Annotated in this window: 105 protein-coding genes and 1 tRNA gene; 44 read left to right on the forward strand and 62 right to left on the reverse strand. The window is 68.4% G+C overall.

All coding sequences use genetic code 11. From position 1 onward, the window contains the following. Window positions 1–113: 113 nt before the first annotated feature. Window positions 114–1058, reverse strand: a complete 945-nt coding sequence (xerD, locus tag AC3A57_RS18030) for a site-specific tyrosine recombinase XerD (RefSeq protein ID WP_487580180.1) — start codon at window positions 1056–1058, stop codon at window positions 114–116. Window positions 1059–1207: 149 nt separating this feature from the next. Here xerD and AC3A57_RS18035 point away from each other — a divergent pair, with 149 nt between their 5' ends. After that, the gene (locus AC3A57_RS18035; protein WP_487580181.1) at window positions 1208–1681 is read left to right on the forward strand and encodes an RDD family protein; all 474 of its coding nucleotides are present in this window, start codon (window positions 1208–1210) and stop codon (window positions 1679–1681) included. A gap of 581 nt (window positions 1682–2262) precedes the next feature. Here the strand turns inward: AC3A57_RS18035 and lptG are convergent. Both lptG and lptF read right to left on the reverse strand, forming a co-directional pair. Then, window positions 2263–3363 carry an LPS export ABC transporter permease LptG gene (lptG, locus tag AC3A57_RS18040; protein WP_487580182.1) on the reverse strand — a complete coding sequence of 367 codons (1101 nt, stop codon included), beginning with the start codon at window positions 3361–3363 and terminating at the stop codon, window positions 2263–2265. Further along, complete coding sequence (lptF, locus tag AC3A57_RS18045) at window positions 3360–4442, reverse strand: LPS export ABC transporter permease LptF (protein ID WP_487580183.1); 1083 nt, start codon at window positions 4440–4442, stop codon at window positions 3360–3362. The genes lptG and lptF overlap by 4 nt, the downstream gene beginning before the upstream one ends. Window positions 4443–4664: 222 nt before the next feature. Here lptF and AC3A57_RS18050 point away from each other — a divergent pair, with 222 nt between their 5' ends. From AC3A57_RS18050 to AC3A57_RS18060, 3 genes are all read left to right on the forward strand, one after another. Further along, window positions 4665–6134, forward strand: coding sequence for a leucyl aminopeptidase (locus tag AC3A57_RS18050; RefSeq protein WP_487580184.1), 1470 nt, complete (start codon window positions 4665–4667; stop codon window positions 6132–6134). A 265-nt stretch (window positions 6135–6399) separates the two neighbouring features. Further along, window positions 6400–6825, forward strand: coding sequence for a DNA polymerase III subunit chi (locus AC3A57_RS18055; protein ID WP_487580185.1), 426 nt, complete (start codon window positions 6400–6402; stop codon window positions 6823–6825). Between the two features lie 123 nt (window positions 6826–6948). Continuing rightward, window positions 6949–9714, forward strand: a complete 2766-nt coding sequence (locus AC3A57_RS18060) for a valine--tRNA ligase (protein WP_487580186.1) — start codon at window positions 6949–6951, stop codon at window positions 9712–9714. Between the two features lie 262 nt (window positions 9715–9976). On the opposite strand, the gene rimI is transcribed toward AC3A57_RS18060, so the two are convergent. The 3 genes from rimI to pssA are packed head-to-tail and all read right to left on the reverse strand — an operon-like array spanning window position 9977 to window position 11606. Beyond that, the gene (rimI, locus tag AC3A57_RS18065) at window positions 9977–10474 is read right to left on the reverse strand and encodes a ribosomal protein S18-alanine N-acetyltransferase (RefSeq protein ID WP_221669830.1); all 498 of its coding nucleotides are present in this window, start codon (window positions 10472–10474) and stop codon (window positions 9977–9979) included. Then, on the reverse strand, window positions 10471–10821 hold the full coding sequence (locus tag AC3A57_RS18070) for an alanine acetyltransferase (protein ID WP_487580187.1): 351 nt from the start codon (window positions 10819–10821) through the stop codon (window positions 10471–10473). Before AC3A57_RS18070 ends, rimI begins: the two co-directional genes overlap by 4 nt. Beyond that, window positions 10818–11606 carry a CDP-diacylglycerol--serine O-phosphatidyltransferase gene (pssA, locus tag AC3A57_RS18075; RefSeq protein WP_487580188.1) on the reverse strand — a complete coding sequence of 263 codons (789 nt, stop codon included), beginning with the start codon at window positions 11604–11606 and terminating at the stop codon, window positions 10818–10820. Before pssA ends, AC3A57_RS18070 begins: the two co-directional genes overlap by 4 nt. A gap of 111 nt (window positions 11607–11717) precedes the next feature. On the opposite strand from pssA, the gene AC3A57_RS18080 reads away from it, so the two are divergent. Further along, on the forward strand, window positions 11718–12203 hold the full coding sequence (locus AC3A57_RS18080; RefSeq protein WP_487580189.1) for a DUF4124 domain-containing protein: 486 nt from the start codon (window positions 11718–11720) through the stop codon (window positions 12201–12203). Window positions 12204–12354: 151 nt separating this feature from the next. Beyond that, entirely contained in the window at window positions 12355–14070 is a 1716-nt protein-coding gene (locus AC3A57_RS18085) for a proline--tRNA ligase (protein ID WP_487580190.1), read from the forward strand. A 15-nt stretch (window positions 14071–14085) separates the two neighbouring features. On the opposite strand, the gene AC3A57_RS18090 is transcribed toward AC3A57_RS18085, so the two are convergent. Beyond that, window positions 14086–14322, reverse strand: a complete 237-nt coding sequence (locus AC3A57_RS18090; protein WP_487580191.1) for a hypothetical protein — start codon at window positions 14320–14322, stop codon at window positions 14086–14088. A gap of 135 nt (window positions 14323–14457) precedes the next feature. Here AC3A57_RS18090 and AC3A57_RS18095 point away from each other — a divergent pair, with 135 nt between their 5' ends. Beyond that, entirely contained in the window at window positions 14458–14844 is a 387-nt protein-coding gene (locus tag AC3A57_RS18095; RefSeq protein WP_487580192.1) for an H-NS histone family protein, read from the forward strand. A gap of 175 nt (window positions 14845–15019) precedes the next feature. On the opposite strand, the gene AC3A57_RS18100 is transcribed toward AC3A57_RS18095, so the two are convergent. Continuing rightward, complete coding sequence (locus AC3A57_RS18100) at window positions 15020–16288, reverse strand: threonine/serine exporter family protein (RefSeq protein WP_487580193.1); 1269 nt, start codon at window positions 16286–16288, stop codon at window positions 15020–15022. 184 nt (window positions 16289–16472) lie between these two features. Between AC3A57_RS18100 and AC3A57_RS18105 the strand changes: the two genes are divergently transcribed. The 5 genes from AC3A57_RS18105 to AC3A57_RS18125 all read left to right on the forward strand — a co-directional run bounded on the left by AC3A57_RS18105 (window position 16473) and on the right by AC3A57_RS18125 (window position 21110). Then, on the forward strand, window positions 16473–17594 hold the full coding sequence (locus AC3A57_RS18105) for an ABC transporter permease (RefSeq protein WP_221669838.1): 1122 nt from the start codon (window positions 16473–16475) through the stop codon (window positions 17592–17594). A gap of 79 nt (window positions 17595–17673) precedes the next feature. Continuing rightward, a complete protein-coding gene (locus AC3A57_RS18110; RefSeq protein WP_487580194.1) occupies window positions 17674–18525 on the forward strand; it encodes an ABC transporter ATP-binding protein in 852 nt (283 codons plus the stop codon). After that, window positions 18522–19445: a CPBP family intramembrane glutamic endopeptidase gene (locus AC3A57_RS18115; protein WP_487580195.1), complete on the forward strand. Its 924-nt coding sequence runs from the start codon at window positions 18522–18524 to the stop codon at window positions 19443–19445. The genes AC3A57_RS18110 and AC3A57_RS18115 overlap by 4 nt, the downstream gene beginning before the upstream one ends. A gap of 46 nt (window positions 19446–19491) precedes the next feature. Next, window positions 19492–20433: an MlaD family protein gene (locus tag AC3A57_RS18120; RefSeq protein ID WP_487580196.1), complete on the forward strand. Its 942-nt coding sequence runs from the start codon at window positions 19492–19494 to the stop codon at window positions 20431–20433. After that, window positions 20430–21110: an ABC-type transport auxiliary lipoprotein family protein gene (locus AC3A57_RS18125; protein ID WP_487580197.1), complete on the forward strand. Its 681-nt coding sequence runs from the start codon at window positions 20430–20432 to the stop codon at window positions 21108–21110. Before AC3A57_RS18120 ends, AC3A57_RS18125 begins: the two co-directional genes overlap by 4 nt. Before the next feature lie 57 nt (window positions 21111–21167). Here AC3A57_RS18125 and AC3A57_RS18130 read toward each other — a convergent pair whose 3' ends face one another. Next, a complete protein-coding gene (locus AC3A57_RS18130; RefSeq protein ID WP_487580198.1) occupies window positions 21168–21791 on the reverse strand; it encodes an alpha-ketoglutarate-dependent dioxygenase AlkB family protein in 624 nt (207 codons plus the stop codon). Window positions 21792–22032: 241 nt separating this feature from the next. Between AC3A57_RS18130 and AC3A57_RS18135 the strand changes: the two genes are divergently transcribed. Continuing rightward, window positions 22033–23685, forward strand: coding sequence for an electron transfer flavoprotein-ubiquinone oxidoreductase (locus AC3A57_RS18135; RefSeq protein ID WP_487580199.1), 1653 nt, complete (start codon window positions 22033–22035; stop codon window positions 23683–23685). A gap of 116 nt (window positions 23686–23801) precedes the next feature. Here the strand turns inward: AC3A57_RS18135 and AC3A57_RS18140 are convergent, their stop codons facing one another. Both AC3A57_RS18140 and AC3A57_RS18145 read right to left on the reverse strand, forming a co-directional pair. Next, on the reverse strand, window positions 23802–24434 hold the full coding sequence (locus AC3A57_RS18140; protein ID WP_221669846.1) for a CoA transferase subunit B: 633 nt from the start codon (window positions 24432–24434) through the stop codon (window positions 23802–23804). A gap of 161 nt (window positions 24435–24595) precedes the next feature. After that, the gene (locus AC3A57_RS18145; RefSeq protein WP_221669847.1) at window positions 24596–25333 is read right to left on the reverse strand and encodes a CoA transferase subunit A; all 738 of its coding nucleotides are present in this window, start codon (window positions 25331–25333) and stop codon (window positions 24596–24598) included. A gap of 130 nt (window positions 25334–25463) precedes the next feature. Here AC3A57_RS18145 and AC3A57_RS18150 point away from each other — a divergent pair, with 130 nt between their 5' ends. Continuing rightward, window positions 25464–26375: an ATP-grasp domain-containing protein gene (locus AC3A57_RS18150; RefSeq protein ID WP_487580200.1), complete on the forward strand. Its 912-nt coding sequence runs from the start codon at window positions 25464–25466 to the stop codon at window positions 26373–26375. 88 nt (window positions 26376–26463) lie between these two features. Here AC3A57_RS18150 and AC3A57_RS18155 read toward each other — a convergent pair whose 3' ends face one another. After that, window positions 26464–27876: a mannose-1-phosphate guanylyltransferase/mannose-6-phosphate isomerase gene (locus AC3A57_RS18155; protein WP_487580201.1), complete on the reverse strand. Its 1413-nt coding sequence runs from the start codon at window positions 27874–27876 to the stop codon at window positions 26464–26466. Window positions 27877–28009: 133 nt separating this feature from the next. Here AC3A57_RS18155 and AC3A57_RS18160 point away from each other — a divergent pair, with 133 nt between their 5' ends. The 9 genes from AC3A57_RS18160 to AC3A57_RS18200 all read left to right on the forward strand — a co-directional run bounded on the left by AC3A57_RS18160 (window position 28010) and on the right by AC3A57_RS18200 (window position 37344). Continuing rightward, window positions 28010–28825 carry a D-hexose-6-phosphate mutarotase gene (locus AC3A57_RS18160; RefSeq protein WP_487580202.1) on the forward strand — a complete coding sequence of 272 codons (816 nt, stop codon included), beginning with the start codon at window positions 28010–28012 and terminating at the stop codon, window positions 28823–28825. Window positions 28826–29113: 288 nt separating this feature from the next. Further along, a complete protein-coding gene (locus tag AC3A57_RS18165) occupies window positions 29114–29860 on the forward strand; it encodes an electron transfer flavoprotein subunit beta/FixA family protein (protein ID WP_221669851.1) in 747 nt (248 codons plus the stop codon). Next, complete coding sequence (locus AC3A57_RS18170) at window positions 29860–30801, forward strand: electron transfer flavoprotein subunit alpha/FixB family protein (RefSeq protein ID WP_487580203.1); 942 nt, start codon at window positions 29860–29862, stop codon at window positions 30799–30801. The genes AC3A57_RS18165 and AC3A57_RS18170 overlap by 1 nt, the downstream gene beginning before the upstream one ends. 168 nt (window positions 30802–30969) lie before the next feature. Then, complete coding sequence (locus tag AC3A57_RS18175) at window positions 30970–31662, forward strand: NAD-dependent epimerase/dehydratase family protein (RefSeq protein WP_487580204.1); 693 nt, start codon at window positions 30970–30972, stop codon at window positions 31660–31662. Further along, window positions 31659–32618, forward strand: a complete 960-nt coding sequence (locus AC3A57_RS18180; RefSeq protein WP_487580205.1) for a glycosyltransferase family 2 protein — start codon at window positions 31659–31661, stop codon at window positions 32616–32618. The genes AC3A57_RS18175 and AC3A57_RS18180 overlap by 4 nt, the downstream gene beginning before the upstream one ends. After that, window positions 32611–33018 carry a GtrA family protein gene (locus AC3A57_RS18185; protein ID WP_487580206.1) on the forward strand — a complete coding sequence of 136 codons (408 nt, stop codon included), beginning with the start codon at window positions 32611–32613 and terminating at the stop codon, window positions 33016–33018. Before AC3A57_RS18180 ends, AC3A57_RS18185 begins: the two co-directional genes overlap by 8 nt. A gap of 3 nt (window positions 33019–33021) precedes the next feature. Further along, the gene (locus tag AC3A57_RS18190) at window positions 33022–34371 is read left to right on the forward strand and encodes an NAD(P)/FAD-dependent oxidoreductase (protein WP_487580207.1); all 1350 of its coding nucleotides are present in this window, start codon (window positions 33022–33024) and stop codon (window positions 34369–34371) included. Then, the gene (locus AC3A57_RS18195; RefSeq protein WP_487580208.1) at window positions 34368–36407 is read left to right on the forward strand and encodes a DUF7024 domain-containing protein; all 2040 of its coding nucleotides are present in this window, start codon (window positions 34368–34370) and stop codon (window positions 36405–36407) included. Before AC3A57_RS18190 ends, AC3A57_RS18195 begins: the two co-directional genes overlap by 4 nt. A 103-nt stretch (window positions 36408–36510) precedes the next feature. Continuing rightward, on the forward strand, window positions 36511–37344 hold the full coding sequence (locus AC3A57_RS18200; RefSeq protein WP_487580209.1) for a DUF4214 domain-containing protein: 834 nt from the start codon (window positions 36511–36513) through the stop codon (window positions 37342–37344). 79 nt (window positions 37345–37423) lie between these two features. On the opposite strand, the gene AC3A57_RS18205 is transcribed toward AC3A57_RS18200, so the two are convergent. The 14 genes from AC3A57_RS18205 to AC3A57_RS18270 form a co-directional block, all read right to left on the reverse strand. Further along, complete coding sequence (locus AC3A57_RS18205; protein ID WP_487580210.1) at window positions 37424–38122, reverse strand: FkbM family methyltransferase; 699 nt, start codon at window positions 38120–38122, stop codon at window positions 37424–37426. Window positions 38123–38177: 55 nt separating this feature from the next. Further along, complete coding sequence (locus AC3A57_RS18210; RefSeq protein WP_487580211.1) at window positions 38178–40556, reverse strand: glycosyltransferase family 4 protein; 2379 nt, start codon at window positions 40554–40556, stop codon at window positions 38178–38180. 62 nt (window positions 40557–40618) lie between these two features. Then, entirely contained in the window at window positions 40619–41647 is a 1029-nt protein-coding gene (locus AC3A57_RS18215) for a glycosyltransferase family 4 protein (RefSeq protein ID WP_487580212.1), read from the reverse strand. Window position 41648: 1 nt separating this feature from the next. Then, on the reverse strand, window positions 41649–42623 hold the full coding sequence (gene gmd / locus AC3A57_RS18220) for a GDP-mannose 4,6-dehydratase (protein ID WP_487580213.1): 975 nt from the start codon (window positions 42621–42623) through the stop codon (window positions 41649–41651). Then, window positions 42620–43555, reverse strand: a complete 936-nt coding sequence (locus AC3A57_RS18225) for a GDP-mannose 4,6-dehydratase (RefSeq protein ID WP_487580214.1) — start codon at window positions 43553–43555, stop codon at window positions 42620–42622. Before AC3A57_RS18225 ends, gmd begins: the two co-directional genes overlap by 4 nt. Continuing rightward, on the reverse strand, window positions 43552–45027 hold the full coding sequence (locus AC3A57_RS18230) for a methyltransferase domain-containing protein (protein ID WP_487580215.1): 1476 nt from the start codon (window positions 45025–45027) through the stop codon (window positions 43552–43554). Before AC3A57_RS18230 ends, AC3A57_RS18225 begins: the two co-directional genes overlap by 4 nt. Before the next feature lie 67 nt (window positions 45028–45094). After that, complete coding sequence (locus tag AC3A57_RS18235) at window positions 45095–46318, reverse strand: ABC transporter ATP-binding protein (RefSeq protein WP_487580216.1); 1224 nt, start codon at window positions 46316–46318, stop codon at window positions 45095–45097. Then, a complete protein-coding gene (locus AC3A57_RS18240) occupies window positions 46315–47109 on the reverse strand; it encodes an ABC transporter permease (protein WP_487580217.1) in 795 nt (264 codons plus the stop codon). The genes AC3A57_RS18235 and AC3A57_RS18240 overlap by 4 nt, the downstream gene beginning before the upstream one ends. A gap of 6 nt (window positions 47110–47115) precedes the next feature. Then, on the reverse strand, window positions 47116–48555 hold the full coding sequence (locus tag AC3A57_RS18245) for a glycosyltransferase family 4 protein (protein ID WP_487580218.1): 1440 nt from the start codon (window positions 48553–48555) through the stop codon (window positions 47116–47118). 45 nt (window positions 48556–48600) lie between these two features. Next, window positions 48601–49782: a cystathionine gamma-synthase gene (locus AC3A57_RS18250; RefSeq protein ID WP_487580219.1), complete on the reverse strand. Its 1182-nt coding sequence runs from the start codon at window positions 49780–49782 to the stop codon at window positions 48601–48603. Window positions 49783–50004: 222 nt separating this feature from the next. Further along, entirely contained in the window at window positions 50005–51375 is a 1371-nt protein-coding gene (locus tag AC3A57_RS18255; RefSeq protein WP_221669867.1) for a pyridoxal-phosphate dependent enzyme, read from the reverse strand. Window positions 51376–51779: 404 nt separating this feature from the next. Then, a complete protein-coding gene (locus AC3A57_RS18260) occupies window positions 51780–51995 on the reverse strand; it encodes an HP1242/YdcH family protein (RefSeq protein WP_221669868.1) in 216 nt (71 codons plus the stop codon). Window positions 51996–52428: 433 nt separating this feature from the next. Next, a complete protein-coding gene (locus AC3A57_RS18265) occupies window positions 52429–53052 on the reverse strand; it encodes a hypothetical protein (RefSeq protein ID WP_487580220.1) in 624 nt (207 codons plus the stop codon). Then, window positions 53049–53426: a DUF4398 domain-containing protein gene (locus AC3A57_RS18270; RefSeq protein WP_487580221.1), complete on the reverse strand. Its 378-nt coding sequence runs from the start codon at window positions 53424–53426 to the stop codon at window positions 53049–53051. Before AC3A57_RS18270 ends, AC3A57_RS18265 begins: the two co-directional genes overlap by 4 nt. Before the next feature lie 96 nt (window positions 53427–53522). On the opposite strand from AC3A57_RS18270, the gene AC3A57_RS18275 reads away from it, so the two are divergent. Then, window positions 53523–54638 carry a PilT/PilU family type 4a pilus ATPase gene (locus tag AC3A57_RS18275; RefSeq protein WP_221669871.1) on the forward strand — a complete coding sequence of 372 codons (1116 nt, stop codon included), beginning with the start codon at window positions 53523–53525 and terminating at the stop codon, window positions 54636–54638. 82 nt (window positions 54639–54720) lie between these two features. On the opposite strand, the gene maiA is transcribed toward AC3A57_RS18275, so the two are convergent. Further along, window positions 54721–55380 carry a maleylacetoacetate isomerase gene (gene maiA / locus AC3A57_RS18280; protein WP_487580222.1) on the reverse strand — a complete coding sequence of 220 codons (660 nt, stop codon included), beginning with the start codon at window positions 55378–55380 and terminating at the stop codon, window positions 54721–54723. 217 nt (window positions 55381–55597) lie between these two features. Next, window positions 55598–56578 (reverse strand): fumarylacetoacetate hydrolase family protein, encoded by a 981-nt coding sequence (locus AC3A57_RS18285; RefSeq protein ID WP_487580223.1) that lies wholly within the window; start codon window positions 56576–56578, stop codon window positions 55598–55600. Window positions 56579–56798: 220 nt separating this feature from the next. Here AC3A57_RS18285 and AC3A57_RS18290 point away from each other — a divergent pair, with 220 nt between their 5' ends. Further along, the gene (locus tag AC3A57_RS18290) at window positions 56799–57278 is read left to right on the forward strand and encodes a GNAT family N-acetyltransferase (RefSeq protein ID WP_487580224.1); all 480 of its coding nucleotides are present in this window, start codon (window positions 56799–56801) and stop codon (window positions 57276–57278) included. A 166-nt stretch (window positions 57279–57444) separates the two neighbouring features. Here AC3A57_RS18290 and AC3A57_RS18295 read toward each other — a convergent pair. The 3 genes from AC3A57_RS18295 to rplM all read right to left on the reverse strand — a co-directional run bounded on the left by AC3A57_RS18295 (window position 57445) and on the right by rplM (window position 58428). Further along, window positions 57445–57519: transfer RNA gene (locus AC3A57_RS18295), tRNA-Gln, on the reverse strand. Between the two features lie 72 nt (window positions 57520–57591). Further along, complete coding sequence (gene rpsI / locus AC3A57_RS18300; protein ID WP_221669878.1) at window positions 57592–57984, reverse strand: 30S ribosomal protein S9; 393 nt, start codon at window positions 57982–57984, stop codon at window positions 57592–57594. 15 nt (window positions 57985–57999) lie between these two features. Then, window positions 58000–58428: a 50S ribosomal protein L13 gene (rplM, locus tag AC3A57_RS18305; RefSeq protein WP_064749136.1), complete on the reverse strand. Its 429-nt coding sequence runs from the start codon at window positions 58426–58428 to the stop codon at window positions 58000–58002. Window positions 58429–58596: 168 nt separating this feature from the next. Between rplM and AC3A57_RS18310 the strand changes: the two genes are divergently transcribed. Both AC3A57_RS18310 and coq7 read left to right on the forward strand, forming a co-directional pair. Continuing rightward, the gene (locus tag AC3A57_RS18310; RefSeq protein ID WP_487580225.1) at window positions 58597–59751 is read left to right on the forward strand and encodes a (Fe-S)-binding protein; all 1155 of its coding nucleotides are present in this window, start codon (window positions 58597–58599) and stop codon (window positions 59749–59751) included. Between the two features lie 278 nt (window positions 59752–60029). Beyond that, window positions 60030–60671 carry a 2-polyprenyl-3-methyl-6-methoxy-1,4-benzoquinone monooxygenase gene (gene coq7, locus AC3A57_RS18315; RefSeq protein ID WP_487580226.1) on the forward strand — a complete coding sequence of 214 codons (642 nt, stop codon included), beginning with the start codon at window positions 60030–60032 and terminating at the stop codon, window positions 60669–60671. A gap of 317 nt (window positions 60672–60988) precedes the next feature. Here coq7 and speD read toward each other — a convergent pair whose 3' ends face one another. Next, entirely contained in the window at window positions 60989–61783 is a 795-nt protein-coding gene (speD, locus tag AC3A57_RS18320) for an adenosylmethionine decarboxylase (protein ID WP_064747203.1), read from the reverse strand. Window positions 61784–62022: 239 nt separating this feature from the next. Here speD and crp point away from each other — a divergent pair, with 239 nt between their 5' ends. Together crp and AC3A57_RS18330 are read left to right on the forward strand one after the other, a co-directional pair. Continuing rightward, on the forward strand, window positions 62023–62688 hold the full coding sequence (gene crp / locus AC3A57_RS18325) for a cAMP-activated global transcriptional regulator CRP (protein WP_064747204.1): 666 nt from the start codon (window positions 62023–62025) through the stop codon (window positions 62686–62688). Between the two features lie 6 nt (window positions 62689–62694). Continuing rightward, window positions 62695–63156 carry a global regulator CLP-associated N-acetyltransferase gene (locus tag AC3A57_RS18330; protein ID WP_487580227.1) on the forward strand — a complete coding sequence of 154 codons (462 nt, stop codon included), beginning with the start codon at window positions 62695–62697 and terminating at the stop codon, window positions 63154–63156. 159 nt (window positions 63157–63315) lie between these two features. Here the strand turns inward: AC3A57_RS18330 and AC3A57_RS18335 are convergent, their stop codons facing one another. The 13 genes from AC3A57_RS18335 to AC3A57_RS18395 form a co-directional block, all read right to left on the reverse strand. Continuing rightward, a complete protein-coding gene (locus AC3A57_RS18335) occupies window positions 63316–64062 on the reverse strand; it encodes a haloacid dehalogenase-like hydrolase (protein WP_487580228.1) in 747 nt (248 codons plus the stop codon). After that, complete coding sequence (gene trpC / locus AC3A57_RS18340) at window positions 64059–64853, reverse strand: indole-3-glycerol phosphate synthase TrpC (protein WP_487580229.1); 795 nt, start codon at window positions 64851–64853, stop codon at window positions 64059–64061. Before trpC ends, AC3A57_RS18335 begins: the two co-directional genes overlap by 4 nt. After that, entirely contained in the window at window positions 64850–65191 is a 342-nt protein-coding gene (locus tag AC3A57_RS18345; RefSeq protein ID WP_487580230.1) for an antibiotic biosynthesis monooxygenase family protein, read from the reverse strand. Before AC3A57_RS18345 ends, trpC begins: the two co-directional genes overlap by 4 nt. 210 nt (window positions 65192–65401) lie before the next feature. Next, a complete protein-coding gene (gene trpD, locus AC3A57_RS18350) occupies window positions 65402–66436 on the reverse strand; it encodes an anthranilate phosphoribosyltransferase (protein ID WP_487580231.1) in 1035 nt (344 codons plus the stop codon). A gap of 120 nt (window positions 66437–66556) precedes the next feature. Further along, window positions 66557–67138, reverse strand: coding sequence for an anthranilate synthase component II (locus tag AC3A57_RS18355; protein WP_487580232.1), 582 nt, complete (start codon window positions 67136–67138; stop codon window positions 66557–66559). A gap of 462 nt (window positions 67139–67600) precedes the next feature. Beyond that, window positions 67601–68959, reverse strand: coding sequence for a sensor histidine kinase (locus AC3A57_RS18360; RefSeq protein ID WP_487580233.1), 1359 nt, complete (start codon window positions 68957–68959; stop codon window positions 67601–67603). Further along, window positions 68956–69630 carry a winged helix-turn-helix domain-containing protein gene (locus AC3A57_RS18365; protein ID WP_487580234.1) on the reverse strand — a complete coding sequence of 225 codons (675 nt, stop codon included), beginning with the start codon at window positions 69628–69630 and terminating at the stop codon, window positions 68956–68958. Before AC3A57_RS18365 ends, AC3A57_RS18360 begins: the two co-directional genes overlap by 4 nt. A 250-nt stretch (window positions 69631–69880) precedes the next feature. Continuing rightward, a complete protein-coding gene (locus AC3A57_RS18370) occupies window positions 69881–70060 on the reverse strand; it encodes a hypothetical protein (RefSeq protein ID WP_487580235.1) in 180 nt (59 codons plus the stop codon). Window positions 70061–70388: 328 nt separating this feature from the next. After that, window positions 70389–71894 (reverse strand): anthranilate synthase component I, encoded by a 1506-nt coding sequence (trpE, locus tag AC3A57_RS18375; protein ID WP_487580236.1) that lies wholly within the window; start codon window positions 71892–71894, stop codon window positions 70389–70391. Window positions 71895–72039: 145 nt separating this feature from the next. After that, window positions 72040–73005 carry a lipid kinase YegS gene (yegS, locus tag AC3A57_RS18380; RefSeq protein ID WP_487580237.1) on the reverse strand — a complete coding sequence of 322 codons (966 nt, stop codon included), beginning with the start codon at window positions 73003–73005 and terminating at the stop codon, window positions 72040–72042. 277 nt (window positions 73006–73282) lie between these two features. Beyond that, window positions 73283–73756 (reverse strand): ribonuclease E activity regulator RraA, encoded by a 474-nt coding sequence (rraA, locus tag AC3A57_RS18385; protein WP_487580238.1) that lies wholly within the window; start codon window positions 73754–73756, stop codon window positions 73283–73285. Between the two features lie 247 nt (window positions 73757–74003). Further along, a complete protein-coding gene (rpe, locus tag AC3A57_RS18390) occupies window positions 74004–74678 on the reverse strand; it encodes a ribulose-phosphate 3-epimerase (RefSeq protein WP_487580239.1) in 675 nt (224 codons plus the stop codon). A 118-nt stretch (window positions 74679–74796) separates the two neighbouring features. After that, window positions 74797–75135 carry a J domain-containing protein gene (locus AC3A57_RS18395; RefSeq protein WP_487580240.1) on the reverse strand — a complete coding sequence of 113 codons (339 nt, stop codon included), beginning with the start codon at window positions 75133–75135 and terminating at the stop codon, window positions 74797–74799. A 188-nt stretch (window positions 75136–75323) separates the two neighbouring features. Here AC3A57_RS18395 and AC3A57_RS18400 point away from each other — a divergent pair, with 188 nt between their 5' ends. The 3 genes from AC3A57_RS18400 to AC3A57_RS18410 all read left to right on the forward strand — a co-directional run bounded on the left by AC3A57_RS18400 (window position 75324) and on the right by AC3A57_RS18410 (window position 77403). Continuing rightward, a complete protein-coding gene (locus AC3A57_RS18400) occupies window positions 75324–76253 on the forward strand; it encodes a phosphoribosylaminoimidazolesuccinocarboxamide synthase (protein ID WP_487580241.1) in 930 nt (309 codons plus the stop codon). A 255-nt stretch (window positions 76254–76508) separates the two neighbouring features. Next, entirely contained in the window at window positions 76509–76844 is a 336-nt protein-coding gene (locus AC3A57_RS18405) for a DMT family transporter (protein ID WP_487580242.1), read from the forward strand. A gap of 73 nt (window positions 76845–76917) precedes the next feature. Further along, complete coding sequence (locus AC3A57_RS18410; protein WP_487580243.1) at window positions 76918–77403, forward strand: Mpo1 family 2-hydroxy fatty acid dioxygenase; 486 nt, start codon at window positions 76918–76920, stop codon at window positions 77401–77403. A 7-nt stretch (window positions 77404–77410) separates the two neighbouring features. Here AC3A57_RS18410 and AC3A57_RS18415 read toward each other — a convergent pair whose 3' ends face one another. Further along, the gene (locus AC3A57_RS18415) at window positions 77411–77824 is read right to left on the reverse strand and encodes a hypothetical protein (RefSeq protein WP_487580244.1); all 414 of its coding nucleotides are present in this window, start codon (window positions 77822–77824) and stop codon (window positions 77411–77413) included. Window positions 77825–77893: 69 nt separating this feature from the next. Between AC3A57_RS18415 and AC3A57_RS18420 the strand changes: the two genes are divergently transcribed. Next, complete coding sequence (locus tag AC3A57_RS18420) at window positions 77894–78775, forward strand: DMT family transporter (RefSeq protein WP_487580245.1); 882 nt, start codon at window positions 77894–77896, stop codon at window positions 78773–78775. A 222-nt stretch (window positions 78776–78997) separates the two neighbouring features. Here the strand turns inward: AC3A57_RS18420 and AC3A57_RS18425 are convergent, their stop codons facing one another. The 6 genes from AC3A57_RS18425 to hppD all read right to left on the reverse strand — a co-directional run bounded on the left by AC3A57_RS18425 (window position 78998) and on the right by hppD (window position 85677). Then, on the reverse strand, window positions 78998–79867 hold the full coding sequence (locus tag AC3A57_RS18425; RefSeq protein WP_487580246.1) for an NAD-dependent epimerase/dehydratase family protein: 870 nt from the start codon (window positions 79865–79867) through the stop codon (window positions 78998–79000). Further along, a complete protein-coding gene (nhaA, locus tag AC3A57_RS18430) occupies window positions 79864–81099 on the reverse strand; it encodes a Na+/H+ antiporter NhaA (RefSeq protein WP_487580247.1) in 1236 nt (411 codons plus the stop codon). Before nhaA ends, AC3A57_RS18425 begins: the two co-directional genes overlap by 4 nt. A 61-nt stretch (window positions 81100–81160) precedes the next feature. After that, window positions 81161–82174 (reverse strand): sodium:calcium antiporter, encoded by a 1014-nt coding sequence (locus tag AC3A57_RS18435; RefSeq protein ID WP_487580248.1) that lies wholly within the window; start codon window positions 82172–82174, stop codon window positions 81161–81163. Window positions 82175–82296: 122 nt separating this feature from the next. Further along, window positions 82297–82923: a lectin gene (locus tag AC3A57_RS18440; protein WP_487580249.1), complete on the reverse strand. Its 627-nt coding sequence runs from the start codon at window positions 82921–82923 to the stop codon at window positions 82297–82299. 193 nt (window positions 82924–83116) lie between these two features. Beyond that, window positions 83117–84415, reverse strand: a complete 1299-nt coding sequence (gene hmgA / locus AC3A57_RS18445; protein WP_487580250.1) for a homogentisate 1,2-dioxygenase — start codon at window positions 84413–84415, stop codon at window positions 83117–83119. A 170-nt stretch (window positions 84416–84585) separates the two neighbouring features. Further along, complete coding sequence (gene hppD, locus AC3A57_RS18450) at window positions 84586–85677, reverse strand: 4-hydroxyphenylpyruvate dioxygenase (RefSeq protein ID WP_487580251.1); 1092 nt, start codon at window positions 85675–85677, stop codon at window positions 84586–84588. 98 nt (window positions 85678–85775) lie between these two features. Here hppD and AC3A57_RS18455 point away from each other — a divergent pair, with 98 nt between their 5' ends. Further along, window positions 85776–86324: a MarR family winged helix-turn-helix transcriptional regulator gene (locus AC3A57_RS18455; protein ID WP_487580252.1), complete on the forward strand. Its 549-nt coding sequence runs from the start codon at window positions 85776–85778 to the stop codon at window positions 86322–86324. 330 nt (window positions 86325–86654) lie between these two features. On the opposite strand, the gene AC3A57_RS18460 is transcribed toward AC3A57_RS18455, so the two are convergent. Both AC3A57_RS18460 and AC3A57_RS18465 read right to left on the reverse strand, forming a co-directional pair. Then, on the reverse strand, window positions 86655–88193 hold the full coding sequence (locus AC3A57_RS18460) for a peptide MFS transporter (protein WP_487580253.1): 1539 nt from the start codon (window positions 88191–88193) through the stop codon (window positions 86655–86657). Window positions 88194–88571: 378 nt separating this feature from the next. Then, window positions 88572–89450, reverse strand: a complete 879-nt coding sequence (locus AC3A57_RS18465) for a tryptophan 2,3-dioxygenase (protein WP_221669908.1) — start codon at window positions 89448–89450, stop codon at window positions 88572–88574. A 176-nt stretch (window positions 89451–89626) separates the two neighbouring features. On the opposite strand from AC3A57_RS18465, the gene AC3A57_RS18470 reads away from it, so the two are divergent. The 9 genes from AC3A57_RS18470 to AC3A57_RS18510 all read left to right on the forward strand — a co-directional run bounded on the left by AC3A57_RS18470 (window position 89627) and on the right by AC3A57_RS18510 (window position 103904). Continuing rightward, a complete protein-coding gene (locus AC3A57_RS18470) occupies window positions 89627–93196 on the forward strand; it encodes a lamin tail domain-containing protein (RefSeq protein WP_487580254.1) in 3570 nt (1189 codons plus the stop codon). Window positions 93197–93450: 254 nt separating this feature from the next. Next, window positions 93451–97011, forward strand: a complete 3561-nt coding sequence (locus tag AC3A57_RS18475) for a lamin tail domain-containing protein (protein WP_487580255.1) — start codon at window positions 93451–93453, stop codon at window positions 97009–97011. Between the two features lie 464 nt (window positions 97012–97475). Further along, a complete protein-coding gene (gene pdhA, locus AC3A57_RS18480; protein ID WP_487580256.1) occupies window positions 97476–98549 on the forward strand; it encodes a pyruvate dehydrogenase (acetyl-transferring) E1 component subunit alpha in 1074 nt (357 codons plus the stop codon). After that, window positions 98546–99577 carry an alpha-ketoacid dehydrogenase subunit beta gene (locus AC3A57_RS18485; protein WP_487580257.1) on the forward strand — a complete coding sequence of 344 codons (1032 nt, stop codon included), beginning with the start codon at window positions 98546–98548 and terminating at the stop codon, window positions 99575–99577. The genes pdhA and AC3A57_RS18485 overlap by 4 nt, the downstream gene beginning before the upstream one ends. Before the next feature lies 1 nt (window position 99578). Next, window positions 99579–99944 (forward strand): SH3 domain-containing protein, encoded by a 366-nt coding sequence (locus tag AC3A57_RS18490; protein WP_487580258.1) that lies wholly within the window; start codon window positions 99579–99581, stop codon window positions 99942–99944. Window positions 99945–100011: 67 nt separating this feature from the next. Beyond that, window positions 100012–101376, forward strand: a complete 1365-nt coding sequence (locus AC3A57_RS18495; protein ID WP_487580259.1) for a dihydrolipoamide acetyltransferase family protein — start codon at window positions 100012–100014, stop codon at window positions 101374–101376. 294 nt (window positions 101377–101670) lie between these two features. Next, a complete protein-coding gene (locus AC3A57_RS18500) occupies window positions 101671–102480 on the forward strand; it encodes a peptidoglycan DD-metalloendopeptidase family protein (protein ID WP_487580260.1) in 810 nt (269 codons plus the stop codon). A gap of 34 nt (window positions 102481–102514) precedes the next feature. Beyond that, the gene (locus AC3A57_RS18505) at window positions 102515–103438 is read left to right on the forward strand and encodes a HEAT repeat domain-containing protein (RefSeq protein ID WP_487580261.1); all 924 of its coding nucleotides are present in this window, start codon (window positions 102515–102517) and stop codon (window positions 103436–103438) included. Between the two features lie 79 nt (window positions 103439–103517). Continuing rightward, complete coding sequence (locus AC3A57_RS18510; RefSeq protein WP_221669917.1) at window positions 103518–103904, forward strand: VOC family protein; 387 nt, start codon at window positions 103518–103520, stop codon at window positions 103902–103904. A 31-nt stretch (window positions 103905–103935) separates the two neighbouring features. Here the strand turns inward: AC3A57_RS18510 and AC3A57_RS18515 are convergent, their stop codons facing one another. The 4 genes from AC3A57_RS18515 to AC3A57_RS18530 form a co-directional block, all read right to left on the reverse strand. Next, window positions 103936–105048 carry a GGDEF domain-containing protein gene (locus AC3A57_RS18515; RefSeq protein ID WP_487580262.1) on the reverse strand — a complete coding sequence of 371 codons (1113 nt, stop codon included), beginning with the start codon at window positions 105046–105048 and terminating at the stop codon, window positions 103936–103938. Between the two features lie 151 nt (window positions 105049–105199). After that, the gene (locus tag AC3A57_RS18520; protein ID WP_487580263.1) at window positions 105200–106138 is read right to left on the reverse strand and encodes an MBL fold metallo-hydrolase; all 939 of its coding nucleotides are present in this window, start codon (window positions 106136–106138) and stop codon (window positions 105200–105202) included. A 97-nt stretch (window positions 106139–106235) separates the two neighbouring features. Further along, window positions 106236–106559, reverse strand: a complete 324-nt coding sequence (locus AC3A57_RS18525) for a hypothetical protein (RefSeq protein WP_487580264.1) — start codon at window positions 106557–106559, stop codon at window positions 106236–106238. Continuing rightward, window positions 106556–107893 (reverse strand): tryptophan--tRNA ligase, encoded by a 1338-nt coding sequence (locus tag AC3A57_RS18530; protein ID WP_487580265.1) that lies wholly within the window; start codon window positions 107891–107893, stop codon window positions 106556–106558. The genes AC3A57_RS18525 and AC3A57_RS18530 overlap by 4 nt, the downstream gene beginning before the upstream one ends. A 184-nt stretch (window positions 107894–108077) precedes the next feature. Here AC3A57_RS18530 and AC3A57_RS18535 point away from each other — a divergent pair, with 184 nt between their 5' ends. Next, entirely contained in the window at window positions 108078–108899 is an 822-nt protein-coding gene (locus AC3A57_RS18535) for a hypothetical protein (RefSeq protein ID WP_487580266.1), read from the forward strand. Between the two features lie 115 nt (window positions 108900–109014). On the opposite strand, the gene AC3A57_RS18540 is transcribed toward AC3A57_RS18535, so the two are convergent. The 4 genes from AC3A57_RS18540 to rocF all read right to left on the reverse strand — a co-directional run bounded on the left by AC3A57_RS18540 (window position 109015) and on the right by rocF (window position 110897). Beyond that, window positions 109015–109215: a CsbD family protein gene (locus tag AC3A57_RS18540; RefSeq protein ID WP_064747247.1), complete on the reverse strand. Its 201-nt coding sequence runs from the start codon at window positions 109213–109215 to the stop codon at window positions 109015–109017. Window positions 109216–109347: 132 nt separating this feature from the next. Continuing rightward, the gene (locus tag AC3A57_RS18545; protein WP_487580267.1) at window positions 109348–109494 is read right to left on the reverse strand and encodes a hypothetical protein; all 147 of its coding nucleotides are present in this window, start codon (window positions 109492–109494) and stop codon (window positions 109348–109350) included. A 93-nt stretch (window positions 109495–109587) separates the two neighbouring features. Beyond that, window positions 109588–109737 carry an entericidin A/B family lipoprotein gene (locus tag AC3A57_RS18550; protein ID WP_221669923.1) on the reverse strand — a complete coding sequence of 50 codons (150 nt, stop codon included), beginning with the start codon at window positions 109735–109737 and terminating at the stop codon, window positions 109588–109590. 236 nt (window positions 109738–109973) lie between these two features. Further along, window positions 109974–110897 carry an arginase gene (gene rocF, locus AC3A57_RS18555; protein ID WP_487580268.1) on the reverse strand — a complete coding sequence of 308 codons (924 nt, stop codon included), beginning with the start codon at window positions 110895–110897 and terminating at the stop codon, window positions 109974–109976. Window positions 110898–111149: the final 252 nt, after the last annotated feature.

The raw sequence follows: 111149 nt of genomic DNA on the forward strand, positions 1-111149 counted from the left end.
CCGCATGCGGCTTTGGAGAGCTGCGCTCTGGCTGAGAGTTGCGACCCCGGCCCGGCGCAGCGCGCCGGGCGTTCGCCGAAAGCGCGAGCCGGTGGCTCGCAAGCGCTTTCGGCTCACCCCCTAGGATGATGCTTGGCGTGCAGGCGCTTGAGCTGTTCGCGCGCCACCAGGGTGTAGATCTGGGTGGTCGACAGCGAGCTGTGGCCGAGCAGCATCTGCAGCGCGCGCAGGTCGGCGCCGCGGTTGAGCAAGTGAGTGGCGAAGCTGTGGCGCAGGGCGTGCGGGCTGATCCGCATCGGGTCGATGCCGGCGACGGCGGCGTAGCGCTTCACCAGGTGCCAGAACTCCTGCCGGCTCGGCGCTTCGCCGGAGGGGCCGATGAACAACGGCGCCAGGGCGCGCTTGCCGGCCAGTTGCGGGCGGGCCTGGCCGAGGTAGCGCTCCAGCCAGTGCTGGGCTTCCTCGCCCAGCGGCACCAGGCGCTCCTTGCTGCCCTTGCCGGTGACCCGCAACACGCCTTGGCGCAGGTTGACCGCGGTCGCCGGCAGATTCACCAACTCGCTGACGCGCAGCCCGGCGGCGTACATCAGCTCGAGCATGGCGCGGTCGCGCAGGCCCAGCGGCGCGTCCGTGTCGGGCGCCGCCAGCAGGGCGTCGATCTGGCTTTCCGCCAGCGCCTTGGGCAGCGAGCGCGGCAGCTTCGGCGGCTCCAGCAAAGCGGTCGGGTCGTCGCTGCGCAGTCCGCGGCGCAGGCGCCAGGCGTAGAACGCGCGCAGGGCCGACAGCAGGCGCGCGTTGCTGCGCGGCGAATAGCCCTCGCGGGTGCGCCAGGCCAGATACTCGAACAGGGCGGCGCGATCGGCGCCGGCCAGGCCGCGTCCGTCGCGCCAGCGCGCCAGGCCTTCCAGGTCGCGGCGATAGCTGTGCAAGGTCTGCTGCGCCAGGCCGTTCTCGGCCCAGATCGCATCCAGGAACCCGGCGATGTCGGCGGCGTCGGGCTCGTCCAGCGGGGGCAAGGCCATGGCCAGGCTGCGGCGATCGGCGGGAGTGGCGGGCATGGGGGAAGCTTAAGGCGGGGAACGGCTGCAGAGGAACGAGTGGAGAGGAGTGAGGAGTGAGTAAAGGCGGAGCGCGATAGCGGCCCCGCTCACTCCTCACTCCTCTCCACTCGTTCCTCTCCACTCGCTCCTGCCCGTATCCTGCCGGGATGAGCGCAACCGACTCCGCCGCCGCCCCGCCCCGCCCCGCCGCCCTGTTGCATTGGCGGCTGTTCTCGCTGTTCTACGACTTCTGGCCGGTGCTGGCGCTGTGGATGCTGATCGGCCTGGCGGTGGTGCTGGCCTACACCCTGGCCGGCCACAACACCCACGAGAACATCCGGCCGCTGACCGGCTGGTGGTGGCTGGAATGGAGCCTGTGCTGGCTGGCGGCCGGCGGCTACGCGACGCTGAGCTGGCGACGCGGCGGCCAGACCCTGGGCATGCGGCCCTGGCGGTTGCGGGTGATCGGCGCCGACGGCGCGATCCCGGGCTGGAAGGCGCTGTGGATCCGCTATGCGGTCGGCACGCTCTCGCTGCTGGCCGGCGGGCTCGGCTTCTGGTGGGCGCTGTTCGACCGCGAACGCCTGACCTGGCACGACCGCGCGAGCGGGACGCGGGTGCTGCGGATGCCGAAGCGGTAGGTCCACGCGCGCGGCCGCTGCGGCGCAGCGAGTTCGAGCGATGCGAGGGGTTTGAGCGCGATTAACCCCCTCCGTCCCTTGTTCGGGCGGCAGTGCCGCAGGCGGCTTCGGGCGGCCATGCATGGGCTGGAGGTTGCGGCCCCGGCCCGGCCAGACGGCTTCGGGCGGCCATGCGTGGGCTGGAGGTTGCGGCCCCGGCCCGGCCAGACGGCTTCGGGCGGCCATGCGTGGGCTGGAGGTTGCGGCCCCGGCCCGGCCAGACGGCTTCGGGCGGCCATGCGTGGGCTGGAGGTTGCGGCACCGGCCCGGCCAGACGGCTTCGGGCGGCTATGCGTGGGCCGGAGGTTGCGGCACCGGCCCGGCCAGACGTCTTCGGGCGGCTATGCGTGGACTGGAGGTTGCGGCACCGGCCCGGCCAGACGGCTTCGGGCGGCTATGCGTGGGCTGGAGGTTGCGGCACCGGCCCGGCCAGACGGCTTCGGGCGGCTATGCGTGGGCTGGAGGTTGCGGCACCGGCCCGGCGCAGCGCGCCGGGCGTTCGCCGAAAGCGCGAGCCAGTGGCTCGCAAGCGTGCTTTCGGCTCACCCCGACCGACGTTTGAACAGGTAGGCGGAGACCGCCAGCATCACCACCGTCGGCATGGCGTAGGCCAGGCGGAAGTCGAAGTGGAACACCTTGGCCAGCTCGACGAACTGGGTCTGCAACTGCCAGAACACCAGGGCGAACACGATGCCGATGAACAAGCGCTTGCCCAGGCCGCCGCTGCGCAGGCTGCCGAACGCAAACGGCACCGCCGCCAGGCACAGGGTCAGCACGTTGAGCGGGTAGAACCAGCGACCCCAGTAATGGGCCTCGAACTCGGCCGCATCCAGGTCGTTGCGTTCGCGGTCTTCGATCGCCTTGTGCAGGGCCTTGGCGCTGAGGTAGCGCGGGCGGTTGGTGCCGCTCATCAGCGCCGAGCTGTCGAGCTTGGACTCCCAGCGCTCCTGCGCGACCTGAGTCTGCTCGGCCGACTTGGCATGGAAGGTGGTGCGGGTGACGTCGCGCAGCAGCCAGCCGCCGGGACGGTGCTCGGCGATCTTGGCGATCGCGTACGAGGCCAGGCGGCCGTCGGCGCCGAACTGGTACAGGTTGACGTTGCGCAGCTCCAGCCAGCGGTCCTGGCCATTGCTGCGTTCCTGGCCCTGGCTGGCGCTGAGGATCACGTCGCCCTCGCGCGCCCACAGGCCGGAGTACTCGGCCACGACCTGATTGTTCGACTTGGCCGCCGACTTCAGCGCGTCGGCGCGGCGCTGGCCTTCCGGCGCCAGGGTCTCGCCGTTGACCACCATGACCAGGGTCAGCGCCGCCAGCGCGCCGGCCACCGCCAGGCTGAGCCGGCGCCGCGACAGGCCGACCGCGCGCAGCACGGTCAGCTCGGAGGTCGAGGCCAACTGGCCCAGGGCCATCAGCGCGCCGATCACCGCGGCATAGGGGAACAGGCCGTAGGCGCGGCGCGGCACCGTCATCAGCATGTAGGCCAGGGCCTGCATCAGGCCGTAGCGGCCCTTGCCGATGTCGCCGAATTCGCCGACCAGGCTGAGCATGAAGTCCAGACCCAGCAGCACCGCCCAGGTCAGCAGCACGGTGCCGAGCACGGCCCGGCCGACGTAGACGTCGTGGATCTTGGGGAAGGGCCTCATCGCGCCTTGCTCCGCCGCGCGACGCGGCCGTCGCGCAGGTACAACCAGGCCGACACCGCCAGCAAAGGCACGGTCAGCCACCACAGGCCGAGGGCGGCGGGGATCTTGCCGTCTTCGATCCAGCCGGTGCCCATCATCATGAAGTTGTTGCCGATCAGATAGGCCAGAAAACCCATCAGCACGCTGCCGTAGCGGGCCTGGCGCGGGGTGGTGCGGGCCAGCGGCACCGCCAGCAGGGCGAAGGCCAGGGCCAGCAGCGGCGGCGCGATGCGATAGTGCAGCTGCGCCGCGGCCTCGCGCCGCGGATCGGTCAGCAACTGCGGGGTCGACATCATTTCCGGCAGCGAGGGGTCGTAGCGGTCCTCGCTGGCCGGCATCAGCACGTCGTTGCTGGCGTAGCGCATCAGCCGGTAGTCCAGGCCGCCGTCCTTCGGCCCCTCGACCTCGAAGCCGTCGTCCAGGGTCAGGTAGCGGTCGCCGTTGGCGCGCACGGTCAGGTGGCCGCTCTTGGCGGTGGTCACGGTCTGCCGCTCGGGCTTGTTGCGGTAGATGAAGATGCGCTCGAAACGGCTGCCGTCGCCGGACATGGCGCCGACGTAGATCACCCCGTTGTCGTTGGGCAGGCCGGTGAAGGCGCCCGGCTCCAGGCCGGCCACGACCAGGCTGCGGCTGGCCTCGTTGATCATTTCGCGCGACACCCGGTCGGCCCAGGGGCCCAGCCACAGCGAGCAGGCGCCGACCACGGCCACGATCGGGCCGACCACGTACAGCAGCGGGCGCAGCAGGCGCTTGGGGCCGACACCGATCGAGGCGATCACCGGCATTTCCGAGTCCCGATACAGCCGGCCGATGCCCAGCATCAGGCCCAGCATCAGCGCCAGCGGCAGGATCAGCGGCAGCCACTTGATCAGCACCAGGCCCAGCTGCATCAGCATCAGGCCGGCCGGGACCTTGCCCTTGGCGATGTCCTCGAGCACGTCGGTGAAGGCGCCGCCGACGCTCACGATCAGCAGCACCACCAGGGTCGCGAAGACGGCCTGGGCGAATTCGCCGGTCAGGTAACGGTCAAGCTTCTGCATGAGGCGTGGGGGCGCGCTTCGGGTTGGGCTTCGGCATTCGGGCGGGCTTGCTTTAAACTCGGGGGTTCGTTCGACGGCCGGCCGGCCCGATCGCGCCTCGAACCCGGGGCTGCCGATCGACTCTGCGCCAGACGGCGCCGGCTTCGGTCCTGGCCTCAGGCCCTTAGGCAAAGCCGGCCGATTGTACGAGACAACTCCTCTTTTCTGCTGGGAATCTGTTGGATGGCCCTCGAATTCGACCTGAACCGCGACACGCCCGCGGCCGCTCAAACCGATTGCGTCGTGGTAGGCGCCTTCGCCGACAAGACCCTGACCGCAGCGGCGCGAACGCTGGATGAAGTCAGCGGCGGACGCCTGACCGTGCTGCTGGAACGCGGCGACATCAGCGGCAAGACCGGCAAGACCGCCCTGCTCCACGACGTCCCCGGCATGGCCGCGCCGCGCGTGCTGGTGGTCGGCCTCGGCGAGCCGGGCAAGTTCGGCGTCGCCCAGTACCTCAAGGCGGTCGGCGATGCCGCCCGCGCGCTCAAGACCGGCCCGGTCCAGCACGCCCTGCTGACCCTGACCGAAGAGCCGGTGCAGGGCCGCGACGCCGCCTGGGCGATCCGCCAGGCCGCGATCGCCGCCGACCACGCCTGCTACCGCTACACCGCCACCCTGGGCAAGAAGAAAGACGAGCCCGGCCTGCGCCGGCTCTCGCTCAGCGGCACCGACGCCGTCGCGCTGGCGCGCGGCCAGGCCATCGCCGCCGGCGTCGCCTTCGCCCGCGAGCTCGGCAACCTGCCGCCGAACATCTGCAACCCGGCCTACCTGGCGCAGCAGGCGCAGGAATTCGCCGACCGCTTCGACAACGCCTCCTGCGAGGTGCTCGACCGCGAACAGATGCAGGCGCTGGGCATGGGCTCGCTGCTCGCGGTCGCGCGCGGCTCGGCCAACCCGCCCAAGCTGATCGTGCTCAAGTACGACAACGGCGGCGACGCCAAGCCCTACGTGCTGGTCGGCAAGGGCATCACCTTCGACACCGGCGGCATCAACCTCAAGGTCCAGGGCGGCATCGAGGAGATGAAGTTCGACATGTGCGGCGCCGCTTCGGTGCTGGGCACGTTCGTGTCGGCGGTCGGCATGCAATTGCCGATCAACCTGGTGGTGGTGGTGCCGGCGGTGGAGAACATGCCCGACGCCGACGCCTACCGTCCCTCCGACGTGCTCACCAGCATGTCCGGCAAGACCATCGAAGTCGGCAACACCGACGCCGAAGGCCGCCTGATCCTGTGCGACGCGCTGACCTATGCCCAGCGCTTCGAACCCAAGGCCCTGCTCGACGTGGCGACCCTGACCGGCGCCTGCGTGGTGGCGCTGGGCAAGTTCGCCAGCGGCCTGATGAGCAAGGACGACGACCTCGCCGGCGAACTGCTGCAGGCCGGCGAACAAGTGTTCGACCGCGCCTGGCGCCTGCCGCTGTGGGACGAGTACCAGACCCAGCTCGAGTCCAGCTTCGCCGACGTCTACAACATCGGCGGCCGCTGGGCCGGCGCGATCACCGCCGGCTGCTTCCTGGCCCGCTTCACCGAAGGCCAGCGCTGGGCCCACCTGGACATCGCCGGCGTCTCCAACGAAGAAGGCAAGCGCGGCCTGGCCACCGGCCGCCCGGTGGGTCTGCTGTCGCAGTGGTTGTTGGATCAGGCGGGCTGACGCTGTGCGGGACTCGGGGCCCTCGGGGTTCCGGGACTGCGGGACTGCGGGACTCGGGACTCGGGACTCGGGACTCGAAAGGCTAGGCGGCGCGCCGCCAAGCTCAAGGACCACGTGTTCCCCGACCCCGACTGACTGAAAGCAAAAGCCCACTTTACCGAGTCCCGCTTTAATCCGAGTCCCGAGTCCCGAGTCCCGAGTCCCGAGTCCCGAGTCCCGAGTCCCGCAGTCCCGAATTCCGAATCCTGAGCCCCGAGCCCCGAACATGCCCCGCGCCGACTTCTACCTGATCCAATCGCCGCGCTTCCGCGAGGAGCCGATGCGCTTGGTCTGCGAACTGGCGCGCAAGGCCCACGACGCCGGGCTGCCGACCCTGATCCTGGCGCGCAGCGCCGAGCAGGCCGAGCAACTCGACGACATGCTCTGGGACATGGGCGAGGACGCCTATATCCCGCACCAGATCGCCGGGCTGGACGAGGACGAGGAGGAAGCCGACGTGCTGATCGCCGCGCCCGAATCCGACCCGGCCCTGCGCCCGCTGGTGATCAACCTGCGCGACGCCCCGGTCGGCGAAGGCTTCGACCGGGTACTGGAAGTCGTCCCCGCCGACGACTCCGCGCGCGGCCCGCTGCGCGAACGCTGGAAGCAGTACCAGGCGCGCGGCCTGGCTTTGAATAAGCACGATATGTAAGAAGCCGGAATGGAGAATCGGGGATAGGGAATCGTTAAAGCCCTTCGCCACCTCCTCCTGCGCTGTTGCAGTAGCCCTACCGATTCCCGATTCCCCTTTCCCCTTTCCCCATTCCCCGCCCCTATGTCCCTCGCCCCCAGCTACGACCCCAAACAGTTCGAAGCCCGCCTCTACGAACAGTGGGAAAGCAGCGGCGTATTCCAGCCGCGCGGCGAAGGTCCGGCGTATTCGATCCTGCTGCCGCCGCCGAACGTCACCGGCACCTTGCACATGGGCCACGCGTTCCAGCACACCCTGCAGGACGCGCTGATCCGCTACTACCGCATGCGCGGCTACGACACGCTGTGGCAGATGGGCACCGACCACGCCGGCATCGCCACCGAAATGGTGGTGGCGCGCAATCTCAGCCAGGAAGGCCTGACCCGCGACGGCCTGGGCCGCGACGGCTTCATCGAGAAGGTGTGGGAGTGGAAGGCCCACTCGGGCGGCACCATCGAACGGCAGATGCGCCGCCTCGGCGCCTCCGGCGATTGGACCCGATCGGCCTTCACCATGGACCCGATGGCCTCGCAGGCGGTGATCGAGGCCTTCGTGCGCATGCACGAGCAAGGCCTGATCTACCGCGGCCAGCGCCTGGTCAACTGGGACCCTGTGCTGAAGACCGCGATCTCCGACCTGGAAGTGGTCAACGAAGAAGAAGACGGCTTCCTGTGGTCGATCAGCTATCCGCTGAGCGACGGCAGCGCCACGCTGACGGTCGCGACCACGCGCCCGGAAACCATGCTCGGCGACACCGCGGTCATGGTCCATCCGGACGATGAGCGCTATCAGCACCTGATCGGCAAGAGCGTCACCCTGCCGCTGACCGGGCGCGAGATCCCGGTCATCGCCGACGCCTACGTCGACCGCGAATTCGGCACCGGCGTGGTCAAGGTCACCCCGGCCCACGATTTCAACGACTACGCGGTCGGCCAGCGCCACAGCCTGCCGCTGATCAACATCTTCACCCTCGACGCGACCGTCAACGCCAACGCGCCGGAACGCTTCGTCGGCCTGGACCGCTACGAAGCGCGCAAGGTCGTGCTGGCCGAACTGGAAGCGCAGGGCCTGTTGGTGGAAACCAAGCCGCACAAGCTGCAGGTGCCGCGCGGCGACCGCACCGGCCAGGTGATCGAGCCCTATCTGACCGACCAGTGGTTCGTGCAGATGGACGGCCTGGCCAAGCGCGGCCTGGAGCTGGTCGAACAGGGCCAGGTGCGCTTCGTTCCGGGCAACTGGATCAATACCTACCGCCACTGGATGGAGAACATCCAGGACTGGTGCATCAGCCGCCAGCTGTGGTGGGGCCACCGCATCCCGGCCTGGTACGACGAGCAAGGCAATATCTACGTCGGCCGCGACGAAGCCGATGCGCGCGCCCGCGCCGGCCTCGGCGCCGACGTCGTCCTGAGCCAAGACAGCGACGTGCTGGAAACCTGGTTCTCCTCCGGCCTGTGGCCGTTCAGCACCATGGGCTGGCCGGACCAGGCGACGATGGAAGCGCGCGGCTTCGAGCGCTACCTGCCGACCTCGGTGCTGGTCACCGGCTTCGACATCATCTTCTTCTGGGTCGCGCGCATGATCATGCTGACCGACCACTTCACCGGCCAGGTCCCGTTCCGCGACGTGTACATCCACGGCCTGGTGCGCGACAAAGACGGGCAGAAGATGTCCAAGTCCAAGGGCAACGTGCTCGACCCGATCGACCTGATCGACGGCATCAGCCTGGACGAGCTGGTCGCCAAGCGCACCACCGGCCTGATGCAGCCGAAGATGGCCGAGAAGATCGAGAAGAACACGCGCAAGGAGTTCCCCGAAGGCATCCCGGCCTTCGGCGCCGACGCGCTGCGCTTCACCATCGCCGCGCTCGCCACCCACGGCCGCGACATCAAGTTCGACCTCGGCCGCGCCGAGGGCTACAAGAACTTCTGCAACAAGCTGTGGAACGCGACCCGGTTCGTGCTGATGAACACCGACGGCGCCGGCTTCGCCGGCGCGCCGCAGCCGAAGACCGACGCCGAACGCTGGATCCTGGCCCAATTGGCCAAGGCCGCGGCCGAGGCCGAGACGCACCTGGCCGGCTACCGCTTCGACCTGCTGGCGCAGAGCCTGTACGAGTTCGCCTGGAACGCGTTCTGCGACTGGTTCGTCGAGCTGGCCAAGCCGGCGCTGCAGGGCGAGGACCGCGCCGCCGCCGACAGCACCCGCCACACCCTGCTGTACGTGCTCGAGCGCCTGCTCTGCCTGCTGCACCCGCTGATTCCGTTCGTGACCGAGGAACTGTGGCAGCAGGTCGCGCCCAAGCTCGGCGTGGCCGAATCCAGCATCATGCTGCGCGCCTATCCGCAGGCCGGCGAAGTCGGCGGCGACTACGCCGGCGCCGAGGCCGACGTGGAATGGCTCAAGGCGATGGTCTCGGCGCTGCGCAAGGTGCGCAGCGAGCTCAACGTCAAGCCGTCCGACCTGGTGCCGCTGCTGCTGGCCAAGGGCGACGCCAGCGACCGCGAGCGCAGCGCGCGCTTCGCCACTCAGCTCAAGTTCCTCAACAAGCTCGAGCGCATCGACTACATCGACGACGTGGCTGCGGCGCCGCCGGCCGCGCCGGCGGTGGTCGGCGAACTGACCCTGCTGGTGCCGCTGCCGGCGGAAAAGCTCGACGCCGAACGGGTGCGCCTGGACAAGGAACGCAAGCGGGTCGAGGGCGAGATCGGCAAGTGCCAGGCCAAGCTGGCCAGCGACACCTTCGTCCAGAACGCGCCGCCGGCGGTGGTCGAGCAGGAGCGCAAGCGCTTGGTCGACTGGACCACGATGCTGGAAGAGCTGGTCGCGCAGCGGGCCAAGCTGGACTGAACGACACAGCCTCTCGCAAAAAAGCCGCGGCAGGACCGCGGCTTTTTTGTGCGCGCATCAACCCCTGTAGGAGCGGCGTGAGCCGCGACCACCGCAGCGACGGACGCAAGCGTGGCAGCCGGAGCGCGGATAGCCGCGATTTGGGCAGGCAGAGCGGGAAGGGTCGGGACTTCGGAAGGAGGCGTGGTATTTCGTCGCTTCGGTTGTCGCGGCTTACGCCGCTCCTACAGGGGCAACGTCGCGCTTTGCCAATCCCGAATCCCTAATCCCGCCCCTCGGGCAACAACTCGATCGCCATCACCAGTGCATCCTCGCGGCCGCCGCGGGCCGGGTAGTAGCGCGGGCGGCGGCCGATCTCGTTGAAGCCTTCGCTGTGGTACAGGGCGATCGCGCCGGCGTTGGACGGGCGCACTTCCAGGAACACCCGCTCGGCGCCGCGGCCGCGGGCGATCGTGACCAGGGCGCGCAGCAGCTTGCGGCCGAAGCCCAGCCCATGCGCTTCCGGGGCGACGCAGACGTTGAGCACGTGCGCCTCGCCGGCGGCCACGCTCATCAGGAAGTAGCCGACGATGCGCTCGTCCTCGACCAGCACCCAGGCCGGGTAATCGGCGCGCAGGCAGTCGCGGAAGATGCCCGGGGTCCACGGGAATTCGTAGGCGCGGATCTCGATCGCATGGACCGCGTCGAGATCGTCTTCGCGCATCGGCCGCAGCGCGGCCGGGGCCGTGGGACGTTCCAGGTCCGAGGCCAGCGCGATCATCGCGGCGCGTTCCCGCGGCGCAGGGCGCGCAGGCGCGGCCACAGCGCGCGCTTGGCGGCCGGGTCGCCGCGCAGTGCGGCGACGTCGAACAGGGCCAGCACCGCCGCGTCGCCGGGCGCGCGGCGCGCGGCGCGCAGCAGGTTGCGCAGCAAGGGGCTGTCGGCGGTCGGCCGGGCCGGGTTGGCCGCAGCGGCGACCGGGGCAAGCTCCGGCCTGGGCGCGGAAGCGCGCCCGGCGGTCGGCGCGACGGCCGGCGCCGGCTCGGCCTCGTCGCCGGCCAGGCTCAGCACGCTGTGGCCCATCGCCTGCAACCACTCGCGCTGCTGCGCGCTCCACAGCCCGCTCATGGCGTACCGCCCTCGGCCGGCGGGGGCGGCGGCGGAATTCTGCGCACCCGGCGGTAGATCGCCTGCACCGGGCCGGACAGCGCATACGGGGCGAAGATCGCCAGCAGCACCCGCGGCGGGTCGATCGCGATCGCCACCACCACCGCCACCACCACCAGGATCGCCAGGAACGGCACCCGGTCGTTGCGCGGGCCGCTGCCCTTGAAGCTGACGTAGCGCATCCGGCTGACCATCAGCAGGCCGGCCAGCACGGTCACCGCCAGCGCGGCGTAGCGCAACTGCTCGCCGACCAGGCCGAAGCTGTGGCAGGTCCAGACGAAGCTGGCGACCAGTCCGGCCGCGGCCGGGCTGGCCAGGCCGATGAACCAGCGCTTGTCGACCTGGCCGACCTGGGAATTGAACCGGGCCAGGCGCAGCGCGGCGCAGGCGGCGTAGAGGAAGGCGCCGACCCAGCCGATCTTGCCGGGGATGACGCCGTCGAGCTTGGTCGACTCCAGCGCCCAGTGGTACATCACCAGCGCCGGCGCCAGGCCGAAGCTGATCAGGTCGGCCAGCGAGTCGTACTGCACGCCGAACTCGCTCTGGGTGTTGGTCAGGCGCGCAACGCGGCCGTCGACGCCGTCGAGGATCGCGGCGATGAAGATCGCCACGCAAGCGTCGTCGAAACGGCCCTGGGTGGCGGCGATGATCGCGTAGAAGCCGGCGAACATGCCGCCGGTGGTGAACAGGTTGGGCAGCAGGTAAATGCCGCGTCCGCGGGGGCGGGGCGTGTGATGGGGTTCCATACTGCGAAGTGTAGCGCTTGCCTGCATCCGGACAGGATGCTGCAATCGTAGCTTCCCCCCGCCCCATCGGCGTCTGCCGCCCCGTTCCGCCCGCTGCCCCGGAGCTCCGCCATGTCCCGCCCGACCCGTCCTTCCGCCCGCCGCGCCCTGCCGGCGCTGGGCTTCAGCGCCGCCCTGCTCGTCCTGTTGGCCGCCCCGGTCGCCGCCACCGAGCTGTACCAGTGGAAGGACGCCAAGGGCGTCACCCATTACTCCGATTCGCCGCCGCCGAACCAGGCCGGGGTCAAGAACCGGGTGATCAAGAACCGCTCCGGCACCGCCGCCCAGACCGCCAGCGCGGCCGACGCGCCGGCGGCCGAGAACCCGCAGTGCGTGACCGCGCGCGGCAACCTCAAGCAGCTGCAGAGCTCGCGCACGGTCGGGGTCGACGCCAACAAGGACGGCAAGCCGGACAACGTGCTCGACGCCCAGCAGCGCGCCGCCCAGGTCCAGTTGGCCGAGGCCGCGGTGCGCGCCTACTGCACCCAGCCGGCCGCGGCGCCGACCAGCGTCGCCCCGGCTTCGTCGCAGCCGACCACCAAGCAAGGCGACGCCTGAGTCAGCCCCACCGGGCGCCGCGGCCCGTCCCGCGACGGCTTCGGCGCCCGCCCCAGGGCGCCGCGCGGCGCCCCGCCGGCCCGGTTCGCGAACGAGCCCGGCGCGCCGGCATGGCAAACTGTTCGCTTTCCCCATCCGCGAACCCCTGCCGATGCGCCTGTCGCAGTTCCATCTCCATACCAGCAAGGAAACCCCCGCCGAGGCCGAGATCGTCAGCCACAAGCTGATGCTCAAGGCCGGCATGATCCGCAAGCTCGCCGCCGGCCTGTACACCTGGTCGCCGCTGGGCCTGCGCGTGCTGCGCAAGGTCGAGCGCGCGGTGCGCGAGGAGATGAACGCCGCGGGCGCGATCGAAGTGCTGATGCCGGCGGTGCAGCCCAAGGAGCTGTGGGAAGAAACCGGGCGCTGGGAGAAGTTCGGCGGCCAGCTGCTGAAGATGCAGGACCGCAAGGAGGCCTGGTACTGCTACGGGCCGACCCATGAAGAGGTCGTCACCGACTTCGCCCGCAACGAGCTGGCCAGCTACAAGCAGCTGCCGGTCAACTTCTACCAGATCCAGACCAAGTTCCGCGACGAGATCCGGCCGCGCTTCGGGGTGATGCGCGCGCGCGAGTTCCTGATGAAGGACGCCTACTCCTTCCACGTCAGCGACGAGGACCTCGGCCGCGAATACCGCAACATGTACGACACCTACGGCCGCATCTTCACCCGCCTGGGGCTGAAGTACCGCGCCGTGTTCGCCGACACCGGCGCGATCGGCGGCAGCGCCTCGCACGAGTTCCATGTCCTGGCCGACTCCGGCGAGGACGCGATCGCCTTCTCCGACGGTTCCGACTACGCCGCCAACGTCGAACTGGCCGAAGCGGTGGCGCCGGGCCCGCGCCCGGCCGCGGCCGAGGCGATGCGCAAGGTCGACACGCCGACCCAGAAAACCTGCGAGGACGTCGCCGCCCTGCTCGGCATCGAGCTGGCGCGCACGGTCAAGTCGGTCGCGATCGTCGGCGCCGACGCCGACGGCCAGCCGCAGTTCGCCCTGGCGCTGGTGCGCGGCGACCACGTGGTCAACGAGATCAAACTGTCCAAGCTGGCCGGCCTGGCCGAGTACCGCCTGGCCAGCGAGGCCGAGATTCTCGAACACCTCGGCGCCCAGCCCGGCTTCCTCGGCCCGGTCGCGCCGGCCAAGCCGGTGCGGGTGATCGCCGACCGCAGCGTCGCCGCGCTGGCCGATTTCGTGGTCGGTGCCAACGACAACGGCTACCACCTGGCCGGGGTCAACTGGGGCCGCGACTTGGCCGAGCCGGCCGAGGTCGCCGACATCCGCAACGCGGTCGCCGGCGATCCTTCGCCCGACGGCCGGGGCACCCTCGGCATCGCCCGCGGCATCGAGGTCGGGCACGTGTTCCAGCTCGGCCGCAAGTACGCCGAAGCGATGAAGCTCAGCGTGCTCGACGAGACCGGCAAGGCCGCGACCCCGGCGATGGGCTGCTACGGCATCGGCGTGTCGCGGATCGTGGCGGCGGCGATCGAGCAGAACTTCGACGACGCCGGCATCGCCTGGCCGGAAGCGATGGCGCCGTGGCAGGCGGTGGTGTGCGTGATCAATCCCAAGAACGACGCCGCCGTCGCCGAAGCCGCGCAGGCGCTGTACCGCGACCTGCTCGCGGCCGGCGTCGACGCCGCGCTCGACGACCGCGGCCTGCGCCCGGGAGCGATGTTCGCCGACATGGAACTGATCGGCGTGCCGCACCGGGTGGTGGTGTCCGAGCGCGGCCTGGCCGCGGGCAGTTTCGAATACCGCCACCGCCGCGCCGCCGAGGCGGAGAATCTCGACCGCGCCGCGGTCCTGGCCCGGATCGCCGGCGCCTGAGGCGACGGTTGCCGATTACCCGCGCCGCAGCGCGAGTAATCTCCGGCGCCGCCGCAGATAGCGTGCCGCGGCGCACCGGTAATGATGTTCGAAAATATGACGGCAGGCACGCTTTATCGTCCGTCCCGCCGCGCCGATTTTCGTCGCGGCGATGCCGCCGGCCTCGCCATGCGGCCGCCGCGAAAGCGCCGCGCCCGCGAAAAAACCGATGATTCCGAACGCCGCTGGATTAACCGCCGCCGTCTGCACCAATCGTGCCAACCGACTGCGAATCCGCGAGCGAATATATCGCGACCATCGGCACATTTACGCCCGGGGTATGTCCCTCTATTATGCAGGCCGCGCGCCAGGGACTGGCCGTATTCCGTCCATACTCCCGGAGGCTTCATGACGATCGATATTTCCTCGTTGTCCGCCAAAGAACTCGAATCCCTGATCAGCCAGGCCAAGAAGCGCAAGACCACGCTCAACAAGCGCAAGCCGCTTGCTGCGGTGCGCAAGAAAATCGCCCAGCTGATCAAGGCCGAGGGCTACACCGCCGAAGAGCTGTTCGGCACCGCGGCCGCGCCGCGCGCCGCCAAGGCCGGCGCCAAGGCCGCCAAGCCGGCCGCCGCCGGCGCGCGCAAGGCGCGCAAGCCGCTCGGCAAGGTCGCGCCGAAGTACCGCAACCCGGCCAATACCGGCGAAACCTGGACCGGCCGCGGCAAGCAGCCGCGCTGGCTGGCCGCCTATACCGCCGCGGGCCGCAAGCTCGACGATTTCCTGATCAAGTAACCGGCCTCGGCCACAGGCGCCGGCAGCAGCCGGCGTTTTCTATTGCGCCGGCGAAAATCGGCCGCGCCGCTGCCCGGGGGAGCGGCGCGGCGGATTCGGCCCGCCAGGGAATCGGAACCGGCCGGATTCGGCCGGGGACGGAAGGCGGTCGGATCGGAACCCGGTTGGAGCCGGATCAGAGGTTGCGCCGCGCCGGCAGCAGCAGGTTGCCGAATATCAGCCCGGCGATCAGCGCCAACAGGATATTGACCACCGCCAGTATCGCGTCCTGGCCGACGTGGACGTCCTGCTGCTGCAGCATGGTCAGCAGCCCGCGCAGGCTCACGCTGCCGGGCACCAGCAGGATGATTCCGGGCACCCGGATGATCGCGCCGGGCCGATTGCCCCAGCGCGCATAGGCGTTGCCCAGCGCGGTCATGACCAGCGCGGCGAGGAAAATCCCGGCCGGATTGCCCCAGGCCAGGCCGCCGAAACGGGAGATCAGATAACCGCCCGCGGCCGCCGCCATCACCTTGGGATAATCGCGGCGATCGGCGCGGAACAATACCGCGAAGGCATAGGCCGATACCGCCAGGCCGCACCACTCCACCCAGGAATCCTGCGGACGCCAGGCCCGCACCACCGGCTCCAGGCCGATCAGGTCGGCCAGGTACAGGCCGATCACCGTGCCCACCGCGAGTTTGACCACGGTGGTGACCGCGCCGGCGAAACGCGCCGTGCCCGACACCAGGTGCTGGCTGGTCAGCTCGTTGACCGCATTGGTCAGCGCCATACCGGGCAGCAGCACGATCAGCGAGGCGATGATCACCGTGTTCTGGTTCAACGGGGCGACGAAGTTGGCCGCCAGCACGGTCGCCGCAGCGGCGAACACGCCGGCGATCGCCTCCAGCGCCTCGCGCAGGCGCGGACGCTGGCCGGAGAAGTCGACCAGCAGGCCGATCATCAGGCCGTTGACGGCGGCCACGCCGATGTCCAGCCACGGCAGCCGCAGCAGGCTGGCCACCGCGCCGGCGGCCAGGCCGTAGGCGATCACCTGCATCGCCCGCCAGCGTCGGGTGCGCGGCCGGTCCAGCGCCTCCAGGGCGGCATGGCCGGCGGCCAGGTCCAGCCGCCCGGCCATGACCTCTTCGGCGATGCGGTCGGTTTCGCTGAGCCGGTACAGATCGTTCTCGCCCGGCGGCAGGCGGATGACCCGGGTGGTGTCGCTGTCGCCCAAGGGCCTTTGCGGGTCGCTGAAGGTCAGGATCAGCCCGGTCGGGTTGGACCAGGGTTCGCATTCCAGGCGCAGCTTCTGCGCCACCGCGGTCACCGCCGCCTCCAGGCGCTGGGCGGTGGTGCCGTAGCTGTGCAGGCGCTCGGCCAGCTCGACCACGAAGGCGATGCGGGCCGCGTAGCTGGTGGCGCTGAGCGGATGCGGGACGGACATAGCCGCGAAGCATCGCATGCGCACGCGCCGCTGGGCAGACGCCGCGCCGGATCGGTGCATGCGGCAGTCAGGCGGACCCGGCCGGTCGCGGCGCAGCGCATCCGGCAGGCCGCGCCGCACATTGCTCCGCACGGCCCCGCTCGGCCGCACACCCGACACTCACCTGTCCGCTTCTAGCCTGTATTCTCCCGCCCGAGAGCCTATGACCGCACCGACCTCGCACGCGCCGGAAATCGCCGCCGACGGCCAAGCGCCTTCGCGCCTGCGCCTGTCCGGCTGCTGGACGCTGGAGCATGCCCTGCGCATCGGCGAGGCGCTCAAGCACGCGCCGGAAGGCGCGACCGAGATCGACGCGCGCGGGGTCGAGCGCCTGGACTCGGTCGGCGTGCTGCAGCTGATGCGCTACGCGCGCCGCCACGAACTCGATTTCGACGCCGCGTTCTCCTTCCACGACAGCCACCGCGCCCTGGTCAGCGCGATCGAGGACGTCGCCGACGAGCGGCCGAAGAAGAAGCGCGAATACGGCTTCCAGGCCGCGCTGGCGCGGCTCGGCTTCGCGGTCACCGACAACTGGAAGGAAGTGCTGGCCCTGGTCGCCTTCTTCGGCGAAACCCTGGTCAAGATGCTGCGGCTGTTCAAGAGCCCGGGGCGCTTCCGGCCGACCGCGACCGTCCACCACATGGAGCAGGTCGGCCTCGACGCGGTGCCGCTGATCGCCCTGCTGTGCTACCTGGTCGGCGCGGTGGTGGCCTTCCTCGGCTCGACCATCCTCAAGGACTTCGGCGCGACCATCTTCGTGGTCGAACTGGTCAGCATCGCCTTCCTGCGCGAGTTCGGCGTGCTGCTGACCGCGATCGTGCTGGCCGGCCGCACCGCCAGCGCCTTCACCGCGCAGATCGGCGCGATGGTCAGCCGCGAGGAGGTCGACGCGATCCGCACCCTGGGCATGGACCCGATCGACCTGCTGGTGATCCCGCGCGTGCTGGCGCTGCTGGTGATGCTGCCCCTGCTGACCTTCATCGCCATGGTCGCCGGCCTGCTCGGCGGCCTCACCGTCGGCGCCTACGGCCTGGACATCCCGCCGCAGCAATACCTGGCGCGGATGCACGACACCATGCAGCTGCGCCACTTCCTGGTCGGCATGAGCAAGGCCCCGGTGTTCGCCCTGCTGATCAGCCTGATCGGCTGCCTGGAAGGCCTGCAGGTCAAGGGCACCGCGCAATCGGTCGGCGAACGCACCACCTCCAGCGTGGTCCAGGCGATCTCGCTGGTGATCGTGCTCGACGCGTTCTTCGCGATCTGGTTCATGGAGATGGGCTGGTGAGGCGGGGACTCGGGACTCGGGGCTCGGGACTCGCAAAGCGGCTTGCGAGCGCATTGGCCCCTGTCGGCGAGACCATGCTGTGACGAGTCCCGAATCCCGAGTCCCGAGCCCCGACGTCGGCGCCGAAGGCGACGAGGTGATCATCCGCATCCGCGGCCTGGTCAACCAGTTCGGCGAACAGCGCGTGCACGACGGGCTGGACCTGGACGTGCGCCGCGGCGAGATCATCGGCGTGGTCGGCGGCTCGGGCACCGGCAAGTCGGTGATGATGCGCTCCATCCTCGGCCTGCGCCGGCCCGACGCCGGCGAGATCGAGGTGCTCGGCATCGACGCGCGCACCCCCGACCCGCGCCTGCGCCGCGAGATCGAACGCAATACCGGGGTGCTGTTCCAGGACGGCGCGCTGTTCTCCTCGCTGACCGTCGGCGAGAACGTGCAGGTGCCGCTCAAGGAGTACCACGGCGAACTGCCCGACTCGCTGCGCTACGAACTGGCCCTGCTCAAGGTCAAGCTGTCGGGGTTGCCGGCCGATGCGATCGACAAGCTGCCCTCGCAATTGTCCGGCGGCATGCGCAAGCGCGCCGGCCTGGCGCGGGCGCTGGCGCTGGACCCGCCGCTGCTGTTCCTCGACGAGCCCACCGCCGGCCTGGACCCGATCGGCGCAGCCGCCTTCGACCGCCTGATCCGCACCCTGCAGCAGGCGCTGGGCCTGACCGTGTTCCTGATCACCCACGACCTCGACACCCTGTACGCGATCTGCGACCGGATCGCAGTGCTCGCCGACAAGAAAGTGGTCGCCTGCGCGCCGATCGAGGAAGTCGAGCGGCTCGACCATCCCTGGGTGCAGGAGTACTTCCACGGCCCGCGCGCGCGCGCCGCCCAGGTCGCGCGCGAGCGCAACCTCCGCGACGCCGACGCGGCCGGCGCATGAGCGGCTGGCCCCTCGACCCGGCGCAACTGCCGAGCCTGGCCGCCTGGGGCGTGCTGTGCCTGGCCGCGGCCCTGTTGTGGTGGCCGCGCGCGCATACGCTCGGCGCGGCCCTGCTCGCCGCGGCGGTCGGCGCCGGCTTCGCCCTGGGCCTGCTCGCGCCGCCGGCGCTGGCCGCCTTCGCCCTGCTCGGCCTGGCCGCCTGGCTGGTGCGGCCGGCGCGGGCCCGGCCGGCGCGAATCGCCGGCCACGCGCTGTTCGTCGTGGTCGCCTTCGCGCTCGGCCTGCACCTGATGCCGGGCTTCCACAACCCGCAACTGACCGACGGCCTGCAGCTCAGCGCCGGCGCCGCGCCGATGTCGCTGTACCTCAACTTCGACAAGCCGCTGGCCGGGTTCTGGCTGCTGCTGTGCTGGATCGGCGCCAGCGCCCGCCACAAAGGCCGCGGCGATGTCGCTGCGCCGGCGCATTCGCCGCTGTTCGGCGCCGGTGCGGGTGCGGCCCTGGGCGCCGGCGCGATCGGCGCGGGCGCCGCCGCCCTCGCCTGCCTGGGCCTGGCCCTGCTGCTGGGGGTGGTGGACTGGGCGCCGAAGTGGCCGGCTTTCGCCCCGCTGTGGGCGGCCAACAACCTGCTGCTGGTGGCGCTGACCGAAGAGGCGATGTTCCGCGGCTACCTGCAACAGGCGCTGCAGCAACGCTGGCGCGCGCTGCGCCACGGCGACGCCCTGGCGATCGCGGCGTCGGCGCTGGCCTTCGGCCTGGTCCATGCCGGCGGCGGCGCGCGCTGGGTGCTGCTGGCGACCCTGGCCGGACTGGCCTATGGCTGGGCCTACCGCCGCGGCGGCCTGTTGGGCGCGGTGTTGGCCCACTTCGGGCTGAACTTCATCCATTTCACCGCGTTTACCTATCCCATGCTGGCATGATGCCGGCCAAAGCGGCGGCGACGCCCAGTCGCACTGAAGGTGCCTGATGGAAACCAAGGCCAATTACGTCCTGATCGGCGCGTTCACGATCCTCGTGACGCTGTTCCTGCTGCTGTTCGCGTTGTGGGCGGCGAAGTACTCCTCCGAACGCAGCTGGCGCGAGTACGCGGTGATCTTCAACGAGCCGGTGACCGGCCTGTCGGAAGGCAGCACCGTGCAGTACAACGGCATCTCGGTCGGCACCGTGCAGCAGCTGAGCCTGGCCCCGGACGACCCGCGCCGGGTCATCGCCAAGCTGCGCGTGCAGGCCGACGCGCCGATCAAGACCGACACCCGCGCCAAGCTGTCGATGACCGGCATCACCGGCAGCCCGATCATCCAGCTTACCGGCGGCAGCCCGAACAGCCCGGCCCTGGCCGACGCCGAGCGCGGCAGCGAGATCCCGATCATCCAGACCGAAGCCTCGGCGCTGCAGAACATCGCCGACACCGCCAACCGTTTGGTCGCGCGCCTGGACCAGGTGCTCAGCGACGAGAACGTCCAGCACGTGTCCAAGACCCTGGCCAACATCGAATCGCTGACCGGCTCGATCGCCGACCAGCGCGACGACCTGCGCGCGCTGATCGCCAATGCGCGCAAGTCCAGCGAGCAGCTCAGCGCGACCTTGGACACCACCCAGCACGCGGTCCAGACCGTCGACCGCGAGATCGCCGGCAAGCTGCCGGGCATCGTCTCCAAGCTCGACAGCACCCTGACCAAGCTCGATTCGGCCGCCACCGGCGCCAACGGCATCCTCAACGACAACCGCGCCGCGATCAGCAGCTTCGCCAACGACGGCCTGGCCCAGCTCGGCCCGACCCTGGCCGAGTTGCGCGTGCTGGTGCGCGACCTGCGCCGGATCAGCGATCGTCTCGACGGCAACCCGACCCGCTATCTGCTCGGTCGCGACGCCACCAAGGAATTCGAACCGGAGCCGGCCGCCCGATGATCCGCATCCAGACCCTGACCCCGTCCGCCGCGCGCCGCCCGGCGCCGTTGCGCGCGCTCGCCGCCGCGCTGTTCGCCGTCGCCCTGCTCGGCGGCTGCTCGATCCTCGACGAGAAGCCGAAGAACCCGACCACCCAGTACGCGCCGGATCCGCGCGTGCCAGGCGATCCGGCCTGGCCGCAAGCCGACTGGCAACTGTCGCTGACCGCGCCGACCGCCGCGCGCATGATCGACAGCCTGCGCATCGCGGTGCGCCCCAACGGCGACGAGTTCCAGGTCTACAAGGGCGCGGCCTGGGCCAAGCTGCCCAGCGCGATGATCGAGGACGCCTTGCTGCGCACCCTGGAAGATTCCGGCAAGATCGCCGCGGTCGCGCGCCAGGGCAGCGGCATCGGCGCCGATTACAAACTGGTGCTGGATTTGCGCCGGTTCGAGTCCGACTACGCCGGCCAGGCGCTGCCGTCGGCGGTGATCGAGCTCAACGCCAAGCTGCTGCACAACGCCGACCAGAAAGTGGTCGCGCAGCGCACTTTCCTGCAATCGACCCCGGCCGCGAGCCCCCAGGTCGGCGACGTGGTCGCCGCGTTCGAGCGCTCGCTGACCGCGACCACCGGCGAGCTGGCCGGCTGGACCCTGAGCTCGGGCGAGGCGCACGAGAAGGCCGCGCACAAGCGCTGAAGCCAGTGCGAGCGCGAGTGCCCAGGAAACAGCAACGAGTAATCGCCGCGGATCTACTCAAGCACTGGTTCCTATCCACTCGCTCCTGCCTGTCGCCGGCCGAATCCAGCGGAACGTCAGATTGATCCGTTCGCCCACCGGCCGCGCCGTACGCGGCAAGGCATGGCGGTAATTGGCCTGGGTCGCTCCGGCCATCACCAGCAGGCTGCCGTGGCCGAGCTCGAGCGCGCCCTTGAGGCCGTCGCGGCGGCGGTGCTTGAGCGCGAACCGGCGCGTCGCGCCCAGGCTCAGCGAGGCGATGACCGGCGCCGGCCCGAGTTCGGGTTCGTCGTCGCTGTGCCAACCCATCGCATCGCGACCGTCGCGGTAGCGATTGGCCAGCACGCTGTTGAAGGCCGCGCCGAGTTCCTCGCTCAATCGCGACCGCAGCGACGCCAGGGCCGGCGGCCAAGGCCGCGGCTCGAACAGCGCGCCGGAATAGCGATAGCGCGCCTCGGCGTCGCCGATCCAACTGCTCAGCCGCGGCGAATCGTGCTCGCGCCCGAACAAGCGGATCCGATGCACTTCCCAATCGATCTCCTCGCGCAACGCCGCGAACAGCGCGTCGGCCGGCTCGCGCGCCAACCAGTGCGGATCGAAGCTCAGTTCGGCGTCTTCCAGCGGCAGTCGTCGCAAAGCCATGAGCCACGCTAGCACGCGGCCGGCGCGCCGCGCTCCGGATCCCGCGCCGCCGCGGGCGGGCGCCTTGCACACGCCGTCCGCCGCCCGGGCCGCGGACGCCCGCACGCTCGCGCCTGAAACCGCATTCAAGCCGTTTTAAACGCGACGCCGGCCGCGGGCCGCGGGATCCGCGCCGTCCCGGCTTGGCGCTGCCGGCGCAAACCCGCGACAATGGCGTATTGCACGCCAGAGTCCCGCCAGCATGAGCGAACAGCCGATCGACACGGTCCAGCCGTCCGACACGCCAGCCATCGAAATCGAACGCGACGTCATGGAGTACGACGTCGTCACCGTCGGCGCCGGCCCCGCCGGCCTGTCCTTCGCCATCCGGCTCAAGCAGCTCAATCCGGAGATCTCGGTCTGCGTGATCGAGAAGTCGAGCACCATCGGCGCGCACATCCTGTCCGGCGCGGTCATCGAGACCGGCCCGCTGGACGCGCTGCTGCCCAACTGGCGCGACAATCCGCCGCCGATCTGCGTGCCCGCGACCGAGGACGAGTTCTGGCTGCTGAGCAAGACCGGCGGGCGCAAGCTGCCGGTGCCGCCGGGCATGAACAACCACGGCAACGTGATCGTCAGCCTCGGCGCGATGTGCGCCTGGCTGGCGCCGCAGGCCGAGGCGCTGGGGGTCGAGATCTACCCCGGCTTCGCCGCCGCCGAAACCCTGCACGACGCCGACGGCCGCGTCGCCGGCGTGCGCATCGGCGACATGGGCATCGCCAAGGACGGCAGCCACAAGCCCGGCTTCACCGCCGGCATCGACATCCGCGCCAAGGTCACCGTGTTCGCCGAAGGCGCGCGCGGCCATCTGACCAAGCGCCTGATCAAGCGCTTCAAGCTCGACGCCGACAGCGACCCGCAGGGCTATTCGATCGGCATCAAGGAACTGTGGCAGGTGCCCGAAGACCGGGTCACCCCAGGCAAGATCGTGCACAGCTTCGGCTGGCCGGCCGACAGCCGTACCTACGGCGGCAGCTTCCTGTACCACCTGGACAAGGGCCGGATCGCGCTGGGCTACGTCAGCGGCCTGGATTACCGCGACCCGGACTACAAGCCCTGGGAAGCGTTCCAGCAATGGAAGAACCACCCGATGGTCAAGCCGCTGCTGGACGGCGGCAATCTGGTCTCGGCCGGCGCGCGCGCGATCGTCACCGGCGGCTTCCAGTCGTTGCCGAAGCTGGAAATGCCCGGCGCGCTGCTGATCGGCGACACCGCCGGCCTGCTCAACGTGCCCAAGATCAAGGGCACCCACCAGGCGATCCGCAGCGGCATGCTCGCCGCCGAGCACCTGGCCGGCGCGGAACTGTCGCCGCAGGGCTTCGACGCCAAGCTGCGCGGCTCCGAGGTGATGAGCGAGCTGAAGAAAGTCCGCAACATCAAGCCGGGCTTCAAGCGCGGACTGTGGTTCGGCATGCTCAACGCGGCCTGGGAAACCCTGACCGGCGGCGCTTCGCCGTGGACGCTGAAGAACAAGCCCGACTGGTCCTCGCTGCAGAAGCTCGGCGAGGCCGAACAGCCCAAGCGCGATTACCTGGAGCGCAGCCTGGCCCCGCGCGACCGCCTGGCCGCGGTGTACTTCGCCGCGACCGAGCACGACGAAGACCAGCCGGTGCACCTCAAGGTCGCCGACACCAACGTCTGCGTGACCCGCTGCGCCGAGGAGTACGGCAACCCCTGCACCCGCTTCTGCCCGGCCGGCGTGTACGAAATCGTCGAAGACGCCGGCGCCAAGCGCCTGCAGATCAACGCCGCCAACTGCGTGCACTGCAAGACCTGCGACATCAAGGACCCGTACGAGATCATCAACTGGGTCACCCCGGAAGGCGGCTCGGGGCCGAATTACCAGAACCTTTGAGATAACGGCGGCGGTGGCGCGCATCTGCGTCGGCCGCCGGTCCGGAGATACGCAAACGGCGTGATCGGATCGATCGCGCCGTTTGCGTTTTCCTAGGCGGCGCAGACCAGGGCCGTTCAGGCGGCCAGCAGGGGCACGCCGGTCTTGGTCCGCAGTTCGTCTTCGTTCACCCCCGGCGCGGCCTCGACCAGGACCAGGCCGCGCTCGGTCACATCCATGACCGCCAGCTCGGTGATGATCCGGTTGACCACGCCCAGGCCGGTCAGCGGCAGGGTGCACTCGGGCAGGATCTTGTGTTCGCCGTTCTTGGCGGTGTGCTCCATCAGCACCACCACCCGCTTGACCCCGGCGACCAGGTCCATCGCCCCGCCCATGCCCTTGACCATCTTGCCGGGCACCATCCAGTTGGCCAGGTCGCCCTTGCCGGTGACCTGCATCGCGCCGAGGATCGCCAGGTCGATATGGCCGCCGCGGATCATCGCGAAGCTGTCGTGGCTGCCGAAATAGCTGGCGCCGGGGCGCGCGGTGACGGTCTGCTTGCCGGCGTTGATGAGGTCGGCGTCGACTTCGTCCTCGCTCGGGAACGGGCCGATGCCGAGCAGGCCGTTCTCGGACTGCAGCCACACGTCCATGCCCTCGGGAATGAAGTTGGCCACCAGGGTCGGCAGACCGATGCCGAGATTGACGTAAGCGCCGTCGGTGAGTTCCTGCGCGGCGCGCTGCGCCATTTGATCGCGGGTCCAGGGCATGGGGATTCGTCTCTGTTTTGATGTCGAGCCTGCGGCGGTGGCGGCGAGGCGTTCGACGGGATTCTAGGAACGGGCGAAGAGGAAGAGGAGCGAGTGGCCGGCTAAGGTCCGACTCGTTTCTCGTTGCCGTCTAGTGGTTTCTCGCATCGACGGCCGCTCGCTCAGCCGGCCCGCACCGTGCGTTGCTCGATGCGCTTCTCGGGCGTGGCATTGACCACGATGCGGTCGACGTAGATGCCCGGCAGATGCACCTGGTCGGGGTCGAGCTGGCCGATCTCGACCAGTTCCTCGACCTCGGCGATGCATACCTTGCCGGCCATCGCGCAGGCCGGGTTGAAATTGCGCGCGGTCTTTCGGAACACCAGGTTGCCGGCCTTGTCGGCCTTCCACGCCTTGACCAGCGAGACGTCGGCCTTGAGCGCGGTTTCCATCACGTAATGGTGGCCGTCGAACTCGCGGGTTTCCTTGCCTTCGGCCACCACCGTGCCGTAGCCGGTGCGGGTGAAGAAGGCCGGAATGCCGGCGCCGCCGGCGCGCAGGCGCTCGGCCAGGGTGCCCTGCGGATTGAACTCGAGCTCGAGTTCGCCGGACAGGAACTGGCGCTCGAACTCCTTGTTCTCGCCGACGTAGGACGAAATCATCTTCTTGATCTGGCGCGTTTCCAGCAGCAGGCCGAGGCCGAAACCGTCGACGCCGGCGTTGTTGGAGATCGCGGTCAGGCCCTTGGCGCCGCTGTCGCGCAAAGCGCCGATCAGGGCCTCGGGAATGCCGCACAGGCCGAAGCCGCCGACGGCCAGGGTCTGCCCGTCGGCGACCACGCCCTGCAGGGCGGTCTGCGCGTCGGGGTACAGCTTGCTGTTCGCGCCGCGGGCGGGCGACGCGGGGGTGGCCTGGGCCATGGGACGACTCCTTTGCGGGATAGGCGAAGTTTAGCCTGCCGCCAGCAACCGACGTAGCGGACTTTCGGGCAATACCGCGACAATGCCGCGCCGCCCCGCCCTTTCGCCGCGCCGACGCTAGACTTGCGCCATGAGCCGAATCGCCCTGGTCACCGCCATCGCCGCCCTCGGACAGGACCACGACCTGCTGCCGTTGCAGCGGGCCTGCGCCGACCTGGGCCTGAGCGCCGAGATCCGCGCCTGGGACGACCCGAGCGTGGCCTGGAGCCGATACGACGCCGTATTGCTGCGTTCGCCCTGGGACTACACCGAGCGCCTGGACGAGTTCCTCGACTGGTGCGCCCGCGCCGACGCCGCCGCGCGCCTGTTGAACCCTTGGCCGGTGGTGCGCTGGAACAGCGACAAGCATTACCTGGCCGACTTGGCCGCGCGAGGCGTCCCGGTGGTGCCCAGCGTCTTCGTCGAGCCCGACGCGGATCCCTTGCCGGCGTTGCAGGAGTTCCTCGCCGCGCACCACGAGTTCGAGGAGTTCGTGGTCAAGCCCGCGGTCAGCGCCGGCTCGCGCGACACCCAGCGCTATGCGCGCGCGCAGGAGTTCGCCGCCGCCAACCACGTCGCGCGCCTGCTCGACGACGGCCGCAGCGTGCTGCTGCAGCCGTACCTGGCCTCGGTCGACCGCGACGGCGAAACCGCGCTGATCCACGTCAACGGCGTCTTCAGCCATGCGATCCGCAAGGGCGCGATGCTGCACCGCGACGACGCCCTGAACCTGCGCGCCAGCGAACGCATCGTCGCGCGCGAAGCCGGCGAGGACGAGCGCACCGTGGCCCTGCACGCGCTGAGCGCCGCCGGCGCCCGGCTCGACCTGGAGGAGCCGCTGCTGTACGCCCGGGTCGACCTGATCCGCGACGGCGACGGCCGCCCGCAGCTGCTGGAACTGGAGCTGTGCGAACCCTCGCTGTTCTTCGTCCACGCCCCGGGCAGCGCGGCGCGGTTCGCCGAGGCGCTGGCGGAGTTGCTGCAGACCAGCGCTGCATCCTGAGCCGCGGGCGCGTATCGCCCGGCCGTCCTGGCCCCGCAAACGAGAAGACCGGCCGAAGCCGGTCTTCCGTCGAAACTCGCCGCGCCGGTCAGGAACGGCCGTAGACGTCTTCCAGACGCACGATATCGTCCTCGCCCAGATAGCTGCCCGACTGCACCTCGATCAGCTCGACCGGTTCGGTGCCGCGGTTGCGCAGGCGATGCACGCTGCCCAGTGGAATGTAGGTGCTCTGGTTCTCGCGCAGCTCGAACACCTTGTCGTCGCAGGTCACTTCGGCCACGCCCGACACCACGATCCAGTGCTCGGCGCGCTTGTGGTGCTTCTGCAGGCTCAAGGCCGCGCCCGGCTTGACCACGATGCGCTTGACCTGGAAGCGCTCGCCCATGTCGATCGAGTCGTAGTTGCCCCAGGGGCGGTACACCTTGCGGTGGAACAGATGCTCCTGGCGCCCGGCCTGCTTGAGCTTGTCGACGATGGTCTTGACGTCCTGGACCCGATCCTTGCGCGCCACCAGGGTGGCGTCCGGCGTATCGACGATCACCAGATCCTCGACGCCGATGGTCGCGATCATGCGCCGGTCCGAAGCGCGCACCAGGCTGTCGCGGGTGTCCACCGAAATCACGTCGCCCTCGTAGCGGTTGCCGTCGTCGTCGCGCTGCGCGACCGACCACAGCGACGACCACGAACCGATGTCGCTCCAACCGCAGCTGACCGGCACCACCGCGGCGTGCCCGGTCTTCTCCATCAATGCGTAGTCGATCGAATCGTTGGGGCTGGCGGCGAACGCGTCCTTGCCGAGGCGGATGAAATCCAGGTCGGTCTGCGCTTGCGCATAGGCCGCGCGCGCGGCGTCGACGATAGCCGGAGCCAGGCGCGTCAGTTCGTCCAGATAGCGCTGCGCCTTGAACAGGAACATGCCCGAGTTCCAGGCGTAGGTGCCTTCGGCGAGGTAGCGCTCGGCGGTCACCAGGTCGGGCTTCTCGACGAAGCGCGCCACCCGGTAGCCCGCGCCGTCGAGGGCGTCGCCGCGGGCGATGTAGCCGTAGCCGGTTTCCGGATAGTCCGGCTCGATGCCGAAGGTCACCAGCCAGTCCTGCGCGGCCAGGGTCGAGGCGCGGGCGACCGCTTCGCGGAACGCCTGCACGTCTTCGATCAGGTGATCGGCCGGCAGCACCAGCATGGTCGCCTCGGGCTCCTGCGCGACCAGGTGCAGGGCCGCCAGGGCGATCGCCGGCGCGGTGTTGCGCGCGATCGGTTCGAGGATGATCGCGCCGTTGGCGACGCCGATTTCCTGCAACTGCTCGCCGACCATGAAGCGATGGTCTTCGGCGCAGACCGTCACCGGGGCGCCGGCATCCGGCAGGGCGCTCGCGCGCAGCATGGTTTCCTGGAACAGCGAGTGGTCGCCGATCAACGTCAGAAACTGCTTGGGTTGGTTCTGGCGCGAAAGCGGCCAAAGCCGCGAACCGCTGCCACCGCTGAGAACGACGGGATGAAGCATCCTGGCTCCAGAATTCGGAACGGAAAGGGCCGCCAAGGATAGCCGAACCGCGTCACGGCCGGCTTCACGGCGCCTGACCGGCCGTAGGCCGAGGCTAAGATGGCGCCTGACTGGGGCGCCCACGCAAGCGGACATGCACGACCATCACAACCATTCATTAACGCAAGGCCCGGGCGACAGCCGGGTCGAAGCCACGGCGTTCGGCGCCCAGGCGCTGTCCTGGCATTGCCGCGGACGCGAGCGTCTGTACCTGAGCCCGCTGGCGGATTTTTCCGGCGCGGCGATCCGCGGCGGCGTGCCGGTGATCTTCCCGCAGTTCGCCGCGCGCGGCCCAGGGCCGCGCCACGGCTTCGCGCGCACCCGGGCCTGGACGCCGCGGGCCCCCGACCCGCGCTCGCCGCGATTGAGCTTCGTCCTGGAGGACGATGCGGCCACCCTGGCGCTGTGGCCGCACCGTTTCCAGGCCGTGCTGGAGATCGAGCCGGACCAGGACCGATTGCGGATCGGGCTGGAGGTGCGCAACCGCGGCGAGTCCGCCTTCGAGTTCAGCGCTGCGCTGCATACCTATCTGCGCGTCGACGAGCTCGCCGGCGTTCGCCTGGAAGGCCTGGAAGACCGCGCTTACCTGGACTCGGCCGCCGGCGGCCGCGAATGTCCCGCCGCCGGCGCCCCGGTGCGCTTCGACGGCGAACTCGACCGCATCTACCCCGACGCGCGCGCGCCGCTGCGGTTGTGCGACGGCACCCGGGCGCTGCGGGTGGAAATGCAGGGCTTCGCCGACGTGGTGGCCTGGAATCCCGGCGCCGCGCTGGCGGCCGGCATGAGCGACCTCGGCGCCGACGAGCATCGTCGCTTCGTCTGCGTCGAAGCCGCCCGCATCCTCGAGCCGGTGCGCCTGGCGCCCGGCGCGACCTGGCAAGGCAGCCAGACCCTGATCGTCGAAAGCTAGCGGCCGACAACCAACCGCCGCCGGTCCGCGGATCGGCGCGGATCGGCGCGCATCCCGCCGCTTCCGGTCCGGCAGCGCGACGGCGTTCGCCGCAGGTCATGGGCAGGCCGCAGCACCGGTCGTCGCGCCCGCACCGTGCGCTCCGTCGCCATCCGGAATGGAACCGTCCCGCGACCGCCCATCCGGCCGCCGCAGGCCCCTCGGCGACTGCGGCCGACTCCCGTCTCCGCTAGAATTGGGGATTCTCGGCCGCCCGCGGCCAGCACCCCCACAAGGAACCCCCGCACGATGAAGATCCTCGTCGGTTACAAGCGCGTGGTGGACTACAACGTCCGCATTCAGGTCAAGCCGGATGGCTCCGGCGTGGTCACCGACGGCGTCAAGCTGTCGGCCAATCCGTTCGACGAAATCGCCCTGGAAGAAGCCCTGCGCCTGCGCGACAAGGGCATCGCCACCGAGGTCGTGGTGGCGACGATCGCCCCCGCCGACGCCCAGGCCCACCTGCGCAACGGCCTGGCCATGGGCGCCAACCGCGCCGTGCACGTGGTCAGCGACCAGCCGATCCAGCCGCTGACCGCCGCGCGCGCCCTGCTCAAGCTGATCGAGAAGGAACAGCCGGACCTGGTCATCCTCGGCAAGCAGGCCATCGACGACGACGCCAACCAGACCGGCCAGATGCTCGCCACCCTGTGGGGCCGCCCGCAGGCGACCTTCGCCTCCAAGCTCGACGTCGAAGCCGGCAAGGCCACGGTCGTGCGCGAAGTCGACGCCGGCCTGGAAACCCTGGAAGTCGACCTGCCGGCGGTGGTCACCACCGACCTGCGCCTGAACGAGCCGCGCTTCATCAAGCTGCCGGACATCATGAAGGCCAAGAGCAAGCCGCTGGAGACGATCCAGTTCGGCGAGCTCGGCGTCGATACCGGCGACACGCTCAAGACCACCCATTACGCCGCGCCGGCCAAGCGCAGCAAGGGCGTGATGGTCAAGGACGCGGCCGAACTGGTCGCCGCACTCAAGGCTAAGGGGCTGCTGTAATGAGCAAGGTACTCATCGTCGCCGAACACCTGCAGGGCAAGCTCAACGCCTCGACCGCCAAGTGCGTGTCGGCCGCGCAGGCGCTCAAGCCCGAATCCATCGACATCGTGGTGCTCGCCGCCGATCCGGCCGGCGTCGCCGCCGAAGCCGCGCAGATCGCCGGCGTCGCCCGCGTGCTGACCGTGGCCAACCCGGCCAACGCCGATGCCGTCGCCCAGGTCCAGGCGCCGCAGATCGCCGCGCTGGGCAAGGGCTACAGCCACGTGTTCGGTCCCTCGACCACCTTCGGCAAGGACCTGATGCCCTGCGTCGCCGCCCTGCTCGGCGTGTCGCAGGTCTCCGACGTGATGGCGGTCGAAGGCAGCCACACCTTCAAGCGCCCGATCTACGCCGGCAACGCCATCGTCACCGTCGAAGCTCCGGCCGATCATGTCGTGGTCGCCACCGTGCGCACCGCGTCGTGGCCGGAAGCGGCCAAGGGCGGCGGCGCCGCGGTCGAAGCCGCGACGGTCGACGCCGCGCTTCCGACCCACACCCGCTACCAGGGCCTGGCCGCCGGCAAGTCCGACCGCCCCGACCTGCAGAGCGCCAAGCGCGTGGTGTCCGGCGGCCGCGGCGTCGGCTCGGCGGACAACTTCAAGATCATCTACGACTTCGCCGACAAGCTCGGCGCGGCGGTCGGCGCCTCGCGCGCCGCGGTCGACGCCGGCTATGTGCCGAACGAGCTGCAGGTCGGCCAGACCGGCAAGATCATCGCTCCGGAGCTGTACGTCGCGGTCGGCATCAGCGGCGCGATCCAGCATCTGACCGGCATCAAGGACGCCGGCACCATCGTCGCGATCAACAAGGACGGCGATGCGCCGATCTTCGAGATCGCCGACATCGGCCTGGTCGGCGACCTGTTCAAGCTCCTGCCGGAACTAGAAGCGGCGCTGGCCTGAATAACCCCCGCCGGGGCCGCGGTGCACTGATGTGCGGCGCGCCCCTGGCGGGCGCTGCTCCCTTGCTCGGTAGCAGATTAAGGCTCATGCGACAAATAAGAAACGCGCCACCGGGTTGAAGGTCCGGCGAATCGAAAGGCCAGCGAACTCGCCGGCGATGGATCTAGAATGATAATCGGCAATGGTTTAATCGCTAAGGCATTCAAGGCCCGCCCCAAAATCGGCCGGCCGACGGTAATTTTCGCCTCGGGCGTCTCTAACTCCTCGGAAACCGCAGAGCAGCCGTTTCTTCGAGAGCGCCAGCTACTGATCGAAACATTATGTAGAGCGCAGGGAAAATTCGTCTATTTCAGCACTTGTAGCCTGACCGACGCAGACCGTAAGGCCACACCATATGTCGCGCACAAAATCGAAATGGAAGCCTTAGTGCTAGCCCATTACGACGCGCTCGTGATCCGCCTTCCCCAAGTCGTAGGCCGCACGCCCAACCCGTACACGCTGACGAATTTTCTCGCCGCTCGCATCGCGAATGGAGAACGATTCACACTGTGGACCAGGGCTATCCGATCGCTGATTGACGTTGATGACATCGCCAGCATCGCCGCTGCGATGATCGACAGTGACCTGAAAGGCTGCGCCGTCGACCTGGCGGCGCCGGACGCCCTCACGATGATCGAGCTAGTAAAGATCATGGAACAACTGCTCGGCAAGAAGGGACACTATGATCTTGTGGAACGCGGCGGCGGAAGCGCTCCGGACGCGACCCTATCTCTGCGGTTTGCACTGGAGCTCGGCATAGACCTGCGCAACGATTACGCAGAAAGAGTGCTAAGAAAATACTACGGGGGCTGGCAACAATGATAGAAACGAGCGTAGTCATTCCAGCCTACCGCAGCGCCAAGATCCTCCCGCAACTGGTGCAGCGACTACACGAAACACTGGAAAACATGCATCCCAGCGCCGTCGGCGAACGACGCTACCAGGTGATACTGGTCAACGATTGCAGTCCAGACGATACTTGGACGCGTCTTGAAGAGCTGTGCCGCGACAGGCCCTGGCTGCAGGGCGTCAATCTGCGCAAAAACGCCGGTCAACACAATGCACTGCTGACCGGCTTGCGCTACGCCCGCGGCCATCACATCGTAATGATGGACGACGACCTCCAGCACGACCCAGCCGACATCCCTAAGATCATCGCATCGCTCAAGGCTGGCAACGACGTCTGCTACGCCAAGTTCAAGTCCAAGCGACATGCACTATGGAAGCGCCTTGGGAGTAGCTTCAACAGCATGATTGCCGATCGCCTGCTGCGCAAGCCCAAGGAACTCTATCTTTCTCCTTTCAAGGGCGTCGTCCGCGGAGTCCGTGACCAGATGATCCGCTTCGTCGGCCCGCACGTGTATCTGGATGGCCTGATCCTTGCCAGCACCAGTAAGGTAGCGATGATAGAGCTCGACCACCATGAGCGGCTCGACGGACAATCGGGCTATAGCCTGGCCAAGTCGATCTCTCTGTGGCTGAAAATGGCTACGAGCTTCTCCATCGAGCCACTACGTATTGCCTCGCTGCTCGGCCTGTTCTTCTCAGGTTTCGGCTTCCTCTCTGCCGTCGCCTTGATCGTGCAGCGCTTTACCTTGAACGCGATGCCCGTCGGCTGGTCTTCATTGATCGTAGCCGTATTGATCCTGGGCGGCATCCAGCTATTGGCGCTGGGCATCATCGGCGAGTATGTCGGCCGCGTCCTGCTCCATGTGAATGGCACACCTCAAGCAGTGGTAGGCTCGACGGTAAACGTGGAGTCTAGCGATCATGAGTGACCGAATCGGCAAACTACTGGCTCACGATGGCATGCGCAAATTGATTATATACGCGCTTTGTGGCGGCTCCGGCGTTGCACTGGATTTCACGCTTTACACCACGTTACTGAGCTTCAACACCAACTATCAAGCAGCTAACGCCTGCGGCTATGTGGCCGGTACGTTGCTGAGTTTCGCGCTGAACCGTCACTTCACTTTTCAGACTTACGACAACACACTACGGCGCTTAGCCATGTTTTTTGCCGCCGCGGGAGCAGGCTACATTATCTCGATTATCGTCCTGTGGCTGCTGGTCGACCGCATCGGGTTGAATCCCCTGCCGGCCAAGATCGCCAGCTTGGGCATAGTCCTGATCGTCCAGTTCTCGCTGAACAAAGCGATCACCTTCCGCCAGCGATGAGCCATGACTACTTCGGGTACCAATATGCAGTTTGATACAGCTATCGTTGGCGGCGGATTCGCCGGACTTGCCGCAGCATACGAATTGGCACGTAACGGCAAGCGCGTGGTGGTGCTGGAGCGCGATGAAGCCGTGGGCGGCCTCGCCGGCGGCTTCGACATCGGCGGCCATGTGCTGGAGAAGTTCTACCATCACTGGTTTAACAACGATCGCCACATCTTGGAATTGATCGAAGAGCTTGGCGAGAATGGCAACGTTCTATTGCGCCCGACCCGTACCGGCATGTATTACGCCGACCAGTTCTTTCGCCTGAGCACGCCGCTCGATCTGCTGCGCTTCAAGGCACTGCCTTTCCTTGACCGCATCCGCCTCGGCGTGGCGGTGCTACGCGCGCGATCTGTCAAAGACTGGTCCAAGCTTGAGCATCTCAGCGCAAAGGAATGGCTGATTCACCTGTGCGGCAAGCGCGCATACGACGTGGTATGGGATCCGCTGCTGACCGGTAAATTTGGCTCGGTTGCCGACGACGTATCGGCGGTATGGTTCTGGAAGAAATTGGTCCTTCGTGGCGGCAGCCGAAGCAGCTCGGGCGACGAAGTGCTTGCATATTACCGCGGCGGGTTCGCTGCACTGGCCGAGCGTCTCGAGCATGAAATCAAGAAGCTGGGCGGCGATGTACGAGTGAACACACTGGTGACAGGCATCGTCGCCGGCACCGACGGCCGTGCCGCAGGCGTGAAGACCCCTACGGACACCATCCTGGCCGATAGCATCGTGGTCACGACTCCGCTACCGATCACAGCAGACCTGCTTGAGCCGTTGGCGCCCGCCGCCTACATTCAGTCGTTACGCCGAGTTCGCTATCTTTCCAACGTCTGCTTGGTACTCGCCCTCAACCGTAGCCTGTCGGAAACCTATTGGCTGAATGTAAACGACCCCGGATTCCCATTCGTAGGCGTCATTGAGCACACCAACTTTGAGCCTCCCTCATCCTATGGCGGACATCACATCGTCTATCTATCGAAGTACCTCCCCCCATCCGACGCAATGTATTCGATGGGTGCCGATGAGCTGCTGGATTTCTCTATTCCGCATATTCAACGCATGTTCCCGGACTTCAAGCGTGAGTGGATCGATTACCACTACGTCTGGCGAGCCGACTACGCTCAGCCGATCGCCGAGAAACACTACTCCAAGTTCGTGCCCAGAAACGAAACCCCACTGAGTAACGTTTTCATCACCACCATGGCTCAGGTTTACCCTGAAGATCGAGGCACTAATTATGCAGTCCGCGAGGGTCGCCAGCTCGCACGCAAGCTCATGAGCCATCGGGCGGAGACTAGCCAAGAATGAGCTCTGCCCAACTCCGGGATGGTTCAAAAACCGATCTTCGGTGGCGTAATGCAGCGTGGGTGTTGGCCGGCGCCGCCGCCGCCGCCATTGCGCTGGCCGCACTAATGAAGCTGCCGCCATCCAGATTCGGCGACGGCAGCGAGTACTACGCGCTTTACCTTGCGATAGTGAATCATGCGCGTCCTTTCATGACAGAAGGCGGGTGGAGCGACTATACGGCGCTATTCGATAGCGGCACTATCGCCTTTCTGATTGACCCAACCACTCTGCGAGAGTCATTCCCAACGCTTGCTGATGCATATGCTGCCGACTTCAATCACTTCTGGCTCTATCCTGCACTCGCCGCTAGCGTAGCTGCACCACTGAAGCTCGCCGGCATCACCTTGCATCCGAACACGGCGTTCTTGGCTCTACATGCCATTCTGTTCGGAGGCACACTGTCGCTGGCTGGCCGATTGCTGGGCGCACGCGGCGCGATCGCAGCCATGCTGTTGTTCATTGCATCCCCTGCACTCTGGTTCTCGGCGAAGGTCCACACCGAGTTTTTTACGGTGGCGCTGGTACTTCAATCATTCATCCTCATCTACCGCGGCAAGCTCCTGTATGCGGCACTGCCTGTAGCCCTAGCGTCCACTCAGAACATCAGCATCGCCGCCACGGCATGGGCTCTGATCGCTCTTGGAGTACTGACAAACAAAGCGCACGCGCGCTCCACAACCAAACGAGAAATGGCTGCAGCCGCCTTCGCCCTGGCAGCAACAGCCCTGCACCCGCTCTACTATCTTTATCGCCATGGCGTCATTACTCCGCAATTGAAGGCCGGCGGCGCTGCGGTTGGAGGAAATATAGCCCAGTGGAAAGCAGTGCTGATCGACCCGGACATTGGACTGCTTCCGAACTGGTGGTTCGGGACATTCATCCTAATTTCGGCTTTGGTGCTCGCTGCGCGCAACAAACCGAAACTCAATCTCGGCTACATTTCTATCTCTGCGGTATATCTGGCCACCAACCTCTTCGCTCAAGCGTCTACGATCAACCTCAATTCAGGCTCGATCGATCTTTCACGCTATGCGCTGTGGTACGTGCCGGCCTTCTTCGGGCCGCTGGCTTGGCTCATTGGTGAGGCAGCCCGCAAGCCGCCCCGCTGGTTTGCCGTGCTTTTACTGACTGGAATTGCCACGCCGCTGATCGCGTGGAATGTGAAGTGGTACTGGCCGACTCAGTACGAGCGATATCTGGAACCGACTTTCGCTTCTCGCGTCGTGCAGTCTCGACTTCCGGGCATGTACGACCCGCCGCCTGAGATCTTTATTGAACGCAACTCCGGCTATGGTGAAACAAGTCCTCCCCCGCTGGCAGTCATCGCCGGCCCGGGGTGTCGCAAGTTGTACGCCCCTATCGCCCTGGCCGGTGCGAAGCAGATCAGTGTGATAACCCAGCACCATTGCGTTTTCGATGAGAACAAAATGGCGACGCTGGTCGCCGAGCGCCTAGCTGAACACCAGCAAATGGGTGGAGGCAACAGCATGTATATTTCGCTCAGCCACAGCGACCTGCGGCGACTTCGCCCTCAGTTTCAGTTCGAAGAGGGACGAATCAGCTTCGTCGCCGGGACCAAGGCCGTTGCCGCGCTTGTCGATGGATGGAGCTCTTCGGAATCTTGGGGGACTTGGTCGAACGCAACGCACCCACGAGTCGAAATCAATCTTGCAGACTGCAGCACGGACTTCTTGCACCTAACAATCAGCGCCCAAGCCTTCGTTATCCCACAGAACCCCCGTGTCGTAGCGGCGGTTGAAGTCGGCGGGCGCCAGGTCGGAATACTGGATTTCACGGCAACCAAAGGCACTTCCACACAACTGGAATTCGACTATGCTTGCGCCGATGTTCGCAAGTCTGACAATAAGCTTGCCCTCGACTTCACAATTGAAGGCGCTGCATCGCCCTCGTCACTGGGGATAAGCCCCGATAGTCGCCTACTCGGGATCGGCCTGCAATGGATCGAAATCAAACATCGGTCATACACAAAACATTGACTCGATCAAAGCCGGAGAAGTGTACACAATCGCACACCCCCTAATGGCTGCAATTCCCTAGCGATTACGCCAGACTCTGCTCACTCAGCAGGAGGATCGGCTAATGGGCACCGCCAATCGTTTGCAGCAGATTCTCTCGCCGGCTCAAGTCAAAGAGCCGCCTCTGCCTGTCGAACTCGGGCAAGAGCTCACCTTCTTGCAGGAACACGAATCCGGAAACACCCCAGCAACTGAGTTGGAAGCGAACCCGACTCCTGGGCCGCCCCCTCCCCCGGATGGGCCGTGGCTGAATCTCGGCTGCGGCATGGACCTACGTGATGGCTGGGTCAACATCGATCTGCACGATTTTCATCACCCCGATATCATTGCCGACGTCACCAACCTTGCCCCGCTGAGCGATAACTACGCCGGTTACGCCTTAGCCCAGGACATCCTCGAACATGTCCCGCGCGATTGCTGCTCAACTGCGTTGCGCGAATGGAACCGGGTGCTCAAGTTCGACGGATTGCTGGAAGTGCGCGTACCCGACGTACTCGCCCTCGCGCGCCTGCTGCAGGAACCAGACCGGCAGACGCCCGAGGCGCAGGATGTCCTGTTGCAATGCCTGTTCGGCACTCAACGCTACAACGGCGATTTCCACTATAACGGCTTCACCGAACTCAGCCTGACCCATGCGCTGAACGACGCCGGTTTCGAAGTCGTGCAAATCACCCATCACGACGAGTGGCTGTTCCAGGCGATCGCCCGCAAGACCGCGCACTGCCCGCCTGAGGCGCTGCTGCGTGTAAGCGGAGATGAAGCCTTCGTCGACCAAGCTTACCGCAGCATCCTGTGCCGTGAGGCCGACCCGGGTGGCCGCGCACATTTTCTGGATAAGCTTGCCTCAGGCATCCCACGAGAAGCGGTTCTGGCCATATTGCGCGCAGCCGAGGAGTGACCGCACCAATCGACCGGAACCTGCCATGCCGCGCCAGGCGTCCGGCGCGGCACGACATGTGCGCGCCTGCAAGCCTCGATCAGTCTGCCAACCAGCGTGCGCAGTTCGCTACGCCAGCCTCAGGAATCGCCGCGTAGTCCCATACCTGTTGGCGTTCGGAGCTCTCTTCGAATGCCTGCCGGTCCAGACGCCTTCCGAGGATGTCGAACATTACGTAGCCATGATCGGCGAAGAGGCGGTATACATCGCCCGGATCGACATCGTACTTGCGATAGGAATTGGCTCCGAACTCAAAAGTGACGACGGGACTCCAGCGCCGGATCGTCTCCACGCCACCGCGAATCACGTCCCACTCGCCACCTTCCGTATCGATCTTCACATAATTGACGGCGGGCAACTCCCTGGCAGCCACAACATCATCTAGACGTTCAACACCGACCTCGATGTTGCGCAGCCGGGTCGGGCTGTCGTAGACGCGTTCGCGCAGTCCGGAGTATTCCAGCGCATCCATGGCCAGCACAAAGGAGAAGCTCCCCGCATGCCGCCCAAGCGCCTTGTTGATGACTTCCACATTACTCAAGCCGCTTTCGACTAGAGCCTGCTCGAGTTGCGCCGCGACGAAATCGATCGGCTCGAAGGCCAGCACCTTGCCGGACGCGCCCACGGCGTTCGCCAAGGGAAGGGTATGCCGCCCCCGGTGCGCGCCGACGTCGATGCAGATATCACCCTGCTTCACTATGTTGGTATAGAACCGCTCCAACCTTGCTTCGTAATCCACGGGCCCCTCCTCCTCATGTCAGTCCGAAACACAAATATTGGCGGCACAATCGCGCTCAGCCGATTCGGCGCAGCAGCTCCCCCGCGATGATCGACCACGAGAACTTCTGCTCCACGTAGTCCCGCGCTAATGGCACCTTGGCGCCACGCCGATCATCGGGCAACTCAAAGAACGCTTGCAGCTCCCGCACGAACGATTCGACACTGCCGTCGTAAAGCCATAAAAACTCATCCGCGCCGGACACGCCTCGCCTACCGTACTCGCTGGTGAGCACCGGCACACCCGAAGCCATATAGTCGAGCAGCTTCAGGTTGCTACCGCCACCCGACATCATCGGATTCAGGGCGACCGTAGCCAAGCCTAGCAACATGTCCTTTTCCTCGTCGCTGACCGCGCCGACCATAATCACGTTGCCAGGCAATTGGCGTTCCGAAAAGGCTCCCCCAGCGCTGCCGACCACCACGAAGTCGACGTCGGGAAACGATGGGGCCGCAGCCAGCACTGTCTCTACTGCTTCGAGGTTCGGTCCATGCCAACTGGCAAGCACCAGGGCAATCTTCCGGCCGCCAAGATCGAGACGCTTTCGCAATGCCTCACGCTGCTCCGGATCGCGGTACTGGACTGAGTCCAAGTCGACGCCGTTGGCGGCAACGAAGAACTTCTCCGGACTCACCCCGTAACGGAGCGATAGCGAGTCGCGGTCGGACTCCGAAACGCAAATGATGCGAGAGGAACGCTGACACAACTCGCGCTCGATGCCGTCGATCTTTCGCACCAGCTGCTCGCCTTTTGGAGTAGCTGGATACATCGCGGCCTTCATGCGCGTTTCGTCGTTGTGCGCCTCATACCAGAGCTCTTTGATCGCCATACCAGCCAATGCGGGATAAGCATACGGATGCGAGGCCACAACGATATCGGAGCGACCGGCATTGTCGGCAGCGATACGACCGTACTCGGGGGTCAACTCTGGAGACGACGCGAATGCGGAGTCGGCACATGGAACCCACTCCACCGATTCGGAAACCTTTTGCTCGTGCAGGTTCTGCTCCTGGGTCTTGGGAACGACGATCTCGCGCAATCCAGGAGCGATGAACCCGTCAGAGCCTGGCTGATCGGATGGACCTAGCGCAACGATCGTAACGTCATGGACCTGCGCCACCCTGCGCCAGAGATGAAATATCCGCGCCTGCCCCCCGCCCTTCGGGGGATAACTCGGGAACGTACTCAGAACCGTAATGCGTTTACGCTCCTGGGCCTGCGCCCGAGGCTTCTCCGCTTCCGGAATGTTGATAAGGGTCTCGCATACCTTGTCCCAGGTGATAGCCGAAACGGTGCGAACTGCGGCTTGGCCCAACGCTCTCGCGAGACCGGCCTCATCGACCAGCCGCTGCATCGCTTGCGCTAGCGCTTGCGGTTCCGGCGCCACACAGAAACCATTGATCCCATCTTCGACGAATTCCGTGGGCCCACCGGAATCGCTGGTGGTGACGACCGGCTTGGCAGCCCCCATGGCTTCGAATGTGATCAGTCCCAAGTCTTCGTCGTAGGGCACGTACACCACGGCTTTCGCATTGGCATACCAGTTCGACAGTTCTTCGTCGTTTACATAGCCGATGAACCGGATCCGTGGATCGTCTTTCGCCAGCGCTTTGAGGCGCCCTTCCTCTGGGCCGGTTCCAGCGATTACCAAGGGCACGTCGCCGCGGACCCAGGTCATTGCACGAACTATCATCTCAATGCGCTTAGGGCTATCGAGACGACTGGCCGTAAAGAAATAGTCGTATGTTCCATGCTGCGCCACCGGTAGGCCGCTCGGAGGACTGACGGCATGCACTACGGCCCCTGCCGGGAAGTAATCCTGGCGTTGCGCAACCGTCTTGGAGATAGCGGCATACTTGGTCACCCGTTCGGCGGCCATGCCGATCGAGTCCAAGGTATGCACGGCCCTGCGAACAAACGGACTGGGCAGAGCCAGCCATGGTGAAAAACCGGGAACTTCGGCCACCGCGCGCAGTGAGTTCAGCAAGGCATCAAGATTCCCCGGCCGGCCGCAGATCGTCGCCATCCAATCCCATATCTTGCGCAGCTCTACAGGAGCATTGGCAGGCAGATCGTCCGGCAAACCGAAGAAGTGGTAGGTATCGTACAGACCACGCAGCCGATGCAGCATGTACACCACATGGTTGGGGTGCCGAATCATCCAAGCGGGATACTTTGTACTGATGACCTGATCGAAATGGGAGAGGTCCAAGCGCGAAAAAGCCGCATAGCTCTCGATCAGCGCCCGAAAGTCCGACTCCGGCGAAGGCAGCCTGATGAGTTCGGCGCGATGAACCGTATGCTCATTGATGTGGCGCAACAGCGACCAACACAAGTTTTCGGCCCCACCGATAACGAAGGGAACCGAACTGGGCGCTATCAGGGCAATGCTCATCCTCTTGCCCGTGGACGAAACCGCACTCATTAAAAGCTCCTGAAATATCCGCCTAACCGCGATCAGGCCAGCAAGGCGTTCAGCACGGCATCCCAAGAGATGCGCATATCCCTGTAATGCTGGCGCCCCGCGCGCCCCTGCGCCACCGCCAAATCGGGATCCGCGACATAGCGACCTATCGCCGCCGCTACCTCATCCGCAGTCGGCTCCACTACCGAGCCAGTCACCTGATCCAGCACGAACTCCAGCACTCCGCCAGCGTCACTGCAGGTGATTACCGGCTTTTCGGCCAACATGGCCTCCAATGTCACGTAGCCGTAATCTTCACGATACGGGCCGAAGAACACGGCTCGCGCGTTGGCGTAGTAGGCTCGCATCTGCTCATCGGTCAGGCGACCCACCAAGCGGACACGATCATGCAGGCCTAACTCGTCGATGCGTTGCCTGAGCGCGCCTTCGTGGCCACCTTCACCGGCGATGACAGCATGGATATTGCCTTTGACTTTGGCCATCGCCTCCACAAGCAAGACCTGGCGCTTCAACGGCTCCAGCCGCGACGGAGCGAACACATAAGGCAGTGACTCGCCGGCGTAGAAGAGATCGTCGGACTTCGGCGGATGGTAGATCGGCACAGACTCCAGCCCGTTGTACTCCAACAACCGGTCGGAGACCGTGCGCGCGATCGTGTAGCGCGTCGACAGCTTGGCCAATTCCCGGCAGTCGAAGCGCCTCACCAGCTCACGCACTCGCCGATTTTCGGGATCAGCGGCCTGCTTCTCGTCCCATAGCTCGTAGTACCCGCGAAACTGATGCAAAAGCCAGGTCGTCGCATTAGGGTGAGCCGCGCCATAGCAAGGGAATTTCAAGTGAATTACCTTGTCTACGCGACTCGCGCAGAATCTTTGCAGATCCTGCCCAGCCCACCACTCCATCGCTTCTTCAACACTGCGAGCCGGAGAGAATCGGAATGGGTTAGTCAACACGTCTACGCGGTAGCCGCGCTCCGCGATCTTCTCGCGTAGATTCTCGCTCAGGATCTCGCCGCCTCCGCGAACGAACGGCACCTGCACAGACGTGATCAAGATTCCCATGTCAGGCGCGCGAAAGCCGACGGAGGTCTGCGTCGACCATCATCACGATCAAGTCCTCCAGCGAGGTCTTCGGCCGCCAGTTGAGCTTCTGGATCGCTTTGTCTGGATTGCCGAGCAGCACATCCACCTCTGCAGGACGGAAGAACTTCTCATCAATAACCAGATGCCTATCCATCGCCAACCCTGCATGGTTGAACGCGATTTCGCACATGCGCCGAACCGTCGTGGTCTGGCCCGTAGCCACGACATAGTCGTCGCCTTCGGCCTGCTGCAACATCAGCCACATCGCCTCGACATAATCACCGGCGAAACCCCAATCGCGTTTCGCGTCGATATTACCCAAACGCAATTCCGACTGCAGCCCAAGCTTGATACGGGCGACAGCATCGGTAACCTTTCGGGTCACGAACTCGATCCCACGCAGCGGAGACTCGTGGTTGAACAGAATCCCACTGGACGCGTGCATGCCGAAGCTCTCGCGGTAGTTCACCGTAGCCCAGTGCGCCATCAGCTTGGCCACGCCGTACGGACTGCGCGGGTAGAACGGCGTAGTTTCATCCTGGCGTTCGGCCTGGATCAGCCCGAACATCTCACTGGTCGATGCCTGGTAGAAGCGCCCCTTCGGGTTAACGATGCGCACCGCCTCAAGGACGTTCAACGCACCTACGCCATCCACTTGTGCAGTCAACAGCGGCTGCTGCCAAGAAGAGCCAACGAAGCTCTGCGCGCCAAGGTTATAGACTTCCTCGGCCTTGGATGCTTCCATCGCCCGAATCAAGGAAGACAGGTCGGTGAGATCGCCGTCGTGCAGCGTCACCTGATCCGCGATGCCCAACTCGCGCAGGCGCCACAGCGTATCGCTGCTGCGCCGAGCCAGAATACCGTGGACCGCATACCCCTTGGACAGCAGAAGCTGCGATAGATAAGCGCCGTCCTGACCGGTGATGCCCGTAACGAGCGCGCTCTTGTTGTTCATAACGAGTTACCTGCCTCTTCCAAAATATCGATAAGTGATGTTCTAAGCGGGATACGTGGCTTCCATCCGGTGTCGCGCATCAATCTGGATGGGTCGGCCCGCATTCTCCGTTGCTCCGACGGCCGGAGCTTCCCCGGATCCTGTACCACGTCAACAGAGACGCCCACGATCTCAGCCATCGTCTCGAGCAATTCGCGGATGCTGCGCTCTTCGCCCGAGCCGATCACATAAGTCGCCCCTGGCTTACCCGCGCGCAACAAATCCCCGTACGCCCGCACTATATCCCTGACGTCAGTGAAGTCCCTCGTCACGTCGATATCGCCGGCATGGATCTGCGGCGGAGCGAGTCCGGCGCGAACCCGGACAATCTGCGCAGCCAGCGAAGGAATGACGAAATCGCGCGATTGGCCCGGGCCTATGTGATTGAATGGACGCGCAACAACGACATCCAAACCCTCCGAACGGTGCCATTGCAGGCATAGCTGTTCTGCGGCGACCTTACTAGCTGCATAGGGATTACGTGGCTCTGGCCAAACGCCCTCGTTCACCGGCATCGAAGTATCGGGCACTTTTCCGTAAACGTCGCCTGAACTTACATAGATCATACGCCCGCTGAAACCCTGTCGAGTCAGTGAGCGCAACAAATTCAATGTGCCCAGCACATTAATCTGGAATGTTTCCTCCGGCTCTGCGAATGACCTTGGAACGAAGCTCTGCGCTGCCAGATGAATCACGCTATCCGGACGCAAATGTTCGACCATTCTGTCGACAGCACCGGCATCTCGGATATCCAGCCCCCGGACGCCGGGCAAGAACTCCACTTCGCCCAATGCGCCCGAGCAAGCTGCTCGCCCAAGGTGTCCGCCTACGAAACCGGTCGCGCCGGTCACCAGCAGCCTGCTTGGCCTCGAGCGTTCGGCGGCCGCGCTCATGCTTTAACGCCTACGATCGCGTAATCGGCGGGAGCGGAAACCAACTCCACCAGCGCGTTGATCGTAGCGGCGCCTGGAACAGCATCGTCGACCTTGGGTGGCGCGCTGGATTCACGCCCAAAGGTGAGGCGCTCGATACGTGATTCCTGGAAGCCGCGCTCTTCGACAAGCCATCGCAGCATCAACGGCGGAATAGGATTGCGATGAGTCGGATCCATATAGAACCAATGCGCGCCGACCGTCATGTTCTCAGGATTAGGCGTCTCCAAGGCGAGGAATCCGCCAGGACGCAGCACTCGCAGCGACTCATCGATTAGTTCTACCATGACCTCAAAAGGCAAGTGCTCGACCAAATGCATCGACGTGATCGCGCCGATCGACGCATCTGGAAGCCCCTTCAAATAGGCTATCGCGTCTTTCTTCTCTACATCCAGATTGAGCGAAGCGCAATGCTTGACGAAGGTTTCGTTGAGATCCACCCCTTTCGCTACTTTCCCCTTATGGCGAAGCAGCTCCAGCCATTCGCCACGACCGCAGGCGATATCTAGTATTGGCGCATCGGCGGAACCAGCGCCACACTGATCCACCCACGCGACATAAGGTTCGCAACGCCGCATGATGATTTCTCGCGAGCCACGAAACGCAGCCTCGAACGCCGCATACAACGGCTCAAGCTTCTTCTGAGCCTCCTCGGCGTCGATCTTTTCGCTTTCGGCCCCCTCGACATAGCGGGACAAGCCACGCACTGAGTTGCCAATCTCCTTCAGCGCCGCCCCCAACCGGGAGTCACTGAATGCAAGCCGCGACTCGACGGCGTCGATCTTCGACGCGGCGCCCAACACCTCGGCCTCCACGTGACGAACCAGCTCCAGCATCTCCCGGTCCTGGTTATTGTCCATCAAGGTCTGTCGTCGCTGATATTCGCCGAGCCTGACGAACCCATGCAGCCAGCGCAGCACCGGACCGACCACCCTCCTACGCTCAAGCGAATGCAGCTTGTACGGCAGCAACAGACCGTCGATATGCACGCCGCGGGAAACGCCTTCCGCAGACCACCTCAACCGCCCCAGGATTTCGATCTTCGACATTTTCCCGCTACGAAGCTGCGTCAGGAAATAGTCGAAGCCGTCCGGATCAGCGGCGCGCTTGAGCACGACGCGGTACGCCATGTCGACGAACTCGGAGTCGGGTATGGGCAGAAGTTCGTGCAGCGCATATTGCGACTTCAATTGGATCCGCGACGCCAGCGGCTTCCACCGTTCGTATGGCGTATGCGAGCCAGGCAAGGAGGCTCGACCTACTCTTCCGCCATTGACGCCAGAGCCTGCCTGAGCGTCGATGAAGCGAATGATTTCATCAAGCGTGGACGGCATCGCAGTCGCGCCACCACCAGCCGAGCTCGCACGCGCCACTTCAGAACGAACGGCATCCATTAGTGCGTTACTGCTCAGCCGGAACTGTTCATTGCTCACTCGATCGGCCTCTTGCTTGGTATTTGATTTCTGTTGATAGAGCCAGAGTAAAGTCGGTCTCACCCGCTCAACGCGAGAGCACTTCGATCTTCGCAGGCAACCACGCCATGCCGACGAACGTAGCTCGATCGACATTAGCCACGGTAAAGATCAACGCCAGGTCCTTCCACTGATAGTTCTTGACCAAATGCGTTTCGGTACTGGACAGCGCGACGGACACCGAATAGGTTCCGGTTCCCAGGTTCATTGGAAACGAGATTTCGTACTCGACGTGGTCGCCGGCGGACAGCCCACTCCGCACCTGCCCCGTGTGATGCGTATTGGTGCCGAATACGGGCTGCCCCAAACGATCGCGGATCATATAGCCGAACACCAACTGGTCCACTGCTTCGTTGATCCTGACCTTTGCGCGCAAGCGAACCTGTTCACCGACAGTGACGTACTCCACCGCCTCGCCCGCCAGATTTTCCATCTGCAAAAACAAGAACTCTGCCTCGCCTGTCCCCGATTCGGTAACGACGTCCCCGCGATCGTTACGCTCGGTACGGACGGTACTGTTTTCCTTTTCAGCAATCAGCGCATTGTAGTAATCGAAAACTTGTTGCGGCTCAGCATCCAGAACGAGCCGCCCACGATCGAGCAGAACCGCGCGATCGCACAACGTTTGCACCGCGGTCGGATCGTGCGACACGAACAGCAGCGTCGTGCCGGCCTCACGGAACTCGCGTATCCGCTTGAAGCATTTGTGGATGAAATAGGCGTCGCCCACCGACAGAGCCTCGTCGATGATCAGCAGGTCGGGGCGAAATGCCGTGGCTACGCTGAACGCCACACGCATTTGCATGCCGCTGGAGTAGGTTCGCACCGGTTCGTCGAAGTACTCGCCAATCTCGGCGAAATCCTCAATCTGATCGATGACTCCGGATATTTCGACTTCGCTGAACCCCATTAGTCCGGCCGCGTGATAGACGTTCTGGCGCCCTGTGAGGTCCGCATTGAAGCCCATGCCCAGCTCAAGAATGGCCGACACCCGCCCCTTGACCCAGACATCGCCCTCGCTTGGCCGCGCGGTTCCGGTAATCAATTTAAGCAGCGTACTCTTGCCGGCTCCGTTCTGGCCGATGATGCCCACCGCTTCGCCCGGCCCAACCGAAAATCCGATATCCCTAAGCACCCAGTGCTCCGCAACCGGGCGGAACGGCAACCCCAGCCAGGAACCGATCCGCAGCCATTCGCTACGCCACTCGCGATAGGCCTTTCCGACTCTATTGACCCTCAATTCACCGCTCATAGAACATCGACCATTTCTGTGGATGCCCGCCGAAAAACGACCAGCGCAAGGACTGTCAGCACCAGCGAACATGAGGCGAGAACGCCGAGCCCCGCCCACTCCGGCGCGGTACCGAACACCAGTACGTTCTGATAGCTACTTATCAACGGAAAAAGCGGATTCAATTTGAAGATATCGCGATAGTCCTCAGGCAGGATCGTGATGCTGTACACGATGGGCGTCATCCAGAAGAGCGCTTGCAGCAATACTGGAATGACCTGACCGATGTCACGCATGAATACATTGAACACACCCAACAACAACCCAATCGACCCTGCCAGCATCAAGGTCACCAGGATCAACAAAGGCAGCCACAGCGCGTGTTCATCAGGAAAGTGCCCGAGGGCCGCGAACACCAAAAAAATGGCGAGCAATAACAACAGATTGTTGATCAACATCGTTCCCGCAGCGATCAACGGCAGACAGACGCGCGGGAACGCCATCTTTCGCATCAGGTTGCCGTTCTCGACGAACAGATTTGCGAATTTGGACACCGTCTCGGCGAACAGCGTCCACCCGAGCATGCCTCCCAACAGGTACAACGCATAAGCGTATTTGCCGTTCGCGCCGGGCAACTTCGCCGCGAGCACTTCCGAGAGGATCAACGCAAATATCAGTACCTGGGCGAGCGGATGGATGATCATCCAAGCGGCCCCAAGCTTGCTACGGAGGAATTTCGCCCGAAGGTCGTTCTTGACCGAGGACAGAATGAAATAGCGATATCGCCAAATCGAGAGCAACATGTCGCGCATGAATTCCTACCTCGTGTGCCCTTGAGGGTCCGCTCGAGTTCCTTCCTCGGCGAGCCCACGCCGGAAATCAATCGAAGACTTAATGGACGGATCCGATATGCACTCTTGCGCAATCGACTCTATCCGCCGAATCAGGCACTCGGCCGCGGCCTTCGGACTCAGTTTCCGAGCCACATCGGCCGCCGCCCGCATGCCAAGCCCTTCAGCGAAGGTCGGATCGTCGGCCAGCCGGCGCATATGCCGGCTTGCATGGTCGACGTCGGCATCGGCCCAGTTCGCGCCGTCCGGATGCGGGTACTCACCCTCGCCGACAGGTATCAGCGTGCAGTCGACCAGGCAGCTATTCGAATCATCCATGAAATCCAGATTGCCCGACCAGCGCGTGGCAATCACCGGCTTACCCATCAGCATGCATTCGGCCAACCCCAGACCGAACCCCTCAGCACGATGCAGTGAGACGTATACGTTCGTGCAACGTTGCAGCGCATGGACATGAGCCCGATCGATCACCTCATCCCGCACAACGATACGAGGATCCTGGGCGCTCGCATTGAGCAGCTTCAGCAGCTTATCGGGATGCCGATGGCCATTACTCGACTTCACCAGCAGTCGTACGTCGCTCCTTTCGGCGGGGAATGCCCGACGGAACGCCTCGATTACCGCGAATGGGTTCTTGCGATGCACCCAGGAGTTGAAATCGAAGGTGCAAAGGAAGATGAACGCATCCCGCTCCAGGCCGAAATCCTCGCGCTGCAGGCCGCTATCGGAAGTCGGCGTCACCGGCTGGGGCACACAGAACACCGGCTTATCCGTAACTCGCTGGAATGCATCCTTGACGAAGGTGGATGCGACCATGATCTCGTCGACCAGATCGATTGCCCGCAACCATTCGTTCGGGATGTCCTGCAACTCCCAAAACCAACAGGCAATCAGATAGCGCCCGCGCAAGCGAGCCTCACCAATATGCTTCAAGGCCGACTCGAGATAGTCGGGATTGACGAAAATGATGCTGACGGGATAGGGCGCATCCTGTCCGAGTCGATCATCGAGGCTGCGATCGTCCATACCGTGCGGCAGATCGATCGAGACGTCGTAAAGCGCCGTGGGGTAGCCCGCGCCGATCAGAGATCGTGCGTACATGCGCGCACTTTCCGCCAGGCCGAACTGGCCGCGCAGATAACCGAACAGATTGACGCCCACCCCCTCGACTTCCAGACCCGATACCACCTGCGTCGATGGAGACGAGACCGGTCGCATCCAATTAGCCGTTCGTTGGAAACGCGAACGTTTGCTCGCACGAGAAGCGAGCAGAAAAGACACCCTATTCCGCAACGATTGCGGAAATCTCCGATAGATCGGCTGCAACCAGGTCTGGCCGCGGATCCACGCCGATAGCCCCAACAGGCGCTGGGCGATATCGTTATCTGAGGAACGGATCGACGTCATTGACAGCCGGCCCTCTTCTCGCGGCCAAGCGCCATAAGCAGACTGTTAAGCATTCAGCGCCCGCTCGAGCTCCGCGCGCAGGTCGGCGACGTCTTCCACGCCCACGCTCAGGCGCACCAGGTTGTCGGCGATGCCGAGGGCGGCGCGGCGGTCGGGCGGGATCGAGGCGTGGGTCATCACCGCGGGATGGTTGACCAAGCTTTCCACGCCGCCGAGCGATTCGGCGATGGTGAACAGCTCGCAGCGCTCCATCATCCGCCGCGCGCCGTCCAGGCCGCCCTTGACGAAGATGCTGATCATGCCGCCGAAGCCGTGCATCTGGCGCTGGGCCAGGGCGTGCTGCGGGTGCGACTTCAACCCGGGGTAGATCACCCTCTCGACCGCCGGATGGGTTTCCAGCCATTCGGCCAGGACCTGGGCGTTCTCGCAGTGCGCCTTCATCCGCAGATGCAGGGTCTTGAGCCCGCGCAGGGCCAGGAAGCTGTCGAACGGGCCCTGGATGCCGCCGACCGCGTTCTGCAGGAAGCCCAGGCGCTCGGCCAGGTCGGCGTCGTCGCCGACCACGGCCATGCCGCCGACGATGTCGGAGTGGCCGTTGAGGTACTTGGTCGCCGAGTGCATGACGATGTGCGCGCCCAGCTCGAGCGGGCGCTGCAGGATCGGCGAGGAGAAGGTGTTGTCGACCACCACCACCAGGCCGCGCTTGCGCGCGATCGCGGCGATCGCGGCGACGTCGACCAGCTTGAGCAGCGGGTTGGTCGGGGTCTCGATCCAGACCAGCTTGGTCTCGGGGCGGATCGCGGCCTCGAAGGCGGCCAGGTCGCTGAGGTCGACCCAGCTGAAGTCCAGGCCGGCGGAACGGCGGCGGACGCGCTCGAACAGGCGGTAGGTGCCGCCGTAGACGTCGTCCATCGCGATCACGTGGCTGCCGGCGTCGAACAGCTCGAGGATGGTCGAGGTCGCGGCCAGGCCGGAGGCGAAGGCGTAGCCGCGGCTGCCGCCTTCCAGGCCGGCGACGCAGCGCTCGTAGGCGAAGCGGGTCGGGTTGTGGCTGCGCGAGTACTCGAAGCCCTGGTGTTCGCCGGGGCTGCGCTGGGCATAGGTCGAGGTGGCGTAGATCGGCGGCATGACCGCGCCGGTGCTGGGGTCGGGCGACTGCCCCGCGTGGATCGCGAGGGTACCCAGGCCGAGCTTGGACGCCCCGCCCTTGGCCTGCTGTTGGCTCATTGAATCCGTCCCATTCGCTGGATGTCGCGCCATTTGGCGTAACCGCGAATTCTAACATCGCCGCCGTGAGCGGCTCTTCGCGCCGGCCTCGACTTCAGCCGGGGTGCAGCCGGCCTGTGCCCGGACCGTGCGCCCGGTCGCGAACTGAATGGGCGCCTGCGGGAGCGCCGAAGGCGCCCCGGGAACGGGCGGACGCGCCGTCGCGGCGCGCCCGCCGGCCGGTCACTGGACCCGGCGGCGCAGGAAGTTCAACAGGTCGATCCGGGTGATCAGGCCGAGGAAGCGCTCCCCGTCCATGACGATGGCGACGTGGCCCCGGTCGAACACCGGCAGCAGCGATTCGATCGGCTCGCCGACCTGGATCTTGTCGAGCTTGCTGACCATCGCGGTCGAGACCGGGTCGCGGAAGCGCGACTCGTCGCCGTAGACGTGCAGCAGGACGTCGCTTTCGTCGACGATGCCGACGATGTGCTCGCCGTCCATGACCGGCAGCTGCGACACGTCGTACAGCTTCATCCGCTGGTAGGCGGTGACCAGCAGGTCGGCCGGGCCGACCACGACCGTGTCGCGCTGCGAGTACGGGCGCAGGATCAGGTCGCGCAGGTCGCCTTGGCGCGGACGCTCGATGAAGCCGTTGTCGAGCATCCAGTAGTCGTTGTACATCTTCGACAGGTACTTGTTGCCGGTGTCGCAGACGAACACCAGCACCTTCTTGGGCTCGGTCTGCTCGCGGCAGTACTTCAGCGCCGCGGCCAGCAGGGTGCCGGTCGAGGAACCGCCGAGGATGCCCTCCTTCTCCAGCAGCTCGCGCGCGGTCAGGAAGCTTTCCCGGTCGGAGATCGCATAGGCCTGCTTGACCCGGGTGAAGTCGGAGATCGGCGGCAGGAAGTCCTCGCCGATGCCCTCGACCATCCAGCTGGCCGACTTGTCCGACAGGGTGCCGCGGTTGATGTACTCCTCCAGGATCGAGCCGACCGGATCGGCCAGGATCAGTTCGGTCGACGGCGACAGCTTGGCGAAGGCGCGCGACAGGCCGGTCATGGTGCCGGAGCTGCCGCAGCCGAACACGATCGCGTCGAGCCGGCCGTCCATCTGCTCGAGGATTTCCGGGCCGGTGCCGAACTCGTGCGCGGCCGGGTTGTCGGGGTTGCCGAACTGGTTGATGAAGTACGCGCCCGGGGTCTCGCGGGCGATCCGCTCGGCCATGTCCTGGTAATAGTCCGGATGGCCCTTGGCCACGTCGGAACGGGTCAGCACGACCTGCGCGCCCATCGCCTTGAGGTTGAAGATCTTCTCCCGGCTCATCTTGTCCGGCACCACCAGCAGCAGCTTGTAGCCCTTCTGCTGGGCGACCAGGGCCAGGCCGATGCCGGTGTTGCCGGCGGTGCCCTCGACCAGGGTGTCGCCGGGCTTGATCTTGCCGGCCTTCTCGGCGGCTTCGATCATCGACAGACCGATGCGGTCCTTGATCGACCCGCCCGGGTTCTGCGATTCGAGCTTGAGGTAGAGCTCGCAGACGCCGGTGTCCAGGCGCTGGGCCTTGACGATCGGGGTCTTGCCGATGAGTTCGAGTACGGAAGAATGAATGGCCATGCGGATCCTGCAAGCCGCTCCATGCGGCGGTTGCCGGCCATTCTAGCGGGGCCTCCGCGGGCTGCGCCCGGCGCCGGCGGAGAACCGGCATGCCAGCGCCGCGACCGCGACGGGCTCGGCGGTTTCGGCGCCGGCGTTCGCGGCCGGGGCTTCGGAACGGAATTTCGCACGGGGATTTCGGAGCGGGATGTCGCAACGGCCCCGGCGGCCCGCCTTTCGCTGCGGGCGCCTGGAAGCGGGCGTGGTAGCCGCGGGCGGCGGCGGCCGACGAGGATGGCCGCCGCCGCCCGCGCTAAGGGCGGAACCGCGACCGCGACGGGTCGGGGTTCGCTTGGGTCCTGGGCCGGGAGGTCCTGCCCGGCCGTCGCGACACCGGCCTCGCGCCGGCGCCGCAGCATCTGTCGTCAGTGATGCTGATCGTACAACTGGACCAGCCGGTCCTTCGCAGCCAGCTTTTCGCGCTTCATCTGTCCCAGGGTCGTGTCGTCGATCGGCAGTACGCCGAGCTCGGCGTCCATGACCTTCTTGTCCAGGTCCTTGTGGCGCTGGTAAAGCTGCTTGAACTCGGGAACGCTCTTGATGAGCGCGTCGATCTCGGGCTGCGGTCGTTCTTCGAACATGAAAGCCTCCTTCAGCACTAATGCAAACGCCCCGGCCGTGAGACCAGGGCGTCGCGGGGGAGCGCAAGGTGGGTCAGGCGGGACGCGGCGCCGGGTTCACGCGGTCCGGCCGCCAGCGAATGCGCGGCGGCGGGATCCTGCGTCAGGGACGTATCGGTCATCGGCCTGGCTCTCGCCAAGCGGCTGCGGAACCGCTTGGTCATTCGACCCTACTCCTGTCCCCGGCATCCGGCAAGGCCGGCTGCAACCGTTTTCAGGGTCCAGCCAGGATCGACCGGAGGCTGTGCCGAATCCGGCCAGGCCATTGTTTTGACGAGGATTCGACCGACCCGGGCCGATCCGGAAGCGAGCCGGGCCGGGTACCACGGCCCAGCCCCGGCGGGCCCGGCCGTTCGTCGGGAGCGGCCGCGCCGTCCGCCGGACGGCGCCGGGCTTACTTCTTCTTTTTCGGCTTGGGCTTGGGCGTCGGCGCCGACTGGCCGAGCAGCTCGGCCTCCTGCCGCGCCAGTTCGGCGTCGCGCTCGCGCGCGGCCTTGAGCTTGGCCGCCTGTTGGCTGGCGACGTTGTCCAGCAGGCCTTCGGCTTCCTGCCGGGCCAGGGCCTCCTGGTCGGCGGCCTGGCGCAGGCGTTCGGCCTCCTCGGCCTGGATCTGCGCCTGCACCCGCAGCCGCTCGGCCTCGGCGCGGGCGCGCTCGGCGTCGCGGCGGCTGGCTTCGACCAGCAGCTCGCTGCGCTCGCGGTCGAGCCGGTCGATCTCGCGCTGGGCCAATTGGGTCCGGGACACGATCTCCGCGGTCTCGACCCGGCGTTCGGCGATCCGCAACGCCCAGGCGCGGTCGCGGCTGCGCGCTTCGCGCACCGCATCGATGGCCTGGCGGGCGCGCAGGCGCTCGTAGGCGCCGAACTGGGCGGCGTCGGGGCGGGCCTCGATCGCGCTCAGGCGCTGTCCCAGGCGGGCCAGTTCGGGGTCGTCGGCCGGAGCCGCGGCGGCGACGCCGCAAGCGCAGGCCAGGGCCAGACCCAGGCCCAGGCGGCGGACGTAACGGCGCGCGCTCATCGGCTGCCCTCCTGCAGGCGGCGCCGCAATTCGGCGATTTCGGCCTGGCGCTGGTCGAATTCGGCCCGCACCACGGCCTCGCGGCTGCGCGCATAGGCCAGGTCGGCCTCGGCCGCCGCGGTCAGCGACAGCCGCCGCGCGTCCTCGTCCTTGCCCTGGGACATCGCCGCCTGGGCCGCGCTGAGCGCGCTGCGGGCGGCGTTGAGGTCCTGCGGGGCGTATTGGTCGGCGTCGGCGTCGTCGGCGCGCATCACCGCCTGGCGGGCGCTGGAAAGCTCGCCGGTAGGCGGGGGCGCGGAGGCGCAGCCGGCCAGCCCCGAAGCGAGAACTGCGGCCAGCAGCGGCAAACGAAAGTGTGCGAAGCTTGCGGTCATTGGGGAGCGCCGTACGGAATGGATGTCGCGCGGCCATTGTCGGAAGCCGGCAGCGTGCTTGCAACGGTACGCGCCGTCAACAAGGGGTAAGAATGCATGGACATCGGCTATTTCCTTAAGCTGATGACGGAAAAGAACGCGTCGGACATGTTCCTGACCACCGGCGCGCCGGTCTACATCAAGGTCGAGGGCCGTCTGTACCCGCTCGGCAACACCGGCCTGCCCGCGGGCATGGTCAAGAAGATCGCCTATTCGCTGATGGACGAGGGCCAGGTTCCGCAGTTCGAGCGCGACCTGGAGCTCAACATGGCCCTGGCCCTGCCCGACGCCGGCCGCTTCCGCATCAACGTGTTCAAGCAGCGCGGCGAAGTCGGCATGGTCATCCGCGCCATCCGCAGCATCATCCCGAGCATCGAGGAACTGCAGCTGCCGCAGGTGCTCAAGAGCATCATCATGGCCCCGCGCGGCCTGGTCCTGATCGTCGGCTCCACCGGTTCGGGCAAGTCGACCACCCTGGCCTCGATGATCGACCACCGCAACAGCAACACCGCCGGCCACATCCTCACCATCGAGGATCCGATCGAGTACCTGCACAAGCACAAGAAGTCGATCGTCAACCAGCGCGAGGTCGGCCTGGACACCCACGCCTTCCACAACGCGCTCAAGAACGCGATGCGCGAAGCGCCGGACGTGATCCTGATCGGCGAAATCCTCGACGCCACCACCATGGAGGCGGCGATCGCGTTCGCCGAAACCGGCCACCTGTGCCTGGCGACCCTGCACTCCAACAACGCCGACCAGACCCTGGAGCGCATCCTCAACTTCTTCCCCGAGGCCGCGCACAAGAACGTGCTGATGAACCTGGCCCTGAACCTCAAGGCGGTGGTCTCGCAGCGCCTGGTGGTCGGCGTCGACGGGCGCCGCATGCCGGCGGCGGAAGTGCTGATCAACACCCCGCACATCCGCGACCTGATGCGCCGCGGCCAGGTGCACGAGATCAAGCAGGCGATGGAAGAGTCGCTGGAAGACGGCATGGAGTCGTTCGACCAGTGCCTGTTCCGGCTGTACAAGGAAGGCCGGATCGAGATGGAGGAGGCGCTCAAGGCGGCCGACTCGCGCGACGGCCTGGCGCTGAAGTTCCGCCTGTCCGAAGGCGGCAGCGGCGAGCACGACCCCTACGCCGACATGTACGACGCTTCGGCGACGCACTGAACCGCCTCGGCGGGACAGCGGCAGGACCAACAGGCCGGCGGTCGCGAGACCGCCGGCTTCGTTTTGTCCGGACCGCGCCGGCTCAGGCCGGCCGGTCGGGCTGGTTCTCCGGGCGCGCGGCCTCGAACGCCGGCAGCGCCAGGCAGGCCTGCTCGATCCTTTGCAGGGTCGGAAACGGCTCCAGCGCCACGCCGAAACGGCGCGCGTTGTACATCTGCGGCACCAGGCAGCAGTCGGCCAGGCCGGGCGCGTCGCCGGCGCAGAACGCGGTCTCGACGGGGCGCGCGCCGAGCATGGTTTCCAGTACCGCGAAACCGTCGTGTATCCAGTGCTTGACCCACTCGTCGCGCTCGGGCTGCGGCACGTTCCAGGTACCGTCCAGGTACTGAAGCACGCGCAGGTTGTTGAGCGGGTGGATCTCGCAGGCGATGGTCTGGGCGATCGAACGCACCCATTGGCGCCGGCCCGGGTCCTGCGGCAACAGCCGCGCCTGCGGCCAGACCTCGTCGAGGTACTCCAGGATCGCCAGCGACTGGGTCATGTGCCGCCCGTCGTGCTCCAGCATCGGCACCAGGCCCTGCGGGTTGAGCGCGCGGTAGTCGGGCCGGTGCTGTTCGCCGCCGTCGCGGACCAGGTGCACCGGGACGATGTCGTAGTCCAGCCCCTTCAGATTGAGGCCGATGCGCACGCGGTAAGAGGCGCTGGATCGCCAGTACGAATAAAGACGCAATTGATCGCTCACCGGGACTGCCTGGGCTGAGGAACGGTTGAAGAGTAACGAGTAAAGGGCGCGCTCGGGGTCGCGGCGGCGCCGGCCTGCGACTCAGGCCCCGTTTCGGCGCGGCCGGGGTCGCGCACCTCGGCCGGCGGCGCGGCGGCGGCGGGCGCGAAGCGCGCCGGCGGCGGCAACGAAAAACGGGCCGCGCGGGCGGCCCGTTTCGCGGCGCGGCGCCGGGGAATCAGGGCTTTTCGATGCGCTGCTCGATCGCGCCGAAGATGCTGGCGCCGGCGCGGTCGAGCATTTCGATCCGCACCGTATCGCCGAAGCTCATGAACGGCGTGACCGGCTTGCCCTGCTCCAGGGTCTCGACGGTGCGGCGCTCGGCGAAGCAGGACGCGCCCAGCGAGGTGTCCTGGTTGGCGACGGTGCCGGAACCGACGATGGTGCCGGCGGACAGCGGCCGGGTCTTGGCCGCGTGCGCCACCAGTTGGGCGAAGTTGAACTGCATGTCGACGCCGGCTTCCGGCGCGCCGAACCATTCGCCGTTGATGTGGGTCAGCAGCGGCAGGTGCACCTTGCTGTCCTGCCAGGCCTCGCCGAGCTCGTCCGGGGTCACGAACACCGGGCTCAGCGCCGAACGCGGCTTGGACTGCAGGAAGCCGAAGCCCTTGGCCAGTTCGTTCGGGATCAGGTTGCGCAGCGAGACGTCGTTGACCAGGCCGATCAGCTGGATGTGGCCGGCGGCCTGCTCGGCGGTGGCCGCCATCGGCACGTCGTCGGTGACGACCACCACTTCGGCTTCCAGGTCGATGCCGTAGTCCTCGCTGACCACCCGCACCGGGTCGCGCGGACCGTAGAAGCCGGCGCTGACCGCCTGGTACATCAACGGGTCGACGTAGAAGCTTTCCGGAACCTCGGCGCCGCGCGCGCGGCGCACGCGCTCGACGTGCGGCAGGTAGGCGCTGCCGTCGACGAATTCGTAGGCGCGCGGCAACGGCGCGGCCAGCGCGGCCGGGTCCAGTTCGAAGGCGCCCTCGGCCTGGCCGGCGTTGAGCCGGTCGGACAGCGCATTGAGCCGCGGCGCGGCGTTGGACCAGTCCTCCAGCGCGCGCTGCAGGGTATCGGCGATGCCGGCGGCGCGCACGGCGCGGCTCAGGTCGCGCGAAACGACGATCAGCGTGCCGTCGCGGCCGCCTTCTTTCAGGGATCCGAGTTTCATCCAAACCTCGATGCAAGGGCGCCGCGGCGCAATGGTTTCAATTGTAACCGAATCGCCGAGGCAGGTGACCGCGCGGCGCCCAGGGGCGGACAGCCTAACGCGGCCTCGCCCGGGCTCGCGAGAGCCGCCGCAGGCATGCTGCGAACCGGCCCGACCGAGTCAGTCGACCGCGCCGGCGGCGACGCTAGAGTGGCTGCCTGTCCCCCATCGGAGCCCGCTCTTGCCGCATCCGCGACCGATCCTCGCCGCCGACCGCGCCGCCGTCGACGACTTCCTGCGCCGGCGCTGGGGCACGCCGACGATCATGCTCGACGGCCGCGCCATCGACGCCGCCGCCCTGCCCGGCTTCGTCGCCTACGCCGGCGACGCGGTGACCGGCCTGGCGACCCTGCTCGACGAGATGGAATGGTGCGAAATCGTCACCCTCGACGCCGTGCGGCCCCAGTCCGGCCTCGGCACCGCGCTGGTCGAACTGGCCGCGCAACGCGCCCGCGCGCTCGGCCTGGGCCGGTTGCTGGCCCGCACCACCAACGACAACCTCGACGCGCTGCGCTTCTACCAGCGCCGCGGTTTCCGCCTGCACCGGCTGGCGCCGGGAGCGATCGATCGCGAGCGCGAGGCCGACCCGGCGATACCGCTGCTCGGCCGCCACGGCATTGCGCTGCGCGACGAGATCAGCCTGATCCGGCCGCTGGGCTGAGGCCCGGGGCCGGCACAGGGGCCGCTGCGCCGCGATCGGAACTGCGGACCGCAATCCCCGCCGTGCCGGCGCTGCGTTCAGAAAAAACCTTCGGCCAACAAAAAACCCGCCGTGAGGCGGGTTCTTCGTTGCGGCTACGCTGCGCTGCGCGTGACCGGCTTTTGTTTGGCAGCCCCGGATGGATTCGAACCACCGAATGTCTGAGTCAGAGTCAGATGCCTTACCGCTTGGCGACGGGGCTATAAAACGGATTCTAGCGCAAAAATTCGCGACTGCAAAAGCTTGAAGCCGCGAATTCGGCAGTAATCGAAGATTAGCGCTTCGAGAACTGGGTGGCACGACGCGCCTTGTGCAGACCGACCTTCTTACGCTCGACTTCGCGGGCGTCGCGGGTCATGAAGCCGGCCTTGCGCAGCTCGGACTTCAGGGTTTCGTCGTACTCGACCAGCGCGCGGGCGATGCCCAGGCGGATCGCACCGGCCTGGCCGGTGATGCCGCCGCCGGCGACGGTGACGGTGACGTCGAACTTGTCGGTCGACTGGGTCAGCTCGAGCGGCTGGCGCACGATCATGCGCGCGGTCTCGCGGCCGAAGAAGTCTTCGATCGAACGCTGGTTGATGGTGATCTTGCCCTCGCCCTTGCGCAGGAACACGCGAGCGGTGGAGGACTTGCGGCGGCCGGTGCCGTAGTTCTGCTGGATAGCCATGTTCGTATCTTTACCTTAGATGTCCAACGGCTGCGGCTGCTGGGCGGCGTGCGGATGCTCGGAGCCCTTGTAGACCTTGAGCTTGCGATACATGGCGCGGCCCAGCGGGTTCTTCGGCAGCATGCCCTTCACGCCGATCTCGATCACGCGCTCCGGGTGGCGCTCCAGCGCCTGGCCCAGGGTTTCGCTCTTCAGGTTGCCGATGTAACCGGTGAAACGGTGGTACATCTTGTCCTGCAGCTTGTTGCCGGTGACCGCGATCTTCTCGGCGTTGATCACCACCAGGTAATCGCCGGTATCCACGTGCGGGGTGTAGACAGGCTTGTGCTTGCCGCGCAGACGGCGCGCGAGTTCCGAGCACAAGCGGCCGAGCGTCTTGCCCGACGCGTCGACGACGTACCAGTCGCGCTGGACGGTCTCGTTCTTGGCGGTAAAAGTCTTCATTGAGAATTCTGCTGTGGGTGACTGGTCGGGCTGATTCCGGACGCCGGCCGCGTGGCCTGGGCGGGCGGAATTTCGCCTCGCGTTGGAAAGGTGGAGCGAAAGAGGCGAGATCATAGCGGTCCCGCCCGGCCGCCGCAAGTCGGCCCGGCCCGGTGCTAGCATTCGCCGATGCCCGCCGCCCGCCCGCCGACCCCGGACCCGTTGCCGCTGGTCGCCCTGGCCGACCGCTGCGTGCAATGCGGGCTGTGCCTGCCGGCCTGCCCGACCTACGGCCGCGACCGGCTCGAGGCCGAGTCTCCGCGCGGCCGGATCGCCCTGGCGCGGGCCCTGGCCCTGGCCGCCATCCCCCCGACCGGGGTCGCCGACGCCCACCTGGACCACTGCCTGGGCTGCCGCAGCTGCGAGGCGGTGTGTCCGGCCGGGGTCGACTACGGCGCCCTGCTGGTCGCCGCACGCAGCCGCCAGCGCCAACGCCGGCCGCCGCCGTGGCGGCAGCGCCTGATCGAGGCGTTGGCTCGGCGGCCGCGCCTGCTCGGCGCCGCCCTGGGCCTGTATCGCCTGGTGCACCCCGCCCTGCCGGCCGCCTGGCGGCCGCTGCCGCAGCCGCCGGCACGGTCCAGGACCGCGCCCGGCGCGCCTGCGCGGGCGCCCGAGGCCCGCGCCGCGGTGTTCGTAGGCTGCGTCGCGGGGGCCTATGAGCGGCCGCTGCGCGAGGCTTTGGCGCGCCTGGCGGGGGCCGCGGGCCTGGCCTTGGACACGCCCGCGGGACAGGGCTGCTGCGGCGCCCTGCACGCCCATGCCGGCGACCCGGCCGGGGCGGCCGCGCTGGCCGCGGCCAATCGCACCGCCTTCGCCGGCCACGCCACCGTGCTGACCCTGGCCAGCGGCTGCCACGAGTCGGTGGCGCGATCGGCGACCGGCGTCCGCGACGCGCTGGAGGTGCTGGCCGAGCGCGGCGAGCGCCTGCGCTTCCGCCCGACCGCACAGCGCGTGGCCCTGCACCTGCCCTGCAGCCAGCGCAACCTGTCGCGTTCGGCGCCGGCACTGCGCCGCCTGCTGGCGCGGGTGCCGCAACTGCAGGTGGTCGAACTCGACGCCGGCTACGGCTGCTGCGGCGCCTCCGGCAGCCAGATGCTGACCGACCCGGCGCGCGCCGCCGACTTCCGCGCGCCGCTGCTGGAGCAGTTCGCGAGCAGCGGTGCGACGGTCCTGCTCAGCGCCAATATCGGCTGCCGCCTGCACCTGGCCGGCGGCACCGCGTTGCCGGTGCGGCATCCGCTGGAGTTTTTGGCCGATCGCCTGGAGCAGGACCCGCCGGCGTAGGCGATGAGGCGGTCAGGCTGCGGCAGGGGGCTGACGTCTCTGGATCCCCGCTTTCGCGGGGATGACGGTTTGGGAGCGCGCGCCGAAACCTTCTCCCGCCGCCGTTCCCGCACAGGCGGGCTCGGCCTCGTTTCGGCGTGGCCACTACCTGGGACTTCACCAGGGCGGCGCTTCGAATAGCCGCTACGCCGGAACAACGAGCGGGCCGCACCGCGTCCCGGACGATTTGTCCACCCTTCTGACCCGCAACCCTTCCGCGCGCGCCGTAGAATCGGCCCATGATGACTCGCAGCCTCAGCCCCCTGGACCGCGCGCTGGCCGAAGCGCAGCGCGCCCTGGACACCGTGTTCGGCGCGCCCGCGGCCGAGCGCCCCAACCCCGCCGGCAGCACCGCCGAGCTGGTGCTGGAAGCGGACGAGCGCCGCCATTCGGCCGGGCTGATGCGGATCAACCACGTCGGCGAGGTTTGCGCCCAGGCGCTGTACTGCGGCCAGGCCGCGGTCGCCCGCGACCAGACCACCCGCGAGCACCTGCTGCACGCCGCGCAGGAAGAAACCGATCACCTGGCCTGGTGCGCCGACCGCCTGCGCGAGCTCGACAGCCGCCCCAGCCTGCTCAATCCGCTGTGGTACGCCGGCAGCTTCGCCATCGGCGCCCTCGCCGGCCTGCGCGGCGACGGCTGGAACCTGGGCTTCGTGGTCGAGACCGAGCGCCAGGTCGAGGCCCACATCGACGAACACTTGCAATCGCTGCCCGAAGCCGACCAGCGCAGCCGGGCGATCCTGCGCACCATGAAGGCCGACGAGGCCCGCCACGCCGAGAACGCCGAAGCCGCCGGCGCGCGCATCCTGCCGATGCCGGTGCCGGCGCTGATGGCGGCGGCGTCGAAGCTGATGAAGGCGGTCGCCTACAAGATCTGAGCGCAGCGGGGCCGGACGACGCCGGCGACGGCTGGGGCGCCCCTTCCGCTCGCGCTGGAGGATCAAGCTGAAGCCGTAGACGCGGCAGCGGCCTGCGCCTGCCCTCGCCCCGGCCCTCTCCCGCAAGCGGGAGAGGGAGCAAAGCCGCAGCGGCGGCCGGCCTCGCAGACTCTCCCCGCTGCCCCCGTCCGCGCCCGCCCCAAGCGAGGCGCCAGGCAACGAAAAAGGCCGGCTTGCGCCGGCCCTTTCCTGCAACGCGGATCCACCGGACCCGGCCGCAACAGCGAGTCCCGAGTCCCGAGTCCCGAACCCGAGCCTCAATCGGCCAGGTTGCGGCCGTGGTAGAGCTCTTCGATCTCGCGGCGCAGGCGCGCCTCGATCTTCATCCGTTCCTTGAACGACAGGTTCTTGGCCTTTTCCTCGAACAGATAGGTGTCGAGGTCGAACTCCTTCAGGTGCATCTTGGTGTGGAAGATGTTTTCCTGATAGACGTTCACGTCGAGCATCTCGTAGCGCGACTTGATGTTCTTGGCCAGATAATCCTGGATCGAATTGATCTTGTGGTCGATGTAGTGCTTCTTGCCCTTGATGTCGCGAGTGAAACCGCGCACCCGGTAATCCATCACCACGATGTCGGATTCGAAGCTCTCGATCAGGTAATTCAGCGCCTTCAGCGGCGAAATCACCCCGCAGGTGGCGACGTCGATGTCGGCGCGGAAAGTCGCGATGCCGCTGTCCGGATGGGTTTCCGGATAGGTGTGCACGGTGATGTGCGACTTGTCCATGTGCGCGACCACGGCGTCGGAGATGATCTCCTTGCCGGCCGCCTTCTTGTCGATCACCGGTTCCTCGGAAATGAGGATGGTGACCGACGCGCCCTGCGGGTCGTAGTCCTGGCGGGCGATGTTGAGGATGTTCGCGCCGATGATTTCCGCCACATCCGTCAGGATCTGGGTGAGGCGGTCGGCGTTGTACGCCTCGTCGATGTATTCGATATAGCGCCTGCGCTCGTCTTCCGAGGCGGCGAAGCAGACATCGTAGATATTGAACGAGAGGGCCTTGGTGAGGTTGTTGAAACCCTGCAACCGCAGGCGCGGCAACGGCTTGACCACTGTAGGAGGATCCGGACGGACGGCGAGGGCCGCGATTATGAGGCAATTGGCCCCGGGGGGAAACGCACCGCGTTTTTGGGCGCGGTCGATTACAAAAGCGTGACCGCTTCTGCGCTTCCATCATCGCTCTCTATCGGACCGGGATTTTCAGGGGCAGGATTTGCCCCAGCGGCCGGATCGCCCTAAGCTCGGCCGACAGACGAAGCCCATTCCCAATGTCCGCCAACCCGGTAGCTCCCTTGACCGCACTGCGCCGAACCAACAGCCCGTTGTTGCCTGACGGCGCAACGATCGAACGTTTCCTGGCCCACTGCCATCGCCGCCGCTACCCGTCCCGTACGGACGTGTTCCGCCCCGGCGACCCGGCCAGCACCCTCTATTACGTCGTCTCCGGCTCGGTCAGCATCATCACCGAAGAAGAGGACGGCCGCGAACTGGTCCTGGGCTATTTCGGCCAGGGCGAATTCGTGGGCGAACTCGGCCTGTTCATCGAGAGCGACCACCGCGAGGTGATCCTGCGGACCCGCAGCACCTGCGAGCTCGCCGAGATCGGCCACGAGCGCCTCTACGACCTGCTGCTGACCCGGCTGTCGCTGGACGCGCCCAAGCTGCTGTACGCGATCGGCGCGCAGATTTCCCGGCGCCTGCTCGATACCAGCCGCAAGGCCGGCCGCCTGGCCTTCCTCGACGTGACCGACCGCATCGTGCGCGCCCTGCACGACCTGGCCAAGGAACCCGAGGCCATGAGCCACCCGCAGGGCACCCAGTTGCGCGTGTCCCGCCAGGAGCTGTCGCGCCTGGTCGGCTGCTCGCGCGAAATGGCCGGCCGCGTGCTGAAGAAGCTGCAGGCCGACGGCAAGCTCCACGCCCGCGGCAAGACGGTCGTCCTGTACGGGACCCGCTAAGTCCCGATGGGACGAGTCGCATCGTCCGCCGAGACCGCACCCCGGGTGCGGCTCGCGGAACTGGGCGACGCCAGCGACGTGGCCGAGCTGCTGAGCCAGCTCGGCTACCCCTGCACCCGCGATGAAGCCGCCGAGCGCATCGCCGTGCTGCGCGAAGACCCGCGCCATACCCTGCTGCTGGCCGAACTCGACGGCCACGCCTGCGGCCTGATCGCCAGCCACACCCGCTATTCGCTGACCCACGGCGCCGACCTGACCCGGATCACCGCGCTGGTGGTGGCCCGCTCCTGCTATCGCCAGGGCATCGGCCGGCGGCTGCTGCGCGAGGTCGAGCGCCGCGCCCGCCGCGACGGGGTCAGCCGGATCGAAGTGACCAGCAACGAAGGCCGCCTGGAGGCCCACGAGTTCTATCGCCGCTGCGGCTATGCCGACGGCTCGGTGAAGTTCGTCAAAACCCTCGGCGATTGACCGGCGATAGACGGCGCTTATCGAAACGCCCCCAGCTCCGCCCCAGAGCCCACGGATCGACCGATCCGGCAAAGCCCCTCGGCGCCGCCTGGAAGGCTGAACAGGCTTTCCGCCCCATTATGCGCGCGCTGGCGCGGTCGATTTCTTCTTGAGTCCGGCTCAGATCTGCACAGGGCCGGCCGGATCGCCGGCGCGGTCGGGGCAGCCCCAATTGAGGATCGGCGTGCCCGGCGGCAACACCCGGCGGAACATCTCGACCCGTCCGGGCTTGGGATTGACCACCACCGGCGCGCGCGCCGCCTTCAGCAGCGGCAGGTCGGCGCTGCTGTCGGAGTAAGCGATCTCGACCGGGGCGTCGAACCCGACCTCGCGCAGCATGGTCATCTTCATTTCCGAATGGCAGTGGCGGCGCGCGGCCAACGCGCCCAGGCGCGGGCCGACCAACGTCCCGACCACCGGCACGTCCTCGTGGGCGACGAAGGCCAGGATCGCCCGCGCCAGCTCCGGCGGCGCGCCGGTCGCGACCACCACCCGGTCGCCCCGCACCCGGTGCCGGTGCAGCACGTCCAGGGCGATCGGCAGCAGCCGCGCGCGTATCTGCTCGGTGTGCAGGGCCACGTAGCGGTCGATCATCGCGTCCAGGCTGCGCACCCGGCTCAGGCCGACCGTGCCGATCCAGACGAAGGCGGAGATGCCGCGCCGCCGGGTCGGCAGCCAGGCCACCATCGGCCCGGCCACCGGCGCGATCATCAGCGCCAGCAGCATCCGCCACCACGAGCGCTTGATCAGCCAGGCGAACAGGTGGCTGCCGGAATCGCCGTCGTAGAGGGTGTGGTCGAAGTCGAACACCACCAGCGGCGCGCCCTCGCGCACCGGCGGAAAGTGCGCGGGCCGGACCGCGCTCACGCCGCGAACAGCCGCTGCAGCGCCGCGCCCGGGTCGCGTTCGCGCATGAAGCTTTCGCCGACCAGGAAGGTCTCGATGCCGGCCGCGCGCATGCGCGCGACGTCGGCCGGGGTGGCGATGCCGCTTTCGGTGACCAGGGTGCGGTCCGGCGGCACCGCGCCGCGCAGCTCCAGGCTGGTGTCGAGCGAGACCTGGAAGGTGCGCAGGTTGCGGTTGTTGACCCCGATCAGCTCGCAGTCGGTCTGCAGCGCGCGTTCGAGTTCGTCGATGTCGTGCACTTCCACCAGCACGTCCATGCCCAGCTCCATCGCCAGCCCGGCCATCTCGATCATCGGCCCGTCCTCGAGCGCGGCGACGATCAGCAGGATCGCGTCGGCGCCGATCAGCCGCGCCTCGTAGATCTGGTACGGGTCGATGGTGAAATCCTTGCGCAGCACCGGCAGCGCGCAGGCTTCGCGCGCCTCGCCGAGGTAGGCGTTGCTGCCTTGGAAGAAATCGACGTCGGTCAGCACCGACAGGCAGGCCGCGCCGCCGGCTTCGTAGCTGCGGGCGATTTCGGCCGGCTTGAAGTCGGCGCGGATCAGGCCCTTGGACGGGCTGGCCTTCTTGACCTCGGCGATCACCGCGGCCGCGCCATCGGCGTGCTTGCGCTTGATCGCATCGACGAAGCCGCGGGTCGGCAGCTGCATCGCCTGCGCCCGCGCGCGCACGTCGACCAGCGGACGCACCCGGCTGCGCTGTTCGATCTCTTCGCGCTTGCGCGCCAGGATGGTGTTGAGGATGTCGCTCATGCCCTGCTCTTGCTCCCGTACGCGCGCTCGACCTTGGCCACGCGCAATTCGAAATGGTCGTACCAATGCTCGCGCCCGTAGGCGCGGGTGGCGGCGTGCTCGGCCTGGCGCTTCCAGGCCGCGATGGCCGCCTCGTCGGCCCAATAGCTTACGGTGATGCCGTAGCCGTCGTCGCCGCGCACCGACTCGACGCCGAGGAAGCCCGGCTGCCGCGCGGCCAGTTCGACCATGCGCTGCGCGGCCTGGCCGTAGCCGGGGTCGTCCTCGCCGTTGCGCTGCGAGCTGAAGATCACCGCGTAGTACGGCGGGCTGGGCAGTTTGGCGAAGCTGGCGCTCATGCTGGCTCCTGGGAGTTCAGGGGTAAAGCGAAGGCAAGGGCAAATCCCCCCTGCCCCCCTTTTGCAAAGGGGGGAGCGGCAAAGGCGGCGACTTGAGCGAGGCGGCGCTTGCGCGATGCGGCGCTTGCGCGACGCATCCCCCGTTGCGACGCAACGGTTCCCCCCTTTGAAAAAGGGGGGTTAGGGGGGATTTGCTTTTGGCTCGAAGCATCACGCCCCCGCCAACTCCCGAGTCAGCGCCACGAACTCGTCCAGCTTGGCCCGCGCCGCGCCCGAGGCGATCGCCTGGCGCGCCAGGACGATGCCTTCGGCGATGCTCTCGCTCTTGCCGGCCGCGTACAGCGCCGCGCCGGAGTTCAGCGCGACGATCTCGCGCGGCAGGCCGTCGCGGTTCTCCAGCGCCTGCAGCAGCAGCACCCTGGACTCGGCCGCGTCGGCCACGCGCAGGTTGCGGCTGGCGGCCATGGCGATGCCGAAATCCTCCGGGTGCACTTCGTACTCGCGCACCTGCCCGTCGCGCAGTTCGCCGACCAGGGTGCCGGCGCCGAGCGAGAGCTCGTCCATGCCGTCGCGGCCCCACACCACCAGCGCGCGCTGCGCGCCCATCTCCTGCAGCACGCGCACCTGGATGCCGACCAGGTCGGGGTGGAACACGCCCATCAGGATGCTCGGCGCGCCGGCCGGATTGGTCAGCGGGCCGAGAATGTTGAACAGGGTGCGCACGCCCATCTCGCGCCGCACCGGCGCCACCACCTTCATCGCCGGGTGGTGCACCGGGGCGAACATGAAGCCGATCCCGGCGCGTTCGATGCACTGCCCGACCTGCTCGGGCTGCAGCTCGATCGCCGCGCCCAGCGCCTCGAGCACGTCGGCGCTGCCGGACTTGGACGAGACGCTGCGGTTGCCGTGCTTGGCGACCTTGGCCCCGGCCGCGGCGACCACGAACATGCTGGCGGTGGAAATGTTGAAGGTGTGCGCGCCGTCGCCGCCGGTGCCGACGATATCGACCAGGTGGCTGCGGTCGGCGACCTCGACCGGGCGGGCGAACTCGCGCAGCACGGTGGCCGCGCCGGCGATCTCGCCGACGGTTTCCTTCTTCACCCGCAGGCCAGTCAGGATCGCTGCGGTCATGGTCGACGAGACTTCGCCGCGCATGATCGTGCGCATCAGCTCGACCATTTCGTCGTGGAAGATTTCGCGGTGCTCGATGGTGCGCTGCAGGGCTTCTTGCGGGGTCAGGGGCATGGGATCGGGGCCTGATGGATGGACGGGACGGGCTCGGCGCTGCGGGGCGGGATCAGCCTCGCCATCGCCGCCGGCCGCGTCCGTGGCGCAGGTCGCGCAGCGAACACCGCAGCCGCGCGCTCATCGCTGCAGGAAGTTGCGCAGCAGGGCGTGGCCGTGCTCGGTCTTGATCGACTCGGGGTGGAACTGCACGCCCTCGACCGGATGCTCGCGGTGGCGCAGGCCCATGATCTCCTCGAAGCCGCCGTCGTCGAACTCGGTCCAGGCGGTGACCTCCAGGCAGTCCGGCAGGCTGTCGCGCTCGACCACCAGCGAGTGGTAGCGGGTCGCCTCGTAGCCGTCCGGCAGGCCGGCGAACACGCCCCGGCCCTGGTGCCGGATCGGCGACGTCTTGCCGTGCATGATCCGCTTGGCCCGGATCACCTGGCCGCCGTAGGCCTGGCCCAGGCTCTGGTGGCCCAGGCACACGCCCAGGATCGGGGTGGTCGCGCCGAGCCGGCGGATCACCTCCAGCGAGACCCCGGCCTGGTCCGGCGTGCACGGACCGGGCGAGATCACGATCCGCTCCGGCGCCAGGCGCTCGATCTCGTCCACCGACAGCTCGTCGTTGCGGATCACCTGCACCGGCGCGCCCAGCGCCTGCAGGTACTGGACGAGGTTGTAGGTAAAGCTGTCGTAGTTGTCGATCATCAGGACGGACATGACGCGCCTCGAATGCGGAGGTTGCCGGGGTGCGGACCGGCCAGGATGCCGGCGTCGGGTTGCGTCGGCTGCGACGCGGCGCGGCCGCGTGCGGGCGCGGACGCCGGCGCACGCCCGCACCGGCGCGAGGGCCGGTGGAGACGGGGATTACGGGAAGCGATGCAGGCTCCGGCCGGCGCAGGACCGGCGGGGCGGCGCGCGCAGGCGCGGCGGGGGGAATCAGCGTCCGGCAGGACGGGGGTCGTAGGCGGGGTCACGCAGCGGATCCTCGGAGGGCGGCAAAGCGGGGACGAAGGCGGCACGCCACCATCGCCAGCCCAGGCCGGCCCCTGCGGATTTCTGCGGAATTGCGCGAACGATCATGGCCCTACTTTAACCGCTAGGCTCGGGTCTGCGCGAGAGGCCCATCCCGCGCCGGCCCGACCGTACGGGGCCGACCGGGCCGCCCGCGGCACCACGGTCTCAATCCGCGCTCGCCAGACTCACCCGCACCCGCAACCCCGGCGCCTGGTCCAACAACGCGATGCGGCCGCCGTGGCGGTGCGCGATCGCCCGCACCAGGCTCATGCCCAGGCCGATGCCGGGCGAGCCGCGATGCGCCTCCAGGCGCTGGAAGCGGTCGAACACCCGCTCGCGGTCGGCGGCCGGGATGCCCGGGCCGCGGTCGCCGATCTCCAGCACGGTCTCGTCGCGCTCGCGGCGCAGCGCGACCTCGACCTCGCTCGCCGGCGGCGCGTACTTGACCGCGTTGTCGAGCAGGTTGACCAGCAGCTGGAACAACTGGTCGGCGTCGCCGCGCACCCGCGCTTTTGCCGTCGCGGCGATGCGCAGCGCGATGCCGCGCTCGGCGGCGATCGGCGTGTACAGCTCGACCGCATCGGCGGCCAGCGCGGCCAGGTCCAGCGCCGGCTCGTCGTGGACCGGCGGCTGCGCCTCGATCCGCGCCAGCCGCAGCAGCGCGCCGAACGACTGCAGCAATTGATCGGTCTCGGCGATGGCCGCGTCCAGGCGCGCGCCGGTATCGCCGTCGGCGCGCGTGCGCAGTTCTTCCAGGCGGTTGCGCAGCCGGGTCAGCGGCGTGCGCAGGTCGTGGGCGATGTGGTCGGTGGCATGGCGCACGCCGCCGAGCAGGTCCTCGATCCGGTCGAGCATGGCGTTGAAGCGGCGCGCGAGCCGGTCGAAGGCGTCGTCGCTGCCGTCCGGGGTGGCGCGCAACGCGAGCTCGCCGCGGCCGACCCGCTCGGCGGTGTCGTCGAGATGGCGCAGCCGGCGCGAGACCCAGCGCGAGGTCAGCCAGCCGACCAGGGCGCCCAGGCTGGCCGCGACCAACAGCGCCACCAGCGCGGTGCGCAGCATCAGCGCCAGGAACCGGTCCTGGCTGCGGGTGCGGGTGCCGGTCAGCAAGGTGCTGCCGTCGGGCAGGCGCTGCAGCTGCGCGACCACGCGCAGCTTGCCGTCGCCGCCCGGCTCGGCGAATTCGATCCAACGCGCGCCGCGCCGATGGGTCGGCAGGCGCGGATAGTCGCCGACGATCATCCGCCCGTCGTGCGCGCTCAGGGCGTAGACCGCGTCGGGATCTTCGTCGCTGGCGATGCGCTCGCGCAGTTCGCTCAGCAGCGCAGCGCGGCCGTCGTCGCGGTACAGCTCGACCAGGCCGGCGGCGTCGACCCGGACCAGTTCGCGCGCGTCCTGGGTCAGCAGCGCCGACACCGCGTAGTGCACGCCGGCGCCGAGCAGGACGAAGGCGAGCAGGAACGAGGCGGTGACCGCCAGCGCCAAGCGCGCGCTGGTCGAACGCGGCCACGGCCGCCAGCGGCTCATGCGCCGAGCCGGTAGCCGGCGCCGCGCACGGTGTGCAGCAAAGGCCGCGGAAAGCCCTGGTCGATCTTCTGCCGCAGCCGGCTGATGTGCACGTCGATGACGTTGGTCTGCGGGTCGAAGTGGTAGTCCCACACCGCCTCCAGCAGCATGGTCCGGGTCACCACGCGCTCGGCCTGGCGCATCAGGTACTCGAGCAGACGGAATTCGCGCGGCTGCAGCTCGATGCGCTTGTCGCCGCGGCGCGCCTCGCGGCTGAGCAGGTCCAGTTCCAGGTCGGCCACCCGCAGCCGGGTCGGCTCGCTGCCGCCGGCCTGGCCGCGGCGGGCGATGCTGTCCAGGCGCGCGGACAGTTCGGCATAGGCGAAGGGTTTGACCAGATAGTCGTCGGCGCCGGCGCGCAGGCCTTCGACGCGATGGTCGATGTCGCCGAGCGCGGTCAGCAGCAGCACCGGCACCCGGTTGCCGGCCCCGCGCAGGGTCTGCAGCAGGGTCATGCCGTCCAGCCCGGGCAGCATGCGGTCGAGCACGATCGCATCGAACGGCTCGGTGGTGGCCAGGAACAGGCCGTCCTTGCCGTTGTCGGCATGGTCGACCGCGTGGCCGTCCTCGCGCAGCCCCTTGGTGATGAAACCGGCGGTGTGGGGGTCGTCTTCGACGATCAGGACGCGCATGCCGACTCCGGACTCGCGACGGCGCAACGGGGACGGCGACAGAATACGCCGCCGGTCTGCGGCCGCGACGTAAAACCGCCGCGGCGCAAAGGCGATGCCCCGCCGGCTCGGCCGGCGGGGCATCGGGCCCACGCCGACGATGCGTGGGGCTCGGGGGGCTGGGCAAGCGGACCGGCCGCAGCGGGCGGAGCGGCGGACGCGAACCGGGGGAAGAGTCCGCGCCGCAGCCCCGCCGGCGGCCGGCGTAGGCTCAGTGCGCCGCCGGCGCGGCGGCGCCGGGCTTGGCCGCCTTCTTGGCCTTGTGCTGGCTGTGCTTGACCGTCTTCGCGGCCGGCGCGGCGCCGGCGGCGCCGGGGGCCGGCGCGGCGGCGAAAGCGGAACCGGCGAACGCGGTCATGGCGACGGCGATCAGGGCGTTGCGGACGTTCATGGGATAGCTCCTTGCAGTTCGGGGTTGGGAGTCTGGGCCGGTGGGGCGTGTCCCCATCGCCGGCTCAGATTGCGCCCCCGCCCCTGCCGCCGGGCTTTCCTGCGCATGAACTTTTTTTAATCCGCCGATGCGAGCCGCGCTGCGCGTCTTTTTGCAGGTGCGGCGTGAGCCGGGACCGTCGAAGCGATGCATGCGAGCCCGGCGAGCCGCCAACCTCGCAGGTGCGGCTCAGCCGACGGCCGGGCCGCATCGCTTCGGCCGATTCGGGGGTATTCGTCCTCTGCGGCTGTCGCGGCTCACGCCGCTCCTACAGGGGCTTGCGCGGCGCTTACAGGCCGCGCGCCGCCTCGGCCACGGCGCGGAACAGCGCGCGGCCCTTGTTCATCGTCTCTTCCCACTCCTTCTGCGGGTCGGAGTCGTAGACGATGCCGGCGCCGGCCTGCACGTGCAGGCGGCCGTCCTGGATCACCGCGGTGCGGATCGCGATCGCGGTGTCGGCGTCGCCGTGCCAGCCGATGTAGCCGACCGCGCCGGAATAGACATTGCGCTTGACCGGCTCGAGTTCGCGGATCACTTCCAGGGCGCGGATCTTCGGCGCGCCGCTGACCGTGCCGGCCGGGAAGGTCGCGCGCAGCACGTCGGCGTAGCTCAGGCCGTCCTGCAGGCGGCCGGTGACTTCGCTGACGATGTGCATGACGTGGCTGTAGCGCTCGATCACGAACTGCTCGCCGACTTCGACCGTGCCGGCCTCCGACACCCGGCCGACGTCGTTGCGGCCGAGGTCGATCAGCATCAGGTGCTCGGCGCGCTCTTTGGGGTCGGCCAGCAGCTCGGCTTCCAGGGCGTGGTCTTCCTCGATCGTCTTGCCGCGCGGACGGGTGCCGGCGATCGGGCGCACGGTGACTTCGGCCCCGCCGTCGTCGGTGTGCTGAAGGCGCACCAGGATCTCCGGCGAGGAGCCGACCACCTGGGTGCCGCCGACATCGAGGAAATACATGTACGGCGACGGATTCAGCGCGCGCAGGGCGCGGTACACGTCGACCGGGCGCGCCTTGAACGGCACGCTCAGGCGCTGCGACAGCACCACCTGGAAGATGTCGCCGGCGCGGATCAGTTCCTTGGATTTCTCCACCGCTTCGATGAAGCCTTCGCGGGTGAAGCCGGAAACGAAATCGCCCTCGTCCAGGCCGGCCGGATCGAGCGTCTCGGGATAGCTGGCGCCGCCGATGCGCAAGCGGTGCACGAGCTGGTCGAGGCGGCGGTTGGCGCGGGCGAAGGCCTGCGGCTCGCGCGGATCGGCGTGCACGATCAGGTACAGCCGGCCCTTGAGGTTGTCGAACACCGCGACTTCCTCGCTCTGCATCAGCAGGATGTCGGGGGTGCCGAGCTCGTCGGGCTTTTGCGTGCCGTCGGCTTGCGGGCCGGCCAGGCGGCGCTCGATGTACTGCACGCATTCGAAGCCGAACCAGCCGACCAGGCCGCCGGTGAAGCCCGGCAGGCCGTCGATCTTCGGCACCTGGTACTCGGTGCGCAGGCGCTCGACTTCGGCGAAGGGGTCGTCGACGACCCGGCTGTCGACCAGTTCGCCGTGCTCGCTGACGAACAGAGTATGCCCGGCGAAGGCGTACACGCGCTGCGCCGGCAGGCCGATGATCGAGTAGCGGCCGAAGCGCTCGCCGCCCTCGACCGATTCGAACAGGTAGGTATGCGGGCCGTCGGCGAGCTTGAGGTAGACCGACAGCGGCGTATCGAGGTCGGACAGGACCTCGCGCACGACCGGAATGCGGGTGTAGCCGTTAGCGGCTTGCTGCTGGAAGAGTTCGTGCGAGATCACGCGGCGGTTCCTTCATGGGCGAGTGGGCAGGAGCGACGATGGCCGACGGCCACCATCGCCAACCCACGTCGGCGCAGAAGGAGTGCGGGTTCGCCCAGGCGTTCATGGCCACACTGTAACCGCTTCGCGAACGCCGCGCGACGGGTCAGCCGGCGAGCGCGCCGGGCAGCGTCTCGGGCTGCGAGGCGGCCAGCAAGGGACACCCGGCCGGCAGGTGCATGCGCACCCGTCCGGGCACGCAGTCGACGCGGAAATGCCGCGCCTGCACCGGTTCGCCGTCGAGGTTGAGGGTCAACGGCTCGGCGGCGTCGATCTCGACCCGGCGCAGGCGCGCGCGGGTCGCGACCCGGTCCAGCGCGGCGTGCTTGCCCTCGGTCAGCAGGGTGCGCACGGTCGCGCCGACTTCGCCGGACAGCTCCGGCACGATGGTCAGGTCGAGCAGGCCGTCGTCGATCAGCGCGTCCGGGCACAGCGCCTGGCCGCCGCCGGCCTGGCGGCCGTTGCCCAGGCCCAGGGCGATGAAGTCGCCTTCCCAGTCGAAGCCCTCGCCGTGCAGGCGCGCGCGCAGCGGCTCGATCCGGCCGAGCTTGGCGACCCCGGTGATCAGGTAGGCCAGCCCGCCGAGCATTTTCTTCAGGCCTTCGTCGGTCTCGACGGTGACCTGGGTGCCGAAGCCGCCGCTGGCCAGGTTGGCCGCCCAGTGCAGGCCGTCCGGCGCTTGCAGGCGGATCAGGTCGATCGCCTGCGCGGGCCGGCGCCGGATCAGCTGCAGGGCCTCGCGCGGCGCTTCGGGGATGCCGGCCGCGCCGGCGAAGTCGTTGGCCGTGCCCAGCGGCACCAGGCCCAGGCTGGGCAGTTGCGCGGCGCGTTCGTCGCGATGGGCGAGCGTGGTCGCGACCTCGCTGAGGGTGCCGTCGCCGCCGGCGGCGACGATGGTGTCGACGCCGTCGCCGATCGCCTCGGCGACGTAGCGCTCGGCATCGCCGCCTTCCCAGGTGACCCGCACGTCCAGCGCCACGCCGTCTTCGCGCACGGCCGCCACCGCCTCGCGCAGCGCTTCGTCGCCGGCGGATTTGCCGTTGAGGATCAGACGCCAGCGCGGTGCGGACATGGGCATTCGGGGCGGGCCAAGGTCCCGCGAGGCTAACAGCCACGACTCAGGACGCGGTGAACATCAAGATTCGCAACGGCTGTCACACACTTGTCATCGTCGATCCGGAATATGGGAGGCCATATCAGGGACGACGGGCGGAGGCGGGATTGCCTCCAAATCTTCCGGACGCGGGCCGCCAGGCCCGCGTCTTTTTCGTTGTGCGGGCCGGTATCTCGCGCAGTGGAGAGGAACGAGCGCCGAGGAACCGGTGAGGCGCGCACTCGTTCCTCGCTTGCTAGCGCAGTTCCTCGTCGGCCAGCACCACCCCGTCCTGATCGGCGCACAGCCACTCGCCCGGGCGAATGACCAGCCCGCCGAACTCCACCGGCACGTCGCGCAGCCCCTGGCCGAGCTTGTCGGTCTTGCGCGGATGGGTGCCCAGCGCCTTGACCCCGAGCGCCATCGCCCCGATCGCGCCGCTGTCGCGGATCGCGCCGAACACCAGCACCCCGGCCCAGCCGTTCTCCAGCGCCTTGGCCGCGAGCAGATCGCCGAGCATCGCCCGGCGCATCGAACCGCCGCCGTCGATCACCAGCACCCGGCCGCGCCCGTCCTCGGCCACCGCCTCGCGCACCAGCGTATTGTCCTCGTAGGCCTTGATCGTGCTGACCCGGCCGTCGAAGGCCAGGCGCCCGCCGTAATCGCGCAGCGGCAACTCCAGCACGCGCACCCGTTGCTCGTGGAGATCGCACAGATCGCAGGTGTTCATCGCATCGCCCCAGGCTATCCGATGCCGTCACCATGCCACGCCGTCGCGCCCGCGCCTACCGCATCGGCCGGGCCCTGCGCGGCGACCGCCGAAGCCGTCGCCGGTCGACGCCGCGCCGCTCCCTGCAGGAGCGGCGCGCCACGTGGATCTCCTGCGCTCATGAGCCGCGACCGAGGACGCGCAGTGCGTCACGCCTCTGCGTCGCCGATCGAAACCAACCCCGCCGCGGCCGAGCCGGGGATATCGCTCAACCGCGCGCGCCCGCCACCGCGGCCTTCATCTTGCCGATCACGTCGCCGTAATCGGGCGCGTTGAAGATCGCCGAACCGGCGACGAAGGTGTCGGCGCCGGCGGCGGCGATTTCGGCGATGTTGTCGGCCTTGACCCCGCCGTCGATCTCCAGCCGGATCGGCTTGCCGCTGCGGTCGATCATCCCGCGCACCCGGCGCAGCTTGTCCAGCGCCGAGGGGATGAAGCTCTGCCCGCCGAAGCCGGGGTTGACCGACATCAGCAGCACCAGGTCCAGATCCTGCAGCACCCAGTCCAGCACCTCGACCGGCGTGGCCGGGTTCAGCACCAGCCCGGCCTGGCAACCGTGCGACTTGATCAGCTGCACGGTGCGATGCACATGCGCGCTGGCTTCGGGGTGGAAGCTGATCAGGCTGGCGCCGGCCTTGGCGAAGTCCGGCACGATCCGGTCGACCGGCTCGACCATCAGGTGCACGTCGATCGGCGCGGTCACGCCGTGCTTGCGCAACGCCTCGCAGACCATCGGGCCGATGGTCAGGTTGGGCACGTAGTGATTGTCCATCACGTCGAAGTGCACCCAGTCCGCGCCGGCCTTGAGCACGTTGTCGACCTCTTCGCCGAGCTTGGCGAAATTGGCCGAAAGGATCGAAGGGGCGATGACGGTGGATTGCATGGGCGGGGCTCGGCGAGGACTTGAGGGAGTATTGTCCCGCAAAAGGCGAGGGGTCAGCGCAGAGAAGCGAGGAGTGAGCAAAGCGGGGCTGCCCTGCTCACTGCTCGCTTCTCTACGCTCACTTCTTGCCTTTGCGCAGGGTCTTGATCCGGTCGTAGGCCCGGTTGATCTCGCGGGCGCGGCTCTCGGCCTGCGCGCGCAGCTCGGGCGCGGCGTTGACCACCCGGTCCGGGTGGTACTGGGCGATCAGGCGGCGGTAGGCCTGGTCGACCTCGGCGTCGCTGGCCTCGCGGGTCAGGCCCAGGGCCGCATAGGGGTCGTCGCCGCGCAGGCGGAACCAGTCCGAATCGAAGGCGTGGCCGATCAACAGGCCGATCACCGCGCCGAGAAAGGGATTGGCGCGCAGCAGCGCCGCGCCGGCGAAGAAACCCAGCAATTTGCCGTACCAGCGCCGCATCGCGCCTGCCGTCCCGGGCCGTCGCGGCCGCGTCCAGGCCCGCCCGGGGCCGCCGGACGCCAGTCTACCTGCACGCGGCGCCCAGCCGGCGTACACTGCCCGGCCCTGTCGCGCACGCGCGCGAGCCTCACGGGCTCCGGCGACCGCGGCGGCAGGGGGTCCACGCACCGCCATCAGGGGTTTTCGCCTTGACGACCACACTGCTGCAATCCGAACTGCCCGGCCTGCCCTTGCGCCATCGCGGCAAGGTCCGCGACGTCTTCGACCTGCCCGCCGAACGCCTGCCGGCCGGCGCCGCCCCCGGCGGCGACTGCCTGCTGATGGTCGCCACCGACCGCCTCAGCGCCTTCGACGTGGTCCTGCCCGATCCGATCCCGGGCAAGGGCGAGATGCTGTGCCAGATCAGCAACTTCTGGTTCGGCAAGACCGCGCACATCATTCCCAACCACCTCACCGGCATCGACGTCGCCGCGGTCCTGCCCGAGGGCGTGGACGCCGCGCTGTACGCCAAGCGCGCGGTGGTGACCAAGCGGCTGAAGCCGGTGGCGATCGAGTGCATCGCCCGCGGCTACGTGATCGGCAGCGGTTGGAAGGACTACCAGCGCACCGGCCGGATCAGCGGCATCGCCCTGCCCAGCGGCCTGCGCCAGGCCGAGCAGCTGCCCGAACCGATCTTCACCCCTTCGACCAAGGCCGCGGTCGGCGACCACGACGAGAACATCGACTTCGACACCGCGGTGCGCACGGTCGGCGCCGAGCTGGCAGAAGCGGTGCGCGACGCCACCTTGCGCCTGTACCGCTACGCCGCCGACTACGCGGCGCAGCGCGGCATCCTGCTGGCCGACACCAAGTTCGAGTTCGGCACCGACGCCGACGGCCGCCTCTACGTGATGGACGAGATGCTCACCCCGGACTCCTCGCGCTACTGGCCGGCCGACCAGTACCAGGTCGGCACCAGCCCGCCGAGCTACGACAAGCAATTCGTGCGCGACTACCTGGAAACGCTGGACTGGAACAAGACCCCGCCGGGTCCGAGCCTGCCGGCCGAGGTGATCGAGCGCACCCGCGCCAAGTACGCCGAGGCGCTGCAGAAGCTGGCCGGGATTTCTGTCGACTGAGGTTTCGCTCGGGCGGGATCCGGCAGACAGATTGAGATCCCGGCAGATCGAAAGTCCGCCCGAGCGAGCCGGTCCCTCTTGAGCGGACGTCGCGGCGCGGGGCGTCCGCGGCCAAGCAGGGGCGGCGATGCGGCCAATCTGCCGCCGCGCCGGCCCGCGCCGATCCGCGCCACACTGCGTCTGTCCCGTCGGTCACGGATACAGGCCCGAACATGCGCGCTACCCTGCCCGCACCTCCCATCGCACGGGCATCGCATGAACATCGGTTATCTCTACCTGGCGATCGCGATCGTCGCCGAGGTGGTCGGCACCAGCGCGCTCAAGGCCTCCGACGGCTTCACCCGCACCGTGCCCTCACTGATCGTCGCCGCCGGCTACGGCACCGCGTTCTATTTCCTGTCGCTGGTCCTGCGCACGGTCCCGGTCGGAGTCGCCTATGCGATCTGGTCGGGCGTGGGCATCGTCCTGATCGCCGCCATCGGCTGGCTGTTCATGAAGCAGACCCTGGATGCCGGCGCAGTGCTCGGGATCGGTCTGATCGTCGCCGGCGTGGCGGTAATCCAGCTATTCTCGAAAGCTGCGGCGCACTGAGCGCCGCCCAGGCCGGCCGCGCGGACGCCCGTCCGCCGGCGCCGGCACCGTTCCGCCTCACCGGGAGCCGAGCATGAACGCCGCCGCCGAATCGCAACGCCCCATCGACCGCTGGTTCGCCAGCTATTCCGGCGATCACCGCAACGCCGTCAACCAGCGCATCCACGTGATCGCGGTGCCGGCGATCCTATGGAGCGTGATCGCCCTGCTGTGGTGCATCCCCGCGCCCGGCACCTGGTTCCGCCCCGGCATCTGGGCCGCGGCGGCGATGTTCGGCGCGATGCTGTACTACTACCGCGCCTCGCGCTCGCTCGGCCTGGGCATGCTGATCCAGTTCGCGCTGTTCTCGGCGCTGACCTGGTGGATCGCGCAAAGCTTCGGCCTGGGCGCGCTGCTGTGGACGGCGGTGGCGGTGTTCGTGGTGGCCTGGATCGCCCAGTTCGTCGGCCACAAGATCGAAGGCAAGAAGCCCAGCTTCCTGACCGACCTGACCTATCTGCTGATCGGCCCGGCCTGGGTGCTGGCCAAGCTGTACCGCAAGCTCGGCTGGCGTTACTGAGCGCCGCTCAGGCAGCGGCGTAACGGGCCGCCGCCAGCGCCGCGCCCCACAGCCACAGCGCCGGCAGCAGCGACACCCCCAGCGCGCGCGTCCAGCGCAGGCGCGCGCCGTCGGGCCCGGGCAGGAACAGGCGCACGCCCAAGGCCAGCGCCAGCAACGACAGGACGAAGGCCAGGGCCGCGAACGGCGGGCCCGAACCCAGCGTGCTGCCGTGGGTAAGGATCAAGCCGGTCACGGCCAGCATCGCCCACACCACCGCGCCGAACAGCACCGTCCACAGCACCGCGCCGAACGCCGGCCGCGCGCCGAACGCGCGCGTCACGCCGGCGCGCAGCCACCAGGCGCCGATCGCCCACCAGGCGATCGCCGCGACGACGCCGACGCCGATCGCCAGCGGCGGGATTTCCGCTACATGCCTCACAATGCCCCTCCTCCGCCCCGCCGTTCGGGCCGCCGTCCAGCCGGCCACGATAGCCCAGCCGCCGTCCCCATGCCCGCCCGCGATCTCGTCCTGTTGCTGCTCGTCGTCCTGTCCTGGGCGCTCAACTTCCTGACCTCGGCCTTCGCCCTGCGCGAGATCCCGCCGTTCCTGTTCACCGCGCTGCGCTTCGGCCTGCTGGCGCTGCCGCTGGCGTTCCTGCTCAAGCGCCCGGCGCCGGGGCAGTGGCCGCGCCTGATCGCGGTCTGCCTGTGCATCGGCGTGCTGCACTTCGGCCTGAGCTTTAGCGCGCTGAAGGCCGCCGGCGATCTGTCTTCGCCGGCGATCGTGCTGCAAAGCTATGTGCCGATGACCGCGTTGCTGGCCTGGTGGCTGCTCGGCGAGCGCTTCGCCTGGCGCACCGGCGCGGCGATCGCGATCAGCTTCGCCGGCGTGCTGGTGCTGGGCTTCGATCCGCTGGTGCTGGATCGGCCGCTGGCGCTGGTGCTGATGCTGGTCTCGGCCGCGTTCCTGGCCCTGGGCACGGTGTTGATGAAGGGCCTGCGCGGTCTGGACATGGTCAGCCAGCAAGGCTGGACCGCATTGATCGCGGTGGCGCCGCTGCTGGCCGTGAGCCTGGTGCTGGAACCCGGCGGCCTGGCCGCGTTGGGCTCGGTCAGCTGGGTCGCCTGGCTGGGCGTAGCCTACGCCGCGTTCGTGTCCTCGCTGTTCGGCCATGGCCTGTACTACGTCCTGGTGCAGCGCTATCCGGTGGCGCAGGTGACGCCCTGGCTGCTGCTGGTGCCGGTATTCGCGATCGCCCTGGGCATCGCCTTCTGGGGCGACCGCCCCGGCCCGCGGCTGTGGATCGGCGGCGCGATGGTGCTGGGCGGTGTGTTCGCGATCGCCTTGCGCACCCTGGCCAAGTCGCGCGCGGGAAAGCCGTCGCCGTAGCGGCGGTACCGGCGCGCTTGACGGCTGTGCGGCGGAACGAAGAGCAAATCCCCCCGGCCGGTCCGGCCAGCAGGCACAGCCTGCTGACGTTCGATCGTGCGCGAACCTGCGGTTCGCAAGCGCACGCTCTCACCCTTTTCAAAAGGGGGGAACAGCAGGGGCGGCGGCCGCTGGGCGAGTCCCGAGTCCCGAGTCCCGAGTCCCGAGTCCCGAGTCCCCGAATTATCCCTCGCGCGGAATGTCGAACATCTCCGCCGTCGGCCGGAACGGCCGCGGGGCGTAGCCGAAATCGCGCTGCGCCGGCGCCGCGTCGAACGCCATGTCGCTGCGCATGCGCCGCACCGCCGCCTCGCCGAGCCCGGTCGCGCGCCCGGTCGCCTGCGCGGCGAGCAGGGCCAGGTTGAAGATCGGCGACGGCAGTTCGATCAGCCGCACCGGCGGGCGCAGGCAGGCCAAGGTGCGCGCCACCATCTCGCGATAGGTCAGGGTCTCGCCGCCGGGCACGGCGTAGACCTGGCCATAGGTCGCCGGCGCGGCGTACGCGGTGAACGCGGCCTCGGCCAGGTCCTCCACGTGCACCGGCTGGCGCAAGCCGTCGGCGCCGCGCGGCAACGGGAAATAACGCAGCCGCCGCGCCAGTTGGACGATCCGGGTCAGGGTCTGGTCGCGTCCGGCGCCGTAGATCAGGGTCGGCCGCAGCACCGTCGCCGCGTCGCTGCGCGGCTGTGCGGCGGCGAACAGGTTGGCCTCGCCCTCGCGCAGCTCGGCCGCGACCCGGCGCTCGTCGGCGTCGGCCGAACCGCGCTTGGTCTCGGCGCTGGTCGAGCCGAACGCGATCACCCGCGAGGCCTCGATGCCCGATTGCGCGTACCAGCGCGAGAACTTCAGCAACGGCCCGCAGCTGTAGATCGCATCGACCCGCGCCGGCAAGGCCGGCATCGCGTCCAGGTCGCCGTGCAGCCAGTGCAGGCCGGGACGGTCGTGCTGCTCGTGGCGGGAAATCGCGGTCACCCGCCAACCGGCGTGATACAGCCGCTGCAGCAGCGGAATCCCGATCTGGCCGCTGCCGCCGAACACCAACGCATGCTTCATTCGTGCGAACCCTGTCCGCCGCGCGCCGGCAATGCCGCGCGCAGCCAGAAATAACCCACCAGCGCCGACAACAGCGACGCACCGAGAATGCCGAGCACCGCCTCGTCGTAGCGCAACGGGTCCTGGTACGCCAGCGAGGCGATGAACAGACTCATGGTGAAGCCGATGCCGCACATCAGGCCGAGCCCGAACATCGCGCGCAGATCCATTCCGGCCGGGAACCGCGCCCAGCCCAGCGCGCGCATCAGCAAAGCCGCGCCGACGATGCCGACCGGCTTGCCGATCACCAGGCCCAGCACCACGCCCATCGGCAAAGGGTCGAGCATGTCCTGCAACCGGATCCCGCCCAGGGCCAGGCCGGCGTTGACGAAGGCGAACAGCGGCAGGATCGCGTAGGCGACCCACGGATGCAGCGCATGCTCCAGGGTCTCCAGCGGCGAGTGCTCGGTCTCGTCGTCGATCGCGTTGTGGCGATTGACATGCGGAATCAACAAGCCGGTGGCGACACCGGCCAGGGTCGCATGCACCCCGGACTTGAGCACGCACACCCACAGCACCGCGCCCAGCGCCAGGTACGGCGCGAGCGCAGTCACCCCGCGCCGGTTGAGCAGCCACATCGCCGCCAGCGCGACCGCCGCCCAGATCAACGCGGTGGTCGACAGGCCGTGCGAATAGAAGAAGGCGATGATCAGGATCGCGATCAGGTCGTCGACGACCGCTATCGTCGACAGCAACAGTTTCATCGCCACCGGCACCCGCGAGCCGAGCAGGGCCAGCACGCCGAGGGCGAAGGCGATGTCGGTCGCGGTCGGCACCGCCCAGCCGCGCATCGCCGCCGCGTCGCCGCGGTTGAGGGCGAAGAACAGCAGCGCCGGCACCACCACGCCGGCGCTGGCGCAGACCAGCGGCAACACCAGTTGCGAGCGCTCGGCCAACTGGCCGCTGAGCGCCTCGCGCTTGATCTCCAGGGCGACCAGCAGGAAGAACACCGCCATCAGGCCGTCGTTGATCCACAGCAGCAACGGCTTGTCGATGTCGAGCGGACCGATGCGCAATTGCACCGGGATCTCGCGGAAGGCCTGGTAGGCCTCGCGCAGCGGCGAGTTGGCGGCGATCAGCGCCAGCGCCGCGGCGGCGATCAGGACGATGCCGCCGGCGGCCTCGAGACGGAAGAACTCGCTGAGCGCGCGCAAGGCGCGCCGCGGCGACGGAGTGTGCGGGGTTGCGCTCATCCGCCCATTATAGGCGCAGCTCTTGTGCTCGCCCGGCGAAGGCCCGGTTTCGCCGGCCCGCTCAGCTGTGCAGCATCGCCGCTTCGAAGCCGACCCAGACCAGCAGCGCGGCCAGCAGGATCGCGCCCTCGCGCTTGCTGATGCGCAGGTCGCCCTTCAGCATCGGATACAGCATCAGCGCGAACAGCGCCGCGGCCGGCAGCTCGAAACGCACGAACGAGGCCGGCAGCGGCACGCTGCGCAGCGCCGCCATGCCGCCGATCACGATCAGCAGGTTGAACAGGCTGGAACCGATCACGTGGCCGACCACGATGTCGCCCTGGCCGCGGCGCGCGGCGGCGATCGCCGCGGCGGCCTCGGGCAGCGCGGTGCCGATCGCCACCGGCAGCAGGCCGGTCAGCAGCGGCGACAGGCCCATCGCCGCGCCGATGATCGCCGCGTTCGGCGAACCGAAGCCGCCGCTGAGCGCCGGCGAGGCGCCGAAGCTCCACAGGCCGTTGCCGCCTACGATCAGGTACGCGCCCAGGTGCAGCAGGAACACCGCGATCAGCACCCGCACCAGGTTCAGTCCGAGGTGGGTCTGGGTCATGGCGAACGCCGCGATCGCGTCCTGCAGCTCCGGCGCCTCGCGGCGGGTGCGGGCGACCGCGAACGCGACCACGGCGACGAAGGCCAGCAGCAGGCCCAGGCCCTCGCCGCGGCCGAGCACGCCGTCCAGGCCCAGCGCGACCACCGCCACGGTGCCCAGCAGCAGCACGATCAACAGCGGCGCCAGCGCCCGCCAACGCACCAGCAAGGGCGCGGCCAGCGCCGCCAGGCCCAGGGTCAGGCCGAAGTTGACCACGTTGCTGCCGACCGCATTGCCCAGCGCCAGCGCCTGCTGGCCGCGTACGAAGGCCTGCAGGTTGACCGCCAGCTCGGGCAGCGAGGTGCCGAAGGCGACCAGGATCAGGCCGGCCGCGAACGGCGAGGCGCCGAAGCGCTGGGCCAGGCCCGAGGCGCCCTTGACGATCGAATCGCCGCCCAGCGCCAGCAGCAGCAGGCCCAGTACGAACAAGCCGACGGCTTCGAACATGACGGTCTTCCCCTTGCGGTCGTTGCCTGGATTCTAGCCACTCTCGGCCGCGACCGAGCGCCGCAGCGCGGCGCCGTCGCGGCGCATCCGCTCCAGTGCGCCGCGGCGCACGCGGCGCCGGCTCAGGAGCAGCCTTCGACGTAATCGACCTGCGGCGGCTGGCCGATCCGCCAGGCGGCGACCTTGCCGGCGGCATCGGTCTCGAACACCAGCGCGCCGGCGCCTTCGCTCACGCGCAGATTCTTGGCGCCTTGCACGTATTTGTGCGGCTGTTCTTCGATCCGGCCCGGGTACAGGGCGCGGATCTGCTCCGCGCTCATGCCGCGGCGGCCGCCGCCGGGCGCGGTTTCCTTGTCGTTGCCGACGTCGACCCGGACGAACTTGCCGTGCTCGAACATCAGGCCGAATTCGGCCGCGTTCTTGGCCCATCGCGGCCGCAGGTAGTAGCAGCCGCCGTCGGCCGCGGCCTCGCCTTCGAGTTCGCCGCCCCAGGCCTGGCGGGCCTGCTCGGCGCTCATGCCGAAGCGCAGATCGCCGTAGCCGTCGAAACGGGCCAGGGCGTCGGCCGGCGCGGGCGCAGGCGTCGGCATGGGCGCCGTGGCCGGCGGCACGTCCTCGGCCGGCTGATCGGCGCTGGCCGCGGGCGGCGCGGGCGCGGGTGCGGCCTCGCGCTGGCAGGCGCTCAGGCCGAGCGCGAGCAACACCGCGCAGGCCAGGCTGGGAACGGACGCGGACGACACCAATTTCATCGGCAAGGCTCCTGCGCGCACGGCGCTTGCGAAGGCCGCTGCAGCCTAGCCCGGCGGCGTGAATGCAATGCGAAAGACGCCGACGCGAGCCGCGGCGTCATTCGCGTATCCCGGCAGGAGCGGCCTCCTGCGAAGAATTCCTCGGTCGTCCGCCGCGAGCGCCGAAGCGGCGATACCGCCGCGGCGCGCTCGATCAGCCCGCGACGAAATGCTTGCGCAACCCCGCCCAGCAAGCCTGGTAGTCGCGCTGCCGGTGCGCCGCCTCGAACGCCTGCCGGGTCGGCCGGATCACCGCGCGGGTCTCGAACATGAAGGCCATGGTGTCGACGATCACGTGCGGCTGCGACAGATCCGCGGCCGAGGCCTTCTCGAAGGTCTGCGCGTCCGGGCCGTGGCCGGTCATGCAGTTGTGCAGCGAAGCGCCGCCGGCGGCGAAGCCGTCGGCCTTGGCGTCGTAGACGCCGTGGATCAGGCCCATGAACTCGCTGGCGATGTTGCGGTGGAACCACGGCGGACGGAAGGTGTCCTGGGCCACCAGCCAGCGCGGCGGGAAGATCACGAAGTCCAGGTTGCTGGTGCCGGCGGTGTCGCTGGGCGAATGCAGGACCAGGAAGATCGACGGATCGGGATGGTCGAAGCTGATCGAGCCGATGGTGTTGAAGTGGCGCAGGTCGTAGCGGTACGGCGCGTAGTTGCCGTGCCAGCCGACCACGTCCAGCGGCGAGTGGTCGATCGGCGCGCGCCACAGGTGGCCCTGGAACTTGGCGATCAGTTCGAACTCGCCCTCCAGGTCCTCGAAGGCCGCGTTCGGGGTTTCGAAATCGCGCGGGTTGGCCAGGCCGTTGCTGCCGATCGGACCCAGGTCGGGCAGGCGCAGCAGGGCGCCGAAGTTCTCGCACACGTAGCCGCGCGAGGCGCCGTCGGGCAGGCTCACCGCGAAGCGCACGCCGCGCGGGATCACCGCGATCTGCTGCGGCTCGACCTCGACCACGCCCAGTTCGGTGGCGATATGCAGCCGGCCTTGCTGCGGCACGATCAGCAGCTCGGCGTCGGCGTCGTAGAAATAACGCCCGCGCATGTCGCGGTTGGCGGCGTACAGGTGGATGCCGACGCCGGTCTGCGCCGCCGGGCCGCCGTTGCCGGCCATGGTATAGAGCCCGTCGAGGAAGTCGGTCGGCGCCTGCGGCAGCGGCAGCGGGTTCCAGCGCAGCTGCTCCGGGCTCACCGCGCCGTCGCCGAAGTCGTTGTGGAACGCCGGCTGTGCGTAGGGCGAGAACGGGCCGTGCATGGCCGCGGGGCGGATGCGATACAACCAGCTGCGCCGATTGGCGTGGCGCGGCGCGGTGAAGGCGGTACCGGTCAGCTGCTCGGCGTACAGGCCGTGGGCCACGCGCTGCGGCGAGTTGCGCCCCAGCGGCAGGGTGCCGGCGATCGCCTCGCTGGCGAACTCGTTGCCGAAACCGGTTTGGTAGCCATTGCTGATCGGTGCCATGGGTCGCTTCGCTCGCTGCGCTCGCAGCCGTGGAAAGAATCGGGGTCGAGTACCGGGTAAACCGTGCCGAGGCCCGCGCGGCGGCGTCAAGCGGCCCTAGCGGGCGCCGTGCGCGCGGGTCGCCGCGCCTTGCCGCGCGCCGATCCGGCGCGCCGGCGCAAGCCCGGCGATTACAGCACGCCGCGCTTGATCTGGTCGCGCTCGATGCTCTCGAACAGGGCCTGGAAGTTGCCTTCGCCGAAGCCTTCGTTGCCCTTGCGCTGGATGATCTCGAAGAAGATCGGCCCGATCGCGTTCTGGGTGAAGATCTGCAGCAGCTTGCGCTGATGGGTCTCCGGGTCGGCGTCGATCAGGATCTTGTTCTTGGCCAGGCGCGGCACGTCCTCGCCGTGGTTGGGCACGCGCTGGTCGATCACCTCGAAATAGGTGTCCGGGGTGTCGAGGAACTCCACGCCCTGGGCGCGCATCGCCTCGACGGTGTCGTAGATGTTGTCGGTGAAGCAGGCGATGTGCTGGATGCCCTCGCCCTTGTAAGCGTCCAGGTACTCGTTGATCTGCGACTTGGGGTCGCTGGATTCGTTGAGCGGGATGCGCACGATGCCGTCCGGCGCGGTCATCGCCTTGGACACCAGGCCGGTCTTGGCGCCCTTGATGTCGAAGTAGCGGATCTCGCGGAAGTTGAACAGCCGCTCGTAATAGTCCGACCACTTCTGCATGTTGCCGAAGTACAGGTTGTGGGTCAGATGGTCGATGAAGGTCAGGCCGAACCCGGTCGGGTTCTGCTCGGCGCCCGGGATCGGCTCGTAGTCGGCGTAGGGGTCGCCCTTGGCGCCGTAGCGGTCGACCAGGTACAGCATGCAGTCGCCGATGCCCTTGACCACCGGCGCGTCGATCGCGCGGCTGTCGGCGCGCTCGGTCACCGCTTCGCCGCCGTTGCCGAGCACGGTGTCGTAGACCAGTTGGGCCGGCTTCTGGAACCGGATCGCGAAGCCGCAGGCGCAGGGGCCGTGGGCGTCGGCGAAGGCCGAGGCGAAGCTGTCGGGGGTTTCGTTGACCAGGAAGTTCACCCCGCCCTGGCGGTAGACCGTGATCGGGCGCGACTTGTGGCGCAGCACCGCGCTGAAGCCGAGGCGGCGGAAGTAGTCGTGCAGGCGCTCGCCCTGGCCCTGGGGGGCGGCGAACTCGACGAACTCGAACCCGTCGATGCCGAGCGGGTTGTCGAAGGTGGTGACCTGCATGCCGAGGTTGGGCTGCGCATTCATGGCATTGTTCTCAGGTGGCGGCCGGGTCCGCTGCGGACGGCCTTGGCTAAGGGGTCGTTATAGTTTCACATGAAACCATAAGCAAGGCACAGTGCAGCATGAATCGACCACCGTCCCAGTCCGAATCGCCAGACCCTGAACAGCGCAGCGGCGCCTCCGCCCGCCGTGGCCCGCCCCCGCGCCATGCCGAGCTGGATCTGGACCACTTCCTGCCCTACCGGCTCTCGGTGCTGTCCAACCGGGTCAGCAGCGCCATCGCCCGGGTCTATTCCGAGCGCTTCGCCCTCAGCGTGACCGAATGGCGGGTCATGGCCGTGCTCGGCCGCTTCCCCGGCCTGTCGGCCAACGAGGTCGCCCAGCGCACGGCGATGGACAAGGTCGCGGTCAGCCGCGCCGTGGCCCGCCTGATCGACGCCGGCCGGTTGGAGCGCGAGACCCACGACGACGACCGCCGCCGCTCGGTGCTGCAGCTGTCGGCGGACGGCTACAAGATCTACGACGAGGTCGCGCCGATGGCGCTGGTCTTCGAGCAGCGCCTGCTGGCCGGGATCGAAACCGCCGAGCGCGAGGCCCTGTTCCGCCTGCTCGACCGCCTGGACGAGCTGGAGATCCAGGCCGAGGCGGAGTTGGCGGCGTTGGGACGCTGAGCTGGGACTCGGGACTCGGGACTCGGGAGAGCATAGGCCCGGCGGCGTGCCCGCTGATGTAGGAGCGGCGTGAGCCGCGACAACCGAAGCGGTGGAATACCACGCCGCCATCCCGAAGCAGGGCGCGCTTCAGGAGGGAAAACCGTTTACCCGGGCTGCGGCCGTTGCGCTTGCGCACGTCGCTTCGGCTGTCGCGGCTCACGCCGCTCCTACAAGGGGCGACGCGCCGGTCGGGTGGGCAAACGAAAAAGGCGACGGCCGCGGCCGTCGCCTTTTCGGATCGCTGGGCAAGGCCGCGACGCCCGACGGGCGCCGCAGCCGCGCAGACGCTTACTTCACCCCGTGCATCAGCTTCTGCACCAGCGGCGCGACCAGGAACAGCAGCGCGCCGGCGCCGACCAGAGCCCAGAAGCCGAAGGTGTAGCCGCCCAGCGCCGAGGTCGTGGTCATGCCGCCTTCGCCGCTGACGTGGCCGGCGAAGATGCCCGACAGGTTGTTGCCGATGCCGGTCGACAGGAACCAGCCGCCCATGCCGAAGCCGACCAGGCGCACCGGCGCCAGCTTGGTCACCATCGACAGGCCGATCGGCGACAGGCACAGCTCGCCGATCGATTGGATCCAGTACACCGCGAACAGGGTCCAGAACGGGATCTTGCCGTTGTCCAGCAGGCTGCCCAGGGCGAACATCAGCAGCAGGAAGGCCAGGCCGTTGAAGATCAGGCCGAGGCTGAACTTGCGCGGGATCGACGGGTTGGCCCGGCCCATCGCCACCCAGATCCAGGCGATCAGCGGCGCCAGGGTGATGATCGCGACCGAATTGACCGACTGGAACCAGGCGGTCGGGAACACGCGCTCGCCGCTCAGGGTGTAGACCAGGTCCGCCATCGCGCCGGAGAAGATGTCGCGGTCGACGATCTTGTCGGCGAGGAAGGTGAACGAGCTGCCGGCCTGCTCGAAGAACATCCAGAACAGGATGTTGAAGGTGAAGATGATCAGCATCGCGATCACCTTGTCGCGCTGCACCGCGCCTTCGCGGAAGCCTTCGACCAGCAGCAGGCCGCACAGGCCCAGGAACATCGCGGTCAGCACGCCCTGCAGCGCGCCGGCGCCCATCGCCAGCAGGAAGTAGACGATCGGAATCGCGACCAGCGCGCCGAGGAACACGTACAGCACCTTGCGGCGGTCGCCCTGGTCCTGCGGCGGACGGCCGATGCCCTGCAGGCCGGCGCGGCCGATCCAGAACCAGACCAGGCTGATCAGCATGCCGACGCCGGCGGAGATGAAGACGATCTTGTAGTCCGGCATCGATTCGCTGCCGAAGATCTTCTGCGCCAGGTACTGGGTCAGCAGCGGCGCCAGCATCGCGCCGAGGTTGATGCCCATGTAGAAAATGGTGAAGCCCGAGTCGCGGCGTTCGTCGCCGACCGCGTAGAGCTTGCCGACCATGGTCGAGATGTTCGGCTTGAACAGGCCGTTGCCGCAGATGATCGTGGCCAGGCCGAGCTTGAAGATCTGCTCGTTCGGCAAGGCGATCATGAACAAGCCCGCGGACATGATCACCGCGCCGAGCAGGATCGAGCGCTGATAGCCGAGTACGCGGTCGGCGACGTACCCGCCGAAGATCGCCGCGGCATAGACCAGGGCCAGGTAGGCGCCGTAGATGCGGTTGGCCGACGCTTCGCCGGCGGCGTCGCCGCCATGGAACTGGTGGACGATGTACAGCACGAGCGCCCAGCGGATGCCGTAGAAGGCGAAGCGCTCCCAGAACTCGGTCATGAACAGCATCCACAGGGGCTTGGGATGCCCGAGTCGCTGCTGGAATTCCGGAATGGGCGCCTGGCCCGAGGTGGTTGTAGCGGCTCCGCTCATGCGGTGTCCCCTGTCGTGTGGAAACTGAATAAAAATCCCACGCCGACGGCACGGGCCGGGGAGATTTACCGGCCCGGGGCGGTCCCGTCAAACCTTAGTCGTAGGCGGCGTGCCGTGTTGCGCCGCAACAAACGCCCGCATCCGGGCCTGAACGGGGGAGATTTTTGCGCCATCGGGCGGCTGAAAGTTCGCCGTTCGGGGCCTGGGCCCCGGGCGAACGTCGGCGATCGGCCGCGCAATTGTCGGGCCTGATGCGGTCGCCGGCCGCTCGCGCGCGGCGACCGGCGCGGTCCGGACCGGACCGCCCCGCCCGGCTTCGCCCGCCGGGCGGGTCGCGGCCGCGAACTGCGGCTGCGGTCCGCGGCGGCGCGGCCGGGCTCAGTAGCCCTCGCCGCGCTCCGGACCGGCGCCGATGGTGGTGCGGACCTCGAACAGCTCGGGGAAGAAGGTCAGCTCCAGCGCCTGCTTGAGGAAGCCGACCCCGCTGGAGCCGCCGGTGCCGCGCTTGAAGCCGATGATGCGCATGACCGTGCGCATGTGGCGGAAGCGCCACAGCTGGAACTGGGTCTCCAGGTCGACCAGGTCCTCGCACAGGGCGTACTCGCGCCAATAGCGGTCGGTGTTCTCGTAGATGCGCTCGAACACCGGCTGCAGGGCGCGGTCGCTGACGTGCGGCCGGCGCCAGTCGCGCTGCAGGTGCTCGGCCGGAATCTCGTGGCCGAAACGGGCCAGGTACATCAGGAACTCGTCGTACAGGCTGGGCGCGGCCAGCGCCTGCTCCAGGGTCGCCTGGCCCTGCGGGTCGTAGGCGAACACCCGCAACATGGCCTCGTTCTTGTTGCCGAGCATGAATTCGATGGTGCGGTACTGCAGCGACTGGAAGCCCGAGGACGGGCCCAGGGTCTCGCGGAAGCCCATGTACTCCGACGGGGTCAGCGTCTCCAGCACGGACCATTGCTCGGTCAGCTGGCGCAGCGCCTGCTTGCAGCGCGCCAGTACCTTCTGGCACTGCCAGACCTGGTCGCGGCGCAGGTGCTCCAGCGCGGCGGTCAGCTCGTGCACGATCAGCTTCATCCACAGCTCCGACACCTGGTGCTGGATGATGAAGAGCATCTCGTCGTGGTGCGGCGGGTCCGACATCCCGCGCTGCGCCGACAAAAGCTTGTCCAACTGCAGATAGCCGCCGTAGGTGATGCGTCCGTGCAGGTCGGTATGGATACCGCTTTCCAGTTCGCGCTGGTTCTTTTCGACGGACATACGGCGGGGCTCGCGGCAGGGGCGCAAAGCGTAGCGCAAACCCAGCCGCGGCAGGGCCCGGCGCGCGCAACGCCGGCATCGCGCGGGCGCAACGGTCGCGGCCGGTGCGACGCCTGAATCGGATAATGAGCAGGCCTGCCCAGCACCTCCCGCAGGCGCACTCTCAAGGGGAATCCATGCACGAATTCGCAAGCCGCGCCCTCGCGGCCGGCATCGCTATGGCTTTGGCCGGCGCGGCCGAAGCACAGGTGGTCATCTCGCAAGTCTACGGCGGCGCCGGCCAGAGCGGCGCGCGCTACAACGCCGACTTCGTCGAACTGCACAACAACGGCAACGCGCCGGTCGACCTCGCCGGCTGGAGCCTGCACTACGCGCCGGTCAACGGCGCCGGCGCCTGGCAGCGCACGCCGCTGAGCGGCGTCATCGCGCCCGGCGGCTATTTCCTGATCCGCCAGCGGGTTTCGCTCGGCTCCACTCCGGTCGCCGCGTACGACCTCAGCGGCAGCGTGTCCCTGAACCAGATCAACGGCAAGCTGGCCCTGGTCAATCACGCCAATTCGATCACCGTCGCCTGCCCGACCGGTTCGATCGACTTCGTCGGCTACGGCAGCATCGACTGCGCCGAAGGCTCGGCGCCGGCGTCCTCCGCCGGACTGGGCAGCGCGCAGTTGCGCAAGGACGGCGGTTGCGCCGACAGCCAGGTCAACGCCGCCGACTTCGCCCTCGGTTCGGCGCTGCCGCGCAGCCGCAGCTCGGCCATCCGCCTGTGTCCGTCGGGCCCGCCGCCGCGCCTGAGCGCGCTCGACGTCGCCCAGGCCGAAGGCCAGGACGGCATCGCGCCCTTGCTGTTCAAGCTCAAGCTCGACCGCCCCGCCGGCGCCGGCGGCGTGGCCTGGAGCGCCTTCAGCAACGGCCAGGGCACGGCGCGTGCGGACGAGGACTACCTGCCGATCGATCTGCGCGGCACCATCCCCGCCGGCCAGAGCGAAGCCAGCTTCGCCCTGCCGGTCAAGGGCGACGCGCTGATCGAACCCGACGAAACCGTGGCCCTGCAGATCAAGGTCCATTCCGGCGCGGTCACCGCCAACGGCGACTATCTCAACCTCAAGGCCACCATCGTCAACGACGATCCGCAGCAGCCGCCGCCGCAGCTGTCGTTGCACCCGGTCGCGCTGAAGGAAGGCGATGCCGACATCGCGCCGTTCCCGCTCGAGCTGCGCCTGGATCGTCCCGCCGACGGCAACGGCGTGCGGGTGCGGGTGAGTTCGAGCGACGGCGGCACCGCCAGCGCGAACGAGGATTACCTGCCGTTCGACTACGAAGCGGCGATCGGTCCGGGCCAGGACCGCGTCCATGTCAGCTTCGGCGTGCGCGGCGACATCCGCTACGAAGGCGACGAAACGGTCAAGATCAAAGCGCAGATCCTGTCCGGCGCGATCGGCGAAGGCGGCAGCCTCGTGCTGGAAGGCGTCAGCACGATTCTCGACGACGATCTGCGGGTGGTGCCGATCGCGGCGGTGCAAGGGCCCGGCGCGGTCTCGCCGCTGCGCGGCGAGTTCGTCGCGGTCGAAGGCATCGTCACCGCACTGGGCGAGGACGGCTTCTACCTGCAGAGCGAAGAGTTCGAAAGCGACGGCGATCCGAACACCTCGCAGGGCCTGTTCGTGCAGACCGGCGGGCGTCCCGATCCGCAATGGCGCGGCTTGCGCGTGCGCGTGGGCGGCACGGTGGCGGAACTGTCCGACGGCGGCGCCCATCCCTTGCGCGGCACCATGACCGCGATCGCCGGCTCGCCGGCCATCGTCCCGCTGACCACCGCGCCGCGGCCGCTGCCGCCGGCGCCGTTGCTGCCCTGGCATCCGATTCTCGGCGCGCCGGATTACGAAGCCTTCGAGGGCATGCGCGTGGGCTTGCCCGAGGTGCGCGTGGTCGGTCCGACCGGCGGCAGCTTCGATACCGCGCAGGAACGCACCCGCAGCGACGGCCGCTTCCATGTCGCGATCGGACCCTACGATCAGCCGGCGCCGATGCGCGAGCCGGGCACGCGCTATGCGCCGATCTTCCACGGCCAGGCGCAGGACTGGCTGCCGCGTTGGGACGGCAATCCCGAAGTGATCGGCGTCGACAGCGACGCCGACGGCCATGCGCCTGTCGATCTAGGCGTCGGTGCGCGCGTCGACGGCGTGATCGGTCCGCTGGACCAGCGCAGCGGCCGCCATACCGTGATCCTGCAGCGCGAGGCGCAACTGATCGTGCGCGAATCGCCGCCGGCGCCGCCGCGCATCGAGGAGGGCGATCCGCAGCAACGCCAGACCAATGTGGTCAGCTACGACCTGAGCGATTTCTACGACGAGTACAGCCCGCCCGGCTCCGCCCAGCCGGCGACCCCGGGGCATGCCGTGGAACTGCGCCTGGGTAAGATTTCGCGCAGCCTGCGCGAGAATCTGCTGATGCCGGACCTGGTCGCGGTCGCCGGCATCGAGAACGAGCCCCTGCTGCAGCGGCTGGCCGAGCGGATCAATCGCGATGCGGTCGCCTTCGGCCGTCCCGACCCGCAGTACCGCGCCATCGCCCTGCCCAACGTCGATCCGTTCAAGCCGCAGATCGGCTTCCTCGCCCGCAGCGAGCAAGTCGGTCAGTGGGGTTCGCGGGTGGTGGTCGAGCGCATCGCTCAGATCGGCCGAGACGTGCAATTGCCGAGCAACGGCGGCCCGCCGGCGATGCTGTTCGACCAGCCGCCGTTGACCATCGACGCCTCCACTCACTCCATCGACGGCCATCGTTTCCGCCAGCGCCTGTTGCTGGTGCAACTGGCGCCGATGGCCGGCAGCGAAGCCGACACCCCGGAGGCCGAACGCCAGCGCGACCGTCGCCACCTGCAGGCAGAGTTCATCGCCGAGTGGGTGAGGCAGCAGCAGAGCGATCCGGAAGCGCCGCCGTTGCTGGTGCTGGGCAAGTTCGACGCGCACGGCTTCAACGACGGTCTGGCCGATCCCGTGGGCACCCTGATCGGTCGGCCGACCGAGGGCGTGAGCACGATGGTGCTGCACGACGGCATCGACCGTTTCGACCCGGACCTGCTCAAGCTGAGCGCGACCGAGCCCGAAGCCGAACGCTACTCCTCGATCGACGAAGGCAGCCGCCAGGAACTGCAGCACGCCTTCGCCGACGAGCGCCTGATCGGCGCCACCGACCGGATCGAGGTCCAGCGCCTGCGCAGCAATGCCGGCTACCCGGCGGTGCTGCGCGACGACGGCGGCGTGGCGATGCGCGCCGGCGACGTCGACCCGCTGCATCTGCGGCTGGTGCCGCGCACCTACGCGGACTTGCGGGTCTGGGCCGGCGCCTCGCATGGCGAATCCCGGTTGGAGGCCGGACGCCCGCTGGAACTGTCGGTGTCGGTCGACAACCAGGGCCCGGACTGGGCGCGCCAAGTCGGCCTCGGCCTGGCCCTGTCCGGCGCCTGGCCGGACCTGGAGGTCAGCGCGGTCATGCCGGGCTGGCGCTGCGAAGCGCCGACGATCGTGGGCGATCGCACCAGCGTGGCCTGCACCGGCGAGCTGGTCGACAGCACCGGCCACCAAAGCCACTGGTTCCACCTGCGCAGCGCCACCGACGCGGCCATGGCCGGGCGCACGGTCGAGCTTGCGGCCTCGGTGACCTCCTCGTCCGCCGATCCGGACCCGGCCAACAACGCCGCCCAGGCGGCGCTGACGATCGTCGCTCCCGGCACGCCCCAGCCCTGAGCCCTGTTCAGGCCTGAACCGCGGTACCGCCCCCCGGCTCCGGCCGGGGGGCTTCGCCGACGGACGGCGTAGACCGTGTCGGGCCGAACCGGGCCTGGTCCAGAGGCGCCGGTCGGCCGGGCCGATGCGGTTCGCGACGGCCGTCGAAAAAACCCGGCGGCGGCGTCATCCCGGTGCAACGCCAAGAAGTGAGCATTAGGGCACAATCCACCCCGTCTGTCCGGGGGGATCCAGGCGTTCACATGGGGAGAAACATGGATAAGTGCTTCAGCCGCCTTTCGGCGGCATTGTTGTTGGCTTTGGCCTCGGCTGGATCGGCCCACGCCCAAGTCGTCATCAGTCAGGTCTACGGCGGCGGCGGCAATTCCGGCGCCACGCTCAAGAGCGATTTCATCGAGCTGCACAACAACGGCAGCGACCCGGTCGACCTGACCGGCTGGAGCGTGCAGTACGCCTCCAGCACCGGTTCGAACTGGTCGCGCACGCCGCTGACCGGCACCATCGCGCCGGGCGGCTATTACCTGATCAAGCAGGCCGACGGCAGCGGCGGCACGGTCGCGCTGCCGACGCCGGACGCGACCGGCACCCTGGCCATGGCCGGCGGCGCCGGCAAGGTCGCCCTGGTCAACCACAACAACGCGCTGAGCGGCGCCTGTCCGCTCGGCAGCGTCGACTTCGTCGGCTACGGCAGCGGTACCAACTGCGCCGAAGGCAGCCAGCCCACCGCCACGCTCAGCGCCATCCTCGCCGCGCTGCGCGCCGGCAACGGCTGCACCGACACCGACGTCAACGGCGCCGACTTCGCCACCGCGCCGGCCGCGCCGCGCAACAGCGCCAGCGCCGCGTTCTCGTGCGCCGGCGCCAACCTGCCGGTGCTGAGCATCGGCGATGTGCTGCGGCTGGAAAACGCCGGCGAATTCGTCTTCACCGTGACCCTGTCCGAACCGGCTCCGGCCGGCGGCGTCAGCGTGCGCTACGCCACCGCCGACGGCAGCGCCACCGCCGCGGGCGATTACAACGTCGCCACCGGCACCGTCACCATCGCCGAAGGCCAGACCAGCGCCACGGTCGCGGTGCAGGTCAACGACGACGGCGAGACCGAAGCCGACGAGACTTTCTTCGTCCGCCTCAGCGCCCCCGTCGGCGCCCGCCTCGGCGACGCCGAAGCGATCGGCACCATCGTCACCGACGACGTCGAGCTGACCGCGATCCACGCCATCCAGGGCAACGGCCCGACCTCGCCGCTGGTCGGCCAGCGCGTCTACACCTCCGGCATCGTCACCGGCCGCAAGAGCAACGGCTTCTTCCTGCAGACGCCGGACGACGCGATCGACGCCGATCCGGCCACCTCCGAAGCGGTGTTCGTGTTCACCGGCAGCCCGGTTCCGGCCGCGGCCGCGGTCGGCAACACCGTGCGCGCCAGCGGCCAGGTGATCGAGTACATCCCCGCCGCCGATCCGGGCCAGCTGCCGCTGACCGAGCTGGGCAACGGCGTACAGGTGGTGCTGCTGTCGCAGCCGCCGGTGATCGGCCCGAACACCCTGCCGCAGGCGGTCGCGCTGAGCGCCGCCCTGCCCTCGCCGGACGGCGGCCTCGACCAGCTCGAGCGCTATGAGGGCATGCGGGTGGTCATCCCCAGCGCCACCGTGGTCTCGCCGACCCAGGGCTCGAAGAACGAAACCAACGCCACCGGCAGCGGCAACGGCATCTTCAACGTGGTCGTCACCGGCCTGCCGCGTCCGTTCCGCGAACCGGGCATCCAGGCGCCGGACGCCGCGCCGGGCGGCGGCAGCATTCCGCCGATCCCGCGCTGGGACTTCAACCCCGAGCTGATTACCGTCGACAGCGACGCGCTCGGCGGCACGCCGTTCAACCTGTCGACCGGCGCGGTCATCACCGACCTCACAGGCCCGCTGGACTACGGCTTCCGCCGCTACACCATCCTGCGCGATCCGGCCGCCCTGTCGACCATCGCCCAGGGCATGCAGCCGGTCGCCTCGCGCCTGCCGCTGCCGTGGGAGTTCACCATCGCCGCCTACAACGTCGAGCGCTTCTTCGACGCGGTCAACGACCCGGCGATCGGCGAACCGGTGCTGACCCCGGACGCCTACGCGCGCCGCCTGGGCAAGGTCTCGCAGGGCATCTCCTACCTGCAGCAGCCCGACATCCTGGGCCTGATCGAAGTCGAGAACCTGACCGCGCTGCAGGACATCGCCGCGCGCGTCAACGCCGATGCGGTCGCCGCCGGCAAGCCCGATCCGAAGTACGTCGCCCACCTGCTGGAAGGCAACGACATCGGCGGCATCGACGTCGGCTTCCTGCTCAAGACCGCCGAGCTCGGCGGTCAGGCCCGGGTCGAAGTGCAGGCGGTGACCCAGGTCGGCAAGGACGCGACCTGGACCCAGCCCGACGGCAGCACCGGCCAGCTCAACGACCGTCCGCCGCTGATGCTGCAGGCGATCGTGCACGGCAACGGCGGCCGCAGCTTCCCGATCACGGTGATCCTGGTCCACCAGCGCTCGCTGATCGACAGCGAACTCGACGACGCCGCCGGCCACCGGGTGCGCATGAAGCGCCAGGCCCAGGCCGAGTTCCTGGCCCGCTTCATCCAGCAGCGCCAGGTCGCCGATCCGGCCGAACGCATCGTCACCCTCGGCGACTTCAACGCGTTCGAGTTCAACGACGGCCTGACCGACGTGATCAACACCGTGGTCGGCACGCCGACGCCGGACGACCAGACCGCGGTGCCGGGCGACGGCGCCGACCTGGTCGAGCCCAACCTGGTCAAGCTCGGCGATCTGGAAACCCCGGATCAGCGCTACAGCTACACCTTCGGCGGCAGCGCCCAGACCATCGACCACGTGCTCGCCAACCAGGCCCTGGTCGGCGCCGCGGCCGGGCTCGCGCTCGACCATGCGCGGATCAACGCCGACTTCCCGGAGATCAACCGCAGCTTGGCCGATTCGCCGTCGCGCCTGTCCGACCACGACCCGGTCGTCGCCTACGTCGACGCGCGCCGGCGCGCGGACCTGGCGGTGATCGCCTCGACGTCGACCGCTTCGGTGCGGATCGGCCGCCCGGTGCAGTTCAGCGCGACGCTGAACAACGCCGGTCCGGAACAGGCCGACTACCCGGGCATCGGTTTCGCGATCAACGCCGAATTGCCGGCGCTGAACGTGACCGCTCCGGCCGGTTGGAACTGCGACACCCCGCAGGTGAGCGCCGGTTCGACCCACGTCGCCTGCAACCGCGATGTCCTGGGCAACGGTGAAGGCGCGACCTTCGCCCTGTCGGCGGACGCGACCGAAGCGATGATCGGCAAGACCACCACCCTGGCCGTCGCCGCGCAGGCGCAGTCGTTCGATCCGAACGGCGGCAACGACCAGGCCCTGGTCAACGTGGAAGTGACCGCGCGCGCCGACCTGGCGATCGACGTCGACGGCCCGCGCGTGCTGCGCGGCGGCCAGAACGGCGCGTTCTCGGTCGCCCTGCGCAATCGCGGCGGCGACGTCGCGGTGCTGCCGAGCGTGACCCTGTACGGCGATGCGCCGGCGGGCAACGTCTCGATCGCCGCGCCGTCGGGCTGGAACTGCACGGTCGCGCCGCAAGGCGGCGGCTTCGAAGCCACTTGCGAAGGCGCCCGTCTGGCCGCCGGCGCGAGCCAGCGCTTCGACTTCGCCATCGTCGCGCCGCGTCCGGGCCTGTTCGACCGCCGACTGCTGCTGACCGGCCTGGCCGCGTCGGCGGTGGAAGATCCGAATCCGTTCAACGATTTCGACTTCCACTTGGTGCAACTGGCCGGCCGCTGGTGGTAATTCGCCGGCGCGGAGCCGGGCGTTCGCGCCCGGTTCCGCGCCGCAGCGCAGACCCGCCGACGACATCGTGCGACCCAAGCGCGGCTCCGGCCGCGCTTTTTTTTGCCGCGACGCGCGGCGCGCGTCCGGACCGCGGCGCAGCGAAACCCGACCGACGGCGCGTTCGCCGCGTGCCGCCAAGCCCGAATCCATACCGGGCCGTCCTGACCTTATCTGGCGTCTAGCGCGTTCCGGCGAAACTTGCATGCCGCAGCGCGCAACGGCGCTTAACGCGCCTTTGGGTATCATCCGCGCCATGACGCAGCGCCCGCCAGCGGGCGCCGCGGCTTTAGCCCGGCCCGGAATTCCCGCCCCGACGCGCGGAATCCGGACCCAGCCAGTCTGAAGCTGACCAGCGCGCCCGGCACTGGATCCGGGACCGGAACGATTCGGACCTCATCCCTTTTCCGTGAGGACCTTCCCCGATGACCGTCGCCGCGACGTTCGAAATCGAATACCTCCAATATCTCGGCGCCGACGGCCAGCCCGTCGCCGAGATTCCGGCCCCGTTCAAGGACGCCAACACCCTGCTGCCGCTGTTCAAGCAGATGCTGTTCGTGCGCACCTTCGACAGCAAGGCCATCGCCCTGCAGCGCACCGGCAAGCTTGGCACCTACGCCGCCTGCCTCGGCCACGAGGCCACCCACGTCGGTATCGGCGCCTCGATGCTGCCCGACGACGTGTTCGCGCCGAGCTACCGCGAGTACGGCGCGCAGTTCATGCGCGGCGTGCAGCCGCGCGAAGTGCTGCTGTACTGGGGCGGCGACGAACGCGGCAACGACTTCGCCGGTCCGCGCCACGACTTCGCCTGGTCGGTGCCGATCTCGACCCAATGCCTGCACGCCGCCGGCGCCGCGCTCGCGTTCAAGCTGCGCAAGCAAAAGAATCTCGCGGTCGCCTGCTGCGGCGACGGCGGTTCGTCCAAGACCGACTTCTACGCCGCGCTGAATTCGGCCGGCGCTTACCAGCTGCCGCTGATCCTGTGCGTGATCAACAACGGCTGGGCGATCTCGGTGCCGCGTTCGGCCCAGACCGGCGCCAAGACCCTGGCCCAGAAGGGCCTGGCCGGCGGCCTGCACTGCCTGCAGGTGGACGGCAACGACCTGATCGCGGTGCTCGAAGGCATGCGCCGCGCGGCCGAGCTGGCGCGCAACGGCGGCGGCGGCAGCGTGATCGAGTTCATGACCTACCGCCTGCACGACCACACCACCGCCGACGACGCGCGCCGCTACCGCGACGATGCCGAGGTCAAGGACGCCTGGACCCGCGACCCGGTGCCGCGCCTGCGCGCCTACCTCACCGCCCAGGGCGTGTGGAACGAGGCGTTGGAGAAGGCCTGGGCCGAAGAGTGCGCGGCCAAGGTCGACGTCGAGATCAACGCCTACCTGGAAACCCCGGTGCAACCGGTCGAAGCCATGTTCGATTATCTGTACGCCGACATGCCGGCGGATGTGCAGGCGCAGCGCGCCGAAGTGCTCGCCCTGGAGGGCCGTCGATGAACGTCGCCAGCAAAGCCGCGGTCGATACCGCGCAGCCGGTCGCCACGCCGGCCGCGATCACCCTGATCGAAGCCATCACCCAGGCCCTGGCCTACGAGATGCGCCACGACGACAGCGTCCTGGTGCTGGGCGAGGACGTCGGCGTCAACGGCGGCGTGTTCCGCGCCACCGCCGGCCTGCAGCAGCAGTTCGGCCCCGAGCGCGTGCTCGACACGCCGCTGGACGAGACCACCATCGCCGGCCTCACCGTCGGCCTGGCCGCGCAGGGCATGAAGCCGATCGCCGAAGCCCAGTTCGACGGCTTCGTCTATCCGATGCTCGACCACATCATCTGCCACGCCGCGCGCTTCCGTCACCGCACCCGCGGCCGGCTGAGCTGCCCGATGGTGCTGCGCGTGCCGTGGGGCGGCGGCATCCGCGCGCCGGAGCACCACAGCGAGGCCAACGAGGCGCTGTTCACCAACGTGCCCGGCCTGCGCGTGGTGCTGCCGTCCTCGCCGGCGCGCGCCTACGGCCTGCTGCTGGCGGCGATCCGCGACCCGGATCCGGTCATCTTCATGGAACCCAAGCGCATCTACCGCCAGTACAAGGAAGTGGTCGCCGACGACGGCGAAGCGCTGCCGCTGGACGTGTGCTACGTGCTGCGCGACGGCAGCGACATCACCCTGGTCAGCTGGGGCGCGCAGGTCAAGGAAACCCTGGAAGCGGCCGACAAGCTGGCCGGCGAAGGGATCAGCGCCGAAGTCATCGACGTCGCCACGCTCAAGCCGCTGGACTTCGCCACCATCGCCGAATCGGTGGCCAAGACCGGCCGCTGCGTGATCGTGCACGAGGCGCCCAAGACCGCCGGCTTCGGCGCCGAGATCGCCGCGCGCCTGGCCGAGGAGTCGATGTACGACCTGTTGGCGCCGGTCGAGCGCGTCACCGGCTACGACACCCACATCCCGCTGTTCCGCCTGGAGATGAAGTACCTGCCCAGCGTCGACAAGATCGTCGCCGCGGCCAAGCGCGCGCTCGGCCACGCCTGACATGCGCGCGCTCGTCGTCGCCGGCTACCGCGCCCAGTACCACGACCCGATCGCGTTCGAGCGCGGCGCCACGGTGGGCCTGGGCGAACGCGACAGCGAGTGGCCGGCGTTCGTGTGGGCCACGCTCGACGACGGCCGCGCCGGCTGGGCGCCGCTGGACTGGCTGCGCCCGCTCGACCCCGCTGTCGATGGTGCGCTCCGCGCGCGGGCGCTGCGCGACTACGACGCGCGCGAGCTCGACGTCGAGGCCGGCCAGCGGCTGCGCCTGATCGAGGAGCTCGGCGGCTGGTGGTGGGCGCAACGCGAGGACGGCGCGCAGGGCTGGGTCCCGGCGCGCAACCTGGGAACGATCGACGACGGCGCCTGACCGCGCCGATGCCAAGGACGACGCCGGCCCGACCGCGTCGCCAACTTACTCAAGAGACCAACGAGTTATGAGCGATACCAAGACCTTCCTGCTTCCCGACCTCGGCGAAGGCCTGCCGGACGCGACCATCGTCGAATGGGCGGTCAAGGTCGGCGACACCGTCCGCCTCGACGACACCCTGGTGTCGATGGAGACCGCCAAGGCGGTGGTCGAAGTGCCGTCGCCGGTGTCCGGCAAGGTGCTCAAGCTCGCCGGCGGCCCCGGCGACGTGATCGTCACCGGCACCATGCTGGCCGAGTTCCAGATCGACCCCAACCTGCCGCAGCGCGCCGACGGCCAAGATACGGGACATCACCACGGCGGCGGTCATGCGCCGGCGCCGCAAGCGCAAGCCGCTTCCGCCGAACCCGCCGCCGCGCCGGCCGAGGCCGAAGCCGCCGAGCGCGCCGACAGCGGCACCGTGGTCGGGGCGATGCAGTCCTCCGACGCGGTGCGCAGCGAACAGGCGGTCGCGGTCGGCGGGGTCAAGGCGATGCCGGCGGTGCGAGCGCTGGCGCGCAAGCTCGGCGTCGACCTGAGCCGGGTGCGCGCCACCGGCGCCGACGGCACGGTCAGCATGGACGACGTCAAGCGCGCCGGCGCCGACGGCTCGGCCAAGATCGGTTCCGCCCCGTCCGCAGCGGTCGCGCCGCGCGCCGCCGCGGTCGCGCAAGCGCCGGCCGCCGCGCCCGCGCGCAGCACCCTGTCGCAATCGGGCCGGCCGATGCGCACTCAGCCGCCGAGCGTGGCCGCGACCGGCCAGCCCGAACAGCTCAAGGGCGTGCGCCGCAACATGGCCCGGGTCATGGCCGATGCGCACAGCAAGGTCGTGCCGACCACCCTCGCCGACGACGCCGACATCCATGCCTGGGCGCCGGGCAACGACATCACCGGCCGCCTGGTGCGGGCGATCGTGACCGCGTGCAAGGCGGTGCCGGCGCTCAACGCCTGGTTCGACGGCGACAAGCTCACCCGCACCCTGCACCCGCAGGTCGACATCGGCATCGCCGTGGACACCGACGACGGCCTGTTCGTGCCGGCGCTGCGCAATGCCGACGTGCTCGACGCCAACGGCGTGCGCGCGGCGATCAACCGCCTGCGTCAGCAGGTCGAAGACCGCAGCATCCCGGCCTCGGAACTGACCGGCTACACCATCTCGCTGTCCAACTTCGGCATGTTCGCCGGCCGCTACGCGACCCCGGTGGTGGTGCCGCCGACCGTGGCCATCGTCGCCGCCGGCAAGGGCCGCCACCAGATGACCCCGGTGATGGGCGGCTTCGAGTCGCACAAGGTCATCCCGTTGTCGCTGACCTTCGACCACCGCGCCTGCACCGGCGGCGAGGCCGCGCGCTTCCTCAAGGCGATGATCGACGACCTGGCGCGGCCGAACTGAGCCCGCCGCTGCGGCGCGCCACGGCGCGTCGCCTCCTGCCGACGCCGCCTTCGGGCGGCGTCGGCGTTTCTGCGCGGCGGCGGCCCGCCCCGCGGCCGCCGCCGCAATGGCGTCTCCAGCGCGGTTGCGACCGCGATCCCGATCACGCTCGGCGCGTTCGCGGCGTCCAGGAATAAAAAATTCCCTAAAGTTACAGGCCAGGAATCGCGCTAGCGTCGGCGCGCAATCCCGCTGCCGGCCGCGTCCCGCGCCGGTTCCGCCCGTCCGCCTCATCGTCCCTCGAGAGGTTTTCCGATGATCCGTTCCCTGCGTCCGATCCTGACCGGGCTGTCGCTGGCCGCGTTCGGCCTGGCCCTGCCCGCCGCCCACGCCGCCCGCCCGGCGTTCCAGATGCCGTTCCCCTGCGGCCAGACCTGGTACGGCGACACCTATCCCGGCCACGGCCTGCGCTATGCGGTCGACCTCAACCACAAGCCGCGTCCGCTCAGCGACGCCGACCTCGGCTCGACCGTGGTCGCCTCGGCCAAGGGCGTCGCCCACACCTACAACCCGCACCAGGGCACCGGCTACGGCAAGCTGGTGGTGATCGACCACGGCGGCGGCTGGCAGACCTACTACGCCCACCTCAACAGCATCTCGGTCGCCAACGGCGCCAGCGTCGAGCAGGGCCAGAAGATCGGCACGCTCGGCAAGACCACCCGCCCCGGCAACAGCATCTCGGCGCATCTGCACTACGAGCAGCGGCTCAACGGCGACGACCAGAAGATCGTCTGGAACGGTTCGACGATCGTGTACGACCAGTACGAAGTCGCCTACAAGAGCCGCAACGCCTGCAGCGGCGGCGGCGGCCACGCCGGCACCGTGCGCACCAGCGGTACGCCGCTGAACGTGCGCTCGGGTCCGGGCACCGGCTACAGCATCGTCGGTTCGCTGGCCAACGGCGCCGCCGTCACCATCCGCTGCCAGAAGACCGGCGAGTCGGTGACCGGCACTTACGGCACCAGCAACCTGTGGAACAACGTCGGCGCCAGCGGCAGCAACCGCTATATTCCCGACGCCTACACTTACACCGGCTCCGACGGCCGGGTCGCGCCGGATTGCTGATCGCGCCGGGCCCGTCGCAGCGAACGGAGCGTCCATGAGTCCACGCGGGTTCGGATTCGCCCTGCTCGCCGCCTTGGCGGCAGGCGTCTGCATAGGCCGCCTGCTGCTGCGCGACGACGCTGGTGCGGCCGCCACCGTCGCCGCGACGCCGGCGGCCGCAACGCCGCGCTCCGCTCGCGCCGCCCAGGCGCCGTCGTTCGCGACGGCGTCTGCCGCGGCGCGCGGCGGCCACGACCTCGATCGGGCGATCCGCCGCGCCGCGCAGGACCCGGCCCACCTGCGCGAACTGCTGCGCGACTACGCCTTCGCCTCCGAACCCGACCGCCGCGGCGCACTGCTCGCGGTGTTGCAAGGCGTGGCCAACGACCAGGTCCTGGAGTTCGGCCGCCAATTGGCCGGCAATGCCGACCCGGCCGTTCGCGGCCAAGGCTATGCCCTGCTGCGCGCGTTTCCGCTCGACCGCGAACAAGCGCGCGCGGTCGTCGCCGAGGGCTTGCGGCGCGAAACCGACCCGGCCCTGCTGGCCGAGTTGCTCGCCGGCCTGGAGCCGGCGGTGATCGCCGACGAAGACGCCGCGCCCTTGCTCGAACGTGCCGTCGCCCTGACCCGCCACGCCGATCCGTCAGTGCGCGCCAGCGCGGTAGAGCAATCCGCGCGCTGGAACCGGCGCGACGACAGCGCCGCCCTGCTGGAGCGCGCCCTGCTCGACCCCGCGCCGGAAGTACGCGCCGCCGCGGTAACCGGCGTCGAGGCCTCCGGCGCGCGTTCGCCGCGTCTGCGCGACGCCTTGCTCGACTTGGCCAGCGACGCGAACGCGCAAGCGCCGTTGCGGCGCAGCGCCTGGTTCGCGCTGCAGCGCTTCGCCCTGGGGCGGGAGGAGTACGCCTTGTACCGCCAGGCCGATGCCGAGATCGCCGCCGCCGAGGCCGGGCACGACGCGAACGCGATGCGGCACTGAGCGCAGCGCACGCCCGGCACTTCCCGCGCCGCCGCCGGCGCGGCACTCTGGCCCTCCCCTAACGCAGCGGAGCAGCGTCATGGCCCATCGCAGCCGACTGGCCGGATTCATCATCGACTGCCAAACCGGCGAGATCGACCAGGCCGCCGAGTTCTGGAGCCGGGCGCTGGGCCTGGCCCGGGTCGACGAAGCCTACGACGACGACGGCGCGCAGTACGCCCCGCTGGCCGAAGGCCCGGCCGGCCTCAACATCGAAGTGCAGATGGTCGAGCATCCCTCGCGCGTGCACCTGGACATCGAGAGCGACGATATCGACGCCGAGGCCGCGCGCCTGGAAGCGCTCGGCGCCACCCGCATCGGCTTCGTCAAGCGCTGGTGGGTGATGCAGGCGCCGACCGGGCACCGGTTCTGCGTCGTGCGCATGAAGCATCCCGAGCGCGGCCCCGCGCCCACTCTCTGGGATTGAGCCGTCCGGTCCGGGCGCGCGAGTCGCGCGCTCAACCCTCGTCCACCGCCAGCCGGTCGCGGCCTTGCGCCTTGGCCAGGTACAGCGCGCGGTCGGCGCGGTCGAACACTTGCTCGGGGCGCTCGCGCGAGGGATCGCCGCCGGCGACGCCGATCGACACGGTCAACGGAAACGGCAGCGACGCGCGCGCCAGGCGCTGGCGGATGCGCTCGCCGACTTCGGTCGCGGTCGCCAGGTGGGTGCCCGGCAACACCACCAGGAACTCTTCGCCGCCGAACCGCACCGCCACGTCGCCGTCGCGGATCGAGGCAGCGACCGCGTCGCCGACCGCGCGCAGGGCGCGGTCGCCGAGCAGATGGCCGTGGCGGTCGTTGACCTGCTTGAAGTGGTCGACGTCGATCAGCAACAGGGTATAGGCGGCGCTGCGCAACTGCGACATCGCGTCCTCGCTGCCGAGCAACTGGGTCAGGGCGGAACGGTTGAGCAGGCCGGTCAGTGCGTCGTGGCTGGCGCTGTGCTGGAGCAGTTCGTTGCGCCGCATCAGGTCGGCCTGGGCCGATTCCAGTTCGCGCGCGAAGGCCTCGCGCTCGGACAGCAGCCGGCGCTGCTCGATCGCGTAGCGGCGCAGTTCGAACAGGTGCTGGACCTGGCGCGCGATCACCGCCAGCCCGTCGCGCTGCGCGCTGCGCAATTCGTGCGGTACGTGGTCGAGCACGCACAGAGTGCCTAGCGCGTAGCCGTCCGGGCTCATCAACGGCGCGCCGACGTAGAAGCGCAAGGGCCGGCCGTCCAGCTTGAGGCCGAGCCCGGCGAAGCGCGGGTCCTGCGCGGTGTCGGGTATCAACAACAGGCGATCGGGCTCGGCGTCGGCGATCAACTGGCTGCAGATGCTCTGCGAGCGCACCCGCTCGGTCTCGCCGAACCCGTGGCGCGCCTTGTACCAGATCCGGCCGTTGTCGACCAAGGCGATCGCCGCCGCCGGCGCGTCGCACAGCGTCGCCGCCAGCCGGACCAGATCGTCGTAGGCCGCCTCCGGCACGCTGTCGAGCAGTTCGTAGCCTTCCAGCGCCGTTTGCCGGGCCGCCTCGTCGTGCGGCTCGGGCAACAGCGGAAACGGGCTGGGGCGCAGCGGCACGATGGGCATCGGTGGGCCGGACCGGGCTTTCGTTGCGACCAGCCTAAATCCGCACCGATTCATGCCCCGTGACGAATCCGTCCGCCGGATTGCGACCGGGTCGCCAGTCCGGCTCAGCCGCAGCTGCGATTCGGGCCGGCGCCCGCGCCTCTGCCGCCGCTCAACCGCGGTCGAGCCAGACCTGCAAGCCCTGCGCGTTGAGTTCGATGTCCATCGCCAGGATCGCGCGCACCTGCGGCTCGTCCAGTTCGCAGCCGTGAGCGCGCACGCGCGCGGCGTAGTAGTCGCCCAGTTGCGCGACCAGCCGCGCGTGGCGGTCGCCGCCGGCGGCCTGCGCGGCCAGGGCGATCGCCACCATCGCGTCGATCTGCTCGATCAGTTCGGCGCCCAACCGCTGCACGTCGCCGACCGCACCGTAATGGGTCAGGCGCATGGCTGCGGGATCGCGCGCCAGCAGCGTCCGGATCGAAGCCTTCAACGGCTCGGGCTCGAACTGCACCGGGGTGCTGGTCGGCAGCGCATACGGCCCGCGCGCGCTGTCGAATTCGCGGTAGGACAGGCCGAAGGTGTCGCCGGTGAACCAGCTGCGGCTGCGCTCGTCCCACAGGCACAGGTGATGGCGGGCGTGGCCGGGCGTGTCGACGCACAGCAGCGGCCGCCCGGCGAGTTCGGCCACATGGCCGTCGCCGGCGCTGACCACGCGCTCGGCCGGCACCGGCGCGATCTCGCCGTAGCTGCGCGCCATTTCCTCCGCGCCGTACACCGCGGTGGCGCCCGCGACCAGGCGCGCCGGGTCGATCATGTGCGGCGCGCCGCGCGGATGCACCAGCAGGCGCGCGTTGGGCAACTGCCGCATCAGCGCGCCGGCGCCGCCGGCGTGATCGAGGTGGACGTGGGTCAGGATCAGCCAGTCGACTTCGGCCGGGCCCAGTCCGCGCGCGCTCAGCGCCTGCAGCAGCCTCGGCACCGAATGCTGGGTGCCGCAGTCGACGAAGGCGGCGCGGCCGCGCTCGACGATCAGGTAGGCGGCGTCGAAGGCCGGACGGAAGAAGCCGGTATCGACGGTGTCGATGCCGTGGTCGGCGGAAGCTGCGTTCATGGCGGGGCCGTCGGGAACGAAGGCCCCAGTCTATGCCGCGCCGCCGATCGCGGCGATGCGGCCCGGGTCGAAAAAACGGCGTCGCGCTCGCCCCGGCTCAGTCGCCGCGCGGGTAAGCGCGGCGCAGCCAGTGCCGGCGCAAGGCCCAGGCCAGGCTCAGCACCGCCAGGAACACGCCGTAGCCGAGCGAGGTCGCCAGGATCTGCGGCCACATCGCGCCGTAGTCGGCGCCGGCGTGGGCATGCGCCCAATGCACCGCGAGCACGAAGGCGCACACCGAGACCATCAGCGCCACCGCATCGAACAATTGCCGCGCCGGCGTGCGCGGCCGGCGCGGATACAGCCAGAACAACGCGCCCAGGATCGCGAACCAGGGCAGGAACAGGATCAACGCCAGGTTGAGCTCGACGAAACGGCTCACGGGGCGGCGCCGGCCTTGGCCGCTTCGGCCTGCGCCTCGGCGTCCACGATCGCCGCCAGCGCGGCGGCCGCTTCCTCGCGCTGCGCCGCATCCAACGGCTCGGCCGCGGCCAGCAGCGCGTCCAGATCCTGCCGGCCGCTCTTGACCGCGGCGATCAGCTGCCCGGCGTCCTTCGGCGATGCGAAGCCGCGGCTCTGCACCAGCACCCGTTCGCCGTCGGCTAGCTTGAAATAGAAACGGCCGTCGGCCTCGCGGTACTGCTTGAACAACGGCAACGCGCGGCGCGTCTCGGCCGCGGCCGCGGCCGCGGACGGACCGGCGACCTGCGACAGATCGCGCAGACCCACCGCCTCGCGCAGCCGCTTCATCGAGGCCAAGGCATAGCGCTCGCGCACCCGCCTGGCGCCGTCGATCAGGATCGCCTCGATCTTCTCCGGCTGCGCCATCAGCGCCTCGTACTTCTCGCGCAGCGGCGCGATCTCGGCGTCGATGCGCTCGAACAGCGCCTGCTTTGCCTCGCCCCAGGCGATGCCGTCGGCGAAGGCCTGGCGCATCGCCGCGGTCTCGGCTTCGCTGGCGAAGGCCTGGTAGATCTGGAACAGCGCCGAGCCCTCGGTCTGCTTCGGCTCGCCCGGCGCGCGCGAATCGGTGACGATCGAATAGATCAGCTTCTTCAGCTGCTCGCGCGGCGCGAACAGCGGAATGGTGTTGTCGTAGCTCTTGCTCATCTTGCGCCCGTCCAGGCCCGGCAAGGTCGCTACCGCTTCCTCGATCTGCGCCTCGGGCAGGACGAAATGCTCGCCGTACAGATGGTTGAAGCGCTGGGCGAAATCGCGCGCCATCTCGATGTGCTGGATCTGGTCGCGGCCGACCGGCACCTTGTGGGCGTTGAACACCAGGATGTCGGCCGACATCAGCACCGGGTACATGAACAAGCCGGCGGTGATGCCGGCGTCCTCGTCGACGCCCTCGGCGTTGTTCTTGTCCACCGCGGCCTTGTAGGCATGGGCGCGGTTGAGGATGCCCTTGCCGGCGACGCAGGTCAGGAACCAGGCCAGTTCCGGAATCTCGACGATCTCGCTCTGCCGGTAGAACCACACCTTGGCCGGGTCCAGGCCGCAGGCCAGCCAGGCGGCGGCGATCTCCAGGGTCGAGCGCTGCACCCGCGCCGGCTCCTGCACTTTGATCAGCGCATGCAGGTCGGCGAGGAAGTAGTAGCTCTCCACGCCGGGGGTGAGGCTGGCGGCGACGGCCGGGCGGATCGCGCCGACGTAGTTGCCGAGGTGCGGGGTGCCGGAGGTGGTGATGCCGGTGAGGACGCGGGTCTGGGTCATGGGCAGCGCGGGGTGGAACGTGGCCGGCCAGTGTACCGCCTGGGCCGGGCCCGGGCGGCGCGCGCCGGCCGCCTGCGCCGGCCCGGCTGAGCGGCGGCTGACCGCGCTCGGGCCGGCGCCGGCGGCGCAACCCCGTTGTCGCCGCTGCCGCGTTTCACCCCACGACCACCCTGGAGACGCCGCCATGTTCCGCTCGCTCGTCCTGCTCGCCGCAGCCGTCCTCACCGCCAGCGCCTGCTCCCCGCTGCACGCCCGCCCGCTGGTCGACGTCGCGGTGGTCGACCGCGACAACGGCGACTGGCTGCCGGCCTGGCCGCACCGCGGCCAGCAATGGATCGCCGGCACGCCCGGCCACCGCTATTCGGTGCGGCTGACCAACACCACCGGCGAACGCGTGCTGGTGGTGCTATCGGTCGACGGCGTCAACGCCGTCAGCGGCCAGACCGCGCACCCGTCCCAGGCCGGCTACGTGCTCGATCCCTGGCAGTCGACCGAGATCAACGGCTGGCGCAAGTCGCTCGACGACGTCGCCCAGTTCGTATTCACCGACCTGCCCGACAGCTACGCCGCGCGCACCGGCCGCCCCGACAACGTCGGCGTGATCGGCGTGGCCGTGTTCGAGGAGTCGCGTCCGGTCTATCGCGAACCGCGCTATCCCTATCCGGCGCCGGCGCCCTACCCGCCGTACGCGCGCGAGCAGGCGGCCAAGGCCGAGCGCCGCGCCGCCGGCAACGCCGCGCCGTCGGCGGCCAGCGAGGCGGCCGCCGATACCGCCGCACAATCGATCGGCACCGGCCACGGCGCGCGCGAATGGTCGCCGGTCGGGCAGACCGAGTTCGTCCGCGCCAGCCGCTCGCCGGCGCAGGTGTTCGAGTTGCGCTACGACGACTACCGCAGCCTGGTCGCGCGCGGCGTGGTGCCGCGCTACCGCGCGCCGTACCGCGAACCGCAGCCGCGCGCCTTCCCCAACGGCTTCGTCGCCGACCCGCCGTCGCGCGGTTGGTGAGGCCCTCGCCGATGGGAGCCGGCGACGGCAAAAGCGAAGGGCCGGACGGATCCGGCCCTTCGTTCCTCGTCGTAGCGAACGGCATCGTCGATGCCGGCGCGGCGCCGCAGCGCGGTCAGTTCAAGGTCTTGCCGAAGTCGCGCACTTCCTTCTCGGCGCGCTCGCGTTCCCAACCGTAGCGTTCCTGCAGCTTGCCGGCCAGGTATTCGGAGTTGCCTTCGGCGACGTCGAACACGTCGTCGGTGAGGTCGCCCCACTTGGCCTGGGCCTTGCCCTTGAGCTGGGTCCACTTGCCGGCAATGATGTCTTTGTTCATCGTTCGACTCCTTCGTTGGGGGATGGATCTGATTAGCAGCGGGATATCGGCGCGATGCCGCCGCGCCGCGGCGCGCATCGGGGCTTGCCGATATCGCGATGGCAGTGTCGCAACGCCTTCGTTCGCGAACGATCACGATTGCGTTAGCCGGCGCTTGATCTCGGTGAACCGTTTGAACGCTTCAGCGGCATCCGTGCGCGGGTTGGCATTCATGAAGAGATCCAGGGTGAGCCCGCGCGACCGCGAATCGCGATCGCCGGGCGCGGGAGAATCGCGCACGCAAAGAAAAAGGCCGGATCGCTCCGGCCTTGGCGCATGACAAAAAGAAAAGGCCGGATCGCTCCGGCCTTTTCGTGTGACGCTGCCGGCGGCTTATTTGCCGTCGCCCGCCTTCTCGGCGGTCTCTTCGACCTTCTCGCCGGCCTTCTGCACGTCCTTGCCGGCGCCGGCGATGGTGTTGCACGCGGACAGGGTGCCGATCGAGAACAGGGCCAGCAGCAACAGGGCAGTCAAACGCTTCATGGGATCTCCTTGACGGTCTGATGGGAACGGCCGATGCGAATGCGGCGTCTGCCGCGGAGTTCGTCGGTGGCCGGTGCCGGTCGCGCACTCGTCGCGTCCTGAAGATCATGAAACGCGAGCGAATGTGAAGCCGGCGTGCAATCCGGACCGCCGTCACCGCCGATCAAGGCCTTGCCGCAGATCGTACCCGGGCCGCCGTCAGCCGCGATTCATCGCCGCGGCCGCGGCCGCCGTCCTCAGTCGCGCATCAGGGTCGACTTGCCGAACAGGCTCTCGACCAGGTCGACCGCGAGCTTGGCGGTGCGGTTGCGCTTGTCCAGGATCGGATTGAGTTCGACGATGTCCAGCGAAGCCAGCCGGCCGCTGTCGGCGATCATCTCCATCACCAGCTGCGCTTCGCGATAGTTCGGCCCGCCCGGCACCGTGGTGCCCACGCCCGGGGCGATGCTCGGATCGAGGAAATCGACGTCGAAGCTGACGTGCAGATGGGTGTTCTGGTCCACGCCTTCCAGCGCTTCCTCCATCACCCGGCGCATGCCGATCTCGTCGATGTAGCGCATGTCGTACACGTCCAGGCCGTGCTGCTGGATCAGCTGCTTCTCGCCCGGATCGACCGAACGGATGCCGATCTGGCGGATCTCGTCGGCGCGCATCGCCGGCGCCGAGCCGCCCAGATGGGTCAGCGGCTCCGGGCCCAGGCCGCACAGGCACGACACCGGCATGCCGTGGATGTTGCCGGAAGGCGTGACCTGGCTGGTGTTGAAATCGGCGTGCGCGTCCAGCCACAGCACGCGCAGCTGCTTGCCGGTATCGCGGCAATGGCGCGCCACCGCGGTGATCGAGCCCAGGCCCAGGCAGTGATCGCCACCGAGCAGGATCGGCATGCGCCCGCCCTTCAGCTCGGCGCCGACGGCGTCCATCACCAGGCGATTCCAGGCCACCACTTCGGGCAGGTGGCGATAGCCCTCGACCGGCTTCTGCCAGGGATTGCGCGGACCGTCGAGATTGCCGCGATCGACCACGTCGACGCCGCGCGCGCTCAACGCCTCGCCCAGGCCGGCGATGCGCAGGGCTTCGGGCCCGAGCCTCGCGCCGCGATGGCCGGCGCCGACGTCGGTGGGCGCGCCGATAAGCGAGACCGGGGGGTAGGTACGACTCATGCTGATTCCTCAGGCGGCGCGCAGCGAGGGCGCCGCGTATCGAAGGTGGACGCAGACGATGCCCGCGGCATCGCGCGATCGCCGCAACAGGGCCGCGCGTTGCGCTGCGGCCGCCGACGATGCCGGCATTCTAGCGCAGGGGTGGGGCTGGGCCGGGGAATAGCGGCAGGCGTGGATACGCCAGGCGACGTGCGGATGGTTTACGACGATGCGGGTGCGTAGTGGTCCGGCGGGCGGCGGGTATGGTGCTGC

Source organism: Lysobacter sp. Soil_C_15 (assembly GCF_057657315.1).

What these genes read in the sequence shown, in the direction of transcription:
- AC3A57_RS18145 (WP_221669847.1), bottom strand. Translation starts at nt 25,333, where the DNA reads ATGGCCCAGGCCACCCCCGCGTCGCCCGCCCGCGGCGCGAACAGCAAG.
- hppD (WP_487580251.1), bottom strand. Translation starts at nt 85,677, where the DNA reads ATGAATGCGCAGCCCAACCTCGGCATGCAGGTCACCACCTTCGACAAC.
- AC3A57_RS18115 (WP_487580195.1), top strand. Translation starts at nt 18,522, where the DNA reads ATGAGCGGCTGGCCCCTCGACCCGGCGCAACTGCCGAGCCTGGCCGCC.
- AC3A57_RS18440 (WP_487580249.1), bottom strand. Translation starts at nt 82,923, where the DNA reads ATGAAATTGGTGTCGTCCGCGTCCGTTCCCAGCCTGGCCTGCGCGGTG.
- AC3A57_RS18530 (WP_487580265.1), bottom strand. Translation starts at nt 107,893, where the DNA reads ATGACCCAGACCCGCGTCCTCACCGGCATCACCACCTCCGGCACCCCG.
- coq7 (WP_487580226.1), top strand. Translation starts at nt 60,030, where the DNA reads ATGATGACTCGCAGCCTCAGCCCCCTGGACCGCGCGCTGGCCGAAGCG.
- AC3A57_RS18490 (WP_487580258.1), top strand. Translation starts at nt 99,579, where the DNA reads ATGCGCGCGCTCGTCGTCGCCGGCTACCGCGCCCAGTACCACGACCCG.
- AC3A57_RS18080 (WP_487580189.1), top strand. Translation starts at nt 11,718, where the DNA reads ATGTCCCGCCCGACCCGTCCTTCCGCCCGCCGCGCCCTGCCGGCGCTG.
- AC3A57_RS18225 (WP_487580214.1), bottom strand. Translation starts at nt 43,555, where the DNA reads ATGAGCGCGGCCGCCGAACGCTCGAGGCCAAGCAGGCTGCTGGTGACC.
- AC3A57_RS18425 (WP_487580246.1), bottom strand. Translation starts at nt 79,867, where the DNA reads ATGAAGCATGCGTTGGTGTTCGGCGGCAGCGGCCAGATCGGGATTCCG.
- AC3A57_RS18370 (WP_487580235.1), bottom strand. Translation starts at nt 70,060, where the DNA reads ATGAACGTCCGCAACGCCCTGATCGCCGTCGCCATGACCGCGTTCGCC.
- AC3A57_RS18365 (WP_487580234.1), bottom strand. Translation starts at nt 69,630, where the DNA reads ATGCGCGTCCTGATCGTCGAAGACGACCCCCACACCGCCGGTTTCATC.
- AC3A57_RS18130 (WP_487580198.1), bottom strand. Translation starts at nt 21,791, where the DNA reads ATGGCTTTGCGACGACTGCCGCTGGAAGACGCCGAACTGAGCTTCGAT.
- AC3A57_RS18150 (WP_487580200.1), top strand. Translation starts at nt 25,464, where the DNA reads ATGAGCCGAATCGCCCTGGTCACCGCCATCGCCGCCCTCGGACAGGAC.
- AC3A57_RS18395 (WP_487580240.1), bottom strand. Translation starts at nt 75,135, where the DNA reads ATGCGGCGCTGGTACGGCAAATTGCTGGGTTTCTTCGCCGGCGCGGCG.
- AC3A57_RS18245 (WP_487580218.1), bottom strand. Translation starts at nt 48,555, where the DNA reads ATGACGTCGATCCGTTCCTCAGATAACGATATCGCCCAGCGCCTGTTG.
- AC3A57_RS18405 (WP_487580242.1), top strand. Translation starts at nt 76,509, where the DNA reads ATGAACATCGGTTATCTCTACCTGGCGATCGCGATCGTCGCCGAGGTG.
- AC3A57_RS18135 (WP_487580199.1), top strand. Translation starts at nt 22,033, where the DNA reads ATGAGCGAACAGCCGATCGACACGGTCCAGCCGTCCGACACGCCAGCC.
- AC3A57_RS18160 (WP_487580202.1), top strand. Translation starts at nt 28,010, where the DNA reads ATGCACGACCATCACAACCATTCATTAACGCAAGGCCCGGGCGACAGC.
- AC3A57_RS18515 (WP_487580262.1), bottom strand. Translation starts at nt 105,048, where the DNA reads ATGCCCATCGTGCCGCTGCGCCCCAGCCCGTTTCCGCTGTTGCCCGAG.
- hmgA (WP_487580250.1), bottom strand. Translation starts at nt 84,415, where the DNA reads ATGGCACCGATCAGCAATGGCTACCAAACCGGTTTCGGCAACGAGTTC.
- pdhA (WP_487580256.1), top strand. Translation starts at nt 97,476, where the DNA reads ATGACCGTCGCCGCGACGTTCGAAATCGAATACCTCCAATATCTCGGC.
- AC3A57_RS18520 (WP_487580263.1), bottom strand. Translation starts at nt 106,138, where the DNA reads ATGAACGCAGCTTCCGCCGACCACGGCATCGACACCGTCGATACCGGC.
- AC3A57_RS18270 (WP_487580221.1), bottom strand. Translation starts at nt 53,426, where the DNA reads ATGACCGCAAGCTTCGCACACTTTCGTTTGCCGCTGCTGGCCGCAGTT.
- AC3A57_RS18235 (WP_487580216.1), bottom strand. Translation starts at nt 46,318, where the DNA reads ATGAGCGGTGAATTGAGGGTCAATAGAGTCGGAAAGGCCTATCGCGAG.
- AC3A57_RS18345 (WP_487580230.1), bottom strand. Translation starts at nt 65,191, where the DNA reads ATGAGCGCCAGCTTCGCCAAACTGCCCAGCCCGCCGTACTACGCGGTG.
- AC3A57_RS18500 (WP_487580260.1), top strand. Translation starts at nt 101,671, where the DNA reads ATGATCCGTTCCCTGCGTCCGATCCTGACCGGGCTGTCGCTGGCCGCG.
- AC3A57_RS18435 (WP_487580248.1), bottom strand. Translation starts at nt 82,174, where the DNA reads ATGTTCGAAGCCGTCGGCTTGTTCGTACTGGGCCTGCTGCTGCTGGCG.
- gmd (WP_487580213.1), bottom strand. Translation starts at nt 42,623, where the DNA reads ATGAACAACAAGAGCGCGCTCGTTACGGGCATCACCGGTCAGGACGGC.
- AC3A57_RS18215 (WP_487580212.1), bottom strand. Translation starts at nt 41,647, where the DNA reads ATGGGAATCTTGATCACGTCTGTGCAGGTGCCGTTCGTTCGCGGAGGC.
- trpC (WP_487580229.1), bottom strand. Translation starts at nt 64,853, where the DNA reads ATGAGCGACATCCTCAACACCATCCTGGCGCGCAAGCGCGAAGAGATC.
- AC3A57_RS18140 (WP_221669846.1), bottom strand. Translation starts at nt 24,434, where the DNA reads ATGCCCTGGACCCGCGATCAAATGGCGCAGCGCGCCGCGCAGGAACTC.
- AC3A57_RS18465 (WP_221669908.1), bottom strand. Translation starts at nt 89,450, where the DNA reads ATGTCCGTCGAAAAGAACCAGCGCGAACTGGAAAGCGGTATCCATACC.
- AC3A57_RS18330 (WP_487580227.1), top strand. Translation starts at nt 62,695, where the DNA reads ATGGGACGAGTCGCATCGTCCGCCGAGACCGCACCCCGGGTGCGGCTC.
- AC3A57_RS18100 (WP_487580193.1), bottom strand. Translation starts at nt 16,288, where the DNA reads ATGCGATGCTTCGCGGCTATGTCCGTCCCGCATCCGCTCAGCGCCACC.
- AC3A57_RS18510 (WP_221669917.1), top strand. Translation starts at nt 103,518, where the DNA reads ATGGCCCATCGCAGCCGACTGGCCGGATTCATCATCGACTGCCAAACC.
- AC3A57_RS18470 (WP_487580254.1), top strand. Translation starts at nt 89,627, where the DNA reads ATGCACGAATTCGCAAGCCGCGCCCTCGCGGCCGGCATCGCTATGGCT.
- AC3A57_RS18200 (WP_487580209.1), top strand. Translation starts at nt 36,511, where the DNA reads ATGGGCACCGCCAATCGTTTGCAGCAGATTCTCTCGCCGGCTCAAGTC.
- AC3A57_RS18505 (WP_487580261.1), top strand. Translation starts at nt 102,515, where the DNA reads ATGAGTCCACGCGGGTTCGGATTCGCCCTGCTCGCCGCCTTGGCGGCA.
- AC3A57_RS18120 (WP_487580196.1), top strand. Translation starts at nt 19,492, where the DNA reads ATGGAAACCAAGGCCAATTACGTCCTGATCGGCGCGTTCACGATCCTC.
- AC3A57_RS18495 (WP_487580259.1), top strand. Translation starts at nt 100,012, where the DNA reads ATGAGCGATACCAAGACCTTCCTGCTTCCCGACCTCGGCGAAGGCCTG.
- AC3A57_RS18165 (WP_221669851.1), top strand. Translation starts at nt 29,114, where the DNA reads ATGAAGATCCTCGTCGGTTACAAGCGCGTGGTGGACTACAACGTCCGC.
- AC3A57_RS18105 (WP_221669838.1), top strand. Translation starts at nt 16,473, where the DNA reads ATGACCGCACCGACCTCGCACGCGCCGGAAATCGCCGCCGACGGCCAA.
- AC3A57_RS18535 (WP_487580266.1), top strand. Translation starts at nt 108,078, where the DNA reads ATGTTCCGCTCGCTCGTCCTGCTCGCCGCAGCCGTCCTCACCGCCAGC.
- AC3A57_RS18275 (WP_221669871.1), top strand. Translation starts at nt 53,523, where the DNA reads ATGGACATCGGCTATTTCCTTAAGCTGATGACGGAAAAGAACGCGTCG.
- AC3A57_RS18420 (WP_487580245.1), top strand. Translation starts at nt 77,894, where the DNA reads ATGCCCGCCCGCGATCTCGTCCTGTTGCTGCTCGTCGTCCTGTCCTGG.
- AC3A57_RS18360 (WP_487580233.1), bottom strand. Translation starts at nt 68,959, where the DNA reads ATGAGCCGCTGGCGGCCGTGGCCGCGTTCGACCAGCGCGCGCTTGGCG.
- AC3A57_RS18255 (WP_221669867.1), bottom strand. Translation starts at nt 51,375, where the DNA reads ATGGCCATTCATTCTTCCGTACTCGAACTCATCGGCAAGACCCCGATC.
- AC3A57_RS18155 (WP_487580201.1), bottom strand. Translation starts at nt 27,876, where the DNA reads ATGCTTCATCCCGTCGTTCTCAGCGGTGGCAGCGGTTCGCGGCTTTGG.
- xerD (WP_487580180.1), bottom strand. Translation starts at nt 1,058, where the DNA reads ATGCCCGCCACTCCCGCCGATCGCCGCAGCCTGGCCATGGCCTTGCCC.
- AC3A57_RS18210 (WP_487580211.1), bottom strand. Translation starts at nt 40,556, where the DNA reads ATGAGCATTGCCCTGATAGCGCCCAGTTCGGTTCCCTTCGTTATCGGT.
- AC3A57_RS18460 (WP_487580253.1), bottom strand. Translation starts at nt 88,193, where the DNA reads ATGAGCGGAGCCGCTACAACCACCTCGGGCCAGGCGCCCATTCCGGAA.
- yegS (WP_487580237.1), bottom strand. Translation starts at nt 73,005, where the DNA reads ATGTCCGCACCGCGCTGGCGTCTGATCCTCAACGGCAAATCCGCCGGC.
- AC3A57_RS18355 (WP_487580232.1), bottom strand. Translation starts at nt 67,138, where the DNA reads ATGTCCGTCCTGATGATCGACAACTACGACAGCTTTACCTACAACCTC.
- AC3A57_RS18265 (WP_487580220.1), bottom strand. Translation starts at nt 53,052, where the DNA reads ATGAGCGCGCGCCGTTACGTCCGCCGCCTGGGCCTGGGTCTGGCCCTG.
- lptF (WP_487580183.1), bottom strand. Translation starts at nt 4,442, where the DNA reads ATGCAGAAGCTTGACCGTTACCTGACCGGCGAATTCGCCCAGGCCGTC.
- trpD (WP_487580231.1), bottom strand. Translation starts at nt 66,436, where the DNA reads ATGCCCCTGACCCCGCAAGAAGCCCTGCAGCGCACCATCGAGCACCGC.
- rpe (WP_487580239.1), bottom strand. Translation starts at nt 74,678, where the DNA reads ATGCAATCCACCGTCATCGCCCCTTCGATCCTTTCGGCCAATTTCGCC.
- rraA (WP_487580238.1), bottom strand. Translation starts at nt 73,756, where the DNA reads ATGAACACCTGCGATCTGTGCGATCTCCACGAGCAACGGGTGCGCGTG.
- AC3A57_RS18550 (WP_221669923.1), bottom strand. Translation starts at nt 109,737, where the DNA reads ATGAAGCGTTTGACTGCCCTGTTGCTGCTGGCCCTGTTCTCGATCGGC.
- AC3A57_RS18250 (WP_487580219.1), bottom strand. Translation starts at nt 49,782, where the DNA reads ATGAGCCAACAGCAGGCCAAGGGCGGGGCGTCCAAGCTCGGCCTGGGT.
- nhaA (WP_487580247.1), bottom strand. Translation starts at nt 81,099, where the DNA reads ATGAGCGCAACCCCGCACACTCCGTCGCCGCGGCGCGCCTTGCGCGCG.
- AC3A57_RS18410 (WP_487580243.1), top strand. Translation starts at nt 76,918, where the DNA reads ATGAACGCCGCCGCCGAATCGCAACGCCCCATCGACCGCTGGTTCGCC.
- AC3A57_RS18240 (WP_487580217.1), bottom strand. Translation starts at nt 47,109, where the DNA reads ATGCGCGACATGTTGCTCTCGATTTGGCGATATCGCTATTTCATTCTG.
- AC3A57_RS18310 (WP_487580225.1), top strand. Translation starts at nt 58,597, where the DNA reads ATGCCCGCCGCCCGCCCGCCGACCCCGGACCCGTTGCCGCTGGTCGCC.
- AC3A57_RS18455 (WP_487580252.1), top strand. Translation starts at nt 85,776, where the DNA reads ATGAATCGACCACCGTCCCAGTCCGAATCGCCAGACCCTGAACAGCGC.
- rimI (WP_221669830.1), bottom strand. Translation starts at nt 10,474, where the DNA reads ATGATCGCGCTGGCCTCGGACCTGGAACGTCCCACGGCCCCGGCCGCG.
- rplM (WP_064749136.1), bottom strand. Translation starts at nt 58,428, where the DNA reads ATGAAGACTTTTACCGCCAAGAACGAGACCGTCCAGCGCGACTGGTAC.
- AC3A57_RS18475 (WP_487580255.1), top strand. Translation starts at nt 93,451, where the DNA reads ATGGATAAGTGCTTCAGCCGCCTTTCGGCGGCATTGTTGTTGGCTTTG.
- AC3A57_RS18055 (WP_487580185.1), top strand. Translation starts at nt 6,400, where the DNA reads ATGCCCCGCGCCGACTTCTACCTGATCCAATCGCCGCGCTTCCGCGAG.
- AC3A57_RS18180 (WP_487580205.1), top strand. Translation starts at nt 31,659, where the DNA reads ATGATAGAAACGAGCGTAGTCATTCCAGCCTACCGCAGCGCCAAGATC.
- rpsI (WP_221669878.1), bottom strand. Translation starts at nt 57,984, where the DNA reads ATGGCTATCCAGCAGAACTACGGCACCGGCCGCCGCAAGTCCTCCACC.
- AC3A57_RS18050 (WP_487580184.1), top strand. Translation starts at nt 4,665, where the DNA reads ATGGCCCTCGAATTCGACCTGAACCGCGACACGCCCGCGGCCGCTCAA.
- AC3A57_RS18195 (WP_487580208.1), top strand. Translation starts at nt 34,368, where the DNA reads ATGAGCTCTGCCCAACTCCGGGATGGTTCAAAAACCGATCTTCGGTGG.
- pssA (WP_487580188.1), bottom strand. Translation starts at nt 11,606, where the DNA reads ATGGAACCCCATCACACGCCCCGCCCCCGCGGACGCGGCATTTACCTG.
- AC3A57_RS18125 (WP_487580197.1), top strand. Translation starts at nt 20,430, where the DNA reads ATGATCCGCATCCAGACCCTGACCCCGTCCGCCGCGCGCCGCCCGGCG.
- AC3A57_RS18095 (WP_487580192.1), top strand. Translation starts at nt 14,458, where the DNA reads ATGACGATCGATATTTCCTCGTTGTCCGCCAAAGAACTCGAATCCCTG.
- AC3A57_RS18060 (WP_487580186.1), top strand. Translation starts at nt 6,949, where the DNA reads ATGTCCCTCGCCCCCAGCTACGACCCCAAACAGTTCGAAGCCCGCCTC.
- AC3A57_RS18185 (WP_487580206.1), top strand. Translation starts at nt 32,611, where the DNA reads ATGAGTGACCGAATCGGCAAACTACTGGCTCACGATGGCATGCGCAAA.
- AC3A57_RS18085 (WP_487580190.1), top strand. Translation starts at nt 12,355, where the DNA reads ATGCGCCTGTCGCAGTTCCATCTCCATACCAGCAAGGAAACCCCCGCC.
- AC3A57_RS18285 (WP_487580223.1), bottom strand. Translation starts at nt 56,578, where the DNA reads ATGAAACTCGGATCCCTGAAAGAAGGCGGCCGCGACGGCACGCTGATC.
- rocF (WP_487580268.1), bottom strand. Translation starts at nt 110,897, where the DNA reads ATGAGTCGTACCTACCCCCCGGTCTCGCTTATCGGCGCGCCCACCGAC.
- AC3A57_RS18170 (WP_487580203.1), top strand. Translation starts at nt 29,860, where the DNA reads ATGAGCAAGGTACTCATCGTCGCCGAACACCTGCAGGGCAAGCTCAAC.
- AC3A57_RS18035 (WP_487580181.1), top strand. Translation starts at nt 1,208, where the DNA reads ATGAGCGCAACCGACTCCGCCGCCGCCCCGCCCCGCCCCGCCGCCCTG.
- AC3A57_RS18540 (WP_064747247.1), bottom strand. Translation starts at nt 109,215, where the DNA reads ATGAACAAAGACATCATTGCCGGCAAGTGGACCCAGCTCAAGGGCAAG.
- AC3A57_RS18070 (WP_487580187.1), bottom strand. Translation starts at nt 10,821, where the DNA reads ATGAGCGGGCTGTGGAGCGCGCAGCAGCGCGAGTGGTTGCAGGCGATG.
- AC3A57_RS18260 (WP_221669868.1), bottom strand. Translation starts at nt 51,995, where the DNA reads ATGTTCGAAGAACGACCGCAGCCCGAGATCGACGCGCTCATCAAGAGC.
- AC3A57_RS18190 (WP_487580207.1), top strand. Translation starts at nt 33,022, where the DNA reads ATGACTACTTCGGGTACCAATATGCAGTTTGATACAGCTATCGTTGGC.
- AC3A57_RS18485 (WP_487580257.1), top strand. Translation starts at nt 98,546, where the DNA reads ATGAACGTCGCCAGCAAAGCCGCGGTCGATACCGCGCAGCCGGTCGCC.
- lptG (WP_487580182.1), bottom strand. Translation starts at nt 3,363, where the DNA reads ATGAGGCCCTTCCCCAAGATCCACGACGTCTACGTCGGCCGGGCCGTG.
- AC3A57_RS18175 (WP_487580204.1), top strand. Translation starts at nt 30,970, where the DNA reads ATGATAATCGGCAATGGTTTAATCGCTAAGGCATTCAAGGCCCGCCCC.